Origin of the sequence: Rhizobium leguminosarum, from assembly GCF_010668065.1 — a bacterium.
Lineage (GTDB): Bacteria > Pseudomonadota > Alphaproteobacteria > Rhizobiales > Rhizobiaceae > Rhizobium > Rhizobium leguminosarum_S.
Window position 1 is genome coordinate 1 of sequence record NZ_WUEN01000009.1, and the last position, 115,343, is coordinate 115,343.

The 115,343-nt window shown below is 61.0% G+C and carries 101 protein-coding genes and 6 pseudogenes (1 of these 107 running past the window's edge); 34 read left to right on the forward strand and 73 right to left on the reverse strand.

Going from position 1 to position 115,343, the window contains the following annotated elements:
* Together GR198_RS35480 and GR198_RS35485 are read right to left on the reverse strand one after the other, a co-directional pair.
* A pseudogene (locus GR198_RS35480) lies at positions 1 to 418 on the reverse strand (hypothetical protein); the annotation flags it as partial.
* A gap of 341 nt (positions 419 to 759) precedes the next feature.
* The gene (locus tag GR198_RS35485; RefSeq protein ID WP_029873433.1) at positions 760 to 1,083 is read right to left on the reverse strand and encodes a hypothetical protein; all 324 of its coding nucleotides are present in this window, start codon (positions 1,081 to 1,083) and stop codon (positions 760 to 762) included.
* Positions 1,084 to 1,625: 542 nt separating this feature from the next.
* Here GR198_RS35485 and GR198_RS22750 point away from each other — a divergent pair.
* The 4 genes from GR198_RS22750 (at position 1,626) to fhuB (ending at position 6,014) form a co-directional block, all read left to right on the forward strand.
* Positions 1,626 to 1,772 carry a DUF1127 domain-containing protein gene (locus GR198_RS22750; protein WP_080658219.1) on the forward strand — a complete coding sequence of 49 codons (147 nt, stop codon included), beginning with the start codon at positions 1,626 to 1,628 and terminating at the stop codon, positions 1,770 to 1,772.
* Between the two features lie 585 nt (positions 1,773 to 2,357).
* The gene (locus tag GR198_RS22755; protein ID WP_029873434.1) at positions 2,358 to 3,152 is read left to right on the forward strand and encodes an ABC transporter ATP-binding protein; all 795 of its coding nucleotides are present in this window, start codon (positions 2,358 to 2,360) and stop codon (positions 3,150 to 3,152) included.
* A 13-nt stretch (positions 3,153 to 3,165) separates the two neighbouring features.
* Complete coding sequence (locus GR198_RS22760; protein WP_029873435.1) at positions 3,166 to 4,044, forward strand: iron-siderophore ABC transporter substrate-binding protein; 879 nt, start codon at positions 3,166 to 3,168, stop codon at positions 4,042 to 4,044.
* Positions 4,044 to 6,014, forward strand: coding sequence for a Fe(3+)-hydroxamate ABC transporter permease FhuB (gene fhuB, locus GR198_RS22765; protein ID WP_029873436.1), 1,971 nt, complete (start codon positions 4,044 to 4,046; stop codon positions 6,012 to 6,014). Before GR198_RS22760 ends, fhuB begins: the two co-directional genes overlap by 1 nt.
* 226 nt (positions 6,015 to 6,240) lie before the next feature.
* On the opposite strand, the gene GR198_RS22770 is transcribed toward fhuB, so the two are convergent.
* The 9 genes from GR198_RS22770 to GR198_RS22810 form a co-directional block, all read right to left on the reverse strand.
* The gene (locus tag GR198_RS22770) at positions 6,241 to 8,379 is read right to left on the reverse strand and encodes a TonB-dependent siderophore receptor (RefSeq protein ID WP_029873437.1); all 2,139 of its coding nucleotides are present in this window, start codon (positions 8,377 to 8,379) and stop codon (positions 6,241 to 6,243) included.
* A gap of 291 nt (positions 8,380 to 8,670) precedes the next feature.
* Positions 8,671 to 9,552 (reverse strand): alpha/beta hydrolase, encoded by an 882-nt coding sequence (locus GR198_RS22775; protein ID WP_029873438.1) that lies wholly within the window; start codon positions 9,550 to 9,552, stop codon positions 8,671 to 8,673.
* 350 nt (positions 9,553 to 9,902) lie between these two features.
* Positions 9,903 to 11,300, reverse strand: a complete 1,398-nt coding sequence (lpdA, locus tag GR198_RS22780) for a dihydrolipoyl dehydrogenase (RefSeq protein ID WP_029873439.1) — start codon at positions 11,298 to 11,300, stop codon at positions 9,903 to 9,905.
* Positions 11,301 to 11,305: 5 nt separating this feature from the next.
* The gene (locus GR198_RS22785; protein ID WP_029873440.1) at positions 11,306 to 12,535 is read right to left on the reverse strand and encodes a dihydrolipoamide acetyltransferase family protein; all 1,230 of its coding nucleotides are present in this window, start codon (positions 12,533 to 12,535) and stop codon (positions 11,306 to 11,308) included.
* 3 nt (positions 12,536 to 12,538) lie between these two features.
* Positions 12,539 to 13,552: an alpha-ketoacid dehydrogenase subunit beta gene (locus GR198_RS22790; protein ID WP_029873441.1), complete on the reverse strand. Its 1,014-nt coding sequence runs from the start codon at positions 13,550 to 13,552 to the stop codon at positions 12,539 to 12,541.
* A 1-nt stretch (position 13,553) separates the two neighbouring features.
* The gene (locus GR198_RS22795; RefSeq protein ID WP_029873442.1) at positions 13,554 to 14,786 is read right to left on the reverse strand and encodes a thiamine pyrophosphate-dependent enzyme; all 1,233 of its coding nucleotides are present in this window, start codon (positions 14,784 to 14,786) and stop codon (positions 13,554 to 13,556) included.
* Positions 14,787 to 14,851: 65 nt separating this feature from the next.
* Entirely contained in the window at positions 14,852 to 15,979 is a 1,128-nt protein-coding gene (locus tag GR198_RS22800; protein WP_029873443.1) for an acyl-CoA dehydrogenase family protein, read from the reverse strand.
* A complete protein-coding gene (locus GR198_RS22805) occupies positions 15,976 to 17,184 on the reverse strand; it encodes an acetyl-CoA C-acyltransferase (protein WP_164069604.1) in 1,209 nt (402 codons plus the stop codon). Before GR198_RS22805 ends, GR198_RS22800 begins: the two co-directional genes overlap by 4 nt.
* Before the next feature lie 23 nt (positions 17,185 to 17,207).
* Positions 17,208 to 17,975, reverse strand: a complete 768-nt coding sequence (locus GR198_RS22810) for a 3-hydroxyacyl-CoA dehydrogenase (RefSeq protein WP_164069605.1) — start codon at positions 17,973 to 17,975, stop codon at positions 17,208 to 17,210.
* Positions 17,976 to 18,108: 133 nt separating this feature from the next.
* Here GR198_RS22810 and GR198_RS22815 point away from each other — a divergent pair, with 133 nt between their 5' ends.
* The 6 genes from GR198_RS22815 to GR198_RS22840 all read left to right on the forward strand — a co-directional run bounded on the left by GR198_RS22815 (position 18,109) and on the right by GR198_RS22840 (position 25,423).
* A complete protein-coding gene (locus GR198_RS22815; protein ID WP_164069606.1) occupies positions 18,109 to 19,131 on the forward strand; it encodes an AraC family transcriptional regulator in 1,023 nt (340 codons plus the stop codon).
* A gap of 378 nt (positions 19,132 to 19,509) precedes the next feature.
* Positions 19,510 to 20,655: an isovaleryl-CoA dehydrogenase gene (locus GR198_RS22820; protein ID WP_164069607.1), complete on the forward strand. Its 1,146-nt coding sequence runs from the start codon at positions 19,510 to 19,512 to the stop codon at positions 20,653 to 20,655.
* Positions 20,652 to 22,262 (forward strand): carboxyl transferase domain-containing protein, encoded by a 1,611-nt coding sequence (locus tag GR198_RS22825; protein WP_164069608.1) that lies wholly within the window; start codon positions 20,652 to 20,654, stop codon positions 22,260 to 22,262. Before GR198_RS22820 ends, GR198_RS22825 begins: the two co-directional genes overlap by 4 nt.
* 7 nt (positions 22,263 to 22,269) lie before the next feature.
* Positions 22,270 to 24,138 carry an acetyl/propionyl/methylcrotonyl-CoA carboxylase subunit alpha gene (locus tag GR198_RS22830; protein WP_164069609.1) on the forward strand — a complete coding sequence of 623 codons (1,869 nt, stop codon included), beginning with the start codon at positions 22,270 to 22,272 and terminating at the stop codon, positions 24,136 to 24,138.
* Positions 24,138 to 24,590: a MaoC family dehydratase gene (locus GR198_RS22835; RefSeq protein ID WP_164069610.1), complete on the forward strand. Its 453-nt coding sequence runs from the start codon at positions 24,138 to 24,140 to the stop codon at positions 24,588 to 24,590. Before GR198_RS22830 ends, GR198_RS22835 begins: the two co-directional genes overlap by 1 nt.
* Positions 24,587 to 25,423, forward strand: a complete 837-nt coding sequence (locus GR198_RS22840; RefSeq protein ID WP_164069611.1) for an HpcH/HpaI aldolase/citrate lyase family protein — start codon at positions 24,587 to 24,589, stop codon at positions 25,421 to 25,423. The genes GR198_RS22835 and GR198_RS22840 overlap by 4 nt, the downstream gene beginning before the upstream one ends.
* A 17-nt stretch (positions 25,424 to 25,440) precedes the next feature.
* Here GR198_RS22840 and GR198_RS22845 read toward each other — a convergent pair whose 3' ends face one another.
* The 3 genes from GR198_RS22845 to GR198_RS22855 all read right to left on the reverse strand — a co-directional run bounded on the left by GR198_RS22845 (position 25,441) and on the right by GR198_RS22855 (position 28,973).
* The gene (locus tag GR198_RS22845; RefSeq protein ID WP_164069612.1) at positions 25,441 to 26,892 is read right to left on the reverse strand and encodes an efflux transporter outer membrane subunit; all 1,452 of its coding nucleotides are present in this window, start codon (positions 26,890 to 26,892) and stop codon (positions 25,441 to 25,443) included.
* Between the two features lie 102 nt (positions 26,893 to 26,994).
* Positions 26,995 to 28,284: a HAMP domain-containing sensor histidine kinase gene (locus GR198_RS22850; protein ID WP_164069613.1), complete on the reverse strand. Its 1,290-nt coding sequence runs from the start codon at positions 28,282 to 28,284 to the stop codon at positions 26,995 to 26,997.
* A gap of 2 nt (positions 28,285 to 28,286) precedes the next feature.
* A complete protein-coding gene (locus GR198_RS22855; RefSeq protein WP_077976348.1) occupies positions 28,287 to 28,973 on the reverse strand; it encodes a response regulator in 687 nt (228 codons plus the stop codon).
* A gap of 207 nt (positions 28,974 to 29,180) precedes the next feature.
* Here GR198_RS22855 and GR198_RS22860 point away from each other — a divergent pair, with 207 nt between their 5' ends.
* Entirely contained in the window at positions 29,181 to 30,281 is a 1,101-nt protein-coding gene (locus GR198_RS22860; protein WP_029873454.1) for an efflux RND transporter periplasmic adaptor subunit, read from the forward strand.
* Positions 30,281 to 33,430: an efflux RND transporter permease subunit gene (locus GR198_RS22865; RefSeq protein ID WP_164069614.1), complete on the forward strand. Its 3,150-nt coding sequence runs from the start codon at positions 30,281 to 30,283 to the stop codon at positions 33,428 to 33,430. The genes GR198_RS22860 and GR198_RS22865 overlap by 1 nt, the downstream gene beginning before the upstream one ends.
* 589 nt (positions 33,431 to 34,019) lie before the next feature.
* Here GR198_RS22865 and GR198_RS22870 read toward each other — a convergent pair.
* From GR198_RS22870 to GR198_RS22915, 10 genes and pseudogenes are all read right to left on the reverse strand, one after another.
* Entirely contained in the window at positions 34,020 to 35,441 is a 1,422-nt protein-coding gene (locus GR198_RS22870; protein WP_164069615.1) for a mandelate racemase, read from the reverse strand.
* The gene (locus GR198_RS22875; protein ID WP_164069616.1) at positions 35,438 to 36,454 is read right to left on the reverse strand and encodes a hydroxyacid dehydrogenase; all 1,017 of its coding nucleotides are present in this window, start codon (positions 36,452 to 36,454) and stop codon (positions 35,438 to 35,440) included. Before GR198_RS22875 ends, GR198_RS22870 begins: the two co-directional genes overlap by 4 nt.
* Positions 36,455 to 36,458: 4 nt before the next feature.
* Positions 36,459 to 37,277: a sugar phosphate isomerase/epimerase family protein gene (locus GR198_RS22880; RefSeq protein WP_164069617.1), complete on the reverse strand. Its 819-nt coding sequence runs from the start codon at positions 37,275 to 37,277 to the stop codon at positions 36,459 to 36,461.
* Positions 37,278 to 37,309: 32 nt separating this feature from the next.
* Complete coding sequence (locus GR198_RS22885; protein WP_164069618.1) at positions 37,310 to 39,181, reverse strand: GH39 family glycosyl hydrolase; 1,872 nt, start codon at positions 39,179 to 39,181, stop codon at positions 37,310 to 37,312.
* A 69-nt stretch (positions 39,182 to 39,250) separates the two neighbouring features.
* Positions 39,251 to 40,084, reverse strand: a complete 834-nt coding sequence (locus GR198_RS22890; RefSeq protein ID WP_164049057.1) for a 5-deoxy-glucuronate isomerase — start codon at positions 40,082 to 40,084, stop codon at positions 39,251 to 39,253.
* Positions 40,084 to 41,142 carry an ABC transporter ATP-binding protein gene (locus GR198_RS22895; RefSeq protein WP_281412173.1) on the reverse strand — a complete coding sequence of 353 codons (1,059 nt, stop codon included), beginning with the start codon at positions 41,140 to 41,142 and terminating at the stop codon, positions 40,084 to 40,086. Before GR198_RS22895 ends, GR198_RS22890 begins: the two co-directional genes overlap by 1 nt.
* Positions 41,142 to 42,191 carry an ABC transporter ATP-binding protein gene (locus GR198_RS22900; protein WP_164069620.1) on the reverse strand — a complete coding sequence of 350 codons (1,050 nt, stop codon included), beginning with the start codon at positions 42,189 to 42,191 and terminating at the stop codon, positions 41,142 to 41,144. The genes GR198_RS22895 and GR198_RS22900 overlap by 1 nt, the downstream gene beginning before the upstream one ends.
* Complete coding sequence (locus tag GR198_RS22905; protein ID WP_164069621.1) at positions 42,181 to 43,314, reverse strand: ABC transporter permease; 1,134 nt, start codon at positions 43,312 to 43,314, stop codon at positions 42,181 to 42,183. The genes GR198_RS22900 and GR198_RS22905 overlap by 11 nt, the downstream gene beginning before the upstream one ends.
* 12 nt (positions 43,315 to 43,326) lie before the next feature.
* Positions 43,327 to 44,313, reverse strand: a complete 987-nt coding sequence (locus GR198_RS22910; protein WP_018246741.1) for an ABC transporter permease — start codon at positions 44,311 to 44,313, stop codon at positions 43,327 to 43,329.
* 102 nt (positions 44,314 to 44,415) lie between these two features.
* Positions 44,416 to 46,333 (reverse strand): annotated as a pseudogene (locus GR198_RS22915) (ABC transporter substrate-binding protein).
* Between the two features lie 192 nt (positions 46,334 to 46,525).
* Between GR198_RS22915 and GR198_RS22920 the strand changes: the two are divergent.
* Together GR198_RS22920 and GR198_RS22925 are read left to right on the forward strand one after the other, a co-directional pair.
* Positions 46,526 to 47,533 carry a LacI family DNA-binding transcriptional regulator gene (locus tag GR198_RS22920; RefSeq protein ID WP_164069622.1) on the forward strand — a complete coding sequence of 336 codons (1,008 nt, stop codon included), beginning with the start codon at positions 46,526 to 46,528 and terminating at the stop codon, positions 47,531 to 47,533.
* Positions 47,534 to 47,620: 87 nt separating this feature from the next.
* Entirely contained in the window at positions 47,621 to 48,955 is a 1,335-nt protein-coding gene (locus GR198_RS22925; protein WP_409514061.1) for an alpha-L-fucosidase, read from the forward strand.
* Between the two features lie 458 nt (positions 48,956 to 49,413).
* On the opposite strand, the gene GR198_RS22930 is transcribed toward GR198_RS22925, so the two are convergent.
* From GR198_RS22930 to GR198_RS22950, 6 genes and pseudogenes are all read right to left on the reverse strand, one after another.
* Positions 49,414 to 50,289, reverse strand: coding sequence for a class I SAM-dependent methyltransferase (locus GR198_RS22930; RefSeq protein WP_204337196.1), 876 nt, complete (start codon positions 50,287 to 50,289; stop codon positions 49,414 to 49,416).
* 192 nt (positions 50,290 to 50,481) lie between these two features.
* Positions 50,482 to 50,729 (reverse strand): annotated as a pseudogene (locus tag GR198_RS35930) (M24 family metallopeptidase); the annotation flags it as partial.
* Positions 50,717 to 50,931: pseudogene (locus GR198_RS22940) on the reverse strand (IS481 family transposase); the annotation flags it as partial. The pseudogenes GR198_RS35930 and GR198_RS22940, both read right to left, overlap by 13 nt.
* Before the next feature lie 60 nt (positions 50,932 to 50,991).
* Positions 50,992 to 51,284, reverse strand: a pseudogene (locus tag GR198_RS36270) (aminopeptidase P family protein); the annotation flags it as partial.
* Between the two features lie 39 nt (positions 51,285 to 51,323).
* Positions 51,324 to 52,064 (reverse strand): hypothetical protein, encoded by a 741-nt coding sequence (locus GR198_RS22945; RefSeq protein WP_204337197.1) that lies wholly within the window; start codon positions 52,062 to 52,064, stop codon positions 51,324 to 51,326.
* Positions 52,065 to 52,358: 294 nt separating this feature from the next.
* Positions 52,359 to 53,501 carry a M24 family metallopeptidase gene (locus GR198_RS22950; protein WP_164069626.1) on the reverse strand — a complete coding sequence of 381 codons (1,143 nt, stop codon included), beginning with the start codon at positions 53,499 to 53,501 and terminating at the stop codon, positions 52,359 to 52,361.
* A gap of 121 nt (positions 53,502 to 53,622) precedes the next feature.
* Between GR198_RS22950 and GR198_RS22955 the strand changes: the two genes are divergently transcribed.
* Positions 53,623 to 54,921: an alpha/beta fold hydrolase gene (locus GR198_RS22955; RefSeq protein ID WP_164069627.1), complete on the forward strand. Its 1,299-nt coding sequence runs from the start codon at positions 53,623 to 53,625 to the stop codon at positions 54,919 to 54,921.
* A gap of 29 nt (positions 54,922 to 54,950) precedes the next feature.
* Here GR198_RS22955 and GR198_RS22960 read toward each other — a convergent pair whose 3' ends face one another.
* The gene (locus tag GR198_RS22960) at positions 54,951 to 55,655 is read right to left on the reverse strand and encodes a GntR family transcriptional regulator (protein ID WP_130740709.1); all 705 of its coding nucleotides are present in this window, start codon (positions 55,653 to 55,655) and stop codon (positions 54,951 to 54,953) included.
* 150 nt (positions 55,656 to 55,805) lie between these two features.
* Between GR198_RS22960 and GR198_RS22965 the strand changes: the two genes are divergently transcribed.
* Complete coding sequence (locus GR198_RS22965; protein ID WP_164069628.1) at positions 55,806 to 56,717, forward strand: dihydrodipicolinate synthase family protein; 912 nt, start codon at positions 55,806 to 55,808, stop codon at positions 56,715 to 56,717.
* 49 nt (positions 56,718 to 56,766) lie between these two features.
* Here the strand turns inward: GR198_RS22965 and GR198_RS22970 are convergent, their stop codons facing one another.
* From GR198_RS22970 to GR198_RS22990, 5 genes are all read right to left on the reverse strand, one after another.
* A complete protein-coding gene (locus GR198_RS22970; RefSeq protein ID WP_164069629.1) occupies positions 56,767 to 57,867 on the reverse strand; it encodes an ABC transporter ATP-binding protein in 1,101 nt (366 codons plus the stop codon).
* An 8-nt stretch (positions 57,868 to 57,875) separates the two neighbouring features.
* On the reverse strand, positions 57,876 to 59,819 hold the full coding sequence (locus tag GR198_RS22975; RefSeq protein WP_164069630.1) for a glycoside hydrolase family 127 protein: 1,944 nt from the start codon (positions 59,817 to 59,819) through the stop codon (positions 57,876 to 57,878).
* 27 nt (positions 59,820 to 59,846) lie between these two features.
* Positions 59,847 to 60,716, reverse strand: a complete 870-nt coding sequence (locus tag GR198_RS22980; protein ID WP_029873476.1) for a carbohydrate ABC transporter permease — start codon at positions 60,714 to 60,716, stop codon at positions 59,847 to 59,849.
* On the reverse strand, positions 60,716 to 61,639 hold the full coding sequence (locus GR198_RS22985; protein WP_017992498.1) for a carbohydrate ABC transporter permease: 924 nt from the start codon (positions 61,637 to 61,639) through the stop codon (positions 60,716 to 60,718). The genes GR198_RS22980 and GR198_RS22985 overlap by 1 nt, the downstream gene beginning before the upstream one ends.
* A gap of 85 nt (positions 61,640 to 61,724) precedes the next feature.
* Positions 61,725 to 62,972: an ABC transporter substrate-binding protein gene (locus GR198_RS22990; protein ID WP_028743180.1), complete on the reverse strand. Its 1,248-nt coding sequence runs from the start codon at positions 62,970 to 62,972 to the stop codon at positions 61,725 to 61,727.
* A gap of 179 nt (positions 62,973 to 63,151) precedes the next feature.
* On the opposite strand from GR198_RS22990, the gene GR198_RS22995 reads away from it, so the two are divergent.
* Complete coding sequence (locus GR198_RS22995) at positions 63,152 to 64,168, forward strand: LacI family DNA-binding transcriptional regulator (RefSeq protein WP_029873477.1); 1,017 nt, start codon at positions 63,152 to 63,154, stop codon at positions 64,166 to 64,168.
* 47 nt (positions 64,169 to 64,215) lie between these two features.
* On the opposite strand, the gene GR198_RS23000 is transcribed toward GR198_RS22995, so the two are convergent.
* Positions 64,216 to 65,274, reverse strand: coding sequence for a LacI family DNA-binding transcriptional regulator (locus GR198_RS23000; RefSeq protein WP_164027228.1), 1,059 nt, complete (start codon positions 65,272 to 65,274; stop codon positions 64,216 to 64,218).
* A 143-nt stretch (positions 65,275 to 65,417) separates the two neighbouring features.
* Here GR198_RS23000 and GR198_RS23005 point away from each other — a divergent pair, with 143 nt between their 5' ends.
* The 5 genes from GR198_RS23005 (at position 65,418) to GR198_RS23025 (ending at position 71,913) form a co-directional block, all read left to right on the forward strand.
* Positions 65,418 to 67,739 (forward strand): alpha-L-rhamnosidase, encoded by a 2,322-nt coding sequence (locus GR198_RS23005; protein WP_164069631.1) that lies wholly within the window; start codon positions 65,418 to 65,420, stop codon positions 67,737 to 67,739.
* Positions 67,740 to 67,776: 37 nt separating this feature from the next.
* Entirely contained in the window at positions 67,777 to 69,060 is a 1,284-nt protein-coding gene (locus GR198_RS23010; RefSeq protein ID WP_130788508.1) for an ABC transporter substrate-binding protein, read from the forward strand.
* 168 nt (positions 69,061 to 69,228) lie between these two features.
* Positions 69,229 to 70,107 (forward strand): carbohydrate ABC transporter permease, encoded by an 879-nt coding sequence (locus GR198_RS23015; RefSeq protein WP_130817132.1) that lies wholly within the window; start codon positions 69,229 to 69,231, stop codon positions 70,105 to 70,107.
* Positions 70,104 to 70,931 carry a carbohydrate ABC transporter permease gene (locus GR198_RS23020; protein WP_164069632.1) on the forward strand — a complete coding sequence of 276 codons (828 nt, stop codon included), beginning with the start codon at positions 70,104 to 70,106 and terminating at the stop codon, positions 70,929 to 70,931. Before GR198_RS23015 ends, GR198_RS23020 begins: the two co-directional genes overlap by 4 nt.
* A 4-nt stretch (positions 70,932 to 70,935) precedes the next feature.
* Positions 70,936 to 71,913, forward strand: coding sequence for an ABC transporter ATP-binding protein (locus GR198_RS23025; protein WP_164049032.1), 978 nt, complete (start codon positions 70,936 to 70,938; stop codon positions 71,911 to 71,913).
* Positions 71,914 to 71,956: 43 nt separating this feature from the next.
* Here the strand turns inward: GR198_RS23025 and GR198_RS23030 are convergent, their stop codons facing one another.
* Entirely contained in the window at positions 71,957 to 72,355 is a 399-nt protein-coding gene (locus GR198_RS23030) for a type II toxin-antitoxin system VapC family toxin (protein ID WP_029873484.1), read from the reverse strand.
* Positions 72,352 to 72,603, reverse strand: coding sequence for an AbrB/MazE/SpoVT family DNA-binding domain-containing protein (locus GR198_RS23035; RefSeq protein WP_029873485.1), 252 nt, complete (start codon positions 72,601 to 72,603; stop codon positions 72,352 to 72,354). Before GR198_RS23035 ends, GR198_RS23030 begins: the two co-directional genes overlap by 4 nt.
* 193 nt (positions 72,604 to 72,796) lie before the next feature.
* Between GR198_RS23035 and GR198_RS23040 the strand changes: the two genes are divergently transcribed.
* The 3 genes from GR198_RS23040 (at position 72,797) to GR198_RS23050 (ending at position 75,073) form a co-directional block, all read left to right on the forward strand.
* A complete protein-coding gene (locus GR198_RS23040) occupies positions 72,797 to 73,618 on the forward strand; it encodes an ABC transporter permease (RefSeq protein WP_029873486.1) in 822 nt (273 codons plus the stop codon).
* 15 nt (positions 73,619 to 73,633) lie between these two features.
* Entirely contained in the window at positions 73,634 to 73,990 is a 357-nt protein-coding gene (locus GR198_RS23045; RefSeq protein WP_029873487.1) for a RidA family protein, read from the forward strand.
* 141 nt (positions 73,991 to 74,131) lie between these two features.
* Positions 74,132 to 75,073 carry a phosphatase PAP2 family protein gene (locus GR198_RS23050; protein ID WP_029873488.1) on the forward strand — a complete coding sequence of 314 codons (942 nt, stop codon included), beginning with the start codon at positions 74,132 to 74,134 and terminating at the stop codon, positions 75,071 to 75,073.
* Positions 75,074 to 75,321: 248 nt separating this feature from the next.
* Here the strand turns inward: GR198_RS23050 and GR198_RS23055 are convergent, their stop codons facing one another.
* From GR198_RS23055 to GR198_RS23115, 13 genes are all read right to left on the reverse strand, one after another.
* On the reverse strand, positions 75,322 to 76,776 hold the full coding sequence (locus tag GR198_RS23055) for an NAD-dependent succinate-semialdehyde dehydrogenase (protein WP_029873489.1): 1,455 nt from the start codon (positions 76,774 to 76,776) through the stop codon (positions 75,322 to 75,324).
* 10 nt (positions 76,777 to 76,786) lie between these two features.
* Complete coding sequence (locus GR198_RS23060) at positions 76,787 to 77,866, reverse strand: ABC transporter ATP-binding protein (protein WP_029873490.1); 1,080 nt, start codon at positions 77,864 to 77,866, stop codon at positions 76,787 to 76,789.
* The gene (locus tag GR198_RS23065) at positions 77,863 to 78,663 is read right to left on the reverse strand and encodes an ABC transporter permease (protein ID WP_025398202.1); all 801 of its coding nucleotides are present in this window, start codon (positions 78,661 to 78,663) and stop codon (positions 77,863 to 77,865) included. Before GR198_RS23065 ends, GR198_RS23060 begins: the two co-directional genes overlap by 4 nt.
* A 1-nt stretch (position 78,664) precedes the next feature.
* A complete protein-coding gene (locus tag GR198_RS23070; protein WP_029873491.1) occupies positions 78,665 to 79,537 on the reverse strand; it encodes an ABC transporter permease in 873 nt (290 codons plus the stop codon).
* A 113-nt stretch (positions 79,538 to 79,650) separates the two neighbouring features.
* A complete protein-coding gene (locus GR198_RS23075; RefSeq protein WP_017992525.1) occupies positions 79,651 to 80,661 on the reverse strand; it encodes an ABC transporter substrate-binding protein in 1,011 nt (336 codons plus the stop codon).
* 44 nt (positions 80,662 to 80,705) lie between these two features.
* On the reverse strand, positions 80,706 to 81,029 hold the full coding sequence (locus GR198_RS23080) for an NIPSNAP family protein (RefSeq protein ID WP_003538302.1): 324 nt from the start codon (positions 81,027 to 81,029) through the stop codon (positions 80,706 to 80,708).
* A gap of 5 nt (positions 81,030 to 81,034) precedes the next feature.
* Positions 81,035 to 82,498, reverse strand: a complete 1,464-nt coding sequence (locus tag GR198_RS23085) for an aldehyde dehydrogenase (RefSeq protein WP_029873492.1) — start codon at positions 82,496 to 82,498, stop codon at positions 81,035 to 81,037.
* Between the two features lie 5 nt (positions 82,499 to 82,503).
* Positions 82,504 to 83,544, reverse strand: coding sequence for an LLM class flavin-dependent oxidoreductase (locus GR198_RS23090; RefSeq protein WP_029873493.1), 1,041 nt, complete (start codon positions 83,542 to 83,544; stop codon positions 82,504 to 82,506).
* Positions 83,541 to 84,476 (reverse strand): flavin reductase family protein, encoded by a 936-nt coding sequence (locus GR198_RS23095; protein ID WP_029873494.1) that lies wholly within the window; start codon positions 84,474 to 84,476, stop codon positions 83,541 to 83,543. Before GR198_RS23095 ends, GR198_RS23090 begins: the two co-directional genes overlap by 4 nt.
* A complete protein-coding gene (locus GR198_RS23100) occupies positions 84,473 to 85,318 on the reverse strand; it encodes an alpha/beta fold hydrolase (protein WP_029873495.1) in 846 nt (281 codons plus the stop codon). The genes GR198_RS23095 and GR198_RS23100 overlap by 4 nt, the downstream gene beginning before the upstream one ends.
* A 13-nt stretch (positions 85,319 to 85,331) precedes the next feature.
* Positions 85,332 to 85,934: an amino acid synthesis family protein gene (locus tag GR198_RS23105; RefSeq protein WP_003538313.1), complete on the reverse strand. Its 603-nt coding sequence runs from the start codon at positions 85,932 to 85,934 to the stop codon at positions 85,332 to 85,334.
* Between the two features lie 413 nt (positions 85,935 to 86,347).
* The gene (locus GR198_RS23110; RefSeq protein WP_029873496.1) at positions 86,348 to 87,040 is read right to left on the reverse strand and encodes a GntR family transcriptional regulator; all 693 of its coding nucleotides are present in this window, start codon (positions 87,038 to 87,040) and stop codon (positions 86,348 to 86,350) included.
* 188 nt (positions 87,041 to 87,228) lie between these two features.
* On the reverse strand, positions 87,229 to 88,590 hold the full coding sequence (locus GR198_RS23115) for an FAD/NAD(P)-binding protein (protein WP_029873497.1): 1,362 nt from the start codon (positions 88,588 to 88,590) through the stop codon (positions 87,229 to 87,231).
* 217 nt (positions 88,591 to 88,807) lie between these two features.
* Between GR198_RS23115 and tauA the strand changes: the two genes are divergently transcribed.
* Genes tauA through GR198_RS23130 form a run of 3 tightly spaced genes read left to right on the forward strand, consistent with a single transcriptional unit; the run spans position 88,808 to position 91,517 of the window.
* The gene (gene tauA, locus GR198_RS23120; RefSeq protein WP_029873498.1) at positions 88,808 to 89,821 is read left to right on the forward strand and encodes a taurine ABC transporter substrate-binding protein; all 1,014 of its coding nucleotides are present in this window, start codon (positions 88,808 to 88,810) and stop codon (positions 89,819 to 89,821) included.
* Between the two features lie 56 nt (positions 89,822 to 89,877).
* Positions 89,878 to 90,666, forward strand: a complete 789-nt coding sequence (locus GR198_RS23125) for a taurine ABC transporter ATP-binding protein (protein WP_029873499.1) — start codon at positions 89,878 to 89,880, stop codon at positions 90,664 to 90,666.
* Entirely contained in the window at positions 90,663 to 91,517 is an 855-nt protein-coding gene (locus tag GR198_RS23130; RefSeq protein ID WP_164069633.1) for an ABC transporter permease subunit, read from the forward strand. The genes GR198_RS23125 and GR198_RS23130 overlap by 4 nt, the downstream gene beginning before the upstream one ends.
* Before the next feature lie 24 nt (positions 91,518 to 91,541).
* Here the strand turns inward: GR198_RS23130 and GR198_RS23135 are convergent, their stop codons facing one another.
* The 16 genes and pseudogenes from GR198_RS23135 to GR198_RS23200 form a co-directional block, all read right to left on the reverse strand.
* The gene (locus GR198_RS23135) at positions 91,542 to 92,309 is read right to left on the reverse strand and encodes a gamma-glutamylcyclotransferase (protein WP_164069634.1); all 768 of its coding nucleotides are present in this window, start codon (positions 92,307 to 92,309) and stop codon (positions 91,542 to 91,544) included.
* A gap of 3 nt (positions 92,310 to 92,312) precedes the next feature.
* Positions 92,313 to 92,621, reverse strand: a complete 309-nt coding sequence (locus tag GR198_RS23140; RefSeq protein WP_029873502.1) for a hypothetical protein — start codon at positions 92,619 to 92,621, stop codon at positions 92,313 to 92,315.
* Positions 92,622 to 92,632: 11 nt separating this feature from the next.
* Positions 92,633 to 93,214 carry an RBBP9/YdeN family alpha/beta hydrolase gene (locus GR198_RS23145; protein ID WP_029873503.1) on the reverse strand — a complete coding sequence of 194 codons (582 nt, stop codon included), beginning with the start codon at positions 93,212 to 93,214 and terminating at the stop codon, positions 92,633 to 92,635.
* Positions 93,215 to 93,284: 70 nt separating this feature from the next.
* Complete coding sequence (locus GR198_RS35495; protein WP_172643822.1) at positions 93,285 to 93,434, reverse strand: hypothetical protein; 150 nt, start codon at positions 93,432 to 93,434, stop codon at positions 93,285 to 93,287.
* A 13-nt stretch (positions 93,435 to 93,447) separates the two neighbouring features.
* A complete protein-coding gene (locus tag GR198_RS35500) occupies positions 93,448 to 93,624 on the reverse strand; it encodes a hypothetical protein (protein ID WP_003555675.1) in 177 nt (58 codons plus the stop codon).
* A gap of 33 nt (positions 93,625 to 93,657) precedes the next feature.
* Positions 93,658 to 93,854: pseudogene (locus GR198_RS23150) on the reverse strand (hypothetical protein).
* Positions 93,855 to 93,865: 11 nt separating this feature from the next.
* Positions 93,866 to 94,426, reverse strand: a complete 561-nt coding sequence (msuE, locus tag GR198_RS23155) for an FMN reductase (protein ID WP_029873504.1) — start codon at positions 94,424 to 94,426, stop codon at positions 93,866 to 93,868.
* Between the two features lie 177 nt (positions 94,427 to 94,603).
* Positions 94,604 to 95,200 (reverse strand): 2-hydroxychromene-2-carboxylate isomerase, encoded by a 597-nt coding sequence (locus GR198_RS23160; protein ID WP_029873505.1) that lies wholly within the window; start codon positions 95,198 to 95,200, stop codon positions 94,604 to 94,606.
* 55 nt (positions 95,201 to 95,255) lie between these two features.
* Positions 95,256 to 96,293 (reverse strand): LLM class flavin-dependent oxidoreductase, encoded by a 1,038-nt coding sequence (locus GR198_RS23165; protein ID WP_029873506.1) that lies wholly within the window; start codon positions 96,291 to 96,293, stop codon positions 95,256 to 95,258.
* Between the two features lie 7 nt (positions 96,294 to 96,300).
* A complete protein-coding gene (locus GR198_RS23170) occupies positions 96,301 to 97,236 on the reverse strand; it encodes an ABC transporter substrate-binding protein (protein WP_029873507.1) in 936 nt (311 codons plus the stop codon).
* A 66-nt stretch (positions 97,237 to 97,302) separates the two neighbouring features.
* A complete protein-coding gene (locus tag GR198_RS23175) occupies positions 97,303 to 98,247 on the reverse strand; it encodes an ABC transporter substrate-binding protein (protein WP_029873508.1) in 945 nt (314 codons plus the stop codon).
* Between the two features lie 92 nt (positions 98,248 to 98,339).
* On the reverse strand, positions 98,340 to 100,115 hold the full coding sequence (locus GR198_RS36145; protein WP_080658222.1) for an amino acid ABC transporter permease/ATP-binding protein: 1,776 nt from the start codon (positions 100,113 to 100,115) through the stop codon (positions 98,340 to 98,342).
* Between the two features lie 39 nt (positions 100,116 to 100,154).
* A complete protein-coding gene (locus tag GR198_RS23185; protein ID WP_029873509.1) occupies positions 100,155 to 100,709 on the reverse strand; it encodes a GNAT family N-acetyltransferase in 555 nt (184 codons plus the stop codon).
* Positions 100,706 to 101,905 (reverse strand): M20 aminoacylase family protein, encoded by a 1,200-nt coding sequence (locus tag GR198_RS23190; RefSeq protein ID WP_029873510.1) that lies wholly within the window; start codon positions 101,903 to 101,905, stop codon positions 100,706 to 100,708. Before GR198_RS23190 ends, GR198_RS23185 begins: the two co-directional genes overlap by 4 nt.
* Positions 101,906 to 101,922: 17 nt before the next feature.
* The gene (locus GR198_RS23195; RefSeq protein WP_029873511.1) at positions 101,923 to 103,272 is read right to left on the reverse strand and encodes an LLM class flavin-dependent oxidoreductase; all 1,350 of its coding nucleotides are present in this window, start codon (positions 103,270 to 103,272) and stop codon (positions 101,923 to 101,925) included.
* A gap of 24 nt (positions 103,273 to 103,296) precedes the next feature.
* On the reverse strand, positions 103,297 to 104,289 hold the full coding sequence (locus GR198_RS23200) for an LLM class flavin-dependent oxidoreductase (protein ID WP_164069635.1): 993 nt from the start codon (positions 104,287 to 104,289) through the stop codon (positions 103,297 to 103,299).
* A gap of 220 nt (positions 104,290 to 104,509) precedes the next feature.
* Between GR198_RS23200 and GR198_RS23205 the strand changes: the two genes are divergently transcribed.
* Both GR198_RS23205 and GR198_RS23210 read left to right on the forward strand, forming a co-directional pair.
* Positions 104,510 to 104,791, forward strand: a complete 282-nt coding sequence (locus GR198_RS23205) for a type II toxin-antitoxin system Phd/YefM family antitoxin (protein WP_003591561.1) — start codon at positions 104,510 to 104,512, stop codon at positions 104,789 to 104,791.
* Entirely contained in the window at positions 104,791 to 105,117 is a 327-nt protein-coding gene (locus GR198_RS23210; RefSeq protein ID WP_029873513.1) for a type II toxin-antitoxin system RelE/ParE family toxin, read from the forward strand. Before GR198_RS23205 ends, GR198_RS23210 begins: the two co-directional genes overlap by 1 nt.
* 29 nt (positions 105,118 to 105,146) lie before the next feature.
* Here GR198_RS23210 and repC read toward each other — a convergent pair whose 3' ends face one another.
* From repC to GR198_RS23230, 5 genes are all read right to left on the reverse strand, one after another.
* On the reverse strand, positions 105,147 to 106,442 hold the full coding sequence (repC, locus tag GR198_RS23215; protein WP_029873514.1) for a plasmid replication protein RepC: 1,296 nt from the start codon (positions 106,440 to 106,442) through the stop codon (positions 105,147 to 105,149).
* 199 nt (positions 106,443 to 106,641) lie between these two features.
* The gene (gene repB, locus GR198_RS23220) at positions 106,642 to 107,631 is read right to left on the reverse strand and encodes a plasmid partitioning protein RepB (protein WP_029873515.1); all 990 of its coding nucleotides are present in this window, start codon (positions 107,629 to 107,631) and stop codon (positions 106,642 to 106,644) included.
* Entirely contained in the window at positions 107,628 to 108,845 is a 1,218-nt protein-coding gene (gene repA / locus GR198_RS23225; RefSeq protein WP_164069636.1) for a plasmid partitioning protein RepA, read from the reverse strand. The genes repB and repA overlap by 4 nt, the downstream gene beginning before the upstream one ends.
* Before the next feature lie 262 nt (positions 108,846 to 109,107).
* A complete protein-coding gene (locus GR198_RS35505) occupies positions 109,108 to 109,284 on the reverse strand; it encodes a hypothetical protein (RefSeq protein WP_204337199.1) in 177 nt (58 codons plus the stop codon).
* Between the two features lie 853 nt (positions 109,285 to 110,137).
* Positions 110,138 to 111,223, reverse strand: coding sequence for an ROK family protein (locus tag GR198_RS23230; protein WP_164053640.1), 1,086 nt, complete (start codon positions 111,221 to 111,223; stop codon positions 110,138 to 110,140).
* A gap of 124 nt (positions 111,224 to 111,347) precedes the next feature.
* Between GR198_RS23230 and otsB the strand changes: the two genes are divergently transcribed.
* The 4 genes from otsB to GR198_RS23250 form a co-directional block, all read left to right on the forward strand.
* Positions 111,348 to 112,127: a trehalose-phosphatase gene (gene otsB / locus GR198_RS23235; RefSeq protein WP_204337200.1), complete on the forward strand. Its 780-nt coding sequence runs from the start codon at positions 111,348 to 111,350 to the stop codon at positions 112,125 to 112,127.
* 195 nt (positions 112,128 to 112,322) lie between these two features.
* Positions 112,323 to 113,207, forward strand: a complete 885-nt coding sequence (locus GR198_RS23240; RefSeq protein WP_029873520.1) for a helix-turn-helix domain-containing protein — start codon at positions 112,323 to 112,325, stop codon at positions 113,205 to 113,207.
* A 220-nt stretch (positions 113,208 to 113,427) separates the two neighbouring features.
* Positions 113,428 to 114,501, forward strand: coding sequence for an ABC transporter substrate-binding protein (locus GR198_RS23245; RefSeq protein WP_029873521.1), 1,074 nt, complete (start codon positions 113,428 to 113,430; stop codon positions 114,499 to 114,501).
* 71 nt (positions 114,502 to 114,572) lie between these two features.
* Positions 114,573 to 115,343: the 5' portion of an ATP-binding cassette domain-containing protein gene (locus GR198_RS23250; RefSeq protein WP_164069638.1), read on the forward strand. Its footprint extends 51 nt past the window's final position; the window shows 771 of its 822 coding nt (coding positions 1–771); its start codon is at positions 114,573 to 114,575; the stop codon falls past the right edge of the window.

Sequence of the window (115,343 nt, forward strand, 5' to 3'; positions counted from 1 at the left end):
CTCCTATTGTGGGCAATGCCGCGTCGACAAAACCATGCGCGCCGCCACCGCCACCGCCACCACCGCCATTGACAGCACCGACTGTGCCGACCGCCCCGACCGCTCCCGCGCTGGCGGCGCCTGCGCCGCCCAAACCGCCCGAGCTTGGAGTTGAGTCGCCACCAGTGCCACCCATGCCCCCGCTGGTTCCGGCGCCGCCGCCACCGCCGCCAGCACCACCGAAGCTGTTGTCGGTGCCATCGCCTCCGGGGCCGCCTGCTGTACCATTGTTGCTGGCGCCGGCCGTTCCACCCGGACCACCGGCGTTCCCGCCTGCACCAGCTTCGGCCCACACGGCCGTTGCCGTCAGAGCGCCGACCAGCGTTATCGACGAGACCGTCATCAGCAGCCTGGTGGTCAGCGATTTCACCAGAGCCATAGATGTCGTAATCCCAGCCGAGTGGTCAGGAACAACCTTCCCCGCATGCGCTGGAGATTTGGGAATCCGTCCGACTTCAGGCCGGAATGGACGTGACGCGGCGATCGCAAGAACTCCGCACGCCGTGACCTCGGCAGCGTTTCGATTGGCACAGCTGATATATTTGTCGATGGCGCCTGACTCCTTAAATGGGAAGGTCGAGCCTCGATTGTGGAAGTGTGATTGTCAGACCCGTACGAACTAGCCGCGACAACCGTCAGCATAAATTGGTGCCACCTGGATCCCAAAAAATGCAGAAAGTTCTAGAGGGAAATGAAATCCACGAAGCGAGCGAGATGTAGTCATAAAGTCAGGTGGATCGTCGGCAGAAATGCGTAAGCCGAACCATCCATCTGAATGAAGCGGTCAAACGGACTTTCGGTACCTCCCTGGACAAGCGACGTTCCGGGCTTGCCGTCCCCGCCGAAGAGGCCGACCTCGACTGTCGAACCGCCTTCTTTGCTTGCCACAACCGATCCGAGGCCCGCCTCGAGAAAATGGACGAAGCCGATTTGGTGATGCGCCGTCTCAAGCTGGTGAAGTCTGAGCTGAGTTCTCTCCAGATTTGGTGCAAGCAGGCGCCGATCGTCAGGAGCGAGAGCAGATAACAAATGTTTGTTGGACAAACTCCGATTCTGGCAGGTGATCGCGCTCTCCAGGGGCGAAAAGCACGATGATCTTCCAAACGTCAGCGCCCTTGCGTGGCTGCCGTCGCATATGAGGATGCGCTTAAATATTGCGCCATGCAACAACTTTTGTGAGAAATCTTGAAAGTATGCGACTTATCGTTGTCTGTTGACTTTCATGTTTTGGACTGGACCGCCCAGCACGGCGAGGTGATTGACCTGCTGTCACCGTCGGCCACCAAAGCTATTGCGAAGCACCTTTTCTCGAAGTTCGAGTCGGCGAACCTCATCCTGGACTCACAGCGCGGAGTTTCGCCTCTGAAACGCCGATGCCAAAGATTGGCCACTGCTTGTGATCGCTTGGACTATAAAAAAGAGCATTTCCCGCGAAATCGAAAGATCATATGCGTTCTGTGCATAGGTGGGATGAGGGGTTATCGCTGTTTTAAACCGATTGAAACACCTATATTCCAATCATCGAAACGACGCCGAAACCAAGTAAGGTTGCTGACGTCAGGCAGCCCTCAGGAAAGGGGATTATCATGAACGTAGCACGCTCTTTCAACAACTGGCGCAAGTTCCGTCAGACCGTCACCGAACTCGGCCGCATGTCCAGCCGTGAACTTCAGGACCTCGGTATCGACCGCGCCGACATCCACAGCGTTGCCCGCGCATCGATCGCGCGCTAACCGCACAGCATTTAAGCTATAAGACTGCTCGATGCCGGCTGATGACGCGGGCGTTACCTTGCCCTGCAACTGCGGCCTCAATTGCGTGCGATGTGTGGCTGAACCTGATCCCTCTGAACAAAGAAAGCCCTCCCACCGAAGAGGCTCGCAATAGAGCTGGAGCGGGAGATCGACGCTGGTGCCGCCGCAGCGGCTGTCGCACAACGCCACGCTCGAATCGCCTTTCTGCAGGCGACGCCCCGCGGGCAGTTCCATAATTCAGCTTATGCCATTTTACACAATCTGTGATTGCTTAACCTTTCCATGGCTCGTCGCGAGAAATCCAGCAAACGACTGCTAAATAACGATAATATCAAAAATTTCTTCAAAAGGATACACGCATGAGAGGATTCTAAGCTTTCCTTGTTCCCTCTGTCGCTATAACGCGAGGTGGCACAGAAGCCGGCGTTGCTGGCCGAAAGCCGAGGCCGCCGCGCGAGACGACGAGGACCCAGGCGGAGGAATAACGAAAATAGTTGATTGCCGCTCTCATCTTTAGTACCGACCTATCACCCGGTTAAAGGATGTCACGTGGCTATACTCCCGATGCAAGATCTGCCTCGAACGGCTGAAACTTTTGTCGCCGAAAACATAGGTCTTCTGATAGAGCGGAACGAAATTCTCTGCGACGTCAGTCTTAAATTTCCGGCAGGAGAAGTTGTCGCGCTGGTCGGCCACAACGGCTCCGGCAAATCCAGTCTTCTCAAAATGTTAGCTCGCCAGCTTGTGCCGAGCACTGGGTCGATCTCTTACGGGAACCAGGATCTGAGGATGTATAGCGAACGCGCCTTTGCGCGTTCGGTCGCATATCTGCCCCAGGACATCACGACCGGATCGGAAATGACGGTCCGCGAGCTTGTAGGATGCGGTCGTTATCCGTGGCACGGAGCGCTCGGCAGGTTCACCAAAAACGATGAAGAGAAAGTCGAAGACGCCCTTCGAGCCACGCATATCGAGACGTTCGCCGACCGTATCATGGGAACACTGTCGGGTGGCGAGCGGCAACGGGCCTGGATTGCGATGCTGATCGCTCAGGACGCTCGCTGCCTGTTGCTCGACGAACCGACTGCGGCACTCGACGTTGCTCATCAGGTCGAGGTGCTCTCACTTGTGCGACGCTTGGCGCATGAGGGTGGAAGGAGTGTCGTCATCGTTCTCCACGACATCAACATGGCCGCCCGCTTCTGCGATCGGATCCATGCATTGAAACGCGGTCGCGTGGTTGCCAGCGGAATACCGAGCGCGATTCTCGCGCCGAACACGCTGCAAGAGATCTATGGGATCGACATGGATGTGATCTCCGCGCCCAACCTGCCCTACCCGCTCGCCTATGTTTGCTGAGGCCGGCCGATCAATGGGGGTTTCGCGGCGCACCTTTTTGCATCTCGCGGCGGCCTCGCTCATTCCAGCTCCGCTGTTTGCACAGTCGATGGCTCCAAGGATCGTCAGTCTCGACTACGGCCTTGCGTCCACTCTTTTATCCCTCGGATTGCCTCCGGTCGGGATTTCAGACCTCGCCGATTGGGACAGATGGGTTGTCGAGCCGCCTATGCCAAAATCCGTCGTCGATATCGGCAGTTCGTTCGAGGTCAATTTTGAAATTCTCGTCACGCTGAAGCCCGACATTATCTTGACCACACCCTACCTGGATGAGCTGTTGCCCAAGCTGCAGTCGGTGGCGAAAGTCGTTCGGCTGGAAATCTTTACGCCGGGCATTGGACCTATTCTTACCGCTGCCATCGCGGCGACGCGCAAATTGGCCGTTGAGCTTGGCCGGGAGAATGAAGCGGAGCAGTTCCTCGCGCGCGCCGACGTCTTCTTTGCGCAATGCCGCAGTCGCCTGGTGGGCAAGAACCTGCCGCCGGTCGCCCTGGTGAATTTCATGGATGCCCGCCATGCCCGCATCTACTCGAGTCCCGGACTGTTCCACAATGTGCTCGAGCGCATCGGTGTCCGGAACGCCTGGACCAGAGAGTCGAACTACTGGGGCTTTGAAACGATCGGCATTGAAGATCTCTCCAAGGTCACCGATCCGGATGCGCGTCTGATCGCCTTTGACCCAATTCCTCCGGACGTTCTTCCGAAGCTCGCTCAGAGCCCGCTGTGGAACAGGCTTTCGTTTGCGCGTCCAGGCCATCTGTCGATTCTGCCGCCAGCCCTGATGTTCGGGATGGTGAACGAGGCCATGCGCTTCGCGGGCCTTTTGACAGATCTTCTGGAAAAGGAAGCTTGATGTTATCCCGCCGCGACAATATCGGGCCAGCAATTGTCTTCCTCCTCCTGATGTGCGGTGGAGGCGTGGCATCGTGGTTTCTTGCTGCTCCCGCGCTGTCAGAAATGGCTCGACCGGATTACGATGTCACGCGAATGGTGTTCACCTATTCGACGCTTCCCCGTCTTGCGACGGCGCTGATTGCCGGAGCCGCGCTTGCCTTGTCCGGCGCGCTGTTTCAGCAAGTTTTGCGAAACCCGCTCGCAGATCCTACCACCCTTGGCGTGTCGGCCGGAGCAAACCTGGCGCTGGTGGTAACATCGCTGTTTCTTCCCGACTTGCTTGGCGCCGGCCGCGATCTTGTCGCTCTGATCGGCAGCGCGACCGCTGCCGCGATCGTCGTCAGCCTGGGGGCGCGCCGCGGTTTTTCGCCTTATTCGCTTGTTTTGTCGGGGCTGGTTCTCAGTCTTTGGTGCGGCGGCCTCGCTGCCATCCTGACCTATTTGAACCAGCGCTACCTCTCGAGCCTGTTCATCTGGGGCGCCGGCTCGCTGGCACAGCAAAGCTGGGTCATTCCCCTGTCGCTTCTTTGGAAGTTGGCTGTCATCGCCATCGGCTGCGCTTTCGTGATGAGACCGCTTTCGCTGCTCGATCTTGGCGAGAGCAGTTCCACGGCACTTGGCGTCAGATTGGTCCGCCTGCGTTTCGTTGTCGTCGCCCTTGCCGTCACGCTTGCTGCATTTGTCACGAGCGCCGTTGGGGTCATTGGTTTCATTGGACTGGTCGCGCCGACGATTGCGCGATTGTCCGGAGCACGGCGTCCCGCGCAGCTCATCCTCTGGTCTCCGCTGATCGGCGCCGGACTGCTGTTCTTCGCCGACTCCATCCTGCAACTCGTCGCCGGCGGACTTGGTGATTTCTTGCCGACGGGGGCGGTGACTGCCATCTTCGGTTCGCCGCTGCTTCTCGCGCTCCTGCCGCGGCTGAAGATCCGTCATAGACTACAGCAATCGCCGGCGTTCAGCCGGTCACGTCGATGGGATGGAAGCGCACCCGTCATCATCGCAGCCGCCGGCCTGCTCGTGCTGTTGATGGTCAGCGTTTTTGTCGGACGTGACGTCAATGGCGGCTGGGCTCTCGCTTCCGGCGAATTTTCGGTCGATGTCCTTGCAATCAGAATACCTAAAATCCTCGCCGCCCTGGCATCGGGCGCGATGCTTGCGGTCGCGGGCTCGATCCTTCAGCGGCTGACCGGAAACGAAATGGCAAGTCCCGAAGTTCTGGGAATCAGTGCCGGCGCGACCTTCGGTGTTGCGATTGCCCTGTTTGCCGTCGCTCCAGGATTTTCCGGGCAATTTGCATTTGCCGTGGCCGGCGCGATCAGCGTTCTTTTTGTCATCTTCGTCAGCTCCCGGCGATCGGCGTTCGCGCCTGAACGAGTCCTGCTGGCGGGCATTGCCTTAAGCGCGATGGTCGATGCCGTCGTCGGCGTGTTGAGTTCGACGGGAGATCCGAGAGCAGTTCTGCTGATGCGGTGGATGAGCGGGTCCACCTATCTGATCGAGGGATCGACCGCCGCAATTGAGGTCGTGCTCGGCGCCGTGCTGATTACCGTCTCGCTCGCAGCTCGCCGCTGGCTTGACATCCTTCCGCTTGGGCCGTCGCCTTCGGCGGCGGTCGGCATACCATTGGCGAAATCGCGATTTGCGCTTTTTGGCCTCGCAGGATTGTTGACGGCTGCCGCGACGCTCACGGTTGGCCCACTGTCATTCATAGGCCTCATGGGACCTCACCTTGCGCGGGAGGCGGGATTGGCACGCGCGCTGCCGCAAATGGTCGGCGCCGCTCTGATCGGAGGGGGGCTTATGGTTGCTGCCGATTTCGTCGGCCGCACGATCGTATCGCCCTACCAGATCCCGGCCGGTCTCGTTTCCGCGCTCATCGGAGCGCCGTTCTTGATGCTGATGATGCGGAAGCGCGGTGCCAGCTGAGGGTTGCACCCGCAGGGCCGTGGGTGTCATCGCGGTGATGAAAGTCCGCCATCAATAGGAGCGTTTTTGCTCCGTCAGCCAAGATCCGCAGACAAGCGGTCATCCACGACGCCGACAACGGCAGGGACACCGGCGCGATAGTTCGGCTTCTTCGTGGACAACTGCTTCTTTCGACGCTCAGATTGCGGGCGCCGCCTTGATCGGACAAAGGCGGCGCCCGCCACTTTTACCAGGAATACTTCAGCGTGCCGACGACCTTACGCCGATCGCCGTAGAACTCAGTTCCGTAATAGCTGGTGGCGAGATACTTATGGTCAAAGAGGTTCGTCGCATTGACGGCCAGCGTCACGTCCTCGGTCACCTTGTAGCTGACCGCGGCATCAACCAGCGTATAGCTGGCAAGCGACACCGTATTTGCATCGTCACCATAGGTTTGGCCGATATAGCGGACACCTCCCCCGATCGTCAGGTCACCGCGCCATCCATCTCCCGGAATCGTGTAATCGAGCCAGGCCGATGCCAGATGTTGCGGCACGCGGGAAGGCCGGTTACCGACATTGCCGCCTGTCCCGTCTTCGCGGATTTCAGCATCCCAATAGGAATAAGCAAGCGTCAGATTGAGCCTGTCGTTGATCGCGGCCTTCCCTTCAAGTTCGATGCCGCGCACACCAACCTTGCCGATCTGCTCCTGCACCAGAGGACTGACATAGCTCGGCACATTGGTTTGGGTGAGATCAAACAGCGCCAAAGTGAAGAGGCCATCAAACCCATCCGGCTGATATTTGAGGCCAACCTCGTATTGTTCACCCTGCTGTGGTTTCAACGATCCCCTCACAGCATAGCCGTTTGCGGTCTGCGCGACGAGCGGCTGGAAGCTTTCCGAATAGTTCGCATAAGCTGCGAGATTCGGCGTAAATTTATACGTCAGTCCGGCCCGCTTGGTGAAAGCTGACGCCGTGTCGTCGTCGCTTGTCCCGCTATCCAGGTAATCCGCAGTCGTGCGAACCTGGTCCCATCGCCCGCCCAGGGTAACGATCCATCGATCGTCGAACGTCAGTTGCTCCTGAGCATAGATCCCGAGCGCCTGCTGCTTGACGCGCCAGTTTACGTAGGGGCCAAGGTTAATGCAGGAAAGACCGCAATAGACCGGATTATCAATATCGATCGGCCCCGCCGTGCCGAACAGGATGTTTTCGCGCGTATTGTCACTGGTGTAATCGACGCCGACCAGCGTCTTGCTGTCGATCCCGTTCCATCCGATATCGTACTGCAGCTGATTGTCGAAGGCGTAGCGGTTGGACATGCCGTCGACCGAGAACGCCGTTCGATCGGCGGTCGGATCCAGCGATGCGCCATAGACTTCGGCATAGTCGAGCTCGAGATGCGTATAGCGGGCATTCGAGCGGAAAGTCAGGTTTTCATTGATCTCGTGCTCGAACTGATATCCGATGTCGACCTGCTCCGTATTGAAGCGATTGAAGTCCGGTTCGCCGAGGAAAGTGTCGATATCGATATTTGCGCCGGTCGGAACGCCCCGCGCGCCCGTTCCATCGCGTTTATAATAATCGGTCAGAATGGTGAGCGAGGTGCCCTCTTCCGGCTTGATCGTCAGTGCCGGTGCAATGTAGGTGCGGTCGTCGTTCGAATAATCCAAGCCTTGGTCACCGTCCTTGGCAAGTCCGGTAAGCCGGTAGGTCCAAACGCCATCGGCATCGATCGGGCCGCCGAAATCCGCACCCACTTCCTTGGTACCATCCCCATAAGACGTGTAAACTTCGCCATGCTTCTCATCCAAGGGACGTTTGGTGATCGCATTGACGAGTCCTCCCGGCCCGTTAAGGCCAAAGAGGGTCGACGTAGATCCTTTCAGGACCTCGACGCGCTGAAGACCATAGGGTTCGAGGCGGCTGGCCGTGAACCAGGCGGGAATACGCGCCGCCAGTCCATCCCGGTAGGTGCCGAGCGCCGTCTGATCAAAGCCGCGAATTCTTATATAATCGTAGCGATCGTCGTTCCCGAACTCATCCGAAAAGACGCCGGCGGTATAAGCGACCGCCTGCTGAAGATTGTCCACATGACGCTCTTCCAACTCTTTTTGTGTCACAACCGACACGGACGCCGGTACATCGACGACCGGAGTATCTGTTTTGGTGCCTGTGGCGGTATCCTTGGCAACGATGGTGCGATCAGGGCCAACCACACGATCCGATTTGCCGGTTATGACGATCGGGGCCAATTGCGTCGCCTCTTCCGCCGCATTGTCTTGTGCCCAGCCCACCGATCCGAACGACACTGTCATCAAAGCGCTGCTCGCAATCAATCGGCTTGTGAACACGCGCAACTTTCCCTGTAGTCCTACTGTCATATTATCCCCTGTCAGAGCATATCGAGCAGTGTGACGGCCGCCCCTCCGGCCACTGCAGCGAGTCCGTTTACTAAAACAGGAGAATTGGAGTCAACTTAATAATCACGCTTTTGTGACCATATTTGCTCCTGGTCGGGACCATGAGGTTTAGGGGCAACACGGAGAGAGAATGTAATCCTGAACGCCCCATCTGGCACCGACCTTGACGAGTGCACGCACGAGGATGTTTCGTCTCAAGGACGATCGTCTAACCGCCGGATCTATTCACCGATGAGGCCCTTGCAGAGAGCGTCACATGTCGGTCAAACTCTGGACGGCGAATGCGATGCCAACGGCACGATTCACAGCCGCCGCAAGAACGGACATGTGGGTCTCGCCGGCATAAAGCTCGAATTCGGTACGCAATCCGTCGGCAGTGCCGTTTAATCGCTCCGCCATCTCCCGCGCCAGGAGGACGGTCCGTTCCGTCTTCCTCTTCTCCAGGCGTGCAGTGGCATCTTCGTTCCGGTACTGAAAGGGCGCCAGCTCATCGCCTTCGTATTCTCCGGCGGACAAATGCAGGAAGGGTGCATTGCCCGGCGCGTCTTGACGCTGCGCCTCATTCTTGAGGATTTCACTGTTCTCCCAATAGATGGTTGGGCTGGCCGCAATCCAATTGGCAAACAGACCTGGGCGCTCGAACAGGGCATAAAGAGTAAAGAGGCCGCCGAAGGAATGTCCGAAAAGCGATCGGCGCATCGGATCCAGGATCACCATCTCTGCAATCCGCGGTATAAGCTCGTTTTCGATGAAATCCACCAGCTTGCCGGTCCCTCCGATGACAACCGGCGGACCGCCCTCAACGAACGGCGGATAGGATTTGACCGGCGGAGGCCCGAGGTCCCAAGACCGGCGGAGCGGATCATAGGGCTCGTCGGAGGGGTAGCCGATCGCCGCGATCACCCCCCAACCGACATTCGTTCCGGTGGGATAAGGTGCCTGCGTGACCAGGCTGGCGACCGCGAAGGGGAAAGTCGCGTTACCGTCGGTCATGACGAGAAGCGGCCATCCACCCGCCGGCGGCTTCTCCGCCGGAATGGAAAGGAATATGCGATAGGGCTCGCCGCCCGCAGCAGGAGCGAGATCGAAAAAACACGTTCCGGGCATCGAATAGACGCTGATAGGATTGATCATGAGAAAGTTTTCTGATGCTTGGGAGGATAGGGGAAGGGAAATTGCTGTCGGGGCGGTTCACCGGTGAATGTTTACAGAGGATCTAACCTCGTCCGGACATGATTTGGAGACCCGGAGCTATCGACCCGCATTTCGATCCCACAGATGGATTCACAGGGCCTCAATTCAATCATCTCCGAACACCGCTCAGCCGACGTCTGTTTCGCAATTTTCCCAAATTTGCAACCCCGAGCAGCAGCGTGAAGCACACGTCAGGGGTTTGGTAGAAGACAGCCGTTGGGATTGCAGAGCTATCGCTCCGCTCAAACGCGACGCCTTCCAGGATCGTCAGTATCCGGATCGGGTCTAACTCAAGTATGCAGAGCGCTTCCCAAAGCCTTTAGCGCCGCCTCCATCACCGCTTCGCTGCGGGTCGGATGCGCGTGGATGGTGCCGGCGATGTCTTCCAGGCGTGCACCCATCTCGATGGCCAGCGCAAAAGCTGCCGAGAGCTCGGAGACCCCGGCTCCCACCGCCTGCAGGCCGAGCACGAGATTGGTGTCGGCGCGGGCCACGACGCGCACGAAGCCTTCTTCGGACAGCATCGTCATCGCCCGCCCGTTGGCGCTGAACGGAAACTGGCCAGTGCGAATTTCATAGCCTTGCGCCTTCGCGTCTGCGGGCGACAGGCCGGCGCTGACGATCTCCGGATCGGTGAAGCAGATGGCGGGAATGCATCTTTTGTCCCAGGCCCGCTTCTTTCCGGCGATGATTTCCGCCACCATCTCCCCTTGCGCCATGGCCCGATGGGCGAGCATCGGCTCGCCGGTCACATCGCCGATCGCATAGATGCCGCGCATGGACGTGCGGCAACGATCGTCGATCCTCAGATAAGGGCCGGCACGATCGAGATCGAGCTCTTCGAGACCGGATCCTGCGGTTCTTGGGCGGCGGCCGACGGTGACGAGGATGCGGTCCGCAGGCAGGGTCTGCTGCCGGCCATCAGCCGTTTCGACGATCAGAGCCTCGCCATTGTCGGCAAGGCCGATCGCCTTGGCACCCGTCAACACCCGGATACCGCCTTCGGTCAGCTTGCGCATGACGGGCCGCACCAGCTCGACATCATATTGCGGCAGCACCTGTGGCGTCGCCTCGACGATCGTTACATCGGACCCCATTTTGGAAAAAGCCGTCCCGAGCTCCAGCCCGATATAACCGCCACCGACCACAACGAGCTTTTTCGGCAGCTCCGTCAGCGACAGCGCCTCTGTCGAGGACATGACGCGGCCGCCGAAAGGCAGATTCGTAAGCTCCACCGGATCCGAACCGGTGGCGATCACCACCGTCTCGGCGCGGATGATCTGCTGGCCGATTTCGGTCTCCACCTCCACCGTCTTGCCGTCGCGGAACCGGGCGCGGCCGTGGACGATCTTGACTCGTGCCTTCTGCAGCAGCCCCGAAACACCGCCTGTGAGCCGGCCGACGATCCCGTCCTTCCAGGCAATCGTCCTGCCGAGATCGATCGAGGCGCCTTCGACGCGGATGCCCATCGGGTTCTTGCCGGCAAGCATCTTTTGCGTCGCGTCGAATTCCTCCGCCGCATGGATCAACGCCTTGGAGGGAATGCAGCCGACCGTCAGGCAGGTGCCGCCCGGTTTGCCGGCCTCGACGATAACCGTATCGATGCCGAGCTGCCCGGCGCGAATGGCGCAGACATAACCGCCCGGACCGGCGCCGATGACGAGGAGCTTGCAGACGATCTCTTTCATGGATCTCAGCTTTCGATAAAAATGAGCGCCGGCGTTTCGAGCAGCGTGCGGATGCGCTGCACGAAGTTTGCCGCATCCCAGCCGTCGATGATGCGATGATCGAAGCTGGAGGAGAGGTTCATCATCTTGCGCGGCACGAACTGCGTGCCGTCCCAGACCGGTCGTGTGGCGATCTTATTGACGCCGACGATCGCCACTTCAGGATGATTGATGATGGGTGTCGAGACGATGCCGCCAAGCGCTCCGAGCGAGCTGATGGTGATGGTGGAGCCGGAAAGCTCATCACGTGTCGCAGTACCCGAGCGCGTCGCTTCCGCCAGCCGGTTCATCTCCGCGGCGCAATCCCAGATGCCGCGGGCTTCCGCGTGCCGCACCACCGGCACGGTCAGACCGGCCGGCGTCTGCGTGGCGATGCCGATATGCACGGCACCATAGCGCGTGATGATGCCGGCATCGTCGTCGAAAGTGGCGTTGACCTCAGGCTGCTCGGAAATAGCCTTGACCAGCGCCCGCATCAGGAAGGGCAGAACCGTCAGCTTCGGATGATCAGGCCTGCGATCGCCGTTCATCGTGGCGCGCAACTCCTCGAGCGCGGACATATCCACTTCCTCCACATAGGTGATGTGGGGGATGCGCGAGGCGGAAAGCACCATCTTCTCGGCGATGCGGCGGCGCAGGCCGGTCAGCTTGATCTCCTCGGTCGCTGTCTTCTTGGCAAAACCGTTCTTGACCGCCGCGGGAGCGGTACCAGGGGTCAGGAATTGCTCGATATCCTCGCGCAGGATACGCCCGGCCGGCCCTGTCCCCTGCACCTGCCTGAGATCGACACCGCTTTCCCTGGCGAAGAGCCGCACGGAGGGAGCGGCAAGCGGCTTTTCCGCCGGCGCCGCCGCAGGGGCTGGCGCTGCCGGAGCAGATTTTGCAATCTCGGTCCTGGGCGTTTCGGCAATCGGCGGCTGCGAGATCCCAATGGGCGGAGCCTCGCCGATCTCCCCCGCCGTCTCGATCCGCACCAGCGGGGCCTTGACCGCGATACGGTCTCCGACCTCACCCGCAAGCCAGGTGACGATGCCGTTGACGGGAGACGGAATTTCCACGGTGGCCTTGTCGGTCATGACGGCAGCGATCACCATGTCCTCGCGGACGGGATCTCCCGTCTTCACGTGCCATTCTACGATCTCGGCCTCGGCGACCCCTTCCCCGACATCGGGCATCTTGATGATGAATTCGCCCACGGCTCAGGCCTCCATGACTTCGGCAAGCGCCCGCCCGACACGGCCGGGACCGGGGAAATAGTCCCACTCCTGCGCATGCGGATAGGGCGTGTCCCAGCCGGCAACACGCACGACCGGCGCTTCGAGATGATAGAAGCAATGTTCCTGCACCAGCGCCGCGACTTCGGCGCCGAAGCCGGATGTCAGGGTTGCCTCATGCACGACGACGCAGCGTCCCGTCTTCGAGACCGATTTGACGATCGTATCGAGATCGAGCGGCAGCAGGCTTCTGAGATCGATCACCTCGGCATCGATGCCGGCATCCTCGGCTGCGGCAAGCGCCACATGCACCATGGTGCCGTAGGCAACCACCGTCACCGCCGATCCCACGCGCCGCACCTCTGCCTTGCCGATCGGGATGGTGTAATGGCCATCGGGCACCTCTCCGAGATCGTGTTTCGACCACGGCGTCACCGGTCGTTCGTGATGGCCGTCGAAGGGGCCGTTATAGAGCCGCTTCGGCTCCAGGAACATGACGGGGTCGGGATCCTCGATCGCCGCGATCAGCAAGCCTTTGGCGTCATAGGGATTGGAAGGCACGATCACCTTCAGCCCGCAGACATGGGTAAAAAGCGCCTCCGGGCTCTGGCTGTGCGTCTGGCCACCGAAGATACCGCCGCCGGTCGGCATGCGCACGACGATCGGGCAGGTGAAATCGCCGTTGGAACGGTAGCGGATGCGCGCCGCCTCCTGCGTCAGCTGGTCATAGGCCGGATACATGTAATCGGCGAACTGGATTTCGACACAGGGTTTCAGCCCATAGGCCGCCATGCCGATCGCCGTGCCGACGATGCCGGATTCGCTGATCGGCGTATCGAAACAGCGCGTTCTGCCGTATTTTGCCTGCAGGCCCTGCGTGCTGCGAAAGACGCCGCCGAAATAACCGACATCCTCGCCGAAAACGACGACATTGTCGTCACGTGCCATCGAGACGTCCATGGCGCTGCGCACGGCCTCGATCATCGTCATTCTGGCCATGTCAGTACCCCGCCTTCTGCCGCTGGCGGCGGATATGCGGCGGCATCTCGGCATAGACGCCCTCGAAAATGTCGCGCACCGAAGGCCTGCCGCCGGCATGCAGCGTGCCATGCGCCTCTGCCTGGCGCTGCGCCTCGATCACCTCGTCCATGATTTCGGCTTCGGCCTGCACATGCCGCTCCTCCGACCATGCGCCCTTGACGATCAGATGTTTCTTCAGTCGCAGCACGGGATCGCCGAGCGGCCAGGCCTCCGATTCCGTCTTGGGCCGATAGGCGCTCGGATCGTCGGAAGTCGAATGCGCGCCGACGCGATAGGTCACATATTCGATCAGCGTCGGGCCGAGATTGCGGCGCGCGCGCTCCGCCGCCCAGTGGGCGACGGCATGGACGGCGAGATAGTCGTTTCCGTCGACACGCAGCGCCGGAATACCGAAGCCAAGGCCGCGCGCCGCGAAGGTGCCGGAGCCGCCGCGGGCAATGCCCTGAAAGGTGGAGATCGCCCACTGATTGTTGACGATGTTGAGAATAACGGGCGCCTTGTAGGTCGAGGCGAAAACGAGCGCCGAGTGGAAATCTGATTCCGCCGTCGATCCGTCGCCGATCCAGGCCGCGGCAATGCGGCTGTCGTTCTTGATCGCCGAGGCCATCGCCCAGCCGACAGCCTGCACATATTGGGTGGCGAGATTGCCCGAGATGGTGAAGAAGCCGTGGTCCTTGGAGGAATACATGATCGGCAGTTGCCGGCCGCGCAGCGGATCGCTCTCGTTCGAGTAGATCTGGTTCATCATCTCGACCATCGGATAGTCGTCGGCAATCAGCAGACCTGCCTGGCGATAGGTCGGGAAATTCATGTCTCCCTTTTCGAGCGCCTTGCGGAAGGCGCAACTGACGGCTTCCTCGCCGAGATGCTGCATGTAGAAGGAGGTCTTGCCCTGCCGCTGCGCCATCAGCATGCGGGCGTCGAAGGCGCGCAGCTTCATCATGTTGCGAAGCCCGGTCAGCAACGCCTCATCGGAGAGCGACCCTGCCCAGGGACCGACCGCCTCACCCTCGCGGTTCAAAACGCGGATGATGGAATAGGCGAGGTCACGGATATCTTCGGATGCAACATCCACCTCCGGCCGCGGCACCGATCCGGCTTTGGCAATCTTGACGTTGGAAAAATCGGGCTGACCGCCGGGGCGAACGGCGGGTTCGGGAACATGCAGGCTCAACCGAGCGGAATCCACCATGCTATTTCTTTCCTCCCTTTGCCGGCCCTGCTCCCCTCCTCCGGAAGCAGGGCCGGATGTGGTTCTTAGAGATTGCGGGCGATCACCATGCGCTGCACGTCGCTCGTTCCTTCATAGATCTGGCAGATGCGCACATCGCGGTAGATGCGCTCGACCGGATAGTCAGCCATGTAGCCATAACCTCCATGGATCTGGATCGCGTCGGAACAGACGCGCTCGGCCATCTCGGAGGCAAAGAGCTTTGCCATCGAAGCTTCCGACAAGCAGGGCAGCCCGGCCTCCCTGAGGGAGGCGGCATGAAATACAAGCTGCCGCGCCGCCTCGATCCGCACCGCCATATCGGCAAGGCGGAAGGCAACGGCCTGATGCTCGACGATCGGCTTGCCGAAGGCCGTACGCTCCCGGGCATAGTCGCGCGCTGCCTCGAAGGCCGCCCGCGCCATGCCGACCGCCTGCGCCGCAATGCCGATCCGCCCGCCCTCGAGATTGGCGAGCGCAATGCGATAGCCCTCGCCTTCCGCACCGAGCCTGAGTTCTGTCGGGATGCGCATGCCGTTGAAGGCAATCTGGCAGGTATCGGAGGCATGCAGGCCGAGCTTTTCCTCGACGCGGATCACTTCATAGCCCGGCGTATCCGTCGGCACGATAAAGGCGGTAATGCCCTTCTTGCCGACATCGGGATCGGTGACGGCAAAGACGATGATGACATTGCCGTTCTTTCCCGAGGTGATGAATTGCTTGGAGCCTTCGAGCACGTAGTAATCGCCGTCACGCCGCGCCCGGGTCTTCAGGTTGGAGGCATCGGAACCGGCCTGCGGCTCGGTCAGCGCAAAGCCGCCAATCCATTCGCCGCTTGCCAGTTTCGGCAGGAAGCGCTGCCGTTGCTCCTCGGTCCCGAATTTCAGGATCGGCACGCAGCCGACCGAACTATGCACGCTCATGATCGTCGAACAGGGTCCGTCGCCGGCGGCAATCTCCTCGAGCGCGGCGGCATAGGCGACCACACCGGTATCCGACCCGCCATAGGCTTCCGGCACCAGCATGCCGAGCAGCCCGAGCTCGCCCATTTCCTTCAATTCCTCGCGCGGGAAGAGATGCTCCCGGTCGCGTTTGGCCGCCCCCGGCGCCAGCCGGTCGCGGGCAAAGTCGCGGGCGAGATCTGAGATCTGCTGCTGGAGGTCGGAAAGGATCATCTATCCCGCCCTCCCCGCTCGTGCCGCTCGATGGCGACAGCCGTGGCCTCGCCGCCGCCGATGCAGAGCGCGGCCATGCCGCGCTTCAGGTCGTATCGCTCCAGTGCTGCAAGCAGCGTCACCAGAATCCGGGCGCCCGAGGCGCCGATCGGATGGCCGAGCGCGCAGGCGCCGCCATGCACATTCACTTTTTCATGCGGCAGGTTGAGATCGCGCATCGCCGCCATGGCAACGACGGCGAAAGCCTCGTTGATTTCGAACAGATCGACCTCCGACAGCGGCAGGCCGGTGCGATCGGACAGCTTCTGCAGCGCGCCGATCGGCGCCGTGGCGAAAAGATTGGGTGCCTGCGAATGCGTGGCATGGCCGAGGATGGTGGCGAGCGGCTTGAGGCCGCGGCGCTCCGCCTCGGAACGGCGCATCAGCACCAGGGCTGCCGCGCCATCGGAGATCGAGCTGGAATTGGCGGCGGTCACCGTGCCGCCGTCGCGGAAGGCCGGCTTCAGCGTCGGAATCTTGTCGAGCTTCGCCTTGCCGGGCTGTTCGTCGCGGCTCGCCACCTGCTCGGCTTTGCCTGATTTTACCGTGACGGGCACGATCTCGCTTTCGAAACAGCCTTCCGCAATCGCCTTCTGCGCCCGCGTCAGCGAGTCAATGGCGTAGTTGTCCTGCGCCTCGCGTGTGAACTGATAGGCCTCGGCGCAATCTTCCGCGAAGCTGCCCATCAAGCGCCCCTTGTCATAAGCATCCTCCAGCCCGTCGAGGAACATATGATCCACGACACGCCCATGGCCGAGCCTGTAGCCGCCACGGGCCTTGTCAAGGAGATAGGGCGCATTCGTCATGCTTTCCATGCCGCCCGCGACCGCCACGGAGGCGCTGCCGGCGGCGATCAGATCATGCGCCATCATCACGGCCTTCATGCCCGAGCCGCACATCTTGTTGACGGTGCTCGCCGCGGTCGCGAAAGGCAGGCCGGCGTGGATCGCCGCCTGGCGCGCCGGCGCCTGTCCCTGCCCCGCCGGCAGCACACAGCCGAAGACGACCTCCTCGATCGCCTCAGCCTCGACACGGCTCCGCTGCAGCGCCGCGCGGATCGCCGTTGCTCCCAGTTCCGGCGCCGTCGCCTCCTTCAGCTCTCCCTGAAAGCTGCCGATCGGGGTGCGCGCCGCACCGACGATGACGATGGGATCCTGCAATGTCATGTTTCCTCCTCTGGGCAACGCGCTCAGCGCGCGCCCATCCGCAATGCGCCGTCGAGGCGGATGACCTCGCCGTTCAGCATGTTGTTTTCAAAGATATGACGCACCAGCCCGGCAAATTCCGCCGGTCGGCCGAGCCGCGGCGGAAAGGGCACGCTCTTGCCGAGTGCTGCCTGAACCTCGGCCGGCATATCGGCCATCATCGGCGTCTCGAAAATGCCGGGTGCAATCGACACGACGCGAATGCCGTGACGGGCAAGCTCGCGGGCAATCGGCAACGTCATCGCCGCTACCCCGCCCTTGGAGGCGGCATAGGCTGCCTGACCGATCTGACCATCGAAGGCGGCAACCGAGGCCGTATTGACAATGACGCCACGTTCGCCTTCCGCATCCGGCTCGGTAGCCTGGATCGCTGCGGCGGCCAGCCGGATCATGTTGAACGTGCCGATGAGATTGATGCCGACCGTGCGCGCAAAACTCTCCAGCCGGTGCGGTCCGTCGCGGCCGATCACCTTTTCGGCCGGCGCCACGCCCGCGCAATTCACCAATCCGCGCAGGCTGCCGAAGGCTTCGACGGCAGCGGCTACCACCGCCGCCCCCTCATCGCCATCGGTCACATCGGCCTTGACGAAGCGGGCATCGCTTCCGAATTCCCGGGCAAGCTCTTCGCCCGCTTGCATATTGAGATCGGCAATCGTCACGCGCCCGCCGGCCTCCACAAGCGCGCGCACTGTTGCCGCACCCAAGCCGGAGCCGCCGCCGGTCACGATGAAACTTGCACCTCGGATCAGCATGAATCTGTTCCTCCCTACCGGCGGCGCCTCCTCCAAGCGCAACCGACGGATACGATTCTATTCGCTCCACCTATTGCAAGCGATGACATAACTGCTCCATTATTTCGGCCAGTTTTGCTATAGCGGGGATAGAATGGCCGAGATCGAACGACGCATGATCGCGCCGGGCTTCGTGGAGGAGGCACTCGACAGCCTGCGGCGGCTCGGCAAGCCGACGGCGCCGATCCTTGCCCGCGTCGGCCTGGCATCCCCGGTCGATCAGCCGGTTTCGGCAGAGACCTATGGCGCGCTCTGGCTGGCGATCGCCGCCGAACTCGACGATGAATTCTTCGGCATGGGCGCACGGCCGATGCGCAGCGGCAGCTTCACGCTGCTCTGCCACTCTGTGCTGCATGCGCCGACGCTGGGTCGAGCGCTCCGCCGGGCGCTGCGCTTCCTCGATGTCGTGCTCGACGACCCCCGAGGACGGCTCGTCATCCGCGACGGGCTGGCCGAGATCGAGCTCAGCGATGCCGGCGGCCCGCGTTCGGCCTTCGCCTACCGCACCTATTGGATCATCCTGCACGGCATCATCTGCTGGCTGGTCGGCCGGCGCATTCCGATCCGGCTCGTCGATTTCCGCTGCGCGGAACCCAAACAAGGGGCCGACTACCGGCTCTTCTTCGGCGCCCCGGTGCGTTTCTCGCAAGCCATCAGCCGGCTCGGCTTCGACAGCGCCTTGCTCGACCTGCCAGTGGCGCGCAGCGAACAGGCGCTCAAACAGTTCCTGCGCGGCGCGCCCGCCAATATTCTGGTGCGCTACCGCTATGATGCCGGCATCGCCGCCGCCGTCCGCCGTCGCCTGAATCTGGCCACGCCGGCTGCCTGGTCGAACTTCGCCAAGCTTGCCGCCGATATGCGCATGCCGCCCTCCACGCTCCGCCACCGCCTGCGCGACGAGGGACAAAGCTATGCCGCCATCAAGGACGACATCCGCCGCGACCTCGCCGTCGAACTGCTGCTGAACACGCCGAAGACCATCGGCGAGATTGCCGTGCAGCTCGGCTATTCAGAGCCGAGCGCCTTCTTCCGGGCCTTCCGGAAATGGATGGGCAAGAGCCCCGAGGTCTTTCGGCGGGAGGAAGCAGGGTCACGAACGGTAGGCCGAGATCCATAGTTATCAGCCCGGTACAGACCCCACGCTGCTATTTGGCGCTGGTCGCTCAACACACTCCTTAATGCCTATGCTTATCACAAGCATGAGGAGTGGAGAGGGCGTGCCGTGGCCGCCCCCCTCTGCCCTGCCGGGCATCTCCCCCACAGGTGGGGAGATTGGCTGGGCGCGATGGCTTCCCCAAACAATGAGCGTCACAGCCCGACGAAACGGTAGAGGTACGGGAAAGCCAAGCCACTTGTGTTCTCCCCACCTGTGGGGGAGATGCCCGGCAGGGCAGAGGGGCTCCTCTCCGCATAAACTGACTTGGTGAGGGGGCCATGGGCGTGCCTATTTGAACCCGCCGCAACCCGCGCTACATATTTCAACGGGAGGAGTGCCATGTTTGATTTTTCGCTCGGCGAAACTGCGGACGCGATCCGTGAAACGACGGCGCGGTTTGCCGCCGATCATATTGCTCCGCTGGCTGCGGAGATCGACGAGAGCAACACGTTTCCGCGCCAGCTGTGGCCTGAGATGGGCGCGCTCGGCCTGCATGGGATCACCGTCGAGGAAGAATTCGGCGGCGCCGGTCTTGGTTATCTCGATCATGTCGTCGCCATGGAAGAGGTTTCGCGCGCCTCGGCCTCCGTGGGGCTCAGTTACGGCGCCCATTCCAATCTCTGCGTCAACCAGATCCGCCGCTGGGCCTCGCCGGAGCAGAAACACCGCTATCTGCCGAAGCTGATCTCCGGCGAACATGTCGGTTCGCTTGCCATGTCGGAGGTCGGCGCCGGTTCCGATGTCGTCTCCATGCGATTGCGTGCCGAGAAAAAGGGCGACCGTTATATTCTGAACGGCACCAAGTTCTGGATCACCAATGCGCCGCATGCCGACGTGCTGGTCGTTTATGCCAAGACCGATCCCGCAGCCGGCACGAAAGGCATTTCCGCCTTGATCATCGAGAAAGGCCTGCCCGGCTTCAGCGTCTCCAAGAAACTCTCCAAACTCGGAATGCGCGGCAGCGACACGGCCGAACTGGTCTTCGAGGATTGCGCGGTGCCGGCCGAGGCGCTGATGGGCCGGGAGGGAGAAGGCGTGAAGATCCTGATGTCCGGCCTCGACTATGAGCGCGCCGTGCTTGCCGCCGGACCGCTCGGCATCATGCAGGCCTGCCTCGATGTCGTGCTGCCCTATGTGCGTGATCGCAAACAGTTCGGCAGAGCGATCGGCGATTTCCAGCTGATGCAGGGCAAGATCGCCGATATGTATGTCGCGCTGAATTCGGCGCGCGCCTATGTCTATTCCGTCGCTCGCGCCTGCGATGCCGGGCGCGCGACGCGCACCGATGCCGCTGCTGCGATCCTCTTTGCCAGCGAGAATGCCGTGAAGGTCTCGCTGGAAGCGATCCAGGCGCTCGGCGGCGCCGGCTATACCAAGGAATGGCCGGTCGAGCGCTTTTTGCGCGACGCCAAGCTTTACGATATCGGCGCCGGCACCAATGAGATCCGCCGCTACCTGATCGGCCGGGAGCTCATTGCGTCATGACGGTAATTTCGACTGCGATCGACCGCGACAGCGACAGCTTCAAGGCCAATGCCAGCAAGAACAAAGCCCTGATCGAGGAGCTCCACAATCGTTCGGCGAAAGCCCGCGAGGGCGGATCGCAAACAGCGCGCGAGCGCCATACCGGCAAGGGCAAGCTCCTGCCGCGCGATCGCATCCAGCTGCTCATCGATGCCGGCAGCCCGTTCCTGGAGATCGGCACGCTGGCGGCCAACGGCATGTATGATGACGAGGCGCCCGGCGCCGGCATCATATCAGGCATCGGCCGCGTTTCCGGCCGCGAGGTGATGATTGTCGCCAATGACGCGACGGTGAAGGGCGGCGCCTATTTCCCGATGACGGTGAAGAAACATCTGCGGGCGCAGGAGATCGCCATGCAGAACCGGTTGCCCTGTCTCTATCTGGTCGATAGCGGCGGCGCCAATCTTCCGCATCAGGCCGAAGTCTTTCCAGATCGCGACCATTTCGGCGCAATCTTCTACAACCAGGCCCAGATGTCGGCCGAGGGAATCCCACAGATCGCCTGCGTGATGGGAAGCTGCACCGCCGGCGGCGCCTATGTGCCCGCCATGTCCGACGAAACGGTCATCGTGCGCAATCAGGGCACGATCTTCCTTGCCGGCCCGCCGCTGGTGAAGGCCGCGACCGGCGAGATCATCTCGGCCGAAGAGCTCGGCGGCGCCGAAACCCATGGCCGCCGCTCCGGCGTCGTCGATCATGTCGCCGAGAACGACGAACATGCGCTGCTGCTCGTCCGCGATATCGCAGCCAGTCTCAACAGCGTGAAATCAGTCGATATCGACCTCCAGCCGCCGCGGCCGCCGAAACTCGATCCCGAGGATCTCTGCGGCCTCATCCCGGAGGATGTGCGCTCGCCCTATGATGTGCGCGAGGTCATCGGCCGGATCGTCGATGGCTCCGAACTGCATGAGTTCAAGCCGCTCTACGGCACCACGCTGGTCTGCGGCTTCGCCCGCATCTGGGGCATGCCCGTCGCCGTCATCGCCAATAATGGCGTGCTGTTTTCCGAAAGCGCGCTGAAGGGCGCGCATTTCATCGAGCTCACCTGCCAGCGCCGCGTGCCTCTGCTGTTTCTGCAGAATATCTCCGGCTTCATGGTCGGCGGCCGTTATGAGGCCGGCGGCATCGCCAAGGATGGGGCAAAGCTGGTGACGGCGGTGGCAACCGCGAGCGTGCCGAAGGTCACGGTCATCATCGGCGGCAGCTTCGGCGCCGGCAATTACGGCATGTGCGGCCGCGCCTATCGCCCGCGCTTCCTCTTCACCTGGCCGAACAGCCGCATCAGTGTGATGGGCGGCGAACAGGCGGCCTCGGTGCTCGCCACGATCCGCCGAGACTCCATGGAGGCGCGCGGTGAGAATTGGCCTATAGAAGAGGAGGAGGCCTTCATGGCGCCGATCCGCGCCGGCTACGAGGCCGAGGGCAATCCCTATTATGCAACGGCTCGCCTCTGGGACGACGGCATCATCGATCCGCGCCAGACCCGGGATGTGCTGGGCCTTGCCTTTTCCGCCTGCCTGAATGCGCCGATCCCGAAAGGGCCGCGCTTCGGCCTGTTCAGGATGTGAGGCGCCGATGATGGAGAGTCTTCTCATTGCCAACAGGGGCGAAATCGCCCGCCGCATCATCCGCTCGGCCAAGATGCTCGGCATCCGCACCATCGCCGTCTATTCCGAAGCCGATGCCGGCCTGCCCTTCGTAAGGGAGGCGGACGAGGCGATTGCCATCGGCCCGGCGCCGGCACGCGAGAGCTATCTCTCTCAGACCCGCATCCTCGATGCCGCCCGCAAGAGCGGCGCCGCTGCGATCCACCCCGGCTACGGTTTCCTTTCGGAAAATGCCGGATTTGCCGAAGCGGTGGAAAAGGCCGGCATCATCTGGGTCGGCGCCCCCCCGGCCGCCATCCGGGCAATGGGGCTCAAGGACGCAGCCAAGGAATTGATGCAGGCATCAGGCGTGCCCGTGACCCCCGGCTATATGGGCGCGGACCAGAGCGAAGAGAGGCTGACGGCCGAGGCTGATATCATTGGTTATCCCGTACTCATCAAGGCGGTCGCCGGTGGCGGCGGCAAGGGCATGCGCCGCGTCGAACGCCCGCAGGATTTCGCCGAACTTCTCGCCTCCTGCCGCCGTGAGGCGGCGGCCGCCTTCGGCGACGACCGCGTTCTGATCGAACGTTATATCGCCAATCCGCGCCATATCGAGGTGCAGGTTTTCGCCGATAAGCTCGGCAATTGCGTTCATCTCTTCGAGCGCGATTGTTCGCTGCAGCGCCGTCACCAGAAGGTCATCGAGGAGGCCCCTGCCCCCGGTCTCGATGCCGCCACGCGGGCAGTGATCTGCGATGCGGCGGTGAAAGCCGCAAGAGCGGTGAATTACGTCGGCGCTGGCACCATCGAATTCATCGCCGATGCCTCGGAAGGCCTTCGCGAAGATCGCATCTGGTTCATGGAGATGAACACCCGCCTGCAGGTGGAACACCCGGTCACCGAGGCAATTACTGGCGAGGATCTGGTGCTCTGGCAGCTCAAGGTCGCCGCCGGCGAGCCGCTGCCGAAAATGCAGGACGAAATCGCCATGAACGGCTGGGCCTTCGAAGCCCGGCTCTATGCCGAAAATCCTGCCGCCGGCTATCTGCCCTCGACAGGCCGGCTCGACCATCTGCGCCTACCTGACACAATCCGCGTCGATAGCGGCGTCGATCAAGGAGATGAGATCACCGCCTTCTACGATCCGATGATAGCCAAGATCGTCGCCCATGGGCCGAACCGCGAGGCCGCACTTTCGAAGCTCGCAGCCGCCTGCGCCGGCATCGAGGTCTGGCCGGTCAAATCCAATGCCGGCCTGCTTGCCCGCATCGCCGTCGACCCGGATTTTTGCGCAGCTCGGATCGATACCGGCTTTCTCGACCGTCATGACGACAGGCTTGTGGCGACGGAGCCGAGCGAAACGGCAATCGATAGCGCGGCCACCGTGCTGCTTTCAAAAAATACCGATGGTGATCCCTGGACCGCGCTGACCGGGTTCCGCATCGCCGGCGCGGATGACAGGAGGGTGCGCATCCGTATCGGCGATCACCTCCATTGGGGGCAATCACGTCCAGAGCTTGAGGCAAATACCGTCACGATCGGTGAAACCACGGTGCTTTTCGACGCCGGGAATGCCTGGCCGATCAGCCTGCCCGTCGCCAGCGAAGTCGAGGCAAGTCAGGGTGCCGGCGATGGCGCCATCCTTTCGCCCATGCCCGGCCTCGTCATTTCGGTGGATGTCGCCGAAGGCGATCGTGTCGCCAAGGGGGACCGCCTGCTGACAGTCGAAGCGATGAAAATGGAACATTCTCTGCGTGCGCCCTTCGACGGCATCGTCGAAAAGCTGCAGGTTTCCTGGGGGATCAGGGTCTCGGAAAACCAGCTGGTCGTCAGCATTGTGAAGGAGCAGGATTGATGGCCGGTCGTTATTTCGACGAGTGGACGGTCGGCGACCGCATCGCCCACGACATCCGCCGCACGGTCACCGAGACCGACAATCTGCTGTTCACGGCGCTCTCCCACAATCCGCAGCCGCTGCATCTCGATGCCGACTATGCGGCCGGCACCGAATTCGGCCGGATCGTCGTCAACGGCACCTTCACCTTTGCCCTCACCGTCGGCCTTTCGGTCGGCGACACCACGCTCGGCACGCTCGTCACCAATCTCGGCTATGACAAGGTGACGATGCCAAAGCCGGTCTTCATCGGCGATACCCTGCGGGTGGAAACTGAGGTGATGGAGTTGCGTCGCTCGAACTCCCGCCCCGATGCCGGCATCGTCACCTTCCGGCATATCACCCTGAACCAGCGCGGCGAGATCGTCTGCCAATGCTTGCGCACGGCAATGCTGAAGGTGAAGCCGTCATGAGGCTGCGCTCGCTGCTCTTTGCGCCCGGTGACCGGCCGGAGCGTTTCGAAAAAGCGCTCGCTTCGGGCGCCGATGCCGTCATTCTCGACCTGGAGGATTCGGTTGCGCCCGCAAACAAACCGAAAGCGCGGGAGAGCGTACACGAGTTCGTCTTGCATCATGCCGGCGAGACCCCTCTCCTGATCCGCATCAATCCCCTCGCCTCGCAAGAATTCGAAGACGACGTCGCCGCTTTGAGCGGCCTTCATCCTTTCGCGCTCATGTTGCCGAAAGCCGAAGGGGCCGCTTCGGTGCTGAAACTCGCAGGCTCTCTCGCATCGGCTATCCCAATCTTGCCGATTGCGACTGAAACGCCATCCGCCATCTTCGAGATCGGCAGCTACCGGGACGTCGCAACCAGCCTCTGCGGCCTGACCTGGGGGGCTGAGGATCTGCCGGCCGCCATGGGGGCTGCGACCGCGCGGCGGACGGACGGCCGTTATACGCCCCCTTACGAGCTTGCCCGTTCGCTGGTGCTGTTTGGCGCCCATGCTGCCGCCGTTCCGGCGATCGACACCGTCTATCCCGATTTCCACGATCTCAACGGTCTCAGGGCCTATGTCGGCCGCGCCCGGCGCGACGGCTTTTCCGGCATGATGGCCATCCATCCGAGTCAGGTCGAAGTGATCAATCACGCCTTCACGCCGGATCCGTCAGAGATCGCCTGGGCCGAGAAAGTCGCCGCCGCCTTCGCCGCCAGGCCCGACGCGGGCGTTGTCCAGCTTGACGGGCGCATGCTGGATTTGCCGCATCTCAAGCTCGCGACCCGCATTCTCGATGTGGCCGGGCGATAGAGCAAATGCTCCGCCTATCAGCCCGCCTTTGCGGTGTGCTTGGAGGCGGCGTTCTCTCGGCTGAGATAGCCGGCACCGATGGCGACGTAGAGATCCACATAGTCCTTGGCAACCTGTTGCACGGTGGCGGCAAGGCTTTCCTGGGCATCGGAGACCGACCGCTGCGCGTCCAGGACATCGAGCAATGACGAGGCGCCATCCTTGTAGCTCGTGGTCGAAAGCGCAAGCGCCTCCTGCGCCGTCTGCACCTGTCTGCGCAACGGTTCCAGCGTCTGCGTGTCACGGCGAACGGCCGATAGTGCGTTTTCCACCTCTTCGACCCCGTTCAGCACCGCCGCTTTCCAGGCGAGATACTGGGTTCTGGCATCGGATTTTTCGATATCGACATTCGCCCGCAATTTGCCGCCATCAAAGATCGGCAGGTTGAGCGTCGGTCCGAAGGACCAGCTGGTCAGGGTTCCGCCGCTGGCGCCTGATGATTTGACCCAGCTCGGCGAGATCGAACCGGAGAGCGAGATCGACGGGTAGAGCTGGGCTTCGGCAGCGCCGATATCGGCAACAGCCGCCGCCAGCTCGCGTTCGGCCTTGCGGATATCGGGACGGTTGCGGATGAGGTCGGCCGGAATGCCGGCGCGAATGTCGCCGTGGAAGACCGGCTGGCCGGCGCTTTTCTGCAGTTCATCCATCAGCGAGGCCGCCGGCATCCCAAGCAGAGTGGCAATGTGATGGGCCGATTCGGCGAAACTCTGTTCGAGGCCAGGAATGTCGGACTTTGTCGACTGTACCAGGCCCTCAGCCTGAACGACGTCGAGGCGTGAGGCCGCACCTGCCTTGAGCTGCAGCTGCGTGAGTTCGTAAGTCTGTTGGCGGGATTTCAAATTCGCCCGCGAAAGCGCGATGCGCTGCTGATAATAGCGGGCGTCGACATAACTGGAGACGAGGTCCTTCAGAAAGGTGAGCTTGGCATCGTCGGCCGTTGCATAGGCGGCCCCAAGCGAGGCGATTGCACTTTCTTTGGAGCGACGGTACTGGCCGAAGAGATCCAGCAGCCAGGAAAGGCTGGCCTCGCCGCCTGTCGTATTCGTGGTGCCGATCGTCGTACGCTCAGAACCCTTCTCGCCGGATACCGTGTGCGATGCGCCGACATCGAGGCTCGGCAGGCCACCGGCACCGGCAACCGTGACATTGGCGGAAGCCGAGTTGATGCTCTCGAGCGCCTGCAGCACATCAAGGTTCTCGCTGAGGCCATGAGCCACCAGGCCGTCGAGCTGCTTGTCACGATAGGCCGTCCACCAATGCACCGTCACGACATCGCCGTTGCTCTTGGTCCCGCCCTCTTGGAATTTAGCGGGAAGCGGCATCTGTGGAGGAATGTGATCCGGGCCGCTGACGCAGCCCGCCAGCAGAAGCGTGACTGCCGATGCGGCGTAGCGGAGGGATGATATTCTTGTGCAGAGCGACGGACTCACGGGCGAGCTTTCTGAACCGGGATCGTAGGTTCAGGCTTAGCGGCGCCAACGTTAATGGCGGTAAAGACACTGTAAAGTTAGGTAAAATCGCAGGGAGTCGGATCAGGCTTGGTCGTCAGCCGAACCATAGGACGTCGGTTTTCTGGGAAGCTCCAGGGTGATTGCCAGACCTCCGGCATCCGGCAACGACGCATGCACACGCCCGCCATGGCGCTCGATGGCCTGCCTGGTGATCGCAAGACCCAGGCCATATCCGCCTCTCGGCACAGCCTCGTTCCCGCGTGAGAACGGCTGGAAGATCCGTTCAAGTTCGTCCCGCCTGACACCTGGTCCCTGATCCGTCACGCAGATTTTGAGCCGCTCGGCCGTCGCCTCGCAGGACACGGATATGCGCGAATGCTCGGCCGTATATTTGACGGCGTTGCGGACGACGTTTTCGAGCGCCCTGTAGATCAGTTCGCCTTCGACTTCTGCGCGGAAGACGCCCTCGACACTGGTCGTGATCGAGACCTCCCGCGCCTGCGCTTCGAATGCCGCATCGCCGAGAATTTCGTTCAGCAGTTCGATGACATCGAGAGTGTGCGTTTTCAGCGGCCGGCTCGATCCCGCAGTCAACCTGGCAAGCGTCAGAACTTCGCCGACCAGCGCATCAAGCCGTTCGACCTCCCGGTCCATGCGGTCCAGCATGGCGCCGAGTTTGGCCGGGCTCTGCCGGAGGACGCCGACAGCGGCCTGCAGGCGGGACAAGGGCGAACGCAACTCGTGGGAGACATCATGGAACAACCGCTGCTGCGCATCCTGAAGCTCTTGAAGCCGGGCGGCGCTGGAATCGAAGTCATGTGCAAGCGCGGTAACCTCGTCCTTTCGGCCGGCCATCTTGTCACCGATGCGGAAGTCGAAGCGGCCATGGGCGAGCGCGCTCAAGCCATCACGCAGATGCACGACGGGACGAATGAGGTACCGGGCGAGTGCACCTGCCGATATCGTGCTTGAAATCAGGATCGCGAGCCACGGTATGAAGGGACCAATGTTGTCGAAGGTGAACGTCGCCTGGACCGGCAGGGAAATCTGATAGCAAACCCCGTCCTTCTGGACGGATCTTGTATCGACGGTCTTTGGAACCGTACAGGCATCGGCTTTCGCAGTTTTGGAGATCGTCAGACCAGACGGTAGCGTCTCTTCGCTTGTGCGCACGAAATGCGTGGCGGCATCTTCGCCATCTCTGGCGAGCACGTTTGCGGTGAGGTTCAGGGCGATCGCTCGCCGCTCTTCCTCCAGTTCGCGCGCAAAAGGAACCCCCTGGAGAAAATTGACGAGCAGGAATATCACGCCGACTGTCGCCGCCATCGTCAGCCAGATCGTCGTGAAGAATTTCCAGAAAAGCCGGGGCATGGTCAGTCCACGAGAAGTTGATAGCCCTGGCCGCGAACGGACTGGATCCAGGATTGTCCGTCCTCCCTCAGTCCGAGCTTCTGACGAACGCTGCTGATATGGACGTCGATACGGCGATCGAACGGGGTCAGCGGCTTGCCGAAGGCCCGCTTCGAAATGTCCTGCTTCGACACGAGCTGGCCGGCGCTGCGGGCGAGGACCTCGAGCAGGCTGAATTCCGTGCCGGTCAGTTCCAAGCTTTCGCCGCGCCATTCGGCGATCCTGCTGCCCGGATGAATCACGAGTTTTCCCGCCCTTATCGTGTCGGTCGAAGTACCGGCCGCCGGCTGACCTGCCCGGCGGAGGATGGCGCGCAGTCTCGCCGCAAGTTCCCCCGGCGAGCATGGCTTCGGCACATAGTCGTCGGCGCCCAGATTGAGACCCGATATCCTGTCGACGTCATCACCCCTTGCGGTCAGCATCAGCACAGGAACCTGGCTGAGCTTCCTGATCCTCTGCAGAACCTCGATCCCGTTCATCCGAGGCATCATGATGTCGAGCACGATGATATCGACAGTATTGCCGGCAGCCGCGGCAATGGCCGCGCGCCCGTCCGTATCGGTGACGACGTCATATCCTTCTTCGACCAGATATTCCTGCAGAAGCGTCGTCAGCTCGGCATCGTCGTCGATGAGGAGAACCTTGTTCATTCACTTCGTCCGTCATTGATCCGGGTAAGCCATACAGCACAAACACAGTCGCGCGACCGGGTTTTACCTAACTTAACACTAACTTGACCGCACTTAACGTTCGTCCCGCTACTTATCCTGCCATGACATGACACGCGCTGAAACCGGATTGCCGCGACATGAGCCGCAATCCTTCATCGAGTTGGCGCGGATCGGGAAAAGGCATCGATGCCTTTGACCACAAGGAGTGTATCGTTGAGAAAACCGTCCAGACCAATCGCCGCCGCTTTCGTTGCGGCTGCGCTTCTCTTGCCTCTGCGCAACGCCTTGGCGGAACAGGCCGCTGCAACCGCTCTCACCGTCTCTATGATGACACCGGCGCAGCGGAATTGGCCTGAGACCGTTCCCGCAAGCGGATGGCTTAAACCATGGCAGGAAGCGGTCATCGCCTCGGAAACGAGCGGTCTGCGCATTACCGATGTTCTGGTCGATGTCGGCTCCGTGGTCACGAAGGGGCAGACGCTCGTCCGGCTTTCCCAGGAGAGTGTGCTGGCCGACCTCCGCAAGCAGGAGGCGGCTATCGAGACCGCCAAGGCAAATCTTTCGAAGGCCAAGGCCAACGCCGACCGCGCACGGCAGCTCCGCCCCTCGGGCGCCCTTTCCGACGAGAAGATCGTCGAATATCTGGCCGACGAGCAGACGGCAACGGCCAGCCTTGCATCCGAGCAGGCGGCGCTCGACAGCGAAAAGATCAAGCTTGCGCAGACGACGATCACGGCCGTCGACGACGGCATCATAACGTCGCGTTCCTCCGACCTCGGCGCTGTCGTCTCTGCGGGCACCGAGCTGTTCCGCATGGTCCGCCAGCAGCGGATCGAATGGCAGGCCGAAGTTTCGGCGCGCTACCTTTCACGCATTTCGGAAGGTTTGAACGTCAAGATCAACGGCCCGGACGACCACGACATCGAAGGCAAGGTGAGACTTGTCGGGCCGTCGGTCAGCACCGATACCAGCCGGGCCATCGTCTATGTCGCGCTTCCGGCTGACGTCCGCCCGCGCAGCGGCCTTTATGTGACCGGCAATATCGAACTGCAGACGTCCCCGGCGCTCACCGTTCCCGAAACGGCGATCGTCTTTCGGGACGGGATCAGCTACGTCTTCACCGCCGGCGAGGGCCAGCGGGTGCAAAGGGTCCGGGTGGAAACGGGCCGCCGCAACAATGGCGAGGTGGAAGTCGTCTCCGGCATCGATCGTTCGTCGAAGGTTGTGACCTCGGGCGGTGCGTTCCTGTCGGACAATGACCTCGTGAAGATTGCGGAGAAAAACTGATGAACTTCTCAGCATGGTCGATCCGCAACCCCGTACCGGCAATATTGCTGTTCGTGATGCTTGCCGTCGGCGGGCTCTGGGCCTTCAAGCAGCTTGCGGTCCAGAACTTTCCCGATATGGATCTCCCGACCATCACCGTCACAGCGACGCTCGACGGTGCGGCGCCGACCCAGCTCGAAACCGAGGTTGCCCGCACCATCGAGGATAGTTTCGCGGCGCTGAGCTATCTCGACCATATCACCACAACCATCACCGACGGCACCGTCTCGATCAAAGTCTCCTTCAAGCTGGAAAAAGACAGCGAAGCAGCCCTGAACGAAGTCCGCAATGCGGTCGACGGCGTCAAGGGCGATCTGCCGGCGCAGATGGAGACTCCCACTGTCACCAAGGTCACGGTGCAGAGTTCGGCGCTGGTCACCTATGCCATCCGCTCGACTGCTCTCAACGAGACCGAACTTTCCTGGTTTGTCGACAACGACCTGACCAAGGCGCTGCTATCGGTGCCCGGCGTCGGGCAAGTCAACCGCATAGGCGGGATCGACCGCGAGGTTCATGTGGACCTCGATCCCGCAACGATGGCGTCGCTTGGCGTTACCGCGACAACCGTCTCGTCACAGCTGAAGGCGGTACAGGCCGATACATCAGGCGGGCTTGGCGAAATCGGCGGCACCCGTCAGACCTTGCGCACGCTCGGCGCCCTGCCGTCGGTCGAAGCCTTGAAGGCGCTCCGAATCCCGCTGGCCAACGGCCAACAGGTTCGCCTCGACGACGTCGCATCCGTCACCGACAGTTTCGCCGAGCGGTCCTCGATGGCTTATCTCGACGGCAAACCGGTGATTGCGGTCGAGATCAACCGCTCGAACGGATTTTCGGACAGTGGTGTCGCTGATAAAGTCGACAAGGCGATCAAGCAGTTCGCCTCCAAGCAATCCAACGTGCAGATCGAAGACGCCTACAGCACGATCGGGCCGATCATCGAAAATTACAACGGTTCGATGCACATGCTGTACGAGGGCGCGATCCTGGCGATCGTCGTCGTCTGGCTCTTCCTTCGCGACTGGCGTGCGACGATCCTGTCGGCCGTGGCGCTGCCCTTGTCCGTCATACCGACCTTCCTTGTCATGTACCTCTGCGGCTTCAGCCTGAACATGATCACGCTGCTGGCGCTGTCGCTCGTGGTCGGCATCCTCGTCGACGACGCCATCGTCGAGGTCGAAAACATCGCCCGCCATCTGCAGATGGGCAAGCGGCCGATCGACGCCGCTCTCGAGGCCGCCGACGAGATCGGGCTTGCCGTCATCGCAACCACCTTCACGCTGGTCGCCGTCTTCCTCCCGACTGCTTTCATGAGCGGCATTCCGGGACTTCTGTTCCGCCAGTTCGGGATCACCGCCGCCGTCGCCGTCCTCGTCTCGCTCGTCGTCGCACGTCTGCTGACGCCGATGATGGCCGCCTATTTCATGAAGGCCCATCCGGTGGAGCAAAAGGACGGCCGCATCATGCGCGCCTATATGGCGATCGTGAAAGCCGCCATGAACCGCAGGAAGACCACGGTCGCCGTCACCGCCATCGTCGTGGCGCTCTCGCTTTCCACCATCCCCTTTTTGAAATCGGGCTTCCTGCCCGCTTCCGACGACGCGCGAGCCCAGATCACGCTCACCCTGCAGCCGGGCGCCACCATCGAGCAGACGGACGCCGCCACCAGGAAAGCCGCCGAAATCGTCGGCAAGCTCACCGACGTGACGCGTGTCTTTTCCTCGGTCGGTTCAGTATCTTCGGGCGGCGGCCCCGACAGCGGCACGACGAGCGATGTCGGATCCGCCACGATCGTCGCCGTATTGTCCCCCATCGGCGAGCGCGATCGCAAGCAGTCGGAAATCGAAAACGACATTCGCCAAGCGCTCTCCGTACTCCCCGGCATGCGTGTGGAGGTCGGCAGCGGTGGGAATGGCACGAAGCTCGATATTACGCTGGCGAGCGACGATGCGAACGTCCTCGACAGCGCAAGCACGGCGCTTGAGGAGCAACTGCGCACGCTGCAAGGCATCGGAGCGGTGACATCGACCGCATCCAGACAGGCGCCCGAGATCCAGATCACGCCCGACTTCGCACGCGCAGCAGCGCTCGGAGTGACGTCGAGTTCCGTCGCCGAGGCCGTACGCGTGGCAACCGACGGAGAATATTCCGCCGATCTGCCGAAGCTCAACCTGCCTCAGCGGCAGGTTCCGATCGTCGTGCGCTTCAGCCCGGAGGCCCGCACCAGTCTGGACGACATCAAGAATATGCGGGTGGCGGGAACGAACGGCAATGTCGACCTCGGATCGATCGCCGATATCCGGATCGGCGGCAGCCCGTCGGAGATCGACCGCATCGATCGCATGCGCAATATCACCCTTTCCGTCGAACTCAACGGCCGCATCCTCGGCGACGTCAACCGCGAAGCGCAGGCTCTGCCGGCGCTCCAGCACCTGCCGTCGGGCGTGACTCTCGTCGAACAGGGCGAACTTCAGCGCAGTTCGGAGCTGTTCCAGAGCTTCGGCCTCGCCATGGCGATCGGCGTGTTCTGCATCTATGCGGTTCTCGTGCTGCTCTTCCACGACTTCCTGCAGCCGCTCACCCTTCTGATGGCTCTACCGCTCTCGCTCGGCGGCGCGCTCGTTCCGCTGGTGGTGACCGGAACCAGCTTCTCGATGGCCGCCGTCATCGGGCTGCTCATGCTGATGGGTGTGGTGACGAAGAATTCCATCCTTCTCATCGAATATGCGATCATGTCGCGCCGCCAGGGCATGTCGCGGTTCGATGCCCTCGTGGACGCCTGCCACAAGCGCGCCCGGCCGATCGTCATGACCACCATTGCCATGGCAGCCGGCATGCTTCCCGTTGCTCTCAGCCTGACGGGTGGCGATTCGAGCTTCCGGCAGCCGATGGCGATCGTGGTGATAGGCGGCGTGATGATGTCGACGCTGCTCAGCCTCATCGTCATCCCCGTCATCTTCACCTTCGTTGACGACCTGGACGAGGGGCTCAAGCGCCTCGTGCGCCGGCGCGGGCCAACCCAGGAAGCCGGCGAGGAACCGCATGCCTCGAACGATCACGCAGCCATCGTCTTCAAGCCCGAGCTTTCGAAGCGAGGGCAAGGGCAGAGATGACCATCTGCGCCATTGGCCAGATGGCTCCGTACCCGATACGGGCCGCACCGGCGGCTTTCATGGCAACCTCTTCGGTCGAATTCCCTGCCCCGGAACGAGACCGCGGGACGTGTTCCCCCGCAGGCGGCCTTGCGCCGCCTGCGCGTCCTGCATCTTCTCTGCCAACAGCGTACCTCGCCCGCGTCGCAGAAAGACCTTTACCAAACTTTACACTTCCTTAACCGCGCTTAACATCCACACAGCTATTAGAGTTCGACCTCAGTTCAATCCGGAGTGTTGTGTGTCCAAGGCACATCGAAATATTCTGCATTGCCGCTTCACGGAGCGGAAAGTCATATTTGCCGAGATTTGGCGGTGGTTGCTGAAGCTTGATTCAAAGAATTATATCTCAATTGCTGCTTGCTTAAGTCCCGGGATCCAATCAGGCCGCGCAGAAAACGTTCGAATAGAGCGTCATGCTCTACTGGAAGACATTTCAATTGGAGGAACGGGGTGATTGATGCTCCGGGTGATCGGGGCATGTTTGCCGGACAGATCGAACAGTTCAACAGGGCAGCACGCCCTATCTCATGCTGAACATTGCCTGATGTCATGACATTGGCGTCATGGCTTCAAAATCGGGCAAGGCGCCGCTCGCGTAGCCGACCGCCCCGAGCGAAGCGATGGCGATCCGGCCGTGGCGGATCGACAGCAGCGGTCCGTCGCCACCCTGCTCGTAGAGATCGGGATGGGCCGCGGCAAAGCGCGCCTTCTCCGCCTGCGGCGCACCCTGCATGCCGGCCACATAGTGATGGCCGTTGCGCTCGACATGGGAGAGGCCGAGCAGCGAGACCAGCGCCAGATCCTGCTGCACGGCAAGCCCCGCCTGGCAGGTCAGATCCTCGCCCGAGAGGAACAGTCCCGGCACGCTTCCGGTTCTGATGCGGATCGCCTTCATGAGCGAACGGTAGATGCCCTTGCAGGTTTTCGAGGAGATGCCGGTATATCCCAGCCGCCTGGCGCCGGCGAAGGCGGCGTCGCCGTCGTCGCTCTCATCGATCAGGAAGGGCAATTGCGCCGCCAGATCCCCCAGCGGCGTTTCCATGGTGATCGCGCGCGCGAACGGCTGTTCGACAAAGGCAATGGCCGCGCGCAAGCGGGCGAGCCGGGGTGTCGCCTCGATTTGCGCCAGCAAGGCGGCGAGCTGGTCGGCGGCGCCAAACTGTTCGTTGCCGTCGACCGTCACCCGGTAATCGGGCAGGCGGTCCAGCACGGCGGCGATCCGCGTCAGGCGGTCGATATCGGCATCGATCGTGCCCGAAAGCTTGATCTTGAACCAGCGGTTGCCATAGCGGGCAATCACCGCCTCGAGGCTCTCCGGCAGGCCGTCACCGACGGGATGGACGATATCTCCCTCGCTGATCGGATCGACAAGCCCGATCGTATGGCGGGCCGAGATCGCGCCAGCAGGGCGAAGGCCGGCGAGCACCGCCAACGCTGCATCCGCGTCGATATCGTCGGGCAGCATGGGGCCGCCGATGCCGACGAGATTGCCCCGCACCGCCCCGAAGAAGGAAATGCCGGCAAGGCGGCAATAGGCATCGAGCGCGGCGCGGGCGATGAGCGACGGACCAAAACCGGCGGCCAACGGATTTCCAGGCAGGCGCCGCACGGTTTCCATCTCGTTCAGACGGGCGGCGGCAAACAATGTCGTCAGCGCCGACGGTTCGAGCGAAGCGGCCGCAGCAGTGCGGATCGAGGTGCGCAACTGATCGACATTCTGCGCCGGCGTGAGCGCCGGGTTCTTGTCGAACCATTTCGGCACCATCATCTCGGCGGCGGCGCCGATGGCGGTTCGCCCCTCTTCATCCTCGATACGGACCCTGAGAAAGGCTTGCGGCGCCTTTTCGAGAGTTGCCGCGCCAAAGCGGAACGGCAGGCGCAGATTGATATCGCGCTCGAAGGCGTCGATCTCGATGATTTTGATGCGCGGCGCCGTCACGGAACCTCCAATGCTTCTGTCCATGGTCATGCCATGCGGTCGAGCATGGCGCGGGACACTTCGTGATGAAGCGGTTCGCGGCGAAGCAGCCGGCCGATCTCGTCCACCATGGCCTGGCCTTGGGCGAGATGCGCCTCTTCGGTGTGACCGGCGGCATGCGGCGAAATGGTGACATTGGCCAGTTCAGGGTCGCGAAAGGGACTGTCCTGAGGCAGCGGCTCGTTGTCGAAGACATCCAGAGCCGCTTCGATACGGCCGGAGCGGATCTCGGCAAGCAGCGCCGCCTCGTCGACCAGTTCCGCGCGCGCCGTGTTGATGAACAGCGTGCCGGGGCGCAATAGCGCCAGTTCGCGGGCACCGATCATGCGGCGCGTTTCGGGCAGGACAGGCGCATGCAGAGAGACCACATCTGCCTGGGCCAGCATATCGTTCAGCCCGGCTCTGAAAACGCCGAGTGCTGCAGCCTCGCTATCGTGGAGAAAGGGATCGACAACCAGTACGCGGCAGCCGAAGGGAACGAGCAGGCGCATGACCGCCCGGCCCACATATCCGGCGCCGACGATGCCAACCGTTCTGGCGCCCAGCAATTTTTGCGGCACGGCTGCGCGGACCTCGAGCCATTCGCCGCCGTTGCGCAATTGATGATGCAGCCGATGAATGCCGCGCATCGCCAAAAGCGCTTCGGCGACCACGAACTCCGCAACCGAGGCGGCAATTTTTGAGGCGGCATGGGTGACGCGAATGCCATCGTCGAACAGACGGGCGGGAACGAGTGTGCGGACGCTGCCTGCTGAATGAGCGACAAGGGCGAGTTGCGGATGGCGCTGGCGCGCGGCGGGATCGAAGGGCGGCGTGCCCCATCCGGTGAGACATGCCGTGGCGTCTTGCAGCAGGTGGTCGACATCGGTGGCGTCGATTGTGGCGCCGGTCGGCCAACGCACCTCGCCAAGAGCGTTCAACTGGGCAATCGCCGCGTCGTCCAGCATCTTCCGGCGGGTTTTTTCGGTCAGCAATACGGCGATAACGGGAGCCTGTTCGTTCATGGTTCTACTCTTTCGCTACGGCGACCAGGCGCCTGAGATGGGCAAGATCGGCGCGGACCTTGTCGAGCGCCTGCTCTCGAGAGACGCGGTATTGGGATTGCATCGAGAGCACGCCGGTAAAACCGGTGGCCACCAGATGCGGGACTATTTCGTTCCAGGGCACCATGCCTTCATCGAGCCCGTGCCAGTCCGAATGCCATGTACGCTGGCCATGAGCTCCGTAAGCGCCGGGGAACCAACCACTGTTCTTGACGCCCATGCAGCAGAACCACGGTTCGAGAATATCGAGGGTCAACCGCCAGTCCTCGCTCCCCTCGCGAATGATCTGATTGGCCGGATCGGGATAAGCGCCGATCCTGACCGGATCGCGCCCGGCCAGCAATCGCACCGCCAGCGCGCCCGAGCTGTGCAGGGTCCCGCCGTGAAGCTGGATGGTGAGCTTGATGCCGAAGCGTTCAGCCAGGCGCTCGAAGCCGTCGAGATCGCGCCGCGCCTCATCAAGCTGGACCTGCCAGCGCCACGACGAGTCATAGTGCCAGAAGCCCAGCCGGACCTGCCCGATGCCAGCCTCGCCGCAACAACCGAGAAGCCGGGATGTGGCATCGTCGGGCCGGGTGGAATCGATGGTCGCCATTGGGGTGAGCAGACCGGCCGCGGCAAAGAGCTTTACCGCATTGACGATTTCCTCCGGCCTGTCAGGGGAAACGGCATGGCCATCGCGAATGAGAAGATCGGCGCAGTCGAACCCCAAACCGGCCGTGATATCGGCCGCCTTATCGAGCGGCAGACCTTCCAGGGTCTTGGTGAAATAGGCGATATCCATGGATCAGATCCCAGACGGAAAGGCGCTGTTCATCAGCGGGAGACACAAAGCTCGCTGCGGCGACCGAATGCATCGCGGGCGCACACCGCATAGCGCGCGCCCTGTGGCGGCGACATGTGCAGGAATGCCGTCGAGATCAGCGGCGCCGGACTGACCTTTTCAAAAGTCCCGCCGTCCGTGCTGACCAGGACATCGTAGAAGATGGCCGGCCCGGCATCGCCGGCAGCCCAAAACAGCATGCGCTCCTCCCGACCGCCAAGACCGAGGTAGCGTTCGACGACAAGGCCGGCAGGTGCCGCCGGGGGCGCGCCGATATCGGGAACGACAAGCACCTGCGTGAGCGACGGCAATGGCACGTCCAAGTCGACGCTGATCCGGCCTTCGTCGCACTCGACGACGCTGATCGGATGCAGCAAAGCGGGCTCCTGCGCGCGGCGCATTTCGGCAAACTGCGCCTCGGTCGGTGCGGGCGGTGCGGGCGGTGCGCCGACCGGCTCGAAGAGCCCACGCGGGTTGCTTTCGTCGCGCTGGGCTTCCCAGACCTCCATCGGATTGGTGAATTCCTCGTCGATGCGCAGCAGGCAAAACGCGTGGCGGCCGGGAACCAAACCGCTCACCTCGAGACGGACTGCGGTCCGGCCCGAACGGTTGATGGCATCGACGCTATGGATGAGGCTGATGGAAACACCGCCACCCGGCAGCCGCGTCGGCAGGATCGCCAGGCCATCCTGGTCTGGCGCAAGCGGCGGTTCGGCCGTCACCTTGCAAATGGTATCGCCGAGCGTTGCCAGCAGTTCCATCGATGTGAGGCCAGGCTTCTTGATGATGTCGAAGGGCGGCGCCCTGTCGACGTCCGTGACCAGCATGTCCAGATTGGTCTTGTGCTCCCACTGCGCCTTGGTGAAATTGCGCGAACCGAAATAGGCAAAGATCGTGCGCTGGCTCCAGCCGCCGATAAAGGCGTGGTCATTGCTGAGGAAGGTGAAATTCGCCGCTTTCGGGGCGATGATGCGCCGGTCGTGCTGTTCGATGATGCGGGCGATGATACCGGCGTAATAGGCTTTGCCGTGCCAGCTATGATGATCGCTCCAGCCAAGCTGCGGATCGCATTCATCGTTGACGATGGGCAAGCCCGCCAGGCGCGGGTGATGCTCCTTCAGATAGTCGACGACGAGCAAAGTGCGGTCGACGATACCGTTGGTTTTCGGGGTCAGGTCTTCCTTGCTGCCGTTGACGCCCTTTTCGTGGATCGAGATGTAATCGATGCGCGGCGGGCCGTCATCGGTCAGGCAGCTCGTGCCGCTGTCGCAATGGGCCATCAGGGCGCGAAAGATCGGCGAGAGCGTGCGGGCGGTTCCGGGTCCGCCCATCGGCAAGGTGGGATCGATGGCATCGAGCCCCGCGACGCAGGCGTCGTAGTAGTTGGTGTAACCCTTGATCCCGTAGGTCCACCAGCCGGAGTCGGCCTCGTTCGTCGTTTCGAAATACCATGTGCGCAATTCGTCCATGCCGTAACGCGCGCCATAACGATCGACCGTCACTGTTACGAGATCCCGCCATCGCTTGACCTGATCCATGTCCTCATAGTCGGTGAACAGGCCCGACGGGTTGCCCATCAGCTCGAAGAACGGCTTCAGGCGGTGTTCGATCATCACGTCGAGCGCGCGGTCGAGCAGGGACCAGTCATAACCGGCCCCGCCCTTCGCGCTCAGCAGATTGTAGAGATAATGCACCCGCAGGAACTTGATGCCCTCATTCGGCAGGCCGCCGATATAGGCAAGCATCTGGCGCATCTCGGGCTCGAGCAGCAGCTCGGCCGGCGAAAAGCCGGTGCCGCGCCAGAACCGGTTGAACGGGCGTACCGCTTCACTGGCATCAACGTTTATTCGCGTACGTTCACGCATGGGTCGTCTCTCCTTGGGCGGAAGTTTGGCAGTGCGCCGCACTACTGGCGCACGAAACCAGGAGCCGGATTATTTGAACTTGTCGCGCATCGCATCGATGCCGGGGATGGTTTTGGTCAGATGCTGATGGGCGGGATCGAAGCGCTGGATCAGCCCCCGGCGGTGCTTGCCGACAAGAATGGTGAAGATATAGCCCCGGTGCCCCGGCGAGGTGACCGTCGGGTGGTAACCCCGGTCGACCAGGACAGTGTCGCCGTTGCGGGTCATGAGGATCTTGACCGGACCGTCTTCGTCATAGGTGATCTGGCTGCCGAAACCGGTCTCGGGCTGGAAGCGGTAGTGATACAGTTCTTCGTGCCGGGTCTCGACATCGCCGTCTTCCGTATCGTGTTTGTGGGGGGGATAGCCGGACCAGCAGCCCTCACCGGCATAGAGTTCGCTCACCAGCAGGTTGCCGCAGCGTCCGTTCTGCCGTTGGCCGAGCAGATGGACGATCCGCCGCTGGCTATGCGTGTCCGACGAACCGACATTGACCGCATCGACCGCATCCGGCGTGATGCGAAACGGGGCGTAGCGCGTGTCGCAGAGGCCGCCGGCGATGGCGACTTCCGCCGCCGCGCCACGAGCCGATATCCGGACATTGGCGCCGACGGGCGCGTAAACCGAGTCCGCATCGCCTCCCCAGATATCGGCTCGCCGGCCCACCGCTTCGAACATGATGTCATCCACCTCGATATCCACCTGACCCGACAGCACGACGTAGAGGCTTTCGTGCGCGGGCAGCCGCCGGATGTCCTGCTCGTTGGAGGCGAGCGTGACGAGATCGAAGTAGATGAGATCGAGCGTCTTGGAGGAGGTATCCACAATGGGACGCTGCTCGGAGCGTGGAATGAATTCTGGCATCAATTGAACTCCGGAACGATACGGTCGGCAAAGGGATTAAGCGTCAGGGATTCGGCGTAGTGACAGGCCACTGCGTGCCCATCGGCGGTGACGGTGCGTAAGACCGGCACTTCCTGCTTGCAAAGCTCGGTGGCGTAGCGGCAACGCGGATGAAATGCGCAGCCGGGCGGCGGATGGGCGGGATCGGCAACCTCGCCCGCCAGCCGGATGCGCTGGCCGTGGCGGCGCATCCGCGGATCGGCGATCGGCACCGCCGAGAGCAGCGCTTCCGTGTAGGGATGGAGCGGGCGCGAAAAGATCTGCTCCGTCGGCGCCTTTTCGACGACCCGGCCGACATACATGACGGCGATATTGTCCGAGATGTGCCGGACGACCGAGAGGTCGTGAGCGACGAAGAGATAGGTCAGGCCGAACTGTTCCTGCAGATCCTGCAGCAGGTTGATGGTTTGTGCCTGCACGCTGACATCGAGCGCCGAAACGGCCTCATCGGCGATCACCAGACGCGGATTGGAGGCCAGCGCCCGGGCGATGCCGATGCGCTGGCGCTCGCCGCCGGAAAACGCATGGGGATAGCGGTGCATGTATTCGGGCCGCAGCCCGACGCTCTGCATGAGGTCAGCGACCCGGTGCTCGAGCTCCCGGCCCTTGGCGATGCCGTTGACACCAAGCACCTCGCCGATGATGTCGATGACGGGAAGGCGCGGATTGAGCGAGGATTGCGGGTCCTGAAACACAATGCGCAGGTCGCGATGGATTTCGTCGAGGGCAGAACCCGACAACGCTGCGAGATCGACCGTGCCGCCGCTGCGATTGCGATAACGGATTTCGCCGCTTGTCGGCTGATAGATGCGCAGCACCGTGCGGGCGAGCGTGGACTTGCCGCAGCCGGATTCCCCGACGATGCCCAGTGTTTCGCCATCCTCGACACGAAGCGAAACGCCGTCGACTGCCTTGACGTGTCCGACCACACGCCGGAATGCGCCCTTGCGAATGGGGAAATGCATCCTGAGATCGTTCAGTTCGAGCAGCGGGTTTGGTTGGGTCATGGGATCGGCCATCATTGTCTTCCTTCGTAAAGCAGACAGCTGGCGACATGCCCGTCGCCGATGGTGACCGGCTGCGGATCCTTTTGGTCGCACAGGCCCGCCCTTGCCTCTTTGCATCGGGGATGAAAGCTGCAGCCTGGGGGCCGGTTGAACCGCGAGGGCACCATGCCGTCGATGATCGCCAGCCGTTCGGTGGGTTGCCCATGCATGCGCGGCACCGATTGCAGCAGCGCCTTGGTGTAGGGATGAACAGGTGCGTGGAAGATCGTGTCGACATCGCCTGCCTCCACGACCCGGCCGACATACATGACGACGACCTCGTCGGCGATTTCGGCCACCACACCGAGATCATGGGTCACGAACAGCACCGAGAGCCCGAATTCAACCTGCAGCGAGGCGAGCAGATCGAGGATATTGGCCTGGGTGGTCACATCGAGCGCCGTCGTCGGCTCGTCGGCGATCAGCAGCTTGGGGCGGCAGGCGAGCGCCAAGGCGATGCAGACGCGCTGGCGCATGCCGCCGGAAAACTGGAAGGCATAGTTTTCCATACGCTCGGCCGGCCGCGGGATGCCGACCAGAGCCAAAGTCTCGATGGCATGTTCGCGCGCCTCCTTCTTTCCCATCTTCAGATGCAGGCGGATCACTTCCACCATCTGGTTGCCGATCGTATGGACGGGGGAAAGTGCCGCCATCGGCTCCTGGCTGATCAGGCCGATCTGGGCACCGCGGATCGCCCGCATGTCGTGGCCGCGTGGATCGAGCGCCGCCAGGTCGACGAAGGGTGCTGCAGGATCCGGCCGGTAGCGGATTGCACCCGAGACGATCCGCCCTCCCCGCGGAACCTGGTTGAGGATCGAGCGGCCGGTGATGCTCTTGCCCGAACCGGATTCGCCGACGACGCAGACCGTCTTGCCGCGCGGGACGGAAAAGGAGACGCCGTCGACCGCCTTGATGGTGCCCGCACCGCTGAAGAAATGGGTCCTGAGATCAACGACCTCGATCAGCGGGTCGCGATCCCCGTGCCGGCCGCCGGCTGCGGCAAAATTGGGATCAGTATTCATAGGGATCTGCAGCATCGCGTAATCCATCACCGAGGAAATTGAGGGCGAGCACGGTGACGATCACCGCGAGACCGGGAAGAAACAGCCAGGGCGCGCTCGAGACGGCGAGAATGTTCTGCGCCTCCTGAAGCAGCACGCCCCAACTCACGACCGGCGGGCGCAGGCCGATGCCGAGGAAGGAGAGCGCGGTTTCTGCGAGGATCATCGTCGGGATGGCGAGCGTCACCGAGGCGATGATGTGGCTCATGAAGGACGGAACCATGTGCCGCCAGATGATGCGCATCTGCGAACAGCCGTCGAGACGGGCGGCGATGACGAAGTCTTCCGTCTTGAGCGACAGGAAGCGGCCGCGCACCACCCGCGCCAGATCGGTCCAGCCGATCAGCGACAGAATGATGGTGATCCAGAGATAGACCAGGAGCGGATCGGCGCTGATCGGAACGGCAGCCGCAAGGCCCATCCACAGCGGGATGGTCGGGATAGAGTTGATGAGCTCGATGGAGCGCTGGATCACGTCGTCCACCCAGCCGCCGTAGAGCCCCGAAATACCGCCCAGGATGATGCCGAGGATGAGGCTGATTGCCACCCCGATCAGTCCGACGGACATCGAAACGCGCGTGCCGTGGACCGTCCGGCTGAAGACGTCGCGACCGAGGCGATCGGCGCCGAACAGGTAGAAGGGTTCGCCCATCTCGATCGGGCCGATCAGGTGGCGGTCGAAATTAAACAGCCCCCAGAGCCGGTAGGGTTCGCCCTTGACGAAGAAGCCGAGGGGGATAACGACGGCCGGATCGGGCACGTAATTGCGGCTGAGCGCGATCGGGTCAACCTTCATCGAATAACCGTTGACGTAGAACGGATGAAACTGCCCGGCCGCGTCGTAGCCGGCGAACTTGATCTGCTGTGGCGGCGCATAGGTGTAGCGGGAATCGTAGGTCTGCGATGAAACCGGGGCGAGAACCTCGGCAAACAGGGCGACCAGGTAGATCAAAAAGATGACGACGCCTGCCGCCAGCGCCAACCGATGGCGACGGAAGCGCCGCCAGATGAGCTTCCACTGCCCGGCGACCGCGTCGGAATTCTGGATCAGTTCAGGCTGTAGCGCGATGGCTTGATCGGTCATTGGTGTCGTCCTTCAGCCGTTGCGAATGCGTGGATCGAGCCAGGCGAGCAGCAGGTCCGAAATCAGCGTGCCGATCAGCGTCAGCATGCTCATCAGCAGGATGAACGTGCCGGCCAGATACATGTCCTGGGCAAAGAGGGCGTTGAGCAGCAGTGGCCCGGTGATCGGCAGGCTGAGAACGATGGAGACCACCACCGAGCCGGAGACGAGGTGCGGCAGCACCCAACCGACAGTCGAGACGAACGGGTTGAGCGCCACCCGCACCGGATATTTCAACAGCAACCGGATTTCGCTCAAGCCCCGGGCGCGGGCCATGTCGACATAGGGTTTGTTGAGCTCGTCGAGCAGGTTGGCGCGCATGATCCGGATCAGCGCTGCGGTGGCACCCGTGCCGAGCACGACGACCGGGATCCACATATGCGAAATGAGATCGCCGAGCTTGGCCCAGCTCCAGACTGCATTGATATAGGCGGGCGAAAACAGCCCGCCCGTACTTTGGCCGAAATACTGTGCCGAAACATACATCAGCACCAGCGCCAGCAGGAAGTTCGGGATGGCAAGGCCGAGAAAACCGAAGAAGGTGGCGAAGTAATCTCCCACCGAATATTGCCGCACGGCCGAATAGATGCCGATCGGAAAGGCCACCGCCCAGACGAAGAGCAGCGTGGTGACCGAGACCACCATCGTCAGGCCCATGCGGGCCCAGATCAGCTCGCTGACCGGCTTGTTCCAATCGAGGGACTGGCCGAAATCGCCGCGCAGCAGGATGCCGCTGATCCATTTCCAGTATTGAACCGCCCAAGGCTGATCGAGGCCATAACGTTCACGCAGGCCGGCGATGACGCCGGGATCGATCGTTTCGTTCTGGGAGGCCAGACGCGCCGTCATCGCGGTCAGGAAGTCGCCGGGCGGCAGTTGGATGATGATGAAGGTCACGACGGAGATCGCGAACATCATCGGGATCATGTAAAGTAGACGTCTGATGATGAAGCCGGCCATGGTCAAGCTCCTTCAATCGGCGATCGCCGATCGGATGATTGGGACTGGGCTGGTGTCGATGGGGTGGCGCCCGCAGACGCCATCCCTGTCGGTCGCGTTCCGTTATTGCTGGTAGTAGAAGGTCTCGGGCTTTGCCGGTCCCGGCGTCATGTAAAACGATGTGCTGGGAATGACCTTAGGGACATTGCGCATATTGGTCTTGACGATGCCGACGCGGTCCGGCTCCAGGTTGGTGCCGATGACGTAGAATTCGTCACGGGTGATCGCCAGCAGCTCCTTCATCTCGGCCAACTGCTTTTCGAGCGTCGGCGCTTCCTGCACCTGCCGGTAGAGATCCATCTGCTTCTTGGCAGCAGGGCTCGGTTCTTGCGCGTTCGGATCCTTGGGGTTCTGGTAATAGAGGCCCCAGGCCGTCGCGAAGCTCGACTCATATTCGTGCGGGAAATACCATTTGGGATCGAGCAGACCGAGGAAGTCGTAGCCACCGCCGCCAACCCATCCAAGGCCGTCATTCTCATTGTTCTGCAGGCGGGAGAAGATCAGCGAACGTTCGGCCGGGCGGGGCTGCATGTCGATGCCGACGGCCCGCCAGTAGCGCTGGATCATCTCGAGGGCGTCCACCTGGATCGGGCTTCCGGTCAAGGCGTCGATCGCGAAAGTGATCCGCTTGCCGTCCTGACCGAGGCGATAGCCTTCGGCGTCATGTTTGGTAAGGCCGGCCTTATCGAGATACTGATTGGCAAGATCGACATTATATTCCAGATACTGCGTCGCCATCTTCTCGTCGTAGAGCGCAGTGCCTTCACGCGGCGCTGCCTGATAAGGCTTGGCCTGTCCGGCATAGATCAGCTGGTTGAGCTCTTCGCGGTTGATGGCGTAGCTGAGGCCGATGCGGAAATCCTTGTTGGAAAAGACGGCGCGCAAGGCCGGATTCTTGTGGGTCTGGTTGAGGGTGATCAGCAGGGCGTTCGACCACGCCGGCCGGGCGATGAACAGGCCGTAGCCGCCTTTCTCCTGGTTCTGCACGATCACCGTACGGGCGTCCGTCGAAGCGGTTCTGCATGTCGATTTCGCCGCTGATCGCCTTCAGGATGATGGCCTGGGTATCCTGCATCACATCGATGGTGATGCGATCGAAGTAAGGCAGCTGGTTTCCTGCGGTATCCACCTTGGCATAGTATGGATTGCGTTCTCCAACGACCTGGGTGGTGCCGTTATAGGGCGCGGTCAACACCCAGGCATCGAGCGTTGGACGACCGAGGTCGCGCCAGCGGCCGGGAAAGCCGATCTTGTTGTTGAAGAGCTGGACCCAGTCGGTTGCACCGGCCGCCTTCACCAGGGCGTCGACGCCGTCGGGATTGAAATCCTTGTGGAATTGCTTGAGGTAGTGCGCCGGTGCGGCGGCCAGAATATCGGAGCCGCGCACGGTCGCCATATTCATCAGGAACAGGCCGTTCGGCGCGGCAAATTTGAAGACGACCTTGTCGTCGGCGAGCTTTTCGACCTTGACGGTCTCCCCGCCCGCGGTCAGCCAGTCTGGTGCGGCAGGCGTGATCTTGGTGTTGCGCAGCACGTTCTCGTTCCACCACACAAGATCGTCCGCGGTAAAGGGCTCGCCATCCGACCAGCGCGTGCCTTCCCGCAAGGTGAACGTATATTCGGTGGCATTGGCATTGACCTCGACGCTCTTGGCGATATCGGGGATCACCTCGGTCCATTCCGGATTCCAGCGAACCAGTCTCGTGTAGCCGATCGAACGTTCGATCTCGCTGTCGCCACCGCCAAAGGTGGCCGTGCGCCAGGTCCCGCCATAGGTACCGACGGATTCAAGCGGAGTGAGCACCAGCGGCTCCTTGGGCAGCCGCTTTTCGATGGGCGGCAGCTTGCCGGCGTCGACCAGCGCCTTCAGTTCCGGCGACTCCTCAAAGCCGAATGCGACACCGGCCCAGCCGGCACCCATGAGGATCGCCGCGGCAACGGTCGAGATAACTTGCCGTCTTAAGATTCTGACGTGTTGCATTCCTTCCTCCCAATATTTGCTCTAGGTTATCGCTAACGTATTCTCCTCTTTCTCCGACGTTATCGTTACCGTCAAATCTTGTCAAAAAGATTCTCATGGCCTCATGCTTGGCTTGATCAGCCTTGGCTTTCCTGAAAATCATGCTAGTTATCGTTATCGTAACTTTCCGCCCCTTCTGACGAGACAATCCAGTTGAGCAGCACCAAAGAGCCAGAATCCAAAGTAACCATCGCCGACGTCGCACGCGCCGCAGGGGTGTCGCCGATGACGGTATCGCGCGTGCTCAACGATCGGGGCGGAGCCAGTGCGGAGACCAGTCAACGGATTATTTTAGCGGCGAGCGAACTCAATTACCGGCCCAATCCCTTTGCGCGCGGATTGCGGTCCGATCGATCGAAGGCCATCGGCCTTCTCGTTCCCGACATCACCAATCCGTTCTTTCCCGAAGTCATCAGGGGAGCCGAGGATGCCGCGAGCGCTGCCGGCTACAACCTGCTTCTGTCCAATGTCGTCGAGAACAGCAAGCGGGAGGAAGAACTCATCGAAACGCTGCTGCGGCATCGGGTCGACGGGATCATCGTCTGCAGCCCGCGGCTGCCCGACGCAGCCCTGCACAAGGCGCTTGCGCCCCACCGCGCCGTGGTGCTTATCAACCGCGAGGCGCCCAACGAGGTCGCCGGGACGATCGTCACCGACTACGAGACGGGAGCGTCGCGTGCCATCGACCATCTGGTCGAGCGCGGGCGCCGCAGGATAGCGATCATTGCCGGGCCGCGCAGTTCGTTTGGCGGCAAGAGCCGGCTTGTCGGCTTTCGCAAGACTCTGGCCGCCCACGGGCTCAAGGCGCAAGGCATCGTTTATTGCGATCCGACCGCGGCAGGCGGGCAAACGGCGGCCGCGCAATTGCTGGCGGAGACGCCCGGCATCGATGCCCTTGTCTGCTACAACGACCTTAACGCAATCGGCGCCATGAAAGCCTGCCGGGCCGCCGGCGTTTCGATCCCCGGGCAAATCGCCCTGATCGGTTTCGACGATATTCCGACTGCCGAACTACTGTCCCCGGCGCTCACCACCTTGCGGGTGCAAAAACGCGAAATGGGGGAGGAAGCCGTGCGTCTGCTGCTCAGCCGCATCGCCACCAGAAATCGCCAGCACGGCATCGTCATCGTGCCCGAACTCATTATCCGCGAAACAACCTGAACTCCCCGGAGCATGATGCCGAAAAATGTGAGCGGTTTTCGGACAACATCATGCTCCAATTCTTAAAGTTTGGAACAGGAGGAATATCTGATGGATGCCGACAATCTGCAGTCACTTGCCCTGCCTGAGGAGAAAAAGGCCTGGTTCGTTCACGACCGGTTCGGCATGTTCGTACACTGGGGGCTTTACGCGTTGCCGGCACGCCATGAATGGGTCAAGAGCCGCGAAGAGCTGAACGACGCCGACTACCAGAAATATTTCGATCATTTCGATCCCGATCTCTACGACCCCCGCGAATGGGCCAGACGCGCGAAAGCTGCGGGCATGAAATATGTGGTGTTGACGACCAAGCACCATGAAGGCTTCTGCCTCTGGGATACCAAGGCGACCGACTTCAAGGTGACCAACACACCTTATGGGCGGGATCTGCTGGGTCCATTCGTCGACGCCTTCCGTGCGGAGGGCCTGAGGATCGGGTTCTACTATTCACTGATCGACTGGCATCATCCGGACTTCACGGTCGATCCACGCCATCCGCAGCGCAATCATCCCGATGCGCTGAAAATCAATGAAGGCCGGGACATGCAGCGTTATGCCGCCTTCATGCGCGAGCAGGTCCGCGAGTTGCTGACTGACTTCGGCCAGATCGACATCATGTGGTTCGATTTCAGCTATCCGCAATGGAAGCTCGGAGCACTGGTCGGAAAGGGCCATCAGGATTGGGAAAGCGAGAAACTCGTGCGCCTGGTACGCGAACTCGCCCCCGACATCATCATCAACAACCGGCTCGATCTCGCCGGCTTGCAGCCCGACATCGTCACGCCGGAGCAATATATGCCGCGCGCCCGGCCGCTCCGCGATGGCAGGCGCGTCGTCTGGGAAGCGTGCCACACGCTCAGCGGTTCCTGGGGCTATCACCGCGACGAGGATACCTGGAAAAGCACGGAACAACTGGTGCAGATGCTGGTCGGCACCGTTGCCATGGGCGGCAATCTGCTGATGAATGTCGGGCCGACGGCGCGCGGCACGCTCGACCACCGCGCAATTGCTGCCCTCGCCGCCTATGAGGAGTGGATGGCGCTGCACGAACGCAGCATCGTCGGCTGCATCCAGTCCGACTTCACCGCGCCGGCCGACTGCCGCCTGACCCAGAATGGCGACCGCCTCTATATCCACCTCTTCAACTGGCCCTATCGCCATCTGCATTTCGATGCGCTGGCGGGGAAAGTCGAATATGCGCAATTCCTGCATGATGGCAGCGAGGTCAGCTGGTTGCGCCCGTCCGCCAATACCTTGTGGGCGAACACCCAGTTCCCCGTCGGTGATGATCAAATGACATTCGTCCTGCCGGTGCGCCGACCTCAGATCGTCGTCCCGGTCATCGAAGTCAAGCTCAAGGCGGGGAGTGCGCCCGGTATTTAGGGCACGTAAGGTGGGTCGTTCCGCTGCTAAGCGATTATACCTGCCTTGAACCGATAGAGGCCCTTCATCGATGCCGCGCTGGCGAATTTCCAGACAGCATCCGACCGGAAGCGCTGCCGGCACGCAAGATCGAGATGCCGCTGCATCACGACGCGAAAGTGAGGAATTAGCCCGACTTTTGAGAACGTGATTAAGCGGCGAGATTGATGTGCTGCCAAGCTGCTTGTTTTCCCGGGCCTCGACTTCGCCCTTGCCATCGCTGCCGGCAATTAGAATTCTCCGGAGCGGTGGAGGGCACCTGCTGCACTGTTGTACGAGGTGTTTCTGCCCAGCCTGACCGCCAACTGAAAACCGGCGCTGTCTGAGCGGGCGGGACACGGCGCCCGCTCGGGCGTTTCATAGGAGTTGGAAATTCCAAGTCCGATTCCGCTTTCGATAGACGTGCCTGGATGGATAACTCAGGGGCCTTCGTAGAGTCTTCCGTAAATTTCCTGGCCGTAATGAGGACCTGTTTCGCCGGGACTACGAGTACGCAAATAGATGGCGCGGTATTCCCTGTCCCAGTCGGTTCGCGATATTATCGCATCTTCGATGCCTCGCGCTACCATCGATGGTATCGCACCCTGAAGAACAAAAGATAAATAGTAATTCAAATACTTCTTTCTGCACAAGTAAGCCTTTATATCAGTCACCATAAATACGGCCAAATCCGGATTTACGGTATAAATATATTTATATATAGCTGGAAGCACTTGAGAGTAATTCAAATTGGTATAATCGTCAAAAACCGCAATGCCTCCAGCGGACAAAAGTTCGTTGCATAGTTTCATTTCATGAAATGTTGTTCTGTAAGCATGGCTGGAATCGACATGAATAAACCGACAATTCTTCCGGAGCTGCCTATATTCCGGGTAGTGCGAGCGAAATTCCTCCGACCTGCAGAGAACAAATTCCATGGCTGGATTTATTGCTCGTATTTTTTCCACCTCGAGGTAGTCGGCAATATCAACGAGAACGAACTTTTCTGATGGCCTGACCCGTGGCGCTATGATTGCGGCGGAGCGGCCTTTGTAGGTCCCAAATTCAACGACGTTTCCTGAGATTTCGGGGTTTGTTGTCTGAAGCGATAGCAAACTGTCCATTGCGGCCATTGAAAATGGGGAGAGCATGCCGTCAATTTGATCTGCAACAACCCGCGAGGATAGGAACTGCTCCGCATCGGACTGAAGTGCCGCTCCATCCCACGCACAGAGGTTCTCACGGCTGGGGCTTCTACGGCTTCTGATTGCCTCAATTAGGGGCTTTGGCAGCACTGTTTTGGCCGCCGTTATCATGCGTTGCTTCGTAGACACCCAGATGCTCCAAATCTTCAATGATAACTTGTACGGAAGTCGACTTAACTCAGTTTAACGAGAGTGGCAAAAGAGTTTACGAACGAGGCGACGCTTTTCGCTGCAAGTTCTGAAAAGTGCGCCGCAGGTCTCCTGCACCATTGTCAGCCAATCAGCGGGTGACTTGGCGCCTGCTCAGGAGAGCGGCTCGGCCGGTCCCGCCGCCGGATTAGTGAACCAGCACGGCCCTCTGTGGTCATACAGATATGGTTCTCCAGCCGAATTCCGAACGTTTTGGGAAAGACGATCATCGGTTCGTTGAAAAAACACATGCCGGCGGCAAGGGCGTGTCGTTGCCGCGAACAATGTAAGGCTCTTCATGGATTTCGAACCCGCGGCCGTGACCGGTGCTGCGGCAATCCCGACAGGCGATAACGCCCTCCTCCTCGACGGAGAGCACCGTTGATCTCGGCTCTTTCGGGCCGGTCGGAAGGTCCGCAACCGAGGACCGCTTCGCCACGTGGCGACGGTCTTCTGATTGATCCCGTAACGCTTCGAAAGTGCCCTCAGGCTCTCTTGACTATGTTGTATCGCTCGACGGACTGCCTCTGTCGTCGTGGCGCTCCCATGAAGAACCTGGCCCATAGCGCATCCTTTGATTCGGAAGACAAGGATGCTCCATCAAAGCCTGGGATCAAACATCTAGCGATGCTGCCGATCGATGAAATCGACTACCTCGGATGAGGTGATGCCTGGCTTTAAGATCCCATGCTCCTGCCTGCCCACGTCGAGCATCAGGTTATCACATATTGGATGAGTGCGATCTCCGCGATGCGACGCAGGCCGTGGATCAGCCGCCCGCCGTCGGCGAGCTTGGCGGCGCCATCGCCGCGGCCAAGGCCTAGTGGAAAAACAGCGGCAAACCATCGTCGAGTGCGAGCCTGCCGTCTCGGCCGACAAAGCCGGGAGATGAGCGCAACACTGCTCTCCTCCTTTTCCTAGGCCAGGATTTCCCCCGCCAGGATGCCGACAGTGGCTTACGGATTGGCTTCGGTGGTTTCCACGAAGAGCTGGTTGAGCTGTTTCATCTCGAGCGCATGGGCGCGCTTTCTGAGGGCGGCTGCCTGTTTGAGCGTTGCAAGATTGTCTGTTGTCTCGATGAGGTGAGCATCGGCGACGAGCACCTCCGCTTCAATCCTTCCCTGCTCTCTCAATTGCCAGACATCCCTGACGCGAAATTGAACCATTATCACGCCGAAAAGTGCCACGAGCGCGGAAGCGGTCATTGGCAGCCAATTGGGGACAACCGGGCCATAGGCGGAAAACAACGATGAGAGACCACTCAAAACGATGATCGCCAATGTGAGAAAATTCCAGAGATATTGATTGACCTTGGAGGAGCGCGCATAGCCGTTTCGATGTATTCGAAGGTCACGCAAAGCCTGCCTTTTGATCTCGGCTGCGTCCGATGGAAGCATGCTTTCGGCCGTCTCTTGCTCGATCTCCCGCCTTGCCGCCAAAATCACGTTGATGACGGCGATAGTGATCCCGAAGGTAATCATGAACCAGGCGATGTAGTGCAAAGGGACGTCATCGAGAATGACGTTTGACAAAAACGCAGGTTGAAAAAACTCAATTAAAGCGCCAATCGATATCAAGAATATAGACAGGGCAACCACTGCTATCGAAAGCATCGCCGCTATATTTCTATATCTGCCATTCAGTGTCATTTTCTTCAGTTGAGCGTGGTCATCCCCCTCCCTTCTGAACAAATCCATCATCCTATCCTCGAGACTATAGGGTTAACCATAGTCAACCTTTTACCACGCGAGAAAGCAAGTAACGTTTGTGAAGTAATACTTAAAGGATCGAATTTCCGGCACCCCTCGCCAATGTGCGGGCCGGGGCAGCCTCCGCCTCTTCAATCCGGTCGCTTCAGGCTATGCTGATCGCCAGCGGCCGGCCTGCTCAGCGTCGCCAGTCTTGATCGCGGCGATGATCTCCTCATGCTCGTCCAGCTTGACAGCCACTTGAAAACCGGCGCTGCCTGAGCGGCACGAGGTGAGGCCTGCTCAGGAGAATGGCTCGGTCGGCCCCGCCGCCGGATTGGTCAGCCAGCATGGTCCCTCGGCGGTCATGTAGATATGGTCTTCCAGCCGGATCCCGAATTTCCCGGGGAAGACGATCATCGGTTCGTTGGAAAAACACATGCCGGCGGCAAGCGGCGCGTCGTTGCCGCGAACGATGTAAGGTTCCTCGTGGATCTCGAGCCCGAGGCCATGACCGGCGCGATGCGGCAAACCTGGCAGGCGATAGTCGGGGCCGAGGGAGTGTTTGGCAAGCACCTTGCGGGCCGCATCGTCGAGGCTCGAGCAGGCGGCGCCGATCCGGGCTGCGTCGAAGATGGCCTGTTGCGCCTCGCGCTCGATCCACCAAGCCCGTTCGAACGCGCTGTTGCCGCCCTCCAGCATATAGGTCCTGGTGATATCGGAATGATAACCGTCGATCCGACAACCGGTATCGATGAGAATGACGTCGTCGCGACCAAGGACCTGATCACCGTCGGCGCCATGCGGAAGCGAGGTCGCCGCGCCGAAGGAGACGATGCAGAATGTCGAGCCGGCATCGGCGCCGGCCTGGCGATGCTGCCGGTCGATGAAATCGACCACCTCAGATGATTTGATGCCCGGCTTCAAAAGCCCATGCACTTGCCTGTGGACGTCAAGCGTCAGGTCCATCGCATACTGAATGAGGGCAATCTCCGCGGCCGATTTGATGCAACGCAGGTCGCGGATCAGCCGCCCTCCATCAGCAAGCCTCGCCGCGCCCATCTCGGCTGCCAATGCATGATAGAAGAAAAGCGGCAACCCATCGTCGAGGGCAAGTCTGCCGCCCTGGGCAACAAGGCGGGCGATGAGAGCGGCGCTGCTCTCCTCCTCTTCCCAGACCAGGATTTCCCCCGGTAGATGCGGCAGCGTTTCGACACGGCTGCGCTCGAACCCTGGAACGATGTAGGAAATGGTCGCGGGCGTGACGAGCGCGCCGAGGAACCTCTCGCTCGGATGCCAGACCAGCCCCGTGAAGTAATGCAGGCTTTCGGTCGGCCCTAGAAGCAGGCCGGCCAGCCCTTCTGCTTCGATCACTTGCCGAAGCCTGGCGAGGCGGTTCTGCCGTTCATCCTCAGTTATGCGGGGTACCCTATGCTGCCACGACATGTTGTTTTCCTGCTTTTCCTGCGCTTCCAGATCGATGAAGCCCTCGCCTTGCAGCCAGGATCTTGAACCGACACTAATGCCGCTGTAGGCAATATGTCGACATGAAAATGAGGAGATAGCGATGGCGGTCGAATACATCATACCGGGCATGCTGATACGCGATCATATGGTCGACGCTCCCCTGGATTGGTCGAAGCCGGAGGGGGAGACGATCCGGATTTTTGCACGTGAAGTGTGCGATCCCGCCCGCCGCCGCGAAACACTGCCATTGCTGGCTTTCCTTCAAGGCGGTCCTGGCGGAAAATCGCCGCGGCTTAGCAACGGCGGGCCGCCATGGCTTGCCGAAGCCCTGAAGACGCACCGCGTTATCCTGATCGACCAGCGCGGCACCGGGCGCAGCAGCCGGATCGAAAGTGCGATGATGGAGCGTTTTGTGGACGGCAGGGCCGCAGCCGACTATCTCACCCTCTTTCGTGCCGACAGCATCGTTGCCGATTGCGAACATCTGAGGAAAACCGTCTTCGGCGGCGTGCGCTGGCAGACGCTGGGCCAGAGCTATGGCGGCTTCCTGACACTCACCTATCTCTCGAAGGCGCCGGAGGGACTTTCCGCTTGTTATGTCACCGGCGGCCTTGCCGGCCTTGGGGCGACGGCCGATGATGTCTATCGGCGCACCTACCCGCGCGTTACCGAAAAGAACGCCGCCTATTACCGCAGCTACCCCGGGGATGCCGAGCGCATCGGCCGGATCGCCGACTATATCGAGACCAATGAGGTGCGGTTGCCCGATGGCGATCGCCTCTCCGTTCGCCGCTTTCAGACTATCGGCATCGATTTCGGTATGGCGCCGGGTTACGAGAACATCCATTGGTTGGTCGATGAGGCTTTCTCCGGTCCCAATGAAGACCGTCTCTCCGATCGCTTCCTCGCGTCGGTGATGTCGCTCACCTCCTATGACGACAATCCGCTCTTTGCCGTTCTGCAGGAAAGCATCTATGGCCAGGCCGGGACTCCGACTGCCTGGGCGGCCGAACGCATCCGCGCCGAGCATCCGGCCTTTGCCGGCGACCGGCGGCCGCTGCTGTTGACGGGGGAGATGATGTATCCCTGGATGTTCGAGGAAATTCGCTCGCTTAGTGCCTTCAGGGCGGGTGTCGAGGCGCTGGCCACGCATGAGCGCTACGCCCCGCTCTATGCCCCGGCACGTCTCGCGGCAAACGAAGTGCCGGTCGCCGCCGTCATCTATCATGACGACATGTATGTCGATGCCGGGCTGTCGCTCGAAACGGCGCGCCATGTCGCCAACGTGCAGGCATGGGTGACCAACGAATTCGAGCACGACGGTGTTCGCCAATCGGCGGCTGTCCTGCGCCGGCTGATGACCTTGGTCAAGGAGCAGGGCGGCCCCCTCGCCTGCTGAGGCTCGAATGGTTCATTGCTCTCGTCGCGTCAGGACATGCTGATTGCCACCGGCCGGTCCAGATCGCGGGCGATATATTCCTGGATCTGGCGAACGATCTGCCCGGCGTGGGCGATCGCCAGGCGGTCGGCCCGCTCGACGTCACCGGCCTCGATCGCGGCGATGATCTCCTCGTGTTCGTCGACATACTGGCGCGGCAGACGGTCGTCGAATGTCGAGTAGTAAAGGCGCAGGATGCGGCGGCCCTCGTCGAGCAGCCTGGCGAAGAAGGCCGTGTAATAGGAATTGCCGGCAAGTTCGGCAATCGCGACGTGAAATTCGCGGTTCGCCTCGATCATCGCATAGGCATCGCGCGCGGCAACGGCATCGGCGAAGTCCTTCTGATGCCGGCGAACGGTCTTCATGATCTCGCCGTTGCGCCGTTGCGCCGCGCCGCGGGTCGTCACCCGGTACATCAGCGTCAGCGCTTCGAAATAGGTGGGCAGGCTTGCGAAATCGATTGTCGCGACGATCGTATTCCTGTTCGGCAGCGTCGTGACCAACCCGTCGGCGGCGAGCCGCAACAGCGCCTCGCGAATGGGAGTCCGCGACATGCGGAAACGCTCCGACAGCCGCACCTCGTCGAGCGGACTGCCGGGTTCCAGCGCCATCGACAGGATTTCCTGCCTGAGCGTCACATAGACGCTCTGCGTGCCAGAGCCGCGCACCCGCACATTTTCCGCGTCGTTCCGCATCCGTCTGCCCTCTTTCGTTAGAGCCTTGTATTTCGTTTCGGCCGATTCTCGCAATGTCGGGTCTTCGGGCCTTCAAATTTGTAAAATCCCATCATTGAATCTTGTCGACAGTTTGTATATAAGGCAACCAGTTTCAACGAGGCTCGATCGATGACCACAGGATGGAAGGGCGTATTTCCCGCCGTAACGACGCAGTTCAACGAAGATCTTTCCGTTGATTTGCCCTCGACCCAGCGTGTCCAGGACGCGCTTGTAAACGATGGCGTCAACGGACTGATCGTCATGGGCACATGCGGCGAGAACAATTCGCTGGACCCCGAGGAGAAGCGCACGATCTTGAAAGCTGCCGTCGAGGTCGTCAATGGCCGCGTTCCCGTGGTCACCGGCGTTTCCGAATTCGACACGCGCCGCGCCGTCGCCTATGCCCGCGACGCCGAAAAGCTCGGCGCTGACGGCCTGATGCTGCTGCCGGCCATGGTTTATGTACCGAAGCCCGAAGAGCTGATTGCACATTTCCGCACCGTCGCCGAAGCGACCTCACTGCCGATCATGCTGTACAACAACCCGCCGGCGTACCGCGTCAATATCGGCGCAGATGTGCTGAGGGTGCTTGCCGACGTGCCAAACATCAAGGCGGTCAAGGAAAGTGCGCCGGATCCGCGCCGCTTCACCGATCTCATCAATGAATTCGGCGATCGTTTCGATATCTTCGCAGGTCTCGACGACGTAGCGCTTGAAGGCCTGATGCTCGGAGCCAAGGGCTGGGTCTCGGGCCTGACCAGCGCCTTCCCGGAGGAATCCGTGCAGCTCGTTGCCGCCGCCGAACGCGGCGACTGGGAAGAGGCCCGCAAGATCTATCGCTGGTTCATGCCGCTTCTGCACCTCGATGCTGAACACGATCTCGTGCAGTCGATTAAACTTGCCGAGCAGATCATGGGCCGCGGCTCCGAGCGCGTTCGCATGCCGCGCCTGCCGCTTTCGGGCGCCCGACGCGCCGAAGTCACCGCCATGGTCGAGAAGGCCGCCGCCACGCGTCCTTCGAAAATCCGTCAGGCTGCCTAATCAACGAGGCCGGCGACCCTGCGGTTGCCGGCCTTTCCGTGTTTGCGGTTCAGGCAAGCGCCAGCGACCGGCCGCTCGCCGGATCGAACAGATGCATCTGGTTCATGTTGAACGAGAGCGGCATCGTCGACATTGGCCGGGGGCCGCTCTCGGGATCGATGCAGGCGCAAAGGCTTGCCTCGCCGATGCCGAAATAAACCATGGTCTCCGGCCCGAGTGGTTCCACAAGGTCGATCTTCGCTTCGATGTCGGCATAACCAGAACGGGCCTGGCGCTCGGTGATCGATTCCGGCCTGATCCCGAACACGACTGATTTACCGGCATGGCTGGCATAGTCGCCGGCGCGCGCTTCCGGCACGGCAAGCTCGCTGCCGTCGGTCAGTTTGATGACGAGGCCCTTCTCTCCTGATCGCAGCGTCGCGGACAGGAAATTCATCGAAGGCGAGCCGATGAAACCGGCGACGAACTGGCTGACGGGACGATGATAGAGCGCCTGCGGTGGCCCCGCCTGCTCGATGATGCCGCCATTCATCACCACGACACGATCCGCCATGGTCATCGCCTCGACCTGGTCATGGGTGACGTAGACGGTCGTCGTCGGCAACAGCTGGTGCAGCCGCTTGATCTCCGTGCGCATCTGCACGCGAAGCTTGGCATCGAGGTTGGACAACGGCTCGTCGAAGAGAAAGACTTTCGGGTTCCGCACGATCGCGCGTCCCATCGCGACGCGCTGACGCTGGCCGCCCGAAAGCTGGCCCGGGCGCCGGCCGAGCAGCTCGCTGATATGCAGGGTTTCCGCCGCCCTGATGATACGCGCGTCTATCTCGCTCTTGGCGAGCTTCTGCTGCTCCAGGCAGAACGAAATATTCTCCCGCACCGTCATGTGCGGATAGAGCGCGTAGTTCTGAAAGACCATGGCGATATCGCGTTTGCCCGGGCCGAGCCGGTTGACGACCTGGTCGCCGATCACGATCTCACCGCCGGTAATGTGTTCGAGACCCGCAATCATGCGCAATGTCGTCGATTTTCCGCATCCCGACGGGCCTACGAAAACGACGAATTCATTGTCTTCGATGTCAAGGCTGATGCCGCGCACAGCCTCGTAGATGCCATAGGATTTGACGATGCTCTTCAGTTCCAGCCGTGCCATGGTTTCTCCTAGACCTCCTGCAACCAGATCGCCATCGCTCCGGGCTCGCGATTGGCCCAGAGGTGATAGGGGATCGCCGTGAAGGGCCGCTCCTTCAGCGAGGGAGGCGCGGTGCGATAGAGCGCATTCTGCCAATCGGCTATATCGGCTTCGAGCGCAGTGCCTTCGAGGACAGTCGCTCCGCCGAGAAGCGCGGCATCGTAGCGGGCGGAAATTTCCTCAGATGCCGGCAGGCGGAGCCGCTGCGGCTCGCCGCCAAGGTCCGTCTCCTCTATGCAATAGACGACGGGGCCGCGCCGCAGCGCGACGCGTCCGCCGTCTTCGGAGACGGCAGGATGCGCGTAGATGCGCTCGACAGGCATCGACAGGCCAATGCGGACCTCGTCGCCATTCCGCCATTCCCTTGATATTGCCGCATAACCCTTCGTCACGCATTGATCGAGATCGACGGCAACGCCGTTGACCGAGATCTGCGCCTGCCTGCACCATCCGGGGATGCGAAGACGAAGCTGAAACCGGCTTGGCCGCTCGAGGGCGAACCGCAGGCTGATGTCGCCGTCCCAGGGATATTGCGTCTCCTGGATCAGGCGCACGAAGCTGTCGCCGACTGTCAGCTCGGCGGAATTGGTGCCGTAGAGATGGACGGCGAGCTCATGATCATCAGTCGAATAGAAATATTGGCCGAGCGACGTGATGAAACGGGCAATGTTGGTCGGGCAGCAGGGGCAGTAATGCCATTTCCAGCGACGGTGCTGCCCGTGGCTTTCAAGGACGTTCTCATAAAAATAATGTTCGCCGTCGCGCGAGATGCCGGACAGCGCGCCGTTGTAGAGCACCGTTTCCAGTCTGTCGGTGAACTTGCTGTCGAGATCGCCCTGCGCCATGCGATGGCTCCAGAAGCCGAGCGCGACGGCTGCGCATGTCTCGGCATAGGCCGTCTCGTTCGGCAGGTCGAATTCCCGGGTGAACCCTTCATTGGATGCCGATGGGCCAAGGCCGCCGGTCACGTAGAGCTGGCGGCCGACCAGATTGTCGAAAAGCCGGTCGCAGGCCTCCTTCAATGTCGGATCGTCGTTCTCACGGGAGAGATCCGCCATCGCAGAAAACAGGTACATGGCGCGAACCGCGTGGCCGACGACCTGGTGCTGGTCGCGCACCGGCATATGGGCCTGGCTATAGGCATAGGTCTTGTAGACGTAATCATCAGGGCTCTCGCCGCGCTTGCGAGCCTCCTCATCGTAATATGAGGGCATCCGGCCACGTTCGTCGACGAAATAGGTCGCAAGCTTCAGATGCCGCGGATCGCGCGTCACGCGGTAGAGCTTGACCAGCGCCAGCTCGATTTCCTCGTGGGCATCGTAACCCCTAAGCTTTCCGGGCTCCGCACCGAAGGTAGCGATGATATGGTCGACGGCGCGGATCATCACGTCGAGGAAGCGACGCTTTCCCGTCGCCTCGTAGTAGGCGACGGCCCCTTCCAGCAAATGGCCCATCGAATACATCTCGTGCAGGTCGCGCAGATTGGTCCAGCGCCTGTCCGGCTCGCGGCGAATGAACCAGCTGTTGAGGTAGCCATCCGCCATCTGCCCTTTTTCGAGCTTTACGACGATATCATCGATCTTCGCTTCGAGCGCACCATTCGGGTGAGCCTTCAGCGTGTAACTTGCGGCCTCGATCCATTTGCCGAAATCGGAATCGAAGAAATGCTGCATCGACAGTCCGCTCGGCTGGATCGGCCGCACCAGCGGCCTGGCCGGCTTGTCAAAATCGAGCACCTCGAGGAAGCCCTCCTCTTCCAGCCGCTTGTGCTGTGTCGGGATGGTGACGTTGCGAACCGTCTCCGTCCAGCTTTGCCAGAAACCGCCATGGAATACGACACTGGAATGGTCGGCGGGCCTGTATCGCTGCCGTCCCGCAGCGCGTGCCGGTTGAAAACGAGGTGAGCTGGTCATGAGGACTCCTGAGCGGGACGAGCGCTGTTACTTCACGGCGCCGGCCGTCAGGCCGCGCACGTAATATCGTTGCAAGAGAAGGAAAAGCAGGATGCATGGGACCATGGTCACGGCTATGCCGGCCTGAAGCGCGCCCCAGTCGATGATGCCATAGATGCCCGACGAAACATTCACCAGCATGATCGGCAGCGTGAACTTGTTCTGATCGGACAGAAAGATGAGGGCAGCGAGGAATTCATTCCAGGAATTCAGGAAGGCGAACATCGCAACGGTGGCGACACCGGGAAGCGCGATCGGCAGCATGATCCGGCGCAGGATCGTCGCCTGCGACGCGCCATCTATCCGCGCCGCTTCGATCAGCGCCTTCGGCACCGCGTCGAAGGCGTTGCGCATCATGAACACGGAAAAAGGAAGCTGGAAGGTCACGTAGATCAGCACCAGGCCGAGAAGATTGTTCTGCAGCCGGAAGACTTTCAGGATCAGGAAAAGTGGCGTCAGGATCGACTGGAACGGGATCATCATCGTCGCCATGATCAGCACGAAGAGCAGCGACTGGCCGGGAAAGCGGAATTTCGAAAAGCCGTATCCCGCCGGCACCGCGACCAGCACCGTCAGGAGCACCGTTCCGGCGGCGATCAGCACCGAATTGCCGGCATAGACGTACCAGCCGGCGCCGACATGTTCGAGACGGCGGTAATTTTCAAGCGAGAAGGCTTTCGAGAAGAGCGCTGCCGGATCGGCAAGTGCTGCGGCCGCCGGCTTGAAGGAATTGGCGAAGGACCAGACGATCGGCATAACGAAGAAGACGGCAAAGACGCATGCCGTCAGAACGAAAGCGAGGTAACCGAGCCGCTCGCTCACCGGCTTCGCTGCGAGATTGTGGTTGAGCCGTTCCATCAACCCTCCTCCGGCCGCTGGCGCAGCAGGACGAACTGGATCGCGCTGATCGCCACCAGGACGACGAGCAGGGCAAAGGAGATCGCCGAGCCATAACCGAGGCGGTAGGATGAGAACGACGCGAGATAGATCGAGAACACCGCCGAGATCGTGCTGTTCTCAGGGCCGCCCTGGGTGATGATGAAGAACTGGTCGAAGGCCAGCATCGATGAGGTGACGTTGAGGACGAGCGCCAGCACCACCGAGTTTCTCATCAGAGGCAGCGTGATCCGGCGAAACCGGCTCCAGACGCTGGCGCCGTCGATCTTGGCGGCTTCGATGACGTCGTTCGATATGCTCTGAAGGCCGGTCAGGAGGATGATCATCGTGAAGCCCGCTGTTTTCCAGACGACCATCAGGATGACGACGCCGAGTGCTGGCCAGAAACTTTCGAGCGGCCTCGGCGCGCTGTCGATGATGCCCGCTCCGCGCAGCAGCTGCGCAAAGACGCCGCTATCGGGATTGAGCAGCCACATCCACAATGTCGAGGCCGCCCCGAAGCCGATGACAACAGGCATGAAATAGATCGTGCGGAAAAAGCCGGCGATCCGCAGCGGCCGGTCGACGAGCAGCGCTAAAGGAAAGGCCACCAGGAAGATCGCAGCCGTGACGAGCACGGTGTAGAGCAGCGTGAAACCCAGGGAATGCCAGAGCTGGGTGTCGCTGATCAGTTCGGCATAGTTGGAAAGGCCAATGAACTTCGTCCGGCCGAGAAGTGGCCAGTTGTAGAAGCTCATCCAGACCGTCATGACAAGCGGCACGAGGAAGAGCACGACGATGAACAGCAAGCCCGGCAGGATGAAGGCAAGACCAAGCCATCCCTTCGGCTCGGGCTCTCCGGTTGCGACTGCGCGCCTCCGGTTGCGAAGTGTCGAGGATATCACCGCAACTCCTCCTTCCGTTTGAATGTCGAGATGTGAAGGGAACGGCAGGGCATCCGTGGATACCCTGCCGAAGCCGCGGTCGGACTCAGTTCGGATTGGTGCGTTCGAGGATGCGGGTGAAGTCGGCCTGTGTCTTGGCGATCGTTCCGTCGACGTCGTCGCCGAAGATCGTGCCCTGGATCAGATTGAGGAAGGGACCGGTGCGGCTGACGAAGAGTTCATCGGACGAAAAAGTGTAGGGCGTGCGCGCCTTGGCGAGGATATCGTAGGCAACGAGATTGCGCGGGTCGAATTTCGCATAGGCTTCCGCGGCGAGGTCGGTGCGCGACGGCATCCCCGATTCCTGGGTGATATAGACCTGCTGCTCGGGCTGCATGTAGAAATTGACGAAATCGAGCGCGACTTTCTTCTTCTCTTCGCTGATGCCCTTGATGAGGGACAGCGTGTCGCCGCCGGCAAAGCTCGATGCACCACCCTTCGGCCCTGGGATCGGCGCAACGGCGAACTTCACGTCGGGATATTTGCTGGTCAGCAGATTGACGATGTAGGAACCGGTCATCAGGATGCCGACCTTGCCCGAGGCGAAGGCTTCGACGGCATTGTTGCCGTTGCCGGAACGCGAGGTCGGATGGATCGCACCGGCCTTCCACATATCGCGATAGGCAGCGATGGTTTCACGCAGCGCCGGCGTATCGACCGTGGCGCTGCGGCCGTCATCGCTCAGCACATCGGCATTGGCGGCCCAGAGATGCGGCAGGAAATCGTAGATCAGCCAGCTTCCCGAATTAGCGACGAAATAGAAGCCATAGGTCTCGTTGCCGAGCGCGGCGATCTTCTTGGCGTCGGCGGCAATCTCCTCCATCGATGCCGGCGCTTTGTTGGGGTCGAGGCCGGCCTTGGTGAAGAGATCGGTATTGTAGGCGATGATCGAGGCATCCGGCAGGGCCGGCACTCCGTAGATCTTGCCGTCATAGGTGGCAAGGCGGATGTGCGACGGGCTCATGGCGGAGGAATAAGGCAAGCCCTTCACGAAGTCGGAGATATCCTCGAGACCATCCGCCGCGGCAAAGGTCGGGAGATAGATCAGGTCGAGCACGGCGCCATCAGGAGCCGCGCTGCCGGCAATCGCCGCGCCCAGCTTCGGCACCATCTGCTCTGCCGTGATCTGGGTGACATTGACCTTGTCGGAGTGCGATGCGTTGTATTTATCGGCCAGGCCCTGAAGGACGGCGCCGGACGACGTGCGCACCCATAGGGTGATTTCTTCGGCGCTGGCGAGAGAAGAGCTTGCCAGCAGCGCAAGAGCAGTGATCGTTGTTTTCAGTCGAAGCATGCTTGTTCCCCTTTTTCTCGTTCAGGCCTCAGGCCTTCGGACGAAACCGACGTTAAATCAGAATTTTTTTGGTGTCGACAGTCTGTGTGCATAAATCTGGCGTGCGATTGATAAAACCTTTTAACAGCACGATTTTTTCTGCTAAAAGCTTTTAGCATGAATTGAAGACGAGGCGTGGTTTGAAGAATACCGGTGATCGGAGACGGACGATCTACGACGTGGCGAAGGCTGCGGGCGTCAGCATTTCGACGGCATCGAACGCGCTGAACGGCACCGGCCGGACGAATGCGGAGACGCGCGAACGGGTCCGGCGCGTGGCAGAAGAGATCGGGTTTCGGCCCAACGCACTCGCCCGTGGGTTGCTAAGCAAGCGAAGCCATGCGATCGGCATGCTGACCAACGACACCTATGGCAGACTGACGCTGCCGATGGCGGCCGGGGTGTCGGAAGTGCTCGTCGATCACGGCGTGTCCGTCTTCCTCTGCGCCACGAACAATGATCCGAGGCTCGCCCAACTGCACCTGGAGGCGCTGCTCGACAGGCAGGTCGACGGCATCATATTCACCGCGACCCGCCTCGACCTCGAGCCGCCGGTCCAGCTGTCCCGTTTGCCGATACCCGTTGTCTACGTCTTTGCCGAGGGGCCGGCCGACAGCGTCACCTTCTTTCCCGACGACGAACAGGGCGCGCGCCTCGCCGTCGACCATCTCAAGGAATTGGGCCGGTCGCGGATCCTGCACATCACCGGCCCGCGGGATTACCTGGCCGCTCGCATCCGCGCCCAATCCTATCACGACGCCTGCGGCGACGGTGCCGAAGCGATGTTCGGCGAGTGGTCGGAGGAATGGGGTCACGAAGCCGTCCAGACGGTCTTTGCCCGGCCCGGCTCAAAGCCCGACGCCATCTTCTGCGGCAGTGACGAGATCGCCCGCGGCGTCATCGACGCGTTGCGCGACCTCAATGTGGAGATTCCCACGGATGTCGCCGTGGTCGGGTTCGACAATTGGGAGGTCGTCGCACGGCAAACGCGCCCGCCGCTGACCACCATCGACATGGAGTTGAAGGAACTGGGCCATCGCGCCGGCCTGGCAATCCTTAGCCTCTCCAAGGGTGAACCGGTCCCTGCCGGCATCACCAGATTGCCGTGTCGCCTGGTCGTGCGGCAGTCTTGCGGCAGCCCACTTCAATCCGACTGAAAACGACGGCAAGCAACACAGGCAAGCCAAGCCGGCCGCCGTCGCTATTATCTGTCCGTGGAATTGCCGAAACGGGTCAGGCTGTTGCGGCTGACCAGCGACGGTATCTGGAAAATATGCTCGGAAGCGGTGCGGCCTTCTATTCTGGAAATGAGGGCCCGGGTTGCGACCTGACCGAGCTCCCTGCCCGACTGATCAATGCTTGCGAGATTGACGAGGCCGAGTGCCGCGGTCGACGAATTGTCGTATCCGATGACGGCGAGGTCTTCTGGCACGCGCACACCCATCTCCATAGCCAGGCTCAGAAGGGTGATCGCGTCGAGATCGCTCCAGCAGAACACGGCGCGCGGCCTGTCCTTCCTCGATAGGAACCTTCGCATCACCTCTTCCCGCTTTGGCGAAGCAATCGGAATTTTGCTGATCGTCGGCGAGGAGCCGAGCCCGCCACGCTGCATCGCCCTGCGAAACCCGATCTCACGCTGGCGGACGACGGAGACCGCGTGCCCCTGGCGCTCGCCAAGGCTGAGCATTTCGATGTCGCGATAGCCGCAGGCAAGAAGCGCTTCCACCGCGATCTCCGCCCCGCGCTGATCGTCGGCATTGACAGTGTCGAAGGCCGTAGCGCTGGCATCGTGGTAACCGACCGCGACGATCGGTATCTGGACGGCGAACGTTGCGAGGATCTCCGAGGGCAACCGCGGCGCAACAAGGATAAGTCCGTCCATCTTGTAGTCGATCATCGACTCGATCAACGACGTCTCCAGCTGCACGCGCGCATCGCTGACGCCGATCATCGCCTGATAGTGCGAGGGCGCCAGCACCCCGTTGACGCCGGCAATCACCTCCGGAAGGAAAGGATTGCGGATATCGATCAGGAGCACGCCGATGGTGAAACTCCGGCCACGCAGCCCTCTAGCTGCCCGCGAGGGGCGATAGGCGAGCGTCTCGATGGCATCAGTCACCCTTGCGCGCAGCGCATCACTGACGCCATAGGCGTTTCGCATCACCTTGGAAACCGCTGCGACCGATACGCCTGCGTGAGTTGCCACGGTCCGGATCGTTACGCGATCGTTTCGTTGCGGCTTTTGTTTTTCTTCGATTGACATGAAATCTCTGGCTTGCGGCTGCGGGTCGTCAATATCGCCCGCAGAATCACCATGGCAGACTGGCAACGAAAATTCTATTGCGCTTCCGAAGAAAATGTAGAACGTTATATGGAGAACGTTCTACAACTCGTCGGGAGGACTTGATGAACTTTCAGCCGGCAGCTATCAGCGGCAACCTCGTTTCGCGTACCTGGTCCGGGGATATGATCGCGCCACTATCGGATGGCGGTCAGGGAACGGCCGCAAGCTTCGTCTCCCAAACTTTCGAGCATGATGGCTCGGGGCTCCCCGTCGAGCTCTTCATCTCCGCACTTGGCCTCTACCGCTGCTTCATCAACGGCGTTCGCGTCGGCAGCGACCTGTTGACCCCAGGTTGGACGAACTACGACGATCGCCTTGCCTATCAGCGATACGACATCTCGAACCTGCTCAAGCCGGGCCTCAACCGGATCGAGATCTGGCTTGCCGACGGATGGTACCGATCACCTTTGATGTGGGGCGCCCAGGCGATCCCGAATTGCTGGGGCGACAGGATCGGCGCCATTGCGGACCTGATCGGAGCTGATGGCACCGTTCTTTCCACTGACACCACATGGCGAAGCGGCGTTCTGCCGATCCTGAAGTCGGGGATCTACTTCGGCGAAGTCTACGATGCCCGCCAGGAAAGCTACTTGGAGAGCCACGGCACCGAGAGACTGCCGTTCGACAGGGCATTGCTCGTCGCGCATGAAACTGCTGCGGTGCGCGAGCTGCGGCCACTCGCCGCGGTCGAAAACTGGATCGACGATGAGGGCAGGACGATCTATGATTTCGGCCAGAATGCCGGCGGCTACATTAGATATACCGCCCGGGGCACTGCCGGCGCCGAAGTCCGGGTGGAGCATTCGGAAGTTCTCGGTCCCGACCGTCATTTCGACAATCGCAACTATCGCACGGCTGCCGCGCACACCGTCTATACGCTACGGGGAGACGGCGACGAGACCTACGCGCCGCATTTCACCTTCCACGGCTTCCGTTATGCCAGGGTGACGATTACGGGCGATGCGAAGATCCTCGCAATCGCGTCCATCCCTATCTCGTCTGTGGCCGAGCCCGCCGGCGGTTTCACCTCGGGCAATGCGCTGGTCAATCGTCTGGTCGAAAATACCATCTGGTCGCAGCGCGCCAATTTCGTCGAAGTGCCGACCGATTGCCCGCAGCGCGACGAACGCCTCGGCTGGACGGGCGACGCCCAGGTCTTTGCCGCAACCGCATGCTGGCTGAGCGACAGCCAATCCTTCCTGAGAAAGTATCTGCGGGATGTGATGGCCGATCAGCGCGAGGATGGCGCCGTCTCACATTTTTCGCCGGATCCGACGCGTCTGCATCCGGCCAATTTCCCGGGCTATGCCGGCTCGACCGGCTGGGGCGACGCGATCGTCGTCATCCCCTGGGTGCTCTACACCCATTACGGCGACCGGGCCGTTCTGGCGGAGTGCCTGGATTCCATGGTGCGCTGGGTCGATTTTGTCTGGTCGATCTCGGATGGTCCCCTGGTTCGCCCGCCGTCGCATTGGGGCGCCCGAGGCTTCACCTTCGGCGACTGGCTGCAGCCGGTCGGAGACAATCGAAAGCCTCGCCCGACGATCGCCGACGACTGCGCCGCCACGCTTTACCACTTCATCTCGACCGACCTTCTGGCAAGGATCGCAGCCACTCTCGGCGAGCATGCCCTTGAAGAGAAGATGAAACAGCGCGCAAACGAGATCCGGCTGACATTTTCCAACGAGTTCATCACGCCGGCGGGACGGCTCGCGCACAACGACCAGACATCCTACGCCTTGGCCTTCCTTTACGACCTGATACCGGCGGAGCACAGGCAAGCCGCACAGCAGCATTTCCGGCAGGTGATCATCGATGCCGACTACAAGATCGGCACCGGTTTCATCGGCACGCCGGCCCTGCTGCCGGCGCTGACGAAGCTCGGCATGGACGATCTTGCCGAAAAGGTCTTCCTGCAGGAGGATGTGCCGGGCTGGCTCTACCAGGTGTCGAAAGGGGCGACGACGATCTGGGAGCGCTGGGATTCCATGGCGCCTGACGGCACGATCTACGAACCCGACATGAACAGCTATAACCACTATGCCTATGGCGCGGTCTGCCAATGGCTGTTCGAAAGCGTCGCCGGAATTTCGCCGAGCCCGAGCGCACCTGGATTTGCCGAGGTCATTGTCGATCCGGCGCCGATTCCGTCTCTTTCGCCGGTTTCGGCCCATCATGATATCAGCCAGGGGCGCATCGAGGCCGGCTGGCAGTGCGACGGCAACAAGGTCACCTATGTGCTGACGCTTCCGGAAGGCTGCATCGGCCGGTTCCGCCCCGGAAAACGGCACCAAAACCCGTCGCTCAACGGAGAGCCCGTCGTCGAGGAAGCCGTTCTTGCCCCGGGAACGCACCGACTGGTTTTTTCCCTACCCAATTCTTGAGGAGCATACACGTCACACCGTTCAGAGGAGGAACGTCATGACACATCGGATAAAGCTCATTCTTGCGGGCGCGTCCGCGCTTTTGGCGCTGGTCGCGGCCGGTCCGTCGCATGCAGAAACCACGCTGTCATTCCTGATCGACAATAACCCGGACACGGTCGCGGCGGCCGAGGCACTGGTTGCCGCCTATCAGACAAAGGCGCCTGACGTGACCATCGAAATCGAGCCGCGGGCAGGAGGTGGCGAGGGTGACAACATCATCAAGACGCGCCTGGCGACGGGCGAGATGTCCGACGTGTTTCTCTATAATTCCGGCTCGCTGCTCCAGGCGCTGAAACCCGCGCAGACGCTTGTCGATCTGAGCGGTCTTGCGTCGCAGGCGAAGGTGGACGAAGGCTTCAAGTCGGTCGTCCGCGCCGACGGCAAGCTCTACGGTGTTCCCTTCGGCACGGCGATGGCGGGGGGCATCCTCTACAACAGGAAAATCTACCAGGACCTCGGCCTGTCAGTCCCGAAGACATGGGCGGACTTCATGGCGAACAACGCAAAGGTCAAGGCATCAGGCAAGGTCGCCGTGGCGCAGACCTATCGCGATACCTGGACCTCGCAGTTATTCGTTCTGGCGGACTATTACAACCTCCATGCCGCCGTGCCGAACTTCGCCGCCGACTACACTGCCAACAAGGCGAAATACGCAGAGACGCCGGCGGCCATGAAAGGCTTCGAACGGCTGAAGGACGTTCACGACGCTGGCCTGATGAACGAGGATTTCGGCGCGGCAAGCTATGACGATGGCCTCAGAATGGTGGCAACGGGCGAGGCAGCGCATTATCCAATGCTGAGCTTCGCAATCGGCGCGCTCAAGCAGAACTATCCCGAGAACCTCGTAGATGTCGGTTTCTTCGCGCAGCCGAGCGACGACGCGGCGACGAATGGCCTGACGGTCTGGATGCCGCCCGCCCTCTACATTCCCCTTACCAGTCAGCACGCAGAGGAAGCGAAGAAATTCGTGGATTTCGCAGGAAGCGTCGAAGGCTGCAAGATCATGGTGGAAACCAACACCGTGCAAGGGCCTCCCTTGATCGACGGCTGCGGTCTGCCTGCAGACGTACCGCCTGCGGTGAAGGACATGCTTCCCTATTTCGAGGCCAAGGACAAGACGACCCCGGCGCTGGAATTTGTTTCGCCGGTCAAGGGGCCGGCTCTCGAGCAGATCACCGTCGAAGTCGGCTCCGGTATTCGCCAGCCTGCCGACGCGGCAAAACTCTATGACGACGATGTGCGCAAACAGGCCAAGCAACTCGGCCTGCCCAACTGGTAGCGGTCTTTCGGGATACAGCGCCGCGCGTCTTCCAGACGCGCAAAGGACGCTGTAATTCTTTGAATTGCTGCATAATTTTATCCCTAAATCGATTCCGATTTAGGGAATTATGCAGCGGTTAACCTCGCTCCTAAAGGGGCGAGGCTCCACCCGATCGAAGAGGTCGTCATGACAGAGGCACGCCCCCACTCGCGCAAATCGCCCTACCCGCTGTGGTTTTTCATTCCGGCCGCAATCATCTACGGCGTGCTGTTTCTGGTTCCCACCGTATCCTCTCTCTGGTTCAGCCTGACACGCTGGGATCTTTCGACCGCCGAATTCATCGGGCTCGAAAACTTTCAGCAGTTTTTTTCCGAACCCTTCCTGGTCAAGGGACTGGTCAACACGCTGATCTATGCCGTGACGACATCCGGCCTGAAGACGGTCTGCGGGTTGCTGCTCGCCGTGCTGCTGACCAGCAATATTTTCGCCCGCGGCTTCCTGCGCACCCTGGTCTTCTTTCCCGTCCTGGTCTCGACGATCGGCATCGGCATCACCTTCACGGTGATGATGCATCCGACCAGGGGCATCATCAATGTCACGCTCGAAACACTCGGCATTCCCGGGCCGGGATGGCTGACCAATCCGGCACTGGCGCTTTTTTCCGTGGCTCTCGTCGATCTCTGGAAGGGGGTCGGCCTCGCCACCCTGATCTTCATCGCCGGCCTTGCTGCGATCAGCCCCGATTATTACGAGGCGGCGAGAATTGACGGGGCCACACGTCTCCAGCAATTTTTCCGCATTACCCTGCCGCTCGTGCGTCCCGCCACCATCACCGTGGTGACCTTGTCGCTGATCGGCGGGCTTCGTTCCTTCGATCTGATATGGGCGATGACCCGCGGCGGACCCGGTTTCTCCTCGGATGTGATCGCCTCTGTCATCTACAAACAGTACCAGGCGGGCTTCTACGGTCTGTCGACCGCTGGAAACGTCATCCTGTTTGCGCTGATTGCAGTGATCATCCTGCCACTCACCCTTTGGTTCAACCGGCGCGAGGTCGAGGAATGAGAAGCACCCGCCCTTACGTGACCGGCGCGATAGCCCTTGCGGTGGCGGCCGTCATCTTCGTGATGCCGTTCATTTTCGTCGCCCTGCAGGCGGTCAAATCGAAATCCGAAGCGTCCCGCCTCGATTTCAAATTGCCTGAGCAGTGGCTGTTCTGGGATAATCTGGTCGCCGTCTTCAAGGCGCGCGACTACCAGCTCGTGCTCGCCTATTTCAACTCCACGCTGATCACCGTCGTCTCCGTCACGATCCTGATCCTGCTGTCGGCGATGGTCGGCTATGTGATGCAGCGCCGCAAGACTGTCTGGAACAGGGTGGCCTCCATTGCCCTTTTCATGGGCCTGATGATGCCACCGGCGGTCGTGCCCACCATCGGCCTCTTGCAGGAGATCGGTCTCTTCAAGACCATGACCGGGATGATCCTGATCCAGGTCGCCTATAATCTCTCTTTCTCGACATTGCTCTACCGGTCGTTCATCTCGACCATACCACGCGACCTCGACGAGGCGGCGCTGATCGACGGCGCCAAGCCCCGGCAGATTTTCTTCAGAGTGATCCTGCCGCTTCTGAAGCCGGTGACCGTCACCAACATCGTCGTCCAGTCCATTGCGATCTTCAACGATTTCACCAACCCGCTTTACTACCTTCCCGGCAAGGAGAACGTGACGGTGCAGCTGACGCTCTATAATTTCCAGAGCATGTATGCGAGCCAGTACAATCTCCTCTTCATGAATATCCTCCTCGTGACGATCCCGCCGCTGATCGTCTTCATCTTCTTCAACCGGCAGATCGTCGCGGGCATGACGGCCGGCGCAGTCAAAGGGTAGCAGAATGGCTGAGCTCACTCTCAAACAGGTTCGCAAGAGCTTTGGCGCCCTCGAAGTCATCAAGGGGATCGATCTGGAGGTTGCCTCCGGCGAGTTCGTCGTTTTCGTCGGCCCGTCTGGATGCGGAAAGTCGACGCTGCTGCGCATCATCGCCGGCCTGGAAGAAACGACCTCAGGCACGCTGACCATCGGCGGCAAGGAGGTGACCTATGCCGAACCCTCCGAGCGCGGCATTGCCATGGTGTTCCAGAGCTACGCGCTCTACCCGCATATGACCGTTGCCGAGAATATCGGCTTCGGCCTTTCACTCGCCCGCCGCCCAAAGGCGGAAATCGCCGCCAAGGTCGCGGCGACGGCTGAAACGCTGCAGCTCACCCAGCTGCTGGAGAGAAAGCCGAAAGCACTCTCCGGCGGCCAGAGGCAGCGCGTCGCCATCGGTCGCGCGATCATTCGCGATCCCAAGGTCTTCCTGTTCGACGAGCCGCTCTCCAATCTCGACGCTTCGCTCAGAGCCCAGATGCGTCTTGAGATCGCCGATCTGCACGCCCGCCTGAAGTCGACGATGATCTATGTCACCCACGACCAGGTCGAAGCCATGACGATGGCGGACAAGATCGTCGTGCTGAACGGTGGCGCGGTCGAGCAGATCGGCAGTCCGATGGAGCTCTACCGCAATCCCGCGACACCATTCGTCGCCGGCTTCATCGGCAGCCCGAAGATGAACCTCTATGGCGGCGAGATAGCGCGGCGATTGAACTGCACGACCTATGGCATTCGCCCTGAGCATATCAGGCTTTCGGAAGGTGCCGGGCAATGGCAGGGAAGAATCCGGCATCTCGAGCGGCTTGGCGCCGACGCGATCCTCTACCTCGACGTCCCCGAACTCGGCGAGATGGTGGTGCGCGCCGAAGGCGAGACGCCGTTTGCGCCTGGGATGACGGTCTGGGCAAATCCGGTCGAAGGAGCGGAACATCGGTTCTGAAGCGAACGCCCGCCCGCCGTCTCGCTCATGAGCCTGCGGAATTTCAGGCGAGAAGACGCGCGGGTTGGCCTTGGCGGATTACCAGTTCGACCGCCTGCTTGTCGAAAGATACGAAGCTCTCGCCGCCAAGCCATGCGCCTTCATGGGCAATCACGCCATCTGCAAAATCGCCACCCGCCTCCAGCATGGCCAGTCCTGCTTCGACAGCAGGACGGTTCATCGCCACATTGCCGGCGTTGAGCAGGTCGTGGATCGTCTGTGAAACATCTTCCTTTGACAGCCTGGCTCCTCGACGCAGTATCCACACCAGTTCACATAAGCTCGGCAGAGAAACCGCGATCAGCGATGCTTCCTTGAGGAGCTTTGCCGCTGCCCTGCCCTGCTCAGCATCATCCTGCAGGACGGCTCGAGCAAGAATGTTGGTATCGACTGAAACTTTCATTCCTCGCCGGCCCAGCCCGAAGCCGCGATTTCGTTCATCTCTTCGATGGTCAACGGCTTCTTCATCTTGCCAGCATGCCGACCGATGAAGTCGTCGATGGTCCCCGCTGGACGAGCAGCCTTTACCCGCAGTTCGCCGCCAGGCAGCTTGTCGAATTCGATCCGCTCCCCCGGTTTGACCCCAAGGTGCGTCAGCAAATCCCGTCTCAGCGTGATCTGCCCTTTCATTGTGACGGCAAGGGAAGGCATGGAAAATCTCCTATCGTAACCAATACAAAAGTAATGGAATTTTTCCTTACATTCAAGGTTCGAGTGATGGGGACTTTGCCTTCACTTTGCCTTCACTGGGCTTGGCTTTGAGCACGATCCTGCTGGTGGCGGTGCTGATCCTCTATGCCGTCTACAATCGCATTGTCGGCATCGACAGGCTGAGGATAGGCTGATGACGAATTTCCTTTCTTTCCCGCGGCTGTTTTCGATCCTCTTGTGGCTGGCTGGCGGTCTCGTGATCCTCTTCCTGATCGCGCCGATCGTGGCGATCGTGCCGCTCTCCTTCAATGCCGAGCCGTTCTTCACCTATCCGATGCCCGGCTTATCGCTCCGCTGGTATCGCGAATTCTTCGATTCCAACGTCTGGCAGCTGGCGCTGAAGAACAGCATCATCGTCGCCGTCTTCGCCACGCTTCTGTCGACCTTTCTCGGCACGCTTGCCGCGATCGGCCTCAGCCGGCCCTCCTGCCCGGCGCGGGCAACGCTGACCGCCATTCTGATTTCGCCGATGATCGTGCCGGTCATCGTTTCGGCGGTCGGCATCTATTATGCCTTTGCCGCCGTCGGGCTGCTCAACAGCCTGACCGGGCTGGTGCTGGCGCATACAGCGATCGGCGCGCCCTTCGTGGTGATCACCGTGACCGCCACGCTCGCAAGCTTCGATCACAATCTGATGCGGGCAGCATCCAGTCTCGGCGCAGCCCCGGTCGAAGCGACCTTGCGCATCATGCTGCCGGTCATTGCGCCAGGGGTGGCGTCCGGCGCGCTCTTTGCCTTCGTGACATCATTCGACGAAGTGGTGATTGCACTCTTCATCGCCGGCTCCGAAGAACGCACGCTGTCACGCCAGATGTGGAGCGGCGTGCGCGAAACGCTGAGCCCGACGATCGCCGCCGTCGCCACGCTCCTCATCCTGTTTTCGACGCTGTTCCTCGCCACGATCCAATGGCTGCAGCGACGCGCCGAACGCCAGAAGATTGCGCATAGAGATTAATTCAGGGGGTTGAGCATGCAGATCGAACGCTATGAAACCGGAAAACGGATGAGCCAGGCCGTGACCTATGGCGGCCTCGTGTTCCTCGCAGGCCAGGTCGCAATCGACGCGCCGGGTGCCTCCGTCCACGAACAGACGACCAACATCCTGGCGCGGATCACCCGGCTTCTGGAAGACGCGGGCAGCAATCCGACACGGATCCTCAGCGCGACGATCTGGCTTGCTGACATCTCCAGCTTCGAAGACATGAATGCCGTCTGGGACGCCTGGGTGCCTTCAGGTCATGCGCCAGCGCGCGCCACGGTCGAAGCGAGGCTCGCCGGACCGGAATTCACAGTCGAGATCGGCATCATCGCAGCGGTCGGGAACTGACGGTCCGCGCCTATCGTCATCTCGACAGCGCGGGTATGATAAAGACTGACGCGTTCAAAATTGGCAACAAACGGCTACAAAATCCACTGAACCTTAACTTGTGATTGGTAATAGGTCACGGACACGTCAAGGGGTTATCCCATGTCCGAGACATCCAAAGCGCGAGCCTTTTTGATAGGCCTTACCGGATGTGCCTGCGCGATTGTTCCGATACTGGCTTGGCTCGTTGGCCTGTCGGTGGATCCAAGAGGCTTCACGCAGCTAAGCACGGTCGCCCTGATTTTTCTCTTGGGCTTTGGCCTCCTGTGCCATTGGCGCGGAATCCCGTCACTGCTCTGCATTGTTGAATGCACTGGCATGGGCTTATTGCTAACGAGTCCGCTAGTCGTGTCCACCTACGTTGCTTTTGCTCTGAAGATGCCCCTGCAGGATCAACAGCTTCTCCAACTGGATCGCCTTCTTGGCATCGACTGGTTGAGTTTGATTGCCTTTTTCGACGCGCATCCGCTGCTCGCAAAGTCACTGATGCTTGCATATCAAACATTCCACTATCAGCTTTTATTCCTTCCGGTGGTGCTGAGCCTGTGCGGTCATCGCTCTCGCGCGTATCAGGTCGTGGGGACATATGGCCTCATTTGCGTCATCGCGAGTATCATCACCATTTGGTATCCAGCGCTCGGAACCTACACAGATTTTTCCCTCCGCCCTGGCGATCTCAAAAACATCAATGGCATACTCGGAGTCGAATACGTCCCACAAATTGTAGCCGTCAGAAATGACCCAAATTTTGTCCTGCAATTGGAGCATGCAAGCGGCATCATCTCGTTTCCGTCGGTCCATGCGGCGGTAGCTGTGTTGTGCAGTTGGGGCGCATGGACAATACGATGGATAAGATTTCCGATGATTTTCTTAAATGCGCTAATGCTGCTGGCCGCCATCACCGAAGGCGGACACTATGTCGTCGATTTGGTTGCTGGAATCGGTGTTGCGGGTTTCAGCATAGCATCGGTGCTGTATATTTCGCGTAGCGGCAGCGTTCAATTCTATCGCAGCCAATTTCAGAGAAACGCGCAACAGATCTAATGGTCGTGTATTTTTCCTCCTCTATCGCAGTGAGCTGAGATGACAATACGACGGAGCTGCTTTTCGCAGCTCGCACGACAGACGAAGGATACCGATCAGATCCGGCGGTTGCTGGCTCTTGCAGCGATCTGTGACGACGGTTCGCGTTCGGATGCGGCCCGAACCCACGGCGGGACGCTACTGATCGTGCAAGACTGGGTATGGCGCTTGACGCGCGGCCCCGTTGCAAAGCGCAAGCATCGGCCAGGTCAGGCAATACCGCCCAGGCAGATATATTTAAGCTCGGTATATTCGTCCAATCCGTGCCGAGACCCTTCGCGGCCGAGACCCGACATTTTCACACCGCCGAACGGAGCCTCAGCCGTCGAGACGAGACCGGTATTGACGCCGACCATCCCATATTCGAGGGCTTCGGCCACGCGAAATACCCGCGACAGATCGCGGGCGTAAAAATACGAAGCAAGCCCGAACTCAGTGTCGTTTGCCTGTTCGATGACGTCCTCTTCGTCGCGGAAACGGAAAAGCGGTGCAAGCGGCCCGAAGGTTTCCTCGCGGGCGACCTGCATGCCGGCAGCAACATCGCGCAGGATCGTCGGCTCGAAGAAATGGCCGCCGAGCGCGTGGCGTTTGCCGCCTAAGACGATCCCGGCACCCTTTGAAACGGCATCGCTGATATGGCTTTCGACCTTGGCGACGGCATTGTCGTCGATCAGCGGGCCAAGCACGACGTCACGGTCGAGACCGTTGCCGACTTTCAAGCCCGAAACGGCCGCGGCGAGCTTGGCGGCAAACGCCTCGTAGACGCCGTCCTGGACATAAAGCCTATTAGCGCAGACGCAGGTCTGGCCGTTGTTGCGGAACTTGGCGATGAGCGCGCCTTCGACGGCAGCATCGAGATCAGCGTCGTCGAAGACGATGAAGGGTGCATTGCCGCCAAGCTCGAGGCCGAGCTTTTTGATCGTCGGCGCGCATTGCCGGTAAAGCAGTTCGCCAGTCCGAGTGGAGCCCGTGAATGTCAGAACCCGAACGTCGCGGCTTGCCGTCAGCGCCCCGCCAATTGCCGCTGCATCACCCGTGACGATGTTGAGAAGCCCAGGCGGCAGGCCGGCGCGCTCAGCGAGAACGGCGATCGCAATGGCGGAGAATGGCGTCTGCAGCGCCGGCTTGAGAACCACGGCACAGCCGGCGGCAAGCGCGGGGCCAATCTTGCGGGTGATCATCGCGTTCGGAAAGTTCCAGGGCGTGATCGCCGCCACTACGCCTGCGGGCTGGCGCAGCACGAGGATCCGCTTGTCAGGCTGATGTCCCGGTACGACCTCGCCGTTGATGCGTCTCGCCTCTTCGGCGAACCATTCGATGAAGCTCGCACCATAGGTGATCTCCCCCTTGGCCTCGGCCAGGGGTTTTCCCTGTTCCAGCGTCAGGATCATCGCCAGATCATCGCGGTTTTCGATCATCAGCCGGTGCCATGCCTTGAGAACGGCGGCGCGCTCACCGGCGGTCTTCTTCGCCCAAAGCTTCTGGGCGATGACCGCGGCGCGGATGGCATCTTCCGTTTCCGCGGCACCGAGGTCAGGCACCACCCCCAGCGGCTCGCCTGTCGCTGGATTGCGGACCTTCGCCGCCTTGCGGCCTTCCGCTTCGACCCAGCGATCGGCGATGGGGCATGCCTGACGGAACAGCGAGGGATCATTGAGCTTCATATGACAACTTTCAACAGAATACGTGAGCGGCACCGGGATCGAAATTCAGATGGACTATATCGCCACGGCTGAGCCCGGCGATAGCCTCGTGACCGAACGGCAGGCGAACCGCCAGCGCCTCGCCTGTCGCCGTCTCGGTCGAGACGTGAATATTGTTGCCGAGGAAGGTAATGTCGCTGACCGTCGCGGCAAGACCCGCTCCCGCCGCCTGGTTTCGCGACAATCGAATGCGCTCAGGCCTCAGCATCAGGGCTGCCCTCGTCCCGGAGGTTCCTTTTCCATGCACCGGAATATGATTGAAGACGCTCCCGCCGCCAAGCGAAATGGTGGCCTGCCCATCGGAGGATGACAGCAGGTCGCATGAAATGAAATCGCTGTCGCCGATGAATTCTGCAACGAAGCGGGTCCGCGGATTGGCGTAGAGTTCCGGGCCTGCCCCGATCTGATCGATGACACCCTTGGAAAAGACGGCGATGCGGTCGGAGAGGCGCAACGCCTCCTCCTGGTCGTGCGTGACATAGAGGATCGTCACTTCGGTCTGCTGGTGGATCCGGCGTATCTCATGCTGGATTTCCTCGCGCAGCTTCTTGTCGAGCGCCGATAGCGGCTCGTCCATCAGAAGCACCGGCGGATCATAGGCAAGGGCTCTGGCAAGGGCGACACGCTGCTGCTGGCCGCCGGACATTTGTGCGGGCTTGCGATCCTCGAAGCCTTCGAGCCTGACGAGGCGCAGCATCTCCTTCACCTTGCTGTCGACCTCGGCCTTGGACTTGCGCCTGACCTTCAGCGGGAATGCGATGTTTTCGCCCACCGTCAGGTGCGGAAACAGGGTGTAGCGCTGGAACACCATGCCGATGTTGCGCTTGTGCGACGGCGTGTCGAGCAGGGTCTTGCCCTCCAGCGTGATGTCGCCTTTCGTCGGAGTTTCAAAACCGGCCAGGATGTAGAGGGTCGTGCTTTTCCCGGATCCGGACGGTCCGAGAAAGGTCAGGAATTCCCCGCGCCGAACGTCGAGATTGACGTCGTGGACGGCGACGACAGGGCCGTATTCCTTGCGTATTCCGCGGATCTGAAGGAATGGTTCTTTCATTGTTTCAGTACCTTACGCACGACGGCAACCAGCGCCATCAAGAGGATCGTCAAAAGGATGAGAAGGGTCGACGCCGCAGCGACAACCGGCGTCAGGTCCTGCCGCAGCGTCGCCCATACTTTTACCGGCAGCGTCTGCAGGGTCGGGCTGGACATGAAGATCGCCACCACCACCTCGTCCCAGGATGTCAGAAACGAGAAGACGGCAGCCGAAAACAGCCCATGGCTGATCGCCGGCAGGGTGACCCTGATCTTTGCTTCCAGAGGCGAGGCGCCGCACAGAACCGCTGCATCCTCGATCGACTTGTCGAAACCTTCCAGCGCGCTTGATATGGACAGGATCGAGAAGGGCAGTGCGAGAACGAGGTGCGAAATGACGAAGCCCGCCAACGTGCCTCCCAGGCCGATTCTCAGGAAAAAGGCATAAAGGGCGACCGCCAGAACCACGACGGGAAGGATCATCGGCGTCAGGAACAGCGCTTTCAGCGCATCGCGGAACAAGAACGAACCGCGCACCAGCCCGAAGGACGTCACGAGCCCGAGCAGCACCGACAGGATCGTCACGATGACCGCGATCTTGAAGCTCGTCCAAGCCGATTCCAGCCAGCGCGGATCGGCAAAGAGCTCGCTGTACCATTGAAACGTCCAGCCCGGCGGCGGAAAGATCAGCCACTGCGAGGAGCCGAAGGAGAGCGCCGCGATAAAGACGATCGGCAGCAGCAGAAAGGCCGCAGTCAGAAGCGTGATCGCCAGCAGGATATATTTCCACCAGCCGAGGCGGTCGAAATTGAGCAACATGTCAACGCCCTCCCGGGTTCTGGTTGCCGACGAAGCGCAGCTGCACGGCATAAAGCGACAAGGTCACCACGAGGAGAACCAGCGCCGCGGCACCTCCCATTCCCCAATTGACCAGCGACTGCACGAATTGCGCGATCAGCTCTGCGAGCATCATGTTCGCGGTGCCGCCGAGCAGCGACGGCGTGACGAAATAACCAAGGGACATGACGAAGACCATGAGGGCGCCAGCCGCCATGCCGGGCATGGCCAAGGGCAGCAGGACACGGGTCAGGCACTGCCACCGGTTGGCGCCGCAAAGTGCTGCCGCCTGCAGGGTCGACGGGTCGATCTTCCTGATCACGCCGTAGAGCGGCAGGATGATGAAGGGCAGCATGATATAGGTCATGCCGATCGTCACCCCGGTCAGGTTGTTGACCAGTGCCAGCGGTTTGTCGATCAGCCCCATGCCGATCAGCATCTTGTTGATCAGCCCCGTCCGCTGCAAAAGCACCATCCAGGCATAGGTGCGGGCAAGCAGGTTGGTCCACATCGACAGGAGCAGAATAGCAAAGATCACCGACGTCAGCCGCCCGGGCATGATTGCCAGTGCCCAGGCAACGGGAAATCCGATCAGCAGCGAAATCGCCGTGACCAGACCAGAGACGATGAAGGTGTTGGCGAAAATCTTGAGATAGGTCGCGGACCCGATCAGCTGCGCATAGTTTCCAAAGCCCGGCACCGGTTCCAGCACGCTGCGCAGCAGCAGTACCGCCACCGGCGCGATGAAGAAGATCGTCACGAAGGCGAGAGCCGGAAGGACCCCGCCGAACCCTGTTGCCCTGCGCACCTTTGGCAGGGGCGCAATTGCGCCGGAGGCATCGCTATATGTCGACATGACAGTCCTTCCCACCCGTCAATTTCCGCAGGCGCCGAGGTCGTACAAACGGGCACTGGCGCTGCGGGAGGCACGGCGAACATTCGCCGTGCCCATTCGTCTCAAGTTTCAGGCTATTTCGCCTGCCAGGCGTACCACTTCTCGCCGATGGCATCGCGATTGTCCGCCCAGTAGTTCATGTCGGCATTCACCTGGCTGGCCGTCTGCTGATCCGGCAGGGTCTTGGCCGTTTCCGGATCCATCAGCTTGGCCGAGTCAACGTTGATTGGCGCATATCCGGTGGCTTTTGCAAGGGCGGCTTGCGGTTCGGCCGAGGTCGCCATTGCAATGAACTTCATCGCGGCTTCCACGTTCGGCGAACCCTTCGGCACGACGAGCGAATCCGCAGCGGTGATGTTCTGTTCCCATGAGGTCTCGGTCTTGATGCCGCTCGCCGCAAGCGCGGTCATGCGGCCATTCCAGATACTGCCGAAGGGAGCCTCGGCGGATGCCAGAAGCTGCTGCGACTGTGCGCCGCCCGACCACCAGACGATATCCGATTTGATCGTATCGAGCTTCTTGAAGGCGCGGTCGAGATCAAGCGGATAGAGCTTGTCAGCGGCCACGCCGTCGGCAAGCAGCGCCGCTTCGATCACGCCGGGAGCCGACCACTTGTAGAATGTGCGTTTTCCCGGAAACTTAGCCGTGTCGAACAGGTCAGCCCATGTCTTCGGGCAGGCGCTGACAGCATCGGCATTGCAGCCGATCACGAAGGAATAGTAGAAGCTGCCGACGGAATAGTCGGTCACGAAGCGCGGATCGAGCTTGGATTTATCGATGACGGAGAAATCGAGTTTCTCCAGCTGGCCATTCTTGCCGGCCTGGGCGGCATAGTCGCCTTCGACGTCGACCACGTCCCAGGTAACCTGACCGGCCTCGACCATCGCCTTGAGCTTGCCGTAGTCCGTCGGTCCGTCCTGTACGACGGTGATACCGGTCTTCTCCGTGAACGGGCTGGCCCATGCGGCCTTCTGCGCGTCCTGGGTCGTTCCTCCCCAGCTCGAAAAGACCATGTTGTCGGCGTGCGCCGGTACGGACACAGCCACGAATGCGGCAACCGCCGCGAAAGCAAATGTTGTTTTCATGTTCCCTTATCCTTGTTCTGGTTTGTCCTGCATGCCTTATGCCGTCAGTGCGCCTCGCTCCTGGGAGAAAAGTTAGCTGGCTTCATAATCTTGTTTTCCGCCACCTCGATCAGATCGCGGATCTTGGGCAGAAAGGCCTGCCACCGGGGATCGGCCAAAAGCCTCTGGCGCCTCGCCTCCCGGTCGTCCAGGCTCGCAAAGGCCCAGATGTGGACGATCTCGTTGATCGTTCCGATCTCCGAAAAGAAGTAACCGACGAGCGTGCCGAGATGGCTCTTCTGGATCTCGATCCCCTCTTCCTCGACGACCTTGAGATATTGCGGGATGGTGCCGTTCTTCAGCCGGTAGGTGCGGATTTCGTAAAACATCGGCGCTACCTCATCACGAAGGGATCGGGGATCGGATCGTCCGATGTCCTGAGCCAGATCGTCTTTGTGCGGGTATAGTCGAGCGCCGCGGCCATGCCGCCTTCCCTGCCATGGCCAGACAGGCCGAAACCGCCGAACGGCGCGATCGGTGATACCACGCGGTAGGTGTTGACCCAGACGATCCCGGCACGGAGCCCCTTCATCAGCCGGTGCGCCCGGGTCAGGTTCTGGGTGAAGACGCCGGAAGCCAGGCCATAACGGGTATCGTTGGCGAGCCGCAGCGCCTCGGCCTCCGTCTCGAATGACACGACGGACAGGACCGGCCCGAAGAATTCCTCGATCAGCGACGGCGAGGCGACACCGTCGCAGTCGAGAATCGTCGGCGGGAAATAATAGCCGTCGCCGTCGATCTTGCGCCCTCCCGTGACGAGGCGGGCGCCGCTTTCAATCGACTTGGCGACGAGGGCGCCGATATTGTCCTGCTGGCGCTTGGTGGCAAGCGGGCCGACTTCGGTCGCCATATCGAGCGGCGCGCCGATCCGGATTGCCTCCGCCTTCTCGCGCAGCAGGGCAACGAATTTATCCTTGACGCTGCGTTCGACGATGAGGCGCGATCCGGCAACGCAGCTCTGCCCTGTCGCAGCGAAGATGCCTGCGACCTGGGCATTGGCCGCACTTTCGAGGTCCGCATCGGCAAAGACGATGAACGGCGACTTGCCGCCAAGTTCAAGCGAGGTGGAGGCGAGGTTTTCGGCCGAGTTGCGAACGACGTGCCGGGCGGTTTCAGGGCCGCCGGTAAAAGCGACGTGGGCGACCTTCGGGTGCCGGCCGAGGGCGGCGCCGCAGGAGGCGCCGAAACCGGTGATGATATTGACGACGCCGGCGGGAAAGCCTGCCTCGTGCACGAGCCGCGCAAATTCGAGAAGCGGCGCCGGCCCGTCTTCCGAGGCCTTGACCACCATCGTGCAGCCGGCCGCCAGCGCCGGGCCGATCTTCACCGCCGACAGGAAAAGCTGGCTGTTCCACGGCACGACCATCGCAACGACGCCGATCGGCTCGCGGCGAAGCCAGACATCCATGTCAGGTTTGTCGATCGGCAGGTAGGCGCCTTCGATCTTGTCGGCGATTCCGGCATAGTAGCGATAGTATTCGGCGACATAAGCGATCTGCGCCGAGGTTTCGCGGATGATCTTGCCGGTGTCGCGCGTCTCCAGTTCCGCGAGGACCTGCGCGTTGGCGGCAACCAGATCGGCCAGCTTGTAAAGCAACTTGCCGCGTTGGGTGGCCGTCATTTTCGGCCAGGGGCCTTCGTAAAGCGCCCTGTCGGCAGCTTTTACAGCCCGATCGACATCGCCCTCGCGCGCTTCGGGCATCTCCGCCCAGACCGCGCCGGAGGCGGGATCGATACTCGGATAGCTGGCCTCGCCATCTGAAAATTCGCCGTCGATATAGTGCTGGAAACGCCGCATGGTCTTTACTCCTGAAATGCCGGCATGACCTCGGTGATGAAACGCTCGAGCGACGCCTTCTTGCGCTCGAAGCTCATGCCGGTGTCGATCCAGAAGGAATATTCGTCATAGCCGAGCGCTTCATACGCCTTGAGCCGGTCGATGACGGTCTGAGCGTCGCCAACGACATTGTTGGTCCGCATGACCTGGTCCGACAGCATCGCGTTTGCTTGGATCTGTTCGTCCGGGATCCGCTCGATCAGACCCTGGGTAATCGGCTTCTCATTCTTGAACCAGGCGAAGAAGTAATTGTAGTAGACGCTGAGCTCATGGGCGGCCTGGGCGACATCGTCTTCTGACGAGCCGACATAGGTATGGCGCAGCAACATGATCTTGGGCCGCTCGATCTCGGGATGTTTGGCGCAGGCGTCGTTGAAGCGCTCCATCAACGACTGAACCTCGTCGTCGCCCTGCCAGAGCGGCGTGACCTGAACGTTGCAGCCGTTGGCGACGGCAAATTCGTGCGAGTTCGGATCGCGCGCGGCCACCCAGATGGGTGGGTTCGGCTGCTGCATCGGTTTCGGCGCCGAGGTGGTGGAAGGGAATTTGAAGAATTCCCCGTCATGGGCGTAGTCGCCGGCCCATATGCCCTTGACCGCCGGGATGAGCTCGCGCATGCGCTGGCCGGCACCCCAGGCATCGAGGCCGGGCAGCAGACGTTCATATTCAAAGGAATAAGCCCCACGCGCGATACCGATATCCAGCCTTCCGTCGCAGATGATGTCGGCCATGGCGGCCTCGCCGGCGAGTTTGATCGGATGCCAGAAGGGTGCAATCACCGTTCCCGTCCCAAGCCGTGCCCGCGATGTGCGCCGCGCCAGATCGGCAATGGTCACGAACGGGTTGGGCGCAATGGTGAAATCCATGCCATGGTGCTCACCCGTCCAGATCGCGTGCATCCCGCCCTTGTCGGCGATCTCGCAAAGCGCGACGAATTCCTCGTAGAGGCTCTTATGGCTTTGGCTGGCGTCGAGCCGCTCCATATGGACGAAGAGGGAGAACTTCATGCTTTTGCGTCCTTGGCTGGAATTGGGTGAACAGTGCCGCCGGTCTCGTCGCCGAAATAGACGCCGAAATTGCCGATCGAACTTTCCATCGCAAAACGGCTGACGATATCGGCTGTCGAACTGGTCTTGAACTTTGCCGCAACCAATGCGTCAGGCTTCAGGAACCTGCCGCCGGCAGGCTCGCCCTCTCCGGCAACGGCGTGATAGACAATGTGCTGCTTGCCGTCGCTCTTGCCCTCATAAACCGAATAGAGAAAGCCGATGCTGACCTTCAGCCCGGTGAGTGTTTCCAGGTATTTTTGCAGTGCCTCGGTCGGGCTGCCGTCATGGGCGTCGACGCTGGGCAGGGAGAGCACATCCTCGCCGAGCAGCAGAACTTCCCCGCGACGTTCGACGACGGCTGCAAGTTCCATATTGCCTTCGCTTGCCGCGGACACCGCCTTGCTTGCCAGCGTCGGCGTGAAGTAACCGCCACGCGCATAGCCGAGACCGTTGCGGCCGCTATTGTCGAAAGCTTCGATGCGACCCATCAAGATGACGTGGTCGCCAGCCTCGATGACCTCTTCCATGGCGCATTCGAACCAGGCCGCCACGTTCGAGAATATCGGGCAGCCTGCCGATCCCCTCGCCCACTCGACCGCCGCAAATCTATCCTCGACCGGTCGCGCAAAGGTGTTCGACACGTCTTTCTGCGTTTCCGAAAGCACGTTGATCGCAAAATGCTGCGCTCCGGTCATGATGGCGAAATTGCGCGACGTCTTGGCAAGGCAGACGAGGAGCAAAGGCGGATTGAGCGAGACCGAGGTGAAGGAGTTCGCCGTGAAGCCGATCGGATGTCCATCCCCGTCGCAGGCGGTGACGACAGTCACCCCGGTCGGAAAAGCCCCGAATGCATCTCGCAGTGCTCTTGGGTCGACAGTCTGGATTGTCATCGTTCATCCTCCCCGAACGATAGCCACTCAGCGAGCAGCGAATTGACGATATCAGGCGCGGTCAGGTTCACCATATGACGATGCCCTTCGACGATGCGGGCGTAGCCCCGCGGCGCAAGCTCTGCCATTTGCGTCGCCATCAAGGGCGTCGAGTTCGGATCATCGGACCCCGTCAGAAACAGGGCCGGACCAGCTACGTCTTTCCAGCCGTCAGCATAGGTCTCGTCTCCTCCCGCGAAAGCGGCGTAAGCGACGGCATATCCTTGGGGATCGACGAGGTTCAGCCACTTTCGCGTCAATTCACGCGCAGTGACGCTGTCCGCATCATCGCCGAACCAGCGGGCGAGAGGACCTTCCTTGTCGACGCCGGATACGGGAATGGCCGCAGCGCGCGAAAGCACGGCGGCCTTTGCTTCAGGGTCACGCCTGTAGACGCCGTTGAGGTAGGCGACGCGGCTGATCCGCTCGCCAAAGGTCGCGGCCGCCCCTCCTGAAACCAGTGCGCCCATCGAGTGCCCGGCAACATTTGCCGTGTCGATTGCCATCTCGTCGAGAAAGCCTCCGAACCAGGTGACGAACTCCTCGAGCCGGCTGCCCGCCGGCAGCTTTGCGCTCTCCCCATGTCCCGGCATGTCGACGGCGATGACGCGATGGCCTGCAGACAGGAATGCGATCTGCGGAGCCCAGGCCTCGAGCCGCATGCCGACGCCATGAATGAGAACCAGCGGCTCGCCGCTGCCGGCCTCATGATAGGCCGTTCCGCTTGCCGTCTTCTTTCGGGGCAAGGCACCGGCGGCGTATGTTGCTGCAGCGGTGCGTGTCATCGATCCGGCTGTCAGCATCTCGAGCGCTCCTTCAAACGCCCGCAGGATTGGCAACGTCCTGCCCCAGGTCTTTCAGATCCTGGTAGCGGTCGCCGATGCGGTGATGCGGGCGCCCGCCTATCGAAGCACCGAGAGCCACGACGATCTCGTCGGCAGCAGGCGCGTCGGGGATCGACGTCTGGATGGTCAGATAGTGCGAACGGCGGCCTTCATCGTTCTTGTCCATCAGCGGGATCATGATCGGTGCATTGGCCGGACCGCGTGTGTTGCAGAAGGCGAGATAGGACTTGGCGCCGACGGCCTGGCGATAAAAGTTGCCGAAACGCAGCGTGTGGATGAGCGCGGACCCGTGTTCGATCTCGCCGTCCAGGCCGACGACAGCGGACTTTCCATAGCCTTCGACAGCCTCGCCGGACCCGACCGCATCGATGATCATCTTGGTCAGCAACTCGCCGAGCACCGGAGCGCCTGCGTGAATTTCGGGCTTGAGGTCGTCGACGAAGCCACGACCGGCCCAGGGATTCTTCACGACAGCAAAGGCGGTAAACAGCTTCAGCGGAACCGCCGCGGCCTTGCCGCCTTCGATCAGCGTCGTTTCGATCTGCAGTCCCGTCTTGCGAATTTGAATGGCCATCGAGCACCTCATTTCTCAATATCGTATTATGGTATACCATAATATATGAGTGTCAAGTTGGTTCCCGCGAGGACGCAGTTCAGGCCGAGGCGGAGTTTTTCAATTTGGCGCGCGCGCATCTCGACCCACCGGACAGCGCTTTCTTCCCGTCAGCGCGTTGTCAGCTGACAAACGACATGGCGGCGTCCCGCGGAGGCCGGCCGAGTCCAGAAGTCACGGTCGTCCCAGTTCATGGTACCGCCTTATATATTATTTAATATGGCATACCATCACATTGGACAAAGTTGGGTGTCAAGCGCGGAGTATGGATTCCGCTGAATTGCGCGGAACATCATCGCAAATGGAGTGATATCGACAGCTGAGATGTGCGCTTTGCCAGGGCCTGCAGAGAAGCGGCAGGAGGCCGCTCGTGCCTATTCGGCAGGTTTCTTGGCGGACAGCACCGCTTCGGCGATCGCGCTTGCGGCGGCGACGTGATCCAGCGCAGCCCGGTAAGCCCCCTCGCCGTCGCCGCGGCGGATGGCGTCGACGATCTTCGACATTTGCAGCGGCCCTTCGATGCCGCGCCTCTCCGTCTTGATCGTCATCGAGCGCAGGTGGTTAATGCGCACGGTCAGGAGATTGACGACACCCCAGGCAACGTTCCTGTCCACCATCGTGAACAGCGTGTGATAGAAGGAAGAGGTGTTCGTCAGCACAGCCGCCATGTCGTTGTCGCGGTAACTGTTGCGGATCCCGGCCAGAGATTCCTCCAGCGCGGCGACGATCTCCGGGCTGCGGCGCTCCGCGCATAGCCGCGCCGCCATGCCTTCCAGCGCGCCGCGGATTTCATAGATCTGCTTGGCTTCCTCGATGTCGAGCTGCGCGACGATCGGCCCCTTGTTCGGCAGATTGGCGACAAGCCCTTCCGATTCCAAATGCCTCAGAACCTCGCGCACGACTGTTCGGCTGACGCCGAGCTGGGCGCAGAGGTCACGCTCGACAAGGCGAGCTCCGGGACGGAAATATCCATTGACGATGGCCTCGCGGACCTTGTCGAGCGCTAATTCCCGCAAGGTCTTTGCAGGACGCTCGACTCGAATTGCGTCCTTCAGAGCACCGCTCATTCTCTACCTCAGTGTTGGACTTTGCACGCTCAACTTCCGCCGCGGCAGCCGAATGCAAGAATCGTATTATGGCGTACCAGATACTGTAGCTGTCGGCGCCCGGCAATTCAACAAGCGCCGTACCGAGCTATAGCGCCGCCCGTCTTTTCAGACGCGCAAAGGACGTTCTGCTGCCTGCACGTCGGGAGCTAACCTCTTAAAACGATCTCCTCGACCACGGCCTTGGCCTGCACCCGGATATCTGGAACGGCCGTGATCTCCCAGAATTGCCCCGCCGTCAGGGCGCCGACCGCAAACAGTCGGGCAGGTGAGATCCGGGACGGGGCTATCACCTCGGAAGCGGCATCCACCTGGATCCCGAGCCCAAGAGGATCGGGGACGATCAACTCAAAGCGGTTCATTTCCTTCAAAAGCGGTGAATGACTGATCCCGGCCCGCTCCATTCCCGTGCAGTTGACGAGCCAGTCCGCCCGGATCTCGGCGATCTCGCGCGCCGCTCTGACCCTGTAGCCGGCAACGAGCCGGCCTTCCTCGGCCCCGAGCGATTTCAGGAAGCCCGCGTGGAAACGAACGGTTCCGTCTAAGACCAGTTTCTCAAACCTTTCGAACACGTCAGGCGCGACCCGGTGACGGTGGATGTTCCACCAGGGAAGCGCATGCCTGAGGAATCGTGCCCGCTCCTCGCTCGAAAGCCGTTGCCAGAGAGCCTGCGTTGCAGGCCTCAGACCGTCCATCACGGCTCGCCAATCGGCAACCGTCCTGCTCTTCCCCCGTAGGGTCTTCAATATGCCGCTGATCGTCTCCGGAAGCGCCTGCACGTCGATCGGCAGAGGCACTGGCGGCTTCCGCGCATGTCCGAGCGGTGCGAGCCCGCGCCGCGAAAGCACATCGATCCTGCCGCGGTGGCCATGGGCGCGAAGCGCGAGGACCTGATCGATCATTGTCAGGCCGGATCCGAGGATACACACCGCATCGGATGGTGCGACACGCCTCAGCCACGAAAGCCGCCACGGGTTCTCGATGATCCGCGATCGCAACGACGCCGGGACCCCGTCCGGAGCGACCGGAAGGGTCGCGTTCCCGACGCCGAGGCAGAGCACCACGTTCCTGCCGGCAATCTCGTCGCCATTGCCGAGATGGAAGGCCAGCGTGCTGCTGTAACGTTCCACGCATCCCGCCGCCTTGGCCTTGATGAAATCGACCCGGCAACGGCCGTCCCGTTTTCGAAGCAGCCGCGCAAGCGTATCGCGGACATAAAGTCCGTAATCGCTGCGCGAGGCGAAATCGCCGGCCTGCAACGGGCGTCCATGGCTTTTCAGCCAGTCGACAAAGTCGTCGGGTTGATGCGGCAACAGGCTCATGCGGCCGGCGGGAACATTGAGGCGATGGAGATAGAGTTCCGTTCGGTAGGCCGTCCCGCGGCCGAAGCCAGGATCGTCGCCGACGACGGCGACCTTCGCCGAAGCGGGAAGCTGCTCGATGAGATTGCAGGTAACCGCTATCGCCGAAAAACCGGAACCGACCACGATAACATCATACGTCAATTGCATTCTCCCTGAAGCTCAGAACGTCACCGAGACATTTCGTCATTCAAGCTCGGTGTCGCTCGCCTGTCCTTGCGGATCGCACGAGCGGCAGAATCACGAAAACAATTATCTCTATAGTCTATAAATATAGTTTGTTATTTCTCCCGCTAGCCCCTCCCCAACGATTACGCTTTTGAGGGTGAGATCAAGGGCCGTGCGGCCCTGAACAAAGGGGCTCAAGATGAATTTCAGGAATTTGGTTGCCGCAATCGCCGTCGGCGTCGGCACTCTAACAGCGGCTGTTGTCGCTGAAGCGGCGGACAAGAAAGTCGTCGTCGCCTATCAAACCGATGCTTTGCCGTCTTCCGTGGCGATCGCCAATGGCGAATTCTCCAAGGAGACGGGATATGACGTCGACTTCCGCAGGTTCAATTCGGGCGCCGAAATCTTTGCGGCCATTGCCTCCGGCGATGTCCAGGTGGGCTATGTCGGCTCCAGCCCGTTTGCGGCTGCAGTATCACGCGGGCTCGAGGTCAAGGCCTTTTACCTCGCCTCCATCTCGGGCATCGACGAGGCTCTCGTCGTCCGTAACGGCTCCGGTATCGAAAGCCTGAATGATCTGAAGGGTAAGAAGCTTGCGGCCGCGCCGGTATCCACGGACCACTATCAACTCCTGGCGCTCATCAAATCGCTGGGCCTGACCGAAAAAGACGTTCAGGTCTTCGCAATCCCTCAGCCCGAGATCGTCGCCAGCTATAATCGCGGCGACATCGATGGCGGCTTCGTCTGGGATCCGGCGCTCACCGAACTGAAAAAGAACGGGAAGGTCCTGGTGACCTCCAAAGAGGTGGCAGACAAGGGTGCGCCGACATTCTCCGCCTGGGTCGCGACCTCGACGTTTGCCGCCGACAACCCGGACTTTCTGAAGGGTTTCGCTTCGGTCATCAACAAATACTACGCATCCTTCGCATCGGACAAATCCGCCTGGGGTCCCGACAGCGACAACGCCAAGTCGCTTGCCAAGCTTCTCGGCGGAACGGCCGATCAGCAGGCCTCGGCCCTGGAGAACCTCACGCTTCTGACACCTGAGGTCCAGGCATCGGATGCATGGCTCGGCGGCGGCGAAAAGGCGGGTGCCGGCAAGATCCTCAAGGACACGGCATCGTTTCTGAAGGAGCAGGGCAAGGTTTCCGACGTGCTGGCGAATTACGGCGCCTTCGTCACCGCAGATGCCCTCACCGGCGTCAGCAACTGATCCTCCCCGACACCGGCGCGGCTTGCCGCGCCGGTGTCTAACGTGCGAGCGGCAATATGCTTAAAGTCGATCACGCCAGCGTTTACTTCGCAGCCCGCGACGGGCGGACCGTTCACGCGCTCGATCGCGTTTCCTTCGATATTCCCGAACGGAGCTTCGTCGTCGCGCTCGGCGCGTCGGGATGCGGCAAATCAACCCTCCTCAACGCGATTGCCGGTTTCCTTCCGCTTTCGGACGGCCGGATCACGCTCGATGGCCGCGCGGTCGAACAACCCGGCGCGGACCGCGGCGTCGTTTTTCAGAAAGACTCGCTGCTACCCTGGAAATCGGTGGTCGACAATGTCGCCCTCGGTTTGAAATTCGCCGGGGTCAAGCGCAAGGAGCGCGAAGCACGCGCCCTGGAGCTGCTCCGGCTTGTCGGTCTCGACGAATTCGCCGGCGCTTTTCCCTACGAGCTGTCGGGCGGCATGCGCCAGCGTGTCGGCATCGCACGCGCTCTGGCGACAAATCCCGACATCCTGCTGATGGACGAGCCGTTCGGCGCGCTCGACAGCTTGACGCGCGAGCAGATGCAGGAACTGCTGGTTTCCATCTGGGATAAGACGGCAAAGAAGGTCTTCTTCATCACGCACTCTATTGAAGAGGCCTTGTTCCTGGGCACGCAGGTCCTGGTCATGTCACCTCGACCGGGGCGCGTCGTTGCACGCTTCGATCTGGATTTCGTTCGCCGCTTCGCAGAAACCGGCGACGCCCGATCGATCAAGGCGTCACCGCAATTTGCCGAGCTGCGCGAGGAGATCCGCGCCATTCTCCACAGCACCGAAGACCTCAGGAGCGCCGCATGAGGGATATAGTGCAGGCCCCGCCGATTGCGGCGGATAGAGAGGACCATCAGGTCAAGCTGGTGAAAATGGCGGGCTTTGGAGCCGGCGAGAAATCGACGGTGGCCATCAGCATTGCGACAGCGCTGGCCATACTGCTGCTGTGGTGGGTCGTCTCCGCGCTCGGTGTCGTTCCACACCTGTTTCTGCCGCGTCCTGACGAGGTGCTGACACAGATCGGCGCCATCTATCGCGACGGTTACGCAGGAGCGTCGCTGTCCGAGCATGTTTTTGCAAGCCTGTTCCGCATCGTGGTCGCCGCCCTCATCGCCGTCTCCGCCGGCATCCCTCTCGGATTGCTCATGGGCCTGAATCGCTGGGCAAAAGGGGTGCTCGACGCGCCGATCGAGTTTTACTGGCCGCTTCCGCCGCTCTCCTACCTGCCGCTGATGATCATCTGGCTCGGCATCGGCGAGACGTCGAAGATCACGCTGCTGGTGCTTGCGATGTTCGCACCGATCTGCCTCTCGGCCCAGGCCGGCGTCCGTGCGCTGCCGATCGAGCGCGTCAATGCCGCGCGTTCGCTGGGCGCGAGCCGGCTGCAGCTCTTCCTGGACATCGTCCTGCCGTCGGCCCTGCCCGAGATTCTCACCGGCATTCGAATTGCGCTCGGTGTCGGCTGGGGTACGCTGGTTGCGGCTGAATTGATCGCCTCCACGCGCGGGATTGGTTTCATGATCATGTCGGCTTCACAGTTCCTGGCGACCGACGTCGTCTTCGTCGGTATCGGCATCATCGCGATCTGCGCGTTCACCTTCTCGGCCGCCATCCGGTTTCTGGAGGCGTACCTCGTGCCCTGGAAGGGCAAGCTCTGACCGGAGGGCGGCAGGGAGCGATATTCAATGGTTTCCCGCCGCCGCGTTCAGCCCGTGTATGGCGACGAGCTCGGCTGCGACCAGCTTCTGAAGCCGCCATAAATTGCGGTCCCGGATGCCACGTTCTTCCAGATGTTTCACCGTCAGATACAGATATTCGGCGCAGGAACCCATGTGGCCGCAGGCTCTCGCAAGCACCTGCGCCACCGTCTCCAGCGGCAATTTTCGGGAAACGCGCTCGCCCTTCGGGCCAGCCCAAAAGACCAGCGCGCGCACGAGCCCGTGTGCGGTCGCGACAGGGATCCAACGAACCGTCGCAGCGTCTTCGATCGTGCCGACTTCACGGCGGATCAACCGCCGAATCTGACCAAGGCGATCATCATCGGCAAGCCTGAAGACGATGCCGTTGCAACGTCCACCGCGGTCAAGTGCCATCATCAGACCCGGCTGGGCCCGGGTTCCCCGCCAGCGGGTCATCTGCAGGCAGAAGGAGCGATGCCAGCCTCTTGTTGCGCCATGCTGCGATTCGACGGCGTCGAAGTCCGGCTTCCATATCAATGATCCATAGGCGAAGATCCAAAGCGGCGCGCCGGTAGACTCATGGAGAAGCCGGTTGGCGAGCATCTCCACCTCGGCTTCGGTCAGCGGTTTTCGATGTGGCTCGGGGCCGACATCGATCGCGGGGCGAAGGCTCAGCGATACGAGTTTGTCCGTCAGAGCCATTGTTGATCCGGTCATCAAAAGTTTGCTTCCGTGGACCGCCGACTGATTGTGCTCCCGAATCTCCGCCATGCGTCAGTGCACCGTAAATCTGGCCGCATCGGCCTGGCGCCGCTGCAGGCTGCGTATCAGCATCGCGGCCTCCCTGACGATTGCCGAAAACGTCGCATCATCGGCCTCGGCGATCCTTCCCGTCATCTCGCGGATGATCGTCGTCAAATGAATGATGGAATGGCGATGCTGCGGATCTTCCGATCCCATTTCGGTAGCTGCCATGGCGAGCAGCGTCTGCACCAGCCGCTCCATAGTTTGGCGGCGCCTGGTCCTCGGGTCGGCATTCGGATCTTCGCTAAGGCGCAGCAGGTCGGCGACAATGTCGGACATTGCGATTCCACTCACATAGCAAAAGCCGGCGGCATGGAAACGACATGCCTTCGACCGCGCGTTTGCGTCTTCAAGCCCTCCAGCAATCGGTAGCCGTTGCGCCAGCGGCCAAAGCCGCTGGCGACATTGATGTGCCCGGCAAGGCCGATATTCCTGGTCTCGGCGTTCCACAAGCGGCCGAACAGGGTCAGCCGATCGACCGTCATGTAGGCATCGTTCATGCTGCCGACGACGATGCTCGGAAAAGGCAAAGGCGCCGTCGGCATGGCGCCAAACGAGATATGCCCGGGATGCAGGTTTTCCGTGGCCGGCAGATCGCATGGAGCAACGAGCAATGCTCCCTTGACGCGCCGCGCTGCACTTCGCCCGGCCAAGCGGGCGGCAAGCAGGCATCCGAGACTATGGGCAACCAGATAGGCCTCGCCGGCCTCTTCAAGCGCGCCTTCCAATCGCAGCAGCCAGTTGTCAAGGTTCGGATGATCCCAGTCGTCCTGAGCGACGCAACGACTGCCAGGCTGATCCTGCAGCCAGTGCTGTTGCCAATGCCCTTCTCCCGAGCCGAAAAGCCCGGGAACAATAAGTACATCGATCATCTGACGGCATCCTCTCTGAAGCTGCGCGTCGGTCTTTTTCCCGATCGGGGCAAACATCGGACATCACTCATCAGATCCACCCGATCACCAGGGCGAACAGGAATGTAAAGGAGCTGACGATCGTGTAGATTCCGGCCGCATGCCTGAAATGCGGCATGACGCTGCCTTCCGCTCTTCTCGCACCGTGCCGACGCAGGTCGGTCTCAACGACAATCGCCATCACACAATTCTCCTCAATACCAAAGGCCGGGCATCGCGCCCCAATAGTGGAGTTCGTATTCGCGGGCGGACCGGTCGCGCTCGTCGTCCCGCGCACGCAATCCGTTTACAGGCTCGTGCGCAGCCGGCGTCTTCGGCTCTAGCAGCCGGCCAATCGTGAGTCTTAGCCAGAAGTGGAAATCAAGCTTCATGCGAACCTCCTGTCAGGAACCGGTATTCTTCGGTTAGGAAATCAGCGAATGACGTTGTGCTTGGCTAGAAGAACGTGAAGCGATGCCCTCGGTCCATAGAGCATCAGCAGGCGGTTCTCCTCGCGTTTGGCGAGACGATAGCGCCGGGCGAATTCGAAGACGCTCCACAATTTCTCGCTTGGCCCAGGCCTTTCCACATCGGTGATCGTTGCTTCCTGAGATCGAGTCATGGTGACGATCCTTACTCGGCTGCCGCCAGGGCCGGGTTTGCGCCCGGAAAGAAGGCCGCCAATTCGCCGATCACTTCGTTGATGCGGGCCAAAAGCGCGTCGGATGAGACCGCATAGTCTGTGAAATCGCGATCGGACGCATAGACGGCAGTCGGTAAGGTGTGGGCCATGAAAAAACCAAACAACGGCCGAAGCTGATGCTCGACCATCAACGCGTGCCGGTCACCGCCGCCGGTCGCCGTGATGACGATCGGCTTGCCCCGAAGTTCGTGGGGATCGATCAGGTCGATGAGGTGCTTGAAATGGCCGGGATAAGAGCCCTTGTAGGTCGGCGAGCCGATGATCAGGGCATCAGCCTGCACGATCTCGTCGATGACATGCCTGGCCTGCGCGTCGAGATCCTTGCGCCACAAGGCGCTGCCCAGCGACAGACCGACATCATTGAGATCATAGCTCTTGCTAGTAAATCCGTAGCGAATGCTCGCACGTTCGGCGACGTGCCGGACAAGTGCCAATGTCTTCGATGGACGGTTGAAGCTGCCAGCGATGCCGACGAGTTTGAAACCTGACATGGTTTTTCCTCTCTTTGCGTTGCCTCAACTATTGTCTACAAAATTGATAGATTAAAGGAACGTGCATCTCTCCTTCTTCGCCTGGTTGAAAAAAACGTTCGCCGCTGTTCCGGCACGCATAGGCTGCAAGCCGACCACCATCGACATCTGCGACCTCGGGACGCTGCAATTCCAAGCCTAAGGCTTGTCGCCGTGAAGATGACGTTCGAGGAAGGGCAAATTGTCCTGCCCCCAATAGATCTCGCCGTCAAAGACATATGTGGGAAAGCCGAAGACGCCGCTGTCGCGCGCATGCACGCGGTCCGCCGACCATTTGTTCTGGACATCGTCATCGGCTTGTCGTCTGAGGAGTGCTGCGCCATCGAAACCTGCTGATGTCACGATCGCTTCGCGCACATCGGGCTTGCCGATATCCTTCGCCTCGCTCCAGAAGGCGTGCTGCAGGGCGCGGGCAACGCCGATCCAATCCTGTCCGTCGAGGTAAGCCGCAATCACGAAGAGGGACGCCGGCGTCGGATCGCTCAGATCCGGGCGATGTTCGAGCCGCAGTTCCTTGCCGCGCAAGCGCGCCCAGCGCTTGAGGTCCCGCGTCCAGTAGACGCGCCGGATCTCCGGGCGGTTGCGCGAAAAGATACCACCATTTTCCTCGACCACCGTCGTCAGATAGGGCGTGATGACGACGTCGTTCTTCGCCGCAAGTTCGGCGAAGGCATCGAAGCCGATATACGACCAGGGCGAGCCGATCGAAAAGAAATATTCTACCGATTTGGTCACTGATGAATGTTCCCTGTGAGGTGATTGTTCTGGCGTCGAATAGACGACGGCATTTTCAGGAAGCGGCGCGGATGTCGGATGGCGCTTTCCATCCGAGCTCCGGTGCGATCAGCGTCGCGAAGTCGTGGAGAATCTGGCGATACTGCTCGTGCTCGAACTCGTAAGGGAGCTCCAGCCTCAACTCGCTGACCTCGGGCAGGATCGGATCGGCAAAAAGCTGCGCCAATATCTCCTCCGATGTGCCGACGACATCCCGGGCGAACAAGGTCCGCCGCTCGCCCTGCGGTGAAAGCGTTCGCTCATGGCGGCCATCGGCATAATCTCGATATCGGCGGCGCGTTGCCGCATCGGCGCTGTCGAAAGGCAAGATGACGCGCCCCAGCGCGACGCGACGCTGCGTGCCGGCGGCGCGATAGGTTTCGATCAATCGCGATTGCGCCATGAAGAAATCATCCGTCCCCTCCCCTGTTATCACATTGCCGGTCAACAGGTTGAAGCCATTGCGGCCGGCCCATTCGGCCGAGCGCTGCGACCCGCCGCCATACCAGATCCGGTCGATCAGGCCCTTGGCATAAGGCTGCAGGCGTGGCCGCTGCGGGCCGAAGGGCGTCTTGATCAAGGTCTGCTCGTCGCCGAGATAAGTGCCACGCAGATTGTCGGCAAAGCGCAGCACGCGATCATGCGAGAAATCGAAACCCGTCCAATCGCCGTCGAAGACGAGCGGGGCAATCAGGTCTGCGTGCAACGGTCGTCCGGCGCTGACACCGATATTCAGCCGTCCGCGCGACAGAACATCGACGGTGGCGAGGTCTTCGGCCAGCCGGTAAGGGCTCTCGTAGCCGATCGGGATGACCGCGGTTCCAAGCTCTATCCGGCTGGTTCGCTGCGTCGCCGCCGCCAGGAAGGCGCTGGCGGAAGAGATTCCGGGCTCCAGGTGCCGCTGGCGGACCCAGGCGCTGTCGAAACCCAAATCTTCGCCATATTGCAGCTGCTCAAGCGTCTGCTCCAATCCCGATAACGGATCGCCGTCGGGATAGTTGCCGGGGGTGAGGAAGCCGATATGGCTGATGGATATGTTGCCCACTCGTGCCATCCGATGATCAGTATTTCGGCAGGCCGGGCGGGTTGGTCTCGGATGCCGGCAGGGCTTCCTCGGAAAGATGCCAGTGGTCGAGGATTTTTGCGTAGGTGCCATCCTTGATCAGGCCGTTGGTGGCGACAGTCAGCGCATCGGCCAGCCCGCTTCCCTTGCGGGTGGTGATCGCGACGTCCGAGCGATCCGGCCAGCCGGCGCTCAGCGTGCCGACGCGCTTGATATTCTTGTCTCGCGCGGCGATGAAGACGAGCTGCGCATGTGGCTGGACGATGACATCGGCCCGGCCGGACCGCAGCGCGAGAAGGCTTGCCGCCTCGTCGTCGTAATATTGCAGTTCGATCGGCTTCAGGCCCGCGGCAACATCTTCCTCGCTCCACTTCACCAAGATGCGCTCCTGGTTGGTGCCGGCCCCGACAATGATCCTGAGGCCGGCCGCATCCTTGGGCTCCTTGATCGAGGTGACCGGACTGTCGGATTTGACGAAGAAACCATGCAGGCCCTGGCGGTAGGTAGAGAAATCGAACTTCTCCTTGCGCTGCTCGGTAACCCCGACATTGGAGATGACGGCATCATACTTGCCCGAGACGAGGCCGAGCGGCCAGTCGATCCAGGCGACCGGCACGATCTCCAGCGTTAGCCCGAGGCTGTCGGCGATGGCATAGGCATAATCGGGATCTGCCCCGACCACGGTCTTGGCGTCGGTGGCGTAAGTGGCAAGCGGCGGGCCGCCGGGGCTGACGGCAATGGTGAACTTGCCTGACGTGACGAACTTGAAATCCTTGGGGATTGCGACAATCGCCGCATCGTTCCTGGCGGCGTGAAGCCGGCCCGGCTGATCTGGGCTGAGGTCGAAATCCTCGGCTGCATGAGCTGCGCCGTAGCAAAGGGCTGACGCCATGGCGGCGATCAGCAGGGTCCGAAATGCCGGAAAGGCAATCATCGTCTTTAATCTCCAAACTGTAAGGCAGGGTGGCCGGCGGCAATGCCGCCGGCCTATAGGAACGGATCAGGAGCCGCTCTTCGGCAGGCCGGGCGGGTTGGTCTGGGCCTTGTCGATCGCTTCGGGATCGAGGTTCCATGTATCGAGAATCTTCCGATAGGCGCCGCTGGCGATCAGATCATTGACGACATCGGTCAAGGGCGCCGCCAGGCCGCTGCCCTTGCGTGTGGTGACGGCAATCTCGGCCGTGATCGGCCAACCGCCGCTGACGGTACCGACGAGCTTGGTCTTGCCGTTTATCCCCGCCGAATAGGCCTGCGTCGCGTTCACGCTGAAAACGGTGTCTGCTCTGCCGGACTGAACGGCGAGATCCTTGACTGCGTCGTCGTCATAATATTGCACCTCGATCGGTTTCAGGCCGGCAGCGACGTTCTCGCGATCCCACTCCAGCAGGATCTTCTCCTGGTTGGTGCCCGCATCGGTGATCACCTTCAGGCCGGCAATATCCTTCGGCTGCTTGATCGCCGTGATCGGACTGTCAACTTTGACGTAGAAGCCAAGCTCGTCCTTGCGGTAGGTCGACAAATCGAATTTCTCCTTGCGTTCTTCCGTGACGGTCACGTTGGAGATCACCGCGTCAAACTTTCCGGAGGTCAGCCCCAGCGGCCAATCGGCCCAGGCGACGGAAACCAACTCGAGCTTCAGACCCAGGCTGTCGGCGATGGCCTGCGCCAGATCGACGTCGTAACCGATAACTGTCTTGGAATCGGAGGCATAATCATGCAGCGGCAGATTGCCGCTCGAGCTGATGCCGACGGTGAAGACGCCGCTTTCGACGAACTTGAAGTCCTTGACTTCGGCAATGCGCTTCTCGTTCTTTTCCACCCGCAACCGGTTCGGCTGCTCGGGGCTGAGATCGAACTTCTGCTGCGCCTGCGCGGAACCGAAACCGATCGCGGTCATGGTGACGGCTCCCGCTATCAGAAGCCTTGCCCTAACTGTAAATGTCATGCCCCTTCTCCATTTCATCTTTAGGTTGTGGTTGTTGTCATTCGGCCGGAGCAGCCCGTCGCGGCCCGGCATTTCGCCAGCGCTATCAGGCGCTAGAGAACCTTGGCGAGGAATTCCCGCGTACGGGGATGTTCCGCTTGTGCGAAGATGCGAGCCGGCGGGCCAGCCTCCAGGATGCGGCCGCTGTCCATGAAGACGACGCTGTCGGCGACTTCGCGGGCAAAACCGACCTCATGGGTGACGATGACGAGCGTCGTGCCGGTGCGGGCAAGTTCCTTGATGACGTCGAGCACTTCGCCGACGAGCTCCGGATCGAGCGCCGAGGTCGGCTCGTCGAAGAGCAGCACCTTCGGGCGGAGCGCCAGGGCGCGGGCAATCGCCACACGCTGCTGCTGGCCGCCGGAAAGCTGGCGCGGATAGGCGTTGATCTTGTCGCTGAGGCCGATGCGTGCCAGCAGCTCCTGCGCCAGTTGCACGGCGTCCTCGCGGCCCGCGCCGCGAACCTGGATCGGTGCCTCGATGAGGTTTTCCAGCACGGTCAGATGCGGGAAGAGATTGAAGCTCTGGAAGACCATGCCGATATCGGCGCGGCGTTTAAGGATGTCCTTCTCCTTAAGCTCGTAGAGCGTGTCGCCCTTCCTGCTGTAACCGACGAAATCGCCGTCGACCGAAATAAAGCCTTCATCGACACGCTCCAGATGGTTGATGGCGCGCAGAAGCGTCGACTTGCCCGAGCCGGACGGACCGAGGATGGCGGTCACGCTGCCGGCTGGAAGGCTGAGTTCGACATCATCGAGCACTTTCAGCGAACCGAAGCTCTTCGAGATACCGTGAATACGCACCGCGCCGCCTGCGGCCCGCAGCGTCGCCGCATCCCGGAAACCGATCTTGCGCACGCTGTCGGCCGCCGTCTCGAGGACAGGCAGCGGACGGCGGAAACGATCGAAGAATGCCTGGAAGGGCAACGGCGTCGGGTTGCGCACGGCACCCCTGGAGAAATAGCGCTCTATGTAGCGCTGAGCGATCGACAGCACCGTCATGATGATCAGGTACCAGACGGTCGCGACCATCAGCAGCGGAATGACCTCGAGATTGCGGCGGTAGATCACCTGAACCGTATAGAAGAGTTCCGGCAACGCCAGCACGTAGACCATGGAGGTGCTCTTCGCCAGACCGATGAGTTCGTTGAAGCCGGTCGGCAGGATCGAGCGCATGGCCTGCGGCAACACGATGCGGAAGGCCTGGCGGCGGCGCGGCAGACCGAGTGCGGCGGCGGCCTCCAGCTGTCCGTGATCCACCGAGAGAATACCGCCGCGCACGATCTCGGCGAAGAAGGCCGACTGGTTGAGCGTCAGGCCAAGGAAGGCGGCGGCAAAGGGCGTCAGCAGCTGCACTGTCGGATAATCGAGGAAGACGGTATCGGTGAAGGGAATGCCGATCTTGATCGTCTCGTAGAGATAGCCGAGATTGTTCAAGATCAGCAGCAGTACGATGACCGGGATCGAGCGCAGCAGCCAGATATAGCCCCAGGAAAGGCCGGAGAGCAGCGGCGACTTGGAAACGCGGGCGAGCGCCAGAGCCGTTCCGAGGATGGAGCCGGATATGGCAGCAAGCACGGTCAAAAGCAGCGTCCTGCCGAGACCGACGAGCACTGGTTCGGCAAAGAACCATTCGGCAAAGACGCTCCAACCCCAGCGCGGATTGGTGAAGATGGAATAGAGCACGGCGATGATGACGAAGGCAGCAAAGATCGTGCCTGCCAACCGACCCGGATGACGCGCCGGCACGATGCGGTAACCGGAATAATCCTTCGATTCTGCCGTCCTGCTGCCGGGGTCGATGCCGGCGAAATCCGTCGTCAGTGCCATGGTGCTTCCCCTTTTTATGATTGTCGGTCTTTGCCGTTTTCAGAAGTTTGCGCCGGCCGCGCGCAGGCGCGGTTCGGCATCTTCGAGAGTCCGCTGGGCGAGATGGGTGATGTCCTTCTCGAAGGGCAGGCTCTTGTAAATTTCGGGATCAGCGGAGGTGTCGAAGAGAGCGGTGTAGCCATAGTTCAGATAGAGGCCGACGGCTTCGGGCTGGCGAAAGCCGGTCGTCAGGTAGATGCGGGAATAGCCTTGGCGGGCGGCCTGGGACTCCAGTTCCACCAGCACCTTGCGGGCAAGGCCCTGACGGCGCAGATCGGAGCGCGTCCAGATGCGTTTGAACTCGGCCGTGCGTTCGTCATAGTTCTTGAAGGCGCCGCCACCGATGGTCTCGCCATTGCGGGTCAACAGTAGAAAGTTGCCGTCAGGCGGCGCAAAAGCTTCGGGAAGATAGCGGTTGAGTTCAGCCGCAGCCCCTTCGGCATTAAAATAGTTGCCGTAGCGGCTGTCGTATTCATGGATCAATTCGTCGATCAGCGGCTTGGCGCGCGGGTCGAGAGGGCTGGTATAGAGAAACGTATCGCTCATATTCATCACCCGTTGTCATCAGTGAGGAAGGTTTCGGCGAGCCGCACCCAGTAACGGGCGGCCGGCGCAATGATCGCGTCGTTGAAATTGTAGTGGGCGCTGTGGAGGGGAGCGCTGTCGCCATTCCCGACGAAGAGGTAGCTGCCGGGATTTGCCTGCAGCATGAAGGCAAAATCCTCGCTCGCGGTTCTCGGCCGGAAATCCTTCTCGATCGCCGCCGGACCGAGTGCGTCGTGGGCGACATCGCGGGCAAAGGCCGTCTCGGCTGCGTGATTGACCAGTGCCGGAAAGCCGAGGCGGTAATTCACATCCGCCTCGGCGCCGAAGCTTTCGGCCTGGGCGCGGGCAAGTGCGGGAATGCGCTCTCGCAACAGCTGGCGGACGGTCTCGCTGAAGGCCCGCATGGTGAGCTGCATCTCGACGCTTTCCGGGATGACGTTCGAGGCGGAGCCGGCATGGATCGAGCCGACGGTGACGACCGCCATGTCCTGCGGATCGACATTGCGCGAGACGACACTCTGCAGCGCGGTAATGAAGGAGGCAGAAGCGAGCACCGGATCGACGGTCCGGTGCGGTTCGGCGCCATGGCCGCCCTTGCCGATGATCTTGATGATCGCCTTGTCGACCGAAGCCATGGCCGGGCCGGTGACGAAGCCGAATTGGCCCGTCGGCACACCCGGCCAATTGTGCAGCCCGAAGACCGCATCGACAGGAAAACGTTCGAACAGGCCTTCCGAGATCATCTTGCGGGCGCCGGCGCCGATTTCCTCGGCGGGCTGGAAGATCAGCCGCAGCGTGCCGCTGAAATTGCCGCTTTCGGCGAGATAATGCGCGGCGGCGAGCAGGATCGACGTATGCCCGTCATGGCCGCAGGCATGCATGACGCCCGGATTGCTGCTGGCATAGGCCAGACCGGTCGCCTCCTCGATCGGCAGGGCATCCATGTCGGCGCGAATACCAATCCGCCTTTTGCCGTCGCCGCGCCTGAGGGTGGCGACGATGCCGGTTCCGGCAATGCCCGTCGCCACCTCATAGCCCCAGGAGGAAAGGCGGGATGCCACGAGCTTGCTGGTCCTGAGCTCCTGGAACGCAAGCTCCGGATATTGGTGCAGGTCGTGGCGAAGCGCGATGATCTCGTCGAGACAGGCGGCGATACCTCTCTCGACCGGATCGTTGCTGCGCGAGTTGTGAGCGATGATGTTCATGACGGTTCGTCAGCGCTTCAGGCGCCGACAGCCTTTCCGCGCTCGACCTGGTCCGCGCCCGCCGCATACCGGCTTTCGCGGAAGGGAAGGCCCAGATGGTCGCGCAGCGTCTCGCCCTTCAGGACCGGGTCGAAATAACCGCGCTCGGTGAGAATGGGCAGAACATATCTGGAGAAGTCGTCGAAGCACTCGGCGATGACAGGAAAACCGAGGATGAAGCCGTCGGCGGCGCCGTGATCCACCCAGCGGATGATCTCGTCGGCAATATGTTCCGCCGTGCCGATGAAGGCCGTACGCGGCGTTGCCGAATCGAGCGCGACCTGGCGGAGCGTCAGGCGCTTCTGCCGCGCCGTCTTCTTGATGCGGTCGGTGGTGGCGCGGAAATTATTCCTGCCGATATCGCCGAGTTCGGGGAACGGCTCGTCGAGCGGATAAATGCTGAAATCGTGATGATCGAAGAAGCGACCGAGATAGAGCAGCGCCTCCTCTGTCGTGACGAGGTTGCGGATCGCCTGGTACTTGGCGTCCGCCTCTTCCTGCGTCGCACCGACGATCGGTCCGATACCCGGATAAATGCCGACTTCCGCGGCACTGCGGCCATGCACAATCACGCTGTCCTTGAGCTGGCGGTAGAAGGCCTGCGCCTCCTCAAACGGCCCGCCATTGGTGAAGACAGCGTCGGCATGTTTACCGGCGAGCCTGATGCCGGAATCCGAGGCGCCAGCCTGGAACACGACCGGCTGGCCCTGCTTGGAGCGACCGATATTGAGCGGCCCCTCGACGCGGAAGAAGCGGCCCTTGTGGTTGAGGCGATGCATCTTCGTCTTGTCGACAAAGACGCCGGTCTCGCGGTTGCGGACGAAGGCGTCGTCATCCCAGGAATCCCACAGGCCCTTGATCGCATCGATATAATCCTCGGCGATCTCGTAGCGCAGTTCGTGCTCGGGATGTTCGCGGCTGTAATTGCGGGCCGATCCCTCGAGTGGCGAGGTCACGGCATTCCACCCTGCCCGGCCGCCGCTGATGAGATCGATCGAGGCGAACTGGCGGGCGATGGTGAAGGGATCGCTGTAGGAGGTCGAGACCGTACCGACGAGACCGATTTTCGAGGTCGAGGCGGCGAGCGCCGAGAGAATGGCGATCGGCTCGAAACGGTTGAGGAAATGCGGGATCGACTGCTCGTTGATGTAGAGCCCGTCGGCGACGAAGGCGAAAGCGATGCCGACGGCCTCGGCCTTGCGTGCCGTCTTGACGAAGAAGTCGAAATTGACGCTGGCATCGGCCGGTCCGCTTGGATGCTTCCAGGCGTTCATGTGACCGCCGGGACCCTGCAGCATGATGCCGAACGTGACGTGTTTCTGAGCCATGGGATCAATCCTTTTTGGAAACGGTCAGGCGACGAGGGAAAGCCGCTCTTTGGCGAGCAGCTCGATGGAAGCCAGGCGCTCGGCAACCGAAAGCGCCGGCGTGTTGAGCACGAACTCCTTGACCCCGTAGCGGCGGTGAAGTTCGTCCAGTTCCTTGCGGATCTGCTCCGCCGTGCCATGCAGCACGCTCGGCACCTTTTCCTCGATGCGGTAATCGGTGACGCCGGCCTGGCGGGCAAATTCGGCCGCCTGCTCCTTGCTGCCGACATTGACGGTCTGGCCGTTCGGCAGAAATATCTTGACGATGCGCAGCTTGCCGACGCGCTCGCGGGCATAGTCCTCGCTTTCGGCGGCAAAGGCTGCGAGCGCAAGGATCGGGCGCTTGCCGCCGGATGCCCGCTCATAGGCCTCGAAGGTCCTGCGCAGATTGTCGGGATCGCCATTCAGGTGACCGGCGAAAACAAGCTCCCAGCCCTTCTCGGCAGCAAGCTCGGCGCTTTCGACGCTGGCGCCGAGCAGAAAACGCTCGGGCGCAGTCGGCGGGAAAGGTGTTGCCTGCGCGCCGTCGTAATTCGGGTCGGCGGCGAGATAAGTATTGAGATCGGAAAGCTGGTTAGCGAAATCCGGCTTCCTGGCCGGATCGATGGCAAGCTGCAGGGCGCGCGTCGAGAGCGGAAATCCGCCCGGCGCCTTGCCGACACCGAGATCGACACGGCCGGGCGCTAGCGATGCCAGAAGATTGAAGGTCTCCGCAACCTTATAGGCGCTGTAGTGCTGCAGCATGACGCCGCCGGAGCCGATGCGGATCCTCGATGTCCTGGCAAGAAGGTAGGCGATCAGCGCCTCCGGCGCGGAACTCGCCAGATTGGACATGTTATGATGCTCGGCGACCCAGAAACGGTGATAACCGAGTTCCTCGGCCCGGGCGGCAATCTTTACCGTCGCCCGCAGCGCATCCGCGGCCGTTAGGCCCTGTTCGATCGGGCTTTTGTCGAGAAGACTGAGGAGGTAGGACATGGCACCACGATCCGATCCTTGGTTGCAAAGTTTAGTCTATAAAATCAGTAGACAAACTTCATTATAAGAAATGGCATTCTCTTTCGAACACGCTGAGTGAAAAAAACCGGCCGCACCCAATATGGAAAATCCCTGCCGGGGCCGTGTCTCACCGGGAGCGTAAGGCTTCTTTCAATCGACCACTTGATGGTCTATATTCTGGTCGAAAGGGAGTAAGTGAATGAAGCTGTCAGAACAGGTCAAGCCGATCAGCTACCTCAAGGCGCATGCGCCGGAGATCATCCGGACACTGAAGGATAATCCGCAGCCGGTCGTCATTACGCTTCACGGAGAGGCGAAAGCCATCCTTCAGGACGTCGGCCAATACGAAGAAACACAGGAGACGCTGGCGCTCCTGAAGGTGCTGGCGCTCACCAACCGGCAAGTCGAGGAGGGCAAACTGCGCCCCGCTGCGGAATCCTTCGCGCGCATCCGCAAACGTCTGGCAGACAGCCAATCCTGATGCCATATCGTGTTCTTTTCGCCGAGGACGCGGAACGCGACATCGAGGATCTTTATCGCTTTGTCGCTAGCCGCGACGGCGCCGAGACGGCAGAGCGCATTCTGACGGAGATCGAGAGCGCGTGTGCCGAGCTTGAAGAATTCCCCGCCCGCGGAAATATTCCGAAGGAGTTGGCGGGTATCGGAATTTCCGAATATCGGGAACTGCACCATAAGCCGTGGCGCATGATCTATCGGATCCTGGGCACGGATGTCGTCGTCTACTGCGTCGTAGACGGACGTCGTGACATGCAGGGTTTTCTGGAGCGAAGGCTTATCCGCGCTTAGCCACACGCTGCCCACACGGAGGCTGAACATTATCCAGCCTTCCGGCCGGCCGGGGCGTTTGCCCGCAGAAGCGCCATCAGCATCGGGCCGATCGCGAATTCTCCCTTTTCGCTTCGCCGCGTCAGGCCTCGAAGATAGCCACCGGCCGAATTGATGTGGCCGCCGCGCTCCAGGATGCATGCCATCACCGTCGCCGCGTTTTCCGGACCCATTACATTGGCGGCCTCTTCGTAGGCCGACGGACTGACGCCCAGCATCGATCGAACGATGACGGCTGCGGCCATCAGATCGCGCCAGTTGCGGATTACGCCATCCGGCCCATAGGCAAGGATTTCCGGGCAGGCCTGCAGAACCAGGCCGAGCGGGAAGGATTTCAGGCCGCCACCATCGTTGCGGCCGCCCGACTGCCGACTTTCCTCTTGCCGGCTCTGGGCTGCCTCCCTCCTCCCCTCTTCCAGCATCTCGGCCTCTCGCCCTTTGTCTTGCTCAGCCATCGCCCCCTGCTTCGGTTCGAAGCTTGGTTCAAGTTCAGAGGTAGATTCGGGATTTGAATTCTGTATGTGACGCTCAATATAATTGGCATTGCCGCGCTGTTTTGCTGGTTTAATCCGAATTTCCAATCGGTTAAGGATGTCCGTACGCAGCGCCTCCAATTCACGCAGCAGCAATTCAAGCTGTGCTGCCGTCGGCGTCCGCGGCAGGCCTTCGATCAGGTCCCTAAATTCGCCATGGAGACCTTGCCAATCCCCGGGGATCTCTTCTTCAACTGCCGCTTCGATCAGTTTTGCAATGTCACGGCGGCAAAGGGTGATGCGTTCACGCAGACGCTGGACATGCAGCCGCTCGGCCATCACTGCAGCCGCAAGCTGTTCGATCTCCTCGGCACGGGCAAGCAGCGGCGCCAGCGAGAAACCGAAAGCCTCGTTGACCTCCCCTGCCCTGTCTCTGCGGACATAACGCTTGCCATTGGGGCTATCCTTGCGCAGCAGAAGGCCTGCCTCGACGAGCGCGGCAAGATGGCGCCGGACGGTCTGTTCGGCCATACCATGCGTTCTGAGCGAAAGCTGGATATTCGACGGGAATACGATCAAGCCGTTTTCCTCAGCCAGCTCGTTCTTCGGATAAAAGCTCAAAAGCGCATTGAGCACGGCAAGCGCCCGATCGCCGATGCCAAGCCGCGGCTTTGCTTCGCACAGCGCGCGAAACAATTTCCACTTATCGACCGACTGATCCGGCTTGATCTCCCCGGCCATGACTTGGTTTGCAAGCATGCCAAGCGTCATCGACCGCCGCCCGAAGGGCGTCGTCACACTTCCGATTTCCATATCTTTCACCTCAACGAGGCAAAAGAAATCCGCTCACCAAAACGGCGCCAAAAACTCTTGACAGTGATTCTCGGAAGTGCGATTCTCGGAGGTGTTCAAGACTACGAGGAAAGCTTCCGTGACGGTGACGTTCGGGGGCTTTTTTCTTTTGCGCGTTATCTCCTATCCGGATTGTCAGCTGACAACCGGTCTAACTGCCTCATTTTCCCTCATTTTCCTCTTCGAACTCGGCGGCGAGGCCTATCAACCGCTGAGCCAGGAATTCCGAAAACGCCGCCGATCTGACGGTGATGCGAAAGGTTTTGCCGGAGCGGGCCACCAAAGCAAGCGGCGCGCCCCCTTGGGTTCGGAGCGTCTGCTCGGCCCGCTGCGGTGCGCTCTTCTCCTCCAGTGCCTTCCAGATGACATCGAAGCGGCTGTTGGTCTCCAACGCGTCGAAATCGGCGGCACTGACTGCGGCCCGCGCCTTCTTCTGTCCGCCCGTCTCTCTGAACTTCTCGGCAAACGCCAACCAGCGTGGACGGCCGACCTTGGGGGCCGGCCCGATGGCGAGAATGAGCTCGGGGTCGATCGTCTGAGCCACCTGCAGGAGCCTTGACGTTTCCGGCTTGTCTGTCGCCAGCGCCTTGGCAATCATGTCGCGGCTGAAGCCATGTTCATCCATGCGGCGTGCAAACAGTGCCCGCTCGATAAAACTCAAGTCGACACGCGGGCCATTTTCCTGACCCTGTGCAAGGATCAACTCTTCATCCGTGAGCTTTCGCACGACGGCCTTAACAGGAACCCCGATCTCCGCTGCCGCGCGCAGGCGCCTGTGGCCATAGGCGGCCTGGTAGTGCCCGGCCCTTACCGGGTCCGGCCGCACCAGGATCGGAACCTGCTGTCCGCTTTCCTGGATGGACTGCTTCAATCGCTCGAACTCGGCATCCTTATCGACCGGGATGCGGTCGCGGATGAAGGACATTTCGACGGTAGCCGGATCGATCTCCAGCACCTTGTCGCCGGAGGCCAGCGATTCGCGCAGCGCCTTGGCGGCGGCTGCTTCCTCTCCCAGCCGTCCAAGCGACAGGTTCATCGCCTTGACCGCTCCCGATGGCCGATGCGGCTGTTGCACGCTCGGCACCTCCGGCCGTGTCGGCTCGACGCCGCCGACCATGCTTTTCAGGATGTCTCGTCCTTTTGGGCTCATGTCCTGCTCCATGCACTGCGAATGAGTTGCTCGACCTCGGCATTGACGCTGTCGACGGATTCCACCCCGCGGTCATAGGTCTGGCGATGCATCGTCTCGCGTCCCGCCTCGTAGATTGTCTGCTTGGACAGGCCCGCATCCGAGACCGCTGTCGACTTGACCATCATCGAGGTCAGCACGCGCTCGCCGAACAGACTGCGCAGGAAGGCGACGATCTGCGCCTGCGGTCCATCATTGGCCTCATAGCGGGTGATCAGATAACGCATCCAATCATAATCGAGATTGCCGCCTGCCTGCTTGACCACGGCCAGAAGGTCGGAGGTCATCGTCAGGAACTGGTTCATCGACGCGACGTCGAGCATCTGCGGATGGACGGTGATGAGGACGGAGGTGGCGGCGCAGAGGGCAGACAGTGTCAGGAAGCCGAGGGTCGGCGGGCAATCGATGATGACGACGTCGTAGCTCTGCTCCAGCGAATGCAGCGCATTGCCGACCCGCATGAAGAACATGTCCTTGTCGTCGCGGTTGGTGTCGGCGAGCGCCTTTGGAGTATCGTGTTCGAACTCGTGCAGTTCGAGATTGCCGGGAATGAGATCGAGCCCCGGAAAATAGGTCTGGCGAACGATGTCGGCTACGTCGCGGCGCGTTTCGTCATATTTGATGGCACCGTAAAGCGTCTCGTTTTCGCCGACGTCGAATTCGGGCTGATATCCGAGCATCGCCGACATCGATGCCTGCGGATCGAGATCGACGGCGAGCACGCGGTAGCCGCGAAGAGCCAGGAACTGCGCCAGGTGGATGGATGTCGTCGTCTTGCCGGAGCCACCTTTGAAATTGGTGACGGCGATCACCTGGAGATGATCGCCCGGCCGGCGCATCGGCAGATAGGAGGGTTTGGTGCGCCCGAGATGGTGGCGCATCGCATGAATTTCCTCAAGCGAGAACACCCGTCGACCGGCTGCCGTCTTTTCGGGATTGATGCTTTCCACCTGGGCGGCGAGGTGGCGAACATAGCTGTCGGTGACGCCGAGCAGCTTGGCAGTCTCGGTGCTGCTGAACCGCCTTAGCGATTTGCGGGCGTCGGGCGAAAACAACCGCTCGAACAGCACCTGCAATTGGCTGCTGAGCATCGTCGAGTCCTGCGCGATCGTCTCGTCGATCGAGACTCGACTCGCTCTCTTGGCTTTCTCAACAATCGCGGCCTTATTCGGCATTCACGCAAATCCTGATAAATCGGGTCATTTTGCGCAAATGATCGTGAGTCTGCTGTTTCCGTCAAGCGATTTCTTGGTTAGCCAATAGATAACAGACAGGATTCAACGAAAAAATCATGTGGAATTCCGGAATCTTAGCTGAATTGTCAGCTGACAATGGCGGCGGTGTCCGCACCCGTCGATGCCAGACGCCAACGCCGTTGCCGACTCACCGGAAAACAACACCCGCTGCTTGGGCACGTCGGACCAGACAATCCATTTCTCATTTATAGACAGATGAACGGCATAGGCTTTCGGCTTCCATCCCGCGGACAGGTTCGTTGCCGGAGGACTTGTCACTTGTGTCCTGGGGTTCGGCATCGCGCCGTGGCTGCGCAAGGCCGAGCATTTGTTCGAGACGACCGGCATTGAGCGGAGCGCTTATTCCCTTGAAGTTCATGATCCATCTTTCGTCTGCGCATCGATTGCGTGAAGCCTTGGAGATAAGCGCAATTTGAAGCCGCCGAGAACCGCCCGCCGGCGTTATCACCATCTTTTCCAAGCAAGCGCGAAAGGGGAGGCGAGATATCCATCTTCAAGCGCCGAACTGAAACGCGGCCTTTGGTGGCGACGCTCGCCGCCTCGGATCTCGTCCACTTCGCAAAGATAGACGAGGCGCGCAGGCGCGGCCTGACATGCGAAAGGCTCCATCTACCGGTGCCGGCGAACTGGGCTTTCTCGACTCATGCGGCATCGCCAGAATTCGGAGACTCCGATTTGGGTTTTACCACGGGGAAGGGTGCTGCTGGGAACCAACGGGGGAGGGGACCCGCAGCCCAAATTTGCGTGCTGATCGAAGTCGGTGAAAAACTGGGAGCGGCTGGCGTCAAGGGGTTCCGGTTCGTTTGTACGGAGATCCGATGATCGCTAGGCCAGGTCGATGGCACCAGTCTAGTCACATGCCGGCAGTTGAGCGCGAGCAGGGTTGCAGACATCCGAGGCCGTCATCAACCGCCACGATGAATACACCGCGCGCTAGGCGAATCAGGTTTCGGCGAGTATCATCGACAGTGCTAGCAACGATCGTACCGAGAAATCCTGCTGACGTTATTGGTAGCCCGGGCGACCAGATCTCACCTCCATGTTGGCAAAGCCGCCGTCTTCTAGCGGAACTTATTGCCGAGTTCGCTTCCGTCCACGGAATTCCTTCTTGTTTACCTGCTATTTACCATAACGCGGCACGGCAACGCCCGCATCGCGCATCGCGTTCGATCCAGCGTTCCTTGCCTGGAGTGGAGCGAGGCAGGCAATCACTATCGCACCTTCGTTCCCTCGCGATTGGTAAAGTGCGCATTGCCCAACCCCGTGCCTATGGTCAGCACGGCCCATCTCGACACGTCGTTCATAAAAGGGATCTGCGACAACCCCTGCACGACTGCATCGTTGTGCATCATCACGAATGTGCTGTCGTCGCCAATCTCAGGAATGGCCTTCATCAGTGCGGCGGGAAGGTTGAAACTGTCGCTCTCCCAGTTTCCGCCCGGCAGGTTCTGTCCGCCGCGTTCGATGGAACCATCGGCTTTGATGATGCCGGGGCATGCGATCCCGATGATCGGCGCTGGCTTGAGATTGGCCTTCTCGGCCTTGCCGATCAGATCCCGCAACATCGCCGCCAACCGATCGATGGTGGCGGTGCGGCTTGGCTCATCGTCTGCATGACGCCAGATGGTGGATTCCCAGACGCTTGCATCCGCGAAATTCGGCACGTCGTCCTTTCCGAATTTAACCACGCCGGCACGAACGTTCGTGCCGCCGATATCGACGGCGAGGATCGCCTCGTGGCCCTTGAACATCCAGCGCGGCATCAGGTGGATCGCACCGATCAGTCCGGCCTCATCGGGGTGATGTACGATCGGCACGACTTCGACGTCGACGCCGGCCGCTTTAAGAATGACCATGGTCCTGGCGATTGTCAGTTCGCCAAAGTGGCTCCGACGAAAGCCGCCGCCAACGACGATGCGTTCTGTCTTTCCCCAGCCTTTGTCTTTCAGAAACTTGCCTATCACATCGGCAAAGTCTTGCGCAAAATCCTCCACTGCCCCCATGACCAACGCCGCCGCCGCCAAATCATCGCCCTTCAAAATAGCGTCGATTTTTTTCTTGGAGAGTTTCTCCGTCGCGGTCTTGCCGATCGGGTCGTCTCCAACCTTGCGGATGCGTTTTCTCCAATCGTCAAGCTTTTGTTGGAACGTCTTTTTATTGGCGTTGTCGCCAACGAAGCCATCCTTGTCACGCAGTTCGTTATTGTAATCGTCGATCGTCACCAATGGCAGGTTTAAAGCGCCATGTGCCAACGGGGCATTGATCTCATCACGGGGATCGGAACTGCTTTTGGCCATCAATGTACCTTCTACGGCGCGAGTGCTCGAACGGGCGGCGAGATACAACGCGAACTATCCTCTGGATGTTCCGGACTCTGAAAAATCACCTTGCCCTTGCCGGTTGGCGACCTAGCTTCAATGATTGCAGAGTTTGGAGAATGCCGTGCAGGACGATGCCGCTACACAGGAAATGCTTTCACTGGTCTTGGAAGAGCCCAATCACTGGGCGATGTTTCTCGATATCGACGGGACGCTGCTCAATCTTGCGCCCACGCCGGATGCGATCGAGGTCCCGGAGGCGCTTCCCGGACAACTTCATCGCCTGTCGAACAAGCTCGGCGGTGCCCTGGCGCTGGTCACCGGACGATCGCTTGCCTATGCAGACGAACTGTTCAAGCCCTTTGCATTTCCGACAGCAGGCCTGCACGGCGCGGAAATCAGGAACGCCGCAGGCATGCAGACGGTCGAGGCGACAGCGGAGTTTCAGGCCCTGAAGCATGCGCTGACCGCGGAAGCCGAGCACTATCCTGGAGTCTTGATCGAGGATAAAGGTGCGGCCGTTGCCGCCCATTACCGGCTCGCGCCCGAATATGAAAAGGTGCTCGAAGAGCGCATGCACTACTATGCGGAGCTCGCCGGGCCGAACTGGGCATTGCAGCTCGGCAAGATGGTATTCGAGCTGCGTCCGGCACGGTCGAGCAAGGGCGATGCGCTGGAGCGGTTCTTCCAGTCCGATCCCTTCAAGAACCGCTGCCCGATTACCATCGGCGATGACCTGACCGACGAGTCGATGTTTGCGATCGCGAATGCGCGTGGCGGCGTTTCGGTGCGTGTCGGCGCGATCGGCGCCCCGAGCTGTGCCACGAGCCGGCTGTCCTCTTCTGCGCTGGTCAGAAATGTCATTGCTGCCTTGGCCGCCTGAGGTACGCTGTTGGACGATGTGCACGATTGCTGTCGTCTTTACGCCGGCTGCGCGGCATTAATTGTCAAAAAAGTATCGGTTTGAGCCGGGAATCGTGGTGGCGGGCGTGACACGAGCCCATTACACTCCCCTTAACAATAGAGCCAAAAAGGGAATTTGGCGGCCGGCTTGGAACCGTCCTCGGAGGAGGAAACAATGGAACCTGACTTGGAAGTCATTCAGATCCGCCCGGGCGAATCTTTCGCAACGAAGGCGCATGGCTATCCCTACCATACGGTTCGTTGGCATTTTCACCCGGAATACGAACTTCATCTCGTCGTGGCGACAACAGGACGGTATTTCGTCGGCGACTTCATCGGCGAGTTCGAGCCTGGTAATCTTGTGCTTGCCGGGCCTAATCTTCCACATAACTGGATCAGCGATGTCCCGACGGGATCGAGCATCCCGCTTCGATGCCAGCTCATCCAGTTCAGCGAGAATTTCATCATCGACACGATGAAGGTGCTGGCCGAACTCGGCCCCTTCGAACCTGTTCTCGAAGCCTCCCGTCGCGGCGTGCTCTTCGGCGCCGAGACCAGCCGGCAGGTCGCACCTTTGATGAATGAGGTGCAGCAGGCGCAGGGTGTGCGCCGTATCGAGCTTTTCATGATGATCGTCGGCCTGCTCAGCCGCGCACAGGATGCGCAGCTTCTAGCCAGCCCGAGCTATCTGCCCGATCCCTCCGGTTACATGTCGGCCGGCATCAACAAAGCGCTCGCCTATATCAGGGAACACCTGACCAAATCCTTCGACGAAGCCGATCTCGCAGCGATTGCTGGACAATCGACAGGCGCCTTTTCGCGCGGCTTTCGCCGCCATACCGGCATGTCGCTGGTGCAATACGTCAAACGCCTGCGCATCAACCTGGCCTGCCAGATACTGATGAGCGATGACCGCGCATCGATCATCGATATCTGCTTCGAGGTCGGCTTCAACAATCTGTCTAACTTCAACCGGCAGTTTCTCGCGGAAAAAGGCATGACGCCGTCCCGTTTCCGACGGTTGTTGGGTGACAATATCAACGTGGCAAAGGCGGCCTAGAGGAGCCGAACGAGCACGTCCAAGGGACGAGGGAGGACGAGGAGGAGGAACGAAAACTGACACTGACTTGAACGCGGGCACGCGATGAGCGGCTCGTGATCGGAGATGCTTGTCCTCAAAAACGTCAAACCGCCGGGACAGGCGCGACCGTTCATTCAGCCGAACGGCCACAGCAGACAGTGCAAATCACGAATCTACATAATTTTTTCAACGGGAGGAGATGGAAATGATGAAATTCTCAACACAGGCGGCAGGCGCCGCGGTATTTGTCCTGTCCTTGCTGGGCGGTACTTCCGCCTTTGCGCAAACCGCCGTTTCGGATGCGACAGTGGCATTCCTCATGCCCGACCAGGGCTCGACCCGCTACGAGGAGCACGACCACCCGGGCTTTGTCGCGGAAATGAAGAAGCTTTGCGCGTCGTGCAAGGTTCTCTATCAGAACGCCGATGCCGATATCGCAAAACAGCAGCAACAGTTCAATTCGGCGATCACGCAAGGCGCCAAGGTCATCGTGCTCGACCCGGTGGATTCGGCGGCCGCCGCATCGCTCGTCCAGCTCGCACAGAGCCAGGGTGTCAAGGTCATTGCCTATGACCGCCCGATCCCGAAGGGGAAGGCCGATTTCTATGTCTCCTTCGACAATAAGGCGATCGGCAAGGCGATTGCGGAATCGCTCGTCCAGCATCTGAAGGCGCAGAAGGTGCCGACCGATGGCGGCGGCATTCTGCAGATCAACGGTTCACCGACCGATGCGGCTGCCGGGCTGATCAAGGACGGCATTCATGAGGGCCTGGCGAGCGGCGGATACAAGACGCTTGCCGAATTCGACACACCGAACTGGCAGCCCGCGAACGCCCAACAATGGGCGGGCGGTCAGATCACCCGCTTCGGCAAGCAGATCGTCGGCGTGGTCGCTGCCAATGACGGCACTGGCGGCGGCGCCATCGCAGCCTTCAAGGCGGCGGGTGTCGATCCGGTGCCGCCGGTAACCGGCAATGATGCGACGATCGCTGCGCTACAGCTGATCATAGCAGGGGATCAGTACAATACGATTTCCAAGCCGAGCGAAATCGTCGCCGCTGCAGCTGCCAACGTCGCCGTGAAGCTCCTGGCCGGAGAAACGATCAAGGCCGAAATGACGCTCTACGACACGCCCGCACAGCTCTTCGTACCGGCTGTCGTTACCGCCGAAAACCTCAAGGCCGAGATCATCGACAAGAAGATCAACACCGCCGAGGAGCTGTGCACCGGCCGCTATGCCGACGGCTGCAAGAAGCTCGGCATTACCAAGTAATCGAGCCAAGAGAAAGCGCGGCCGGGCCACCGGTCGCGCTTCCGATTTTCGCTTTTTCGAAAGGCCAGGCGATGTCTGAAACCTCTCATACTCCTGACCCTTCCCGTCAGCCTGTCCTCAGTCTGCGTGGAATATCGAAGAACTTCGGGGCGGTGTCGGCGCTCACCGATATCGAGCTCGATGTGTATGCTGGCGAGGTCGTGGCGCTCGTGGGCGATAACGGCGCCGGCAAATCGACGCTGGTCAAGATCCTGGCCGGTGTGCACCAGCCAAGCTCGGGCACGATCCTCTTCGAGGGCAAGCCGGTGAACCTGCCGAGCCCAAGTGCCGCTCTCGGGCTCGGCATTGCAACGGTGTTCCAGGATTTGGCACTTTGCGAAAATCTCGACGTCGTCGCCAATATCTTTCTCGGCAAGGAGCTCAGCCCCTATCAGCTCGATGAGGTCGCCATGGAGATCCGCGCCTGGCAGCTTCTGAACGAGCTTTCGGCCCGCATTCCAAGTGTGCGCGAGCCCGTCGCCTCACTGTCCGGCGGACAGCGCCAGACGGTGGCCATCGCCCGATCGCTGCTGCTCGAGCCGAAACTGATCATGCTCGACGAGCCGACCGCAGCGCTCGGCGTTGCCCAGACCGCCGAAGTGCTCGACCTCATCGAGCGCGTGCGGGAACGCGGCCTCGCCGTCATCATGATCAGCCACAATATGGAGGACGTTCGGGCCGTCGCCGATCGTATTGTCGTCCTTCGGCTCGGTCGCAACAATGGCACCATGCTGCCCGACGCGTCCAACGAGCAGCTCGTCAGCGCCATCACCGGCGCATCCAACAATTCCGTCTCCCGCCGC

Bases quoted from the DNA above. Each gene is read 5' to 3' on its own strand.
- GR198_RS22810 (WP_164069605.1), bottom strand. From the start codon at position 17,975: ATGCTGATCCGAGGTGCAAGTTTCATCGTGACCGGCGGCGGCTCCGGC.
- GR198_RS22955 (WP_164069627.1), top strand. From the start codon at position 53,623: ATGGCGGTCGAATACATCATACCGGGCATGCTGATACGCGATCATATG.
- GR198_RS23140 (WP_029873502.1), bottom strand. From the start codon at position 92,621: ATGTCCGACATTGTCGCCGACCTGCTGCGCCTTAGCGAAGATCCGAAT.
- GR198_RS23095 (WP_029873494.1), bottom strand. From the start codon at position 84,476: ATGACAATCCAGACTGTCGACCCAAGAGCACTGCGAGATGCATTCGGG.
- GR198_RS23115 (WP_029873497.1), bottom strand. From the start codon at position 88,590: ATGCAATTGACGTATGATGTTATCGTGGTCGGTTCCGGTTTTTCGGCG.
- GR198_RS23205 (WP_003591561.1), top strand. From the start codon at position 104,510: ATGAAGCTGTCAGAACAGGTCAAGCCGATCAGCTACCTCAAGGCGCAT.
- GR198_RS23145 (WP_029873503.1), bottom strand. From the start codon at position 93,214: ATGATCGATGTACTTATTGTTCCCGGGCTTTTCGGCTCGGGAGAAGGG.
- GR198_RS22825 (WP_164069608.1), top strand. From the start codon at position 20,652: ATGACGGTAATTTCGACTGCGATCGACCGCGACAGCGACAGCTTCAAG.
- GR198_RS22800 (WP_029873443.1), bottom strand. From the start codon at position 15,979: ATGATCCTTTCCGACCTCCAGCAGCAGATCTCAGATCTCGCCCGCGAC.
- GR198_RS22880 (WP_164069617.1), bottom strand. From the start codon at position 37,277: ATGGATATCGCCTATTTCACCAAGACCCTGGAAGGTCTGCCGCTCGAT.
- GR198_RS23065 (WP_025398202.1), bottom strand. From the start codon at position 78,663: ATGTTGCTCAATTTCGACCGCCTCGGCTGGTGGAAATATATCCTGCTG.
- GR198_RS22960 (WP_130740709.1), bottom strand. From the start codon at position 55,655: ATGCGGAACGACGCGGAAAATGTGCGGGTGCGCGGCTCTGGCACGCAG.
- fhuB (WP_029873436.1), top strand. From the start codon at position 4,044: ATGTTATCCCGCCGCGACAATATCGGGCCAGCAATTGTCTTCCTCCTC.
- GR198_RS22950 (WP_164069626.1), bottom strand. From the start codon at position 53,501: ATGTCGTGGCAGCATAGGGTACCCCGCATAACTGAGGATGAACGGCAG.
- lpdA (WP_029873439.1), bottom strand. From the start codon at position 11,300: ATGAAAGAGATCGTCTGCAAGCTCCTCGTCATCGGCGCCGGTCCGGGC.
- GR198_RS22795 (WP_029873442.1), bottom strand. From the start codon at position 14,786: ATGGTGGATTCCGCTCGGTTGAGCCTGCATGTTCCCGAACCCGCCGTT.
- GR198_RS23210 (WP_029873513.1), top strand. From the start codon at position 104,791: ATGCCATATCGTGTTCTTTTCGCCGAGGACGCGGAACGCGACATCGAG.
- GR198_RS22840 (WP_164069611.1), top strand. From the start codon at position 24,587: ATGAGGCTGCGCTCGCTGCTCTTTGCGCCCGGTGACCGGCCGGAGCGT.
- GR198_RS22835 (WP_164069610.1), top strand. From the start codon at position 24,138: ATGGCCGGTCGTTATTTCGACGAGTGGACGGTCGGCGACCGCATCGCC.
- repA (WP_164069636.1), bottom strand. From the start codon at position 108,845: ATGCCGAATAAGGCCGCGATTGTTGAGAAAGCCAAGAGAGCGAGTCGA.
- GR198_RS23025 (WP_164049032.1), top strand. From the start codon at position 70,936: ATGGCTGAGCTCACTCTCAAACAGGTTCGCAAGAGCTTTGGCGCCCTC.
- GR198_RS23050 (WP_029873488.1), top strand. From the start codon at position 74,132: ATGTCCGAGACATCCAAAGCGCGAGCCTTTTTGATAGGCCTTACCGGA.
- GR198_RS22820 (WP_164069607.1), top strand. From the start codon at position 19,510: ATGTTTGATTTTTCGCTCGGCGAAACTGCGGACGCGATCCGTGAAACG.
- GR198_RS22805 (WP_164069604.1), bottom strand. From the start codon at position 17,184: ATGACATTGCAGGATCCCATCGTCATCGTCGGTGCGGCGCGCACCCCG.
- GR198_RS22790 (WP_029873441.1), bottom strand. From the start codon at position 13,552: ATGGCCAGAATGACGATGATCGAGGCCGTGCGCAGCGCCATGGACGTC.
- GR198_RS23130 (WP_164069633.1), top strand. From the start codon at position 90,663: ATGAGGGATATAGTGCAGGCCCCGCCGATTGCGGCGGATAGAGAGGAC.
- GR198_RS22945 (WP_204337197.1), bottom strand. From the start codon at position 52,064: ATGGATTTGTTCAGAAGGGAGGGGGATGACCACGCTCAACTGAAGAAA.
- GR198_RS23170 (WP_029873507.1), bottom strand. From the start codon at position 97,236: ATGATTGCCTTTCCGGCATTTCGGACCCTGCTGATCGCCGCCATGGCG.
- GR198_RS35505 (WP_204337199.1), bottom strand. From the start codon at position 109,284: ATGAACTTCAAGGGAATAAGCGCTCCGCTCAATGCCGGTCGTCTCGAA.
- GR198_RS23240 (WP_029873520.1), top strand. From the start codon at position 112,323: ATGGAACCTGACTTGGAAGTCATTCAGATCCGCCCGGGCGAATCTTTC.
- GR198_RS22770 (WP_029873437.1), bottom strand. From the start codon at position 8,379: ATGACAGTAGGACTACAGGGAAAGTTGCGCGTGTTCACAAGCCGATTG.
- GR198_RS23055 (WP_029873489.1), bottom strand. From the start codon at position 76,776: ATGAAGCTCAATGATCCCTCGCTGTTCCGTCAGGCATGCCCCATCGCC.
- GR198_RS23165 (WP_029873506.1), bottom strand. From the start codon at position 96,293: ATGGCACGAGTGGGCAACATATCCATCAGCCATATCGGCTTCCTCACC.
- GR198_RS22750 (WP_080658219.1), top strand. From the start codon at position 1,626: ATGAACGTAGCACGCTCTTTCAACAACTGGCGCAAGTTCCGTCAGACC.
- GR198_RS23105 (WP_003538313.1), bottom strand. From the start codon at position 85,934: ATGGCCATTCAAATTCGCAAGACGGGACTGCAGATCGAAACGACGCTG.
- GR198_RS23070 (WP_029873491.1), bottom strand. From the start codon at position 79,537: ATGTCGACATATAGCGATGCCTCCGGCGCAATTGCGCCCCTGCCAAAG.
- GR198_RS22775 (WP_029873438.1), bottom strand. From the start codon at position 9,552: ATGATCAATCCTATCAGCGTCTATTCGATGCCCGGAACGTGTTTTTTC.
- GR198_RS22760 (WP_029873435.1), top strand. From the start codon at position 3,166: ATGGGGGTTTCGCGGCGCACCTTTTTGCATCTCGCGGCGGCCTCGCTC.
- GR198_RS22875 (WP_164069616.1), bottom strand. From the start codon at position 36,454: ATGAACGAACAGGCTCCCGTTATCGCCGTATTGCTGACCGAAAAAACC.
- GR198_RS23005 (WP_164069631.1), top strand. From the start codon at position 65,418: ATGAACTTTCAGCCGGCAGCTATCAGCGGCAACCTCGTTTCGCGTACC.
- GR198_RS36145 (WP_080658222.1), bottom strand. From the start codon at position 100,115: ATGGCACTGACGACGGATTTCGCCGGCATCGACCCCGGCAGCAGGACG.
- GR198_RS23015 (WP_130817132.1), top strand. From the start codon at position 69,229: ATGACAGAGGCACGCCCCCACTCGCGCAAATCGCCCTACCCGCTGTGG.
- GR198_RS23085 (WP_029873492.1), bottom strand. From the start codon at position 82,498: ATGCGGCGTTTCCAGCACTATATCGACGGCGAATTTTCAGATGGCGAG.
- GR198_RS22980 (WP_029873476.1), bottom strand. From the start codon at position 60,716: ATGGAACGGCTCAACCACAATCTCGCAGCGAAGCCGGTGAGCGAGCGG.
- GR198_RS23125 (WP_029873499.1), top strand. From the start codon at position 89,878: ATGCTTAAAGTCGATCACGCCAGCGTTTACTTCGCAGCCCGCGACGGG.
- GR198_RS22755 (WP_029873434.1), top strand. From the start codon at position 2,358: ATGCAAGATCTGCCTCGAACGGCTGAAACTTTTGTCGCCGAAAACATA.
- GR198_RS23030 (WP_029873484.1), bottom strand. From the start codon at position 72,355: ATGAAAGTTTCAGTCGATACCAACATTCTTGCTCGAGCCGTCCTGCAG.
- GR198_RS23230 (WP_164053640.1), bottom strand. From the start codon at position 111,223: ATGGCCAAAAGCAGTTCCGATCCCCGTGATGAGATCAATGCCCCGTTG.
- GR198_RS23190 (WP_029873510.1), bottom strand. From the start codon at position 101,905: ATGAACATCATCGCTCACAACTCGCGCAGCAACGATCCGGTCGAGAGA.
- GR198_RS23075 (WP_017992525.1), bottom strand. From the start codon at position 80,661: ATGAAAACAACATTTGCTTTCGCGGCGGTTGCCGCATTCGTGGCTGTG.
- GR198_RS22930 (WP_204337196.1), bottom strand. From the start codon at position 50,289: ATGATAACGGCGGCCAAAACAGTGCTGCCAAAGCCCCTAATTGAGGCA.
- GR198_RS22975 (WP_164069630.1), bottom strand. From the start codon at position 59,819: ATGACCAGCTCACCTCGTTTTCAACCGGCACGCGCTGCGGGACGGCAG.
- GR198_RS35495 (WP_172643822.1), bottom strand. From the start codon at position 93,434: ATGGCGATTGTCGTTGAGACCGACCTGCGTCGGCACGGTGCGAGAAGA.
- GR198_RS22830 (WP_164069609.1), top strand. From the start codon at position 22,270: ATGATGGAGAGTCTTCTCATTGCCAACAGGGGCGAAATCGCCCGCCGC.
- repC (WP_029873514.1), bottom strand. From the start codon at position 106,442: ATGGAAATCGGAAGTGTGACGACGCCCTTCGGGCGGCGGTCGATGACG.
- GR198_RS22850 (WP_164069613.1), bottom strand. From the start codon at position 28,284: ATGCCCCGGCTTTTCTGGAAATTCTTCACGACGATCTGGCTGACGATG.
- GR198_RS23045 (WP_029873487.1), top strand. From the start codon at position 73,634: ATGCAGATCGAACGCTATGAAACCGGAAAACGGATGAGCCAGGCCGTG.
- GR198_RS22890 (WP_164049057.1), bottom strand. From the start codon at position 40,084: ATGCCAGAATTCATTCCACGCTCCGAGCAGCGTCCCATTGTGGATACC.
- GR198_RS23245 (WP_029873521.1), top strand. From the start codon at position 113,428: ATGGAAATGATGAAATTCTCAACACAGGCGGCAGGCGCCGCGGTATTT.
- GR198_RS23060 (WP_029873490.1), bottom strand. From the start codon at position 77,866: ATGAAAGAACCATTCCTTCAGATCCGCGGAATACGCAAGGAATACGGC.
- GR198_RS23035 (WP_029873485.1), bottom strand. From the start codon at position 72,603: ATGCCTTCCCTTGCCGTCACAATGAAAGGGCAGATCACGCTGAGACGG.
- GR198_RS23000 (WP_164027228.1), bottom strand. From the start codon at position 65,274: ATGTCAATCGAAGAAAAACAAAAGCCGCAACGAAACGATCGCGTAACG.
- GR198_RS22910 (WP_018246741.1), bottom strand. From the start codon at position 44,313: ATGGCCGGCTTCATCATCAGACGTCTACTTTACATGATCCCGATGATG.
- GR198_RS22815 (WP_164069606.1), top strand. From the start codon at position 18,109: ATGGCCGAGATCGAACGACGCATGATCGCGCCGGGCTTCGTGGAGGAG.
- GR198_RS23135 (WP_164069634.1), bottom strand. From the start codon at position 92,309: ATGGCGGAGATTCGGGAGCACAATCAGTCGGCGGTCCACGGAAGCAAA.
- GR198_RS23110 (WP_029873496.1), bottom strand. From the start codon at position 87,040: ATGAGCGGTGCTCTGAAGGACGCAATTCGAGTCGAGCGTCCTGCAAAG.
- GR198_RS22865 (WP_164069614.1), top strand. From the start codon at position 30,281: ATGAACTTCTCAGCATGGTCGATCCGCAACCCCGTACCGGCAATATTG.
- msuE (WP_029873504.1), bottom strand. From the start codon at position 94,426: ATGTCAGGTTTCAAACTCGTCGGCATCGCTGGCAGCTTCAACCGTCCA.
- GR198_RS23040 (WP_029873486.1), top strand. From the start codon at position 72,797: ATGACGAATTTCCTTTCTTTCCCGCGGCTGTTTTCGATCCTCTTGTGG.
- GR198_RS22870 (WP_164069615.1), bottom strand. From the start codon at position 35,441: ATGACCATGGACAGAAGCATTGGAGGTTCCGTGACGGCGCCGCGCATC.
- GR198_RS23090 (WP_029873493.1), bottom strand. From the start codon at position 83,544: ATGAAGTTCTCCCTCTTCGTCCATATGGAGCGGCTCGACGCCAGCCAA.
- tauA (WP_029873498.1), top strand. From the start codon at position 88,808: ATGAATTTCAGGAATTTGGTTGCCGCAATCGCCGTCGGCGTCGGCACT.
- GR198_RS35500 (WP_003555675.1), bottom strand. From the start codon at position 93,624: ATGAAGCTTGATTTCCACTTCTGGCTAAGACTCACGATTGGCCGGCTG.
- GR198_RS23080 (WP_003538302.1), bottom strand. From the start codon at position 81,029: ATGTTTTACGAAATCCGCACCTACCGGCTGAAGAACGGCACCATCCCG.
- GR198_RS23010 (WP_130788508.1), top strand. From the start codon at position 67,777: ATGACACATCGGATAAAGCTCATTCTTGCGGGCGCGTCCGCGCTTTTG.
- GR198_RS22970 (WP_164069629.1), bottom strand. From the start codon at position 57,867: ATGGCACGGCTGGAACTGAAGAGCATCGTCAAATCCTATGGCATCTAC.
- GR198_RS22900 (WP_164069620.1), bottom strand. From the start codon at position 42,191: ATGAATACTGATCCCAATTTTGCCGCAGCCGGCGGCCGGCACGGGGAT.
- GR198_RS22855 (WP_077976348.1), bottom strand. From the start codon at position 28,973: ATGAACAAGGTTCTCCTCATCGACGACGATGCCGAGCTGACGACGCTT.
- GR198_RS22895 (WP_281412173.1), bottom strand. From the start codon at position 41,142: ATGGCCGATCCCATGACCCAACCAAACCCGCTGCTCGAACTGAACGAT.
- GR198_RS22905 (WP_164069621.1), bottom strand. From the start codon at position 43,314: ATGACCGATCAAGCCATCGCGCTACAGCCTGAACTGATCCAGAATTCC.
- GR198_RS22965 (WP_164069628.1), top strand. From the start codon at position 55,806: ATGACCACAGGATGGAAGGGCGTATTTCCCGCCGTAACGACGCAGTTC.
- GR198_RS23195 (WP_029873511.1), bottom strand. From the start codon at position 103,272: ATGGCTCAGAAACACGTCACGTTCGGCATCATGCTGCAGGGTCCCGGC.
- GR198_RS23020 (WP_164069632.1), top strand. From the start codon at position 70,104: ATGAGAAGCACCCGCCCTTACGTGACCGGCGCGATAGCCCTTGCGGTG.
- repB (WP_029873515.1), bottom strand. From the start codon at position 107,631: ATGAGCCCAAAAGGACGAGACATCCTGAAAAGCATGGTCGGCGGCGTC.
- GR198_RS23100 (WP_029873495.1), bottom strand. From the start codon at position 85,318: ATGCTGACAGCCGGATCGATGACACGCACCGCTGCAGCAACATACGCC.
- GR198_RS22885 (WP_164069618.1), bottom strand. From the start codon at position 39,181: ATGCGTGAACGTACGCGAATAAACGTTGATGCCAGTGAAGCGGTACGC.
- GR198_RS22860 (WP_029873454.1), top strand. From the start codon at position 29,181: ATGCCTTTGACCACAAGGAGTGTATCGTTGAGAAAACCGTCCAGACCA.
- GR198_RS23175 (WP_029873508.1), bottom strand. From the start codon at position 98,247: ATGACATTTACAGTTAGGGCAAGGCTTCTGATAGCGGGAGCCGTCACC.
- GR198_RS23200 (WP_164069635.1), bottom strand. From the start codon at position 104,289: ATGTCCTACCTCCTCAGTCTTCTCGACAAAAGCCCGATCGAACAGGGC.
- GR198_RS22990 (WP_028743180.1), bottom strand. From the start codon at position 62,972: ATGCTTCGACTGAAAACAACGATCACTGCTCTTGCGCTGCTGGCAAGC.